General features: G+C 68.5%; 110 protein-coding genes and 1 tRNA gene (1 of these 111 cut by a window edge). 73 read left to right on the top strand and 38 right to left on the bottom strand.

Annotated features, from left to right (window positions below):
* From E1181_RS03485 to E1181_RS03465, 5 genes are all read left to right on the top strand, one after another.
* Positions 1–541 carry the final stretch of an FAD-linked oxidase C-terminal domain-containing protein gene (locus tag E1181_RS03485; protein ID WP_132672409.1) on the top strand. The gene continues 962 nt to the left of window position 1, outside the view, so the window shows 541 of its 1503 coding nt (coding positions 963–1503); its start codon lies beyond the left edge, outside the window; its stop codon occupies positions 539–541.
* Positions 541–1779 (top strand): FAD-binding oxidoreductase, encoded by a 1239-nt coding sequence (locus E1181_RS03480; protein WP_132672408.1) that lies wholly within the window; start codon positions 541–543, stop codon positions 1777–1779. Before E1181_RS03485 ends, E1181_RS03480 begins: the two co-directional genes overlap by 1 nt.
* The gene (locus E1181_RS03475; RefSeq protein ID WP_132672407.1) at positions 1779–3095 is read left to right on the top strand and encodes a (Fe-S)-binding protein; all 1317 of its coding nucleotides are present in this window, start codon (positions 1779–1781) and stop codon (positions 3093–3095) included. The genes E1181_RS03480 and E1181_RS03475 overlap by 1 nt, the downstream gene beginning before the upstream one ends.
* Before the next feature lie 234 nt (positions 3096–3329).
* Positions 3330–4544 (top strand): acetyl-CoA C-acetyltransferase, encoded by a 1215-nt coding sequence (locus tag E1181_RS03470; RefSeq protein ID WP_132672406.1) that lies wholly within the window; start codon positions 3330–3332, stop codon positions 4542–4544.
* A gap of 14 nt (positions 4545–4558) precedes the next feature.
* Positions 4559–6778, top strand: a complete 2220-nt coding sequence (locus E1181_RS03465; RefSeq protein WP_132672405.1) for a 3-hydroxyacyl-CoA dehydrogenase NAD-binding domain-containing protein — start codon at positions 4559–4561, stop codon at positions 6776–6778.
* A gap of 62 nt (positions 6779–6840) precedes the next feature.
* Here E1181_RS03465 and E1181_RS03460 read toward each other — a convergent pair whose 3' ends face one another.
* From E1181_RS03460 to E1181_RS03450, 3 genes are all read right to left on the bottom strand, one after another.
* Positions 6841–7089 carry a hypothetical protein gene (locus tag E1181_RS03460; protein WP_235875973.1) on the bottom strand — a complete coding sequence of 83 codons (249 nt, stop codon included), beginning with the start codon at positions 7087–7089 and terminating at the stop codon, positions 6841–6843.
* A 207-nt stretch (positions 7090–7296) separates the two neighbouring features.
* Positions 7297–8076 carry a hypothetical protein gene (locus E1181_RS03455; RefSeq protein WP_132672404.1) on the bottom strand — a complete coding sequence of 260 codons (780 nt, stop codon included), beginning with the start codon at positions 8074–8076 and terminating at the stop codon, positions 7297–7299.
* 184 nt (positions 8077–8260) lie between these two features.
* The gene (locus E1181_RS03450) at positions 8261–8866 is read right to left on the bottom strand and encodes a TetR/AcrR family transcriptional regulator (protein ID WP_235875970.1); all 606 of its coding nucleotides are present in this window, start codon (positions 8864–8866) and stop codon (positions 8261–8263) included.
* A gap of 82 nt (positions 8867–8948) precedes the next feature.
* Between E1181_RS03450 and E1181_RS03445 the strand changes: the two genes are divergently transcribed.
* Together E1181_RS03445 and E1181_RS03440 are read left to right on the top strand one after the other, a co-directional pair.
* Positions 8949–10436: a flavin-containing monooxygenase gene (locus E1181_RS03445; protein ID WP_132672403.1), complete on the top strand. Its 1488-nt coding sequence runs from the start codon at positions 8949–8951 to the stop codon at positions 10434–10436.
* Positions 10437–10543: 107 nt separating this feature from the next.
* Positions 10544–11245: a DUF6319 family protein gene (locus tag E1181_RS03440; RefSeq protein WP_132672402.1), complete on the top strand. Its 702-nt coding sequence runs from the start codon at positions 10544–10546 to the stop codon at positions 11243–11245.
* Between the two features lie 174 nt (positions 11246–11419).
* Here the strand turns inward: E1181_RS03440 and E1181_RS03435 are convergent, their stop codons facing one another.
* Positions 11420–12664 carry a M14 family zinc carboxypeptidase gene (locus E1181_RS03435; protein WP_132672401.1) on the bottom strand — a complete coding sequence of 415 codons (1245 nt, stop codon included), beginning with the start codon at positions 12662–12664 and terminating at the stop codon, positions 11420–11422.
* 144 nt (positions 12665–12808) lie between these two features.
* On the opposite strand from E1181_RS03435, the gene E1181_RS03430 reads away from it, so the two are divergent.
* A complete protein-coding gene (locus tag E1181_RS03430) occupies positions 12809–13942 on the top strand; it encodes an MFS transporter (protein WP_132672400.1) in 1134 nt (377 codons plus the stop codon).
* Between the two features lie 185 nt (positions 13943–14127).
* The gene (locus E1181_RS03425) at positions 14128–14553 is read left to right on the top strand and encodes a hypothetical protein (protein ID WP_132672399.1); all 426 of its coding nucleotides are present in this window, start codon (positions 14128–14130) and stop codon (positions 14551–14553) included.
* Here E1181_RS03425 and E1181_RS03420 read toward each other — a convergent pair.
* Entirely contained in the window at positions 14546–14923 is a 378-nt protein-coding gene (locus E1181_RS03420; RefSeq protein ID WP_132672398.1) for a hypothetical protein, read from the bottom strand. The genes E1181_RS03425 and E1181_RS03420 overlap by 8 nt on opposite strands.
* Positions 14924–15213: 290 nt before the next feature.
* On the opposite strand from E1181_RS03420, the gene E1181_RS03415 reads away from it, so the two are divergent.
* The 5 genes from E1181_RS03415 to E1181_RS03395 all read left to right on the top strand — a co-directional run bounded on the left by E1181_RS03415 (position 15214) and on the right by E1181_RS03395 (position 21419).
* The gene (locus E1181_RS03415) at positions 15214–17337 is read left to right on the top strand and encodes a transglycosylase domain-containing protein (protein ID WP_132672397.1); all 2124 of its coding nucleotides are present in this window, start codon (positions 15214–15216) and stop codon (positions 17335–17337) included.
* Between the two features lie 162 nt (positions 17338–17499).
* The gene (locus E1181_RS03410; RefSeq protein ID WP_235875947.1) at positions 17500–18411 is read left to right on the top strand and encodes a CPBP family intramembrane glutamic endopeptidase; all 912 of its coding nucleotides are present in this window, start codon (positions 17500–17502) and stop codon (positions 18409–18411) included.
* 87 nt (positions 18412–18498) lie between these two features.
* Positions 18499–19866, top strand: coding sequence for a serine hydrolase domain-containing protein (locus tag E1181_RS03405; protein ID WP_132672395.1), 1368 nt, complete (start codon positions 18499–18501; stop codon positions 19864–19866).
* 108 nt (positions 19867–19974) lie between these two features.
* Positions 19975–20409 carry an alternative ribosome rescue aminoacyl-tRNA hydrolase ArfB gene (gene arfB, locus E1181_RS03400; protein ID WP_132672394.1) on the top strand — a complete coding sequence of 145 codons (435 nt, stop codon included), beginning with the start codon at positions 19975–19977 and terminating at the stop codon, positions 20407–20409.
* A 62-nt stretch (positions 20410–20471) separates the two neighbouring features.
* Positions 20472–21419, top strand: coding sequence for a patatin-like phospholipase family protein (locus tag E1181_RS03395; protein ID WP_132672393.1), 948 nt, complete (start codon positions 20472–20474; stop codon positions 21417–21419).
* On the opposite strand, the gene E1181_RS03390 is transcribed toward E1181_RS03395, so the two are convergent.
* The 5 genes from E1181_RS03390 to E1181_RS03370 form a co-directional block, all read right to left on the bottom strand.
* Positions 21394–22134 (bottom strand): hypothetical protein, encoded by a 741-nt coding sequence (locus E1181_RS03390; RefSeq protein ID WP_132672392.1) that lies wholly within the window; start codon positions 22132–22134, stop codon positions 21394–21396. The two genes, E1181_RS03395 and E1181_RS03390, sit on opposite strands and share 26 nt — an antisense overlap.
* Positions 22135–22302: 168 nt before the next feature.
* Positions 22303–22935 carry a GTP-binding protein gene (locus E1181_RS03385; protein WP_132672391.1) on the bottom strand — a complete coding sequence of 211 codons (633 nt, stop codon included), beginning with the start codon at positions 22933–22935 and terminating at the stop codon, positions 22303–22305.
* A gap of 84 nt (positions 22936–23019) precedes the next feature.
* On the bottom strand, positions 23020–23355 hold the full coding sequence (locus E1181_RS31980) for a DUF742 domain-containing protein (RefSeq protein ID WP_235875930.1): 336 nt from the start codon (positions 23353–23355) through the stop codon (positions 23020–23022).
* A 310-nt stretch (positions 23356–23665) separates the two neighbouring features.
* On the bottom strand, positions 23666–24106 hold the full coding sequence (locus E1181_RS03375) for a roadblock/LC7 domain-containing protein (RefSeq protein WP_132672389.1): 441 nt from the start codon (positions 24104–24106) through the stop codon (positions 23666–23668).
* Positions 24107–24138: 32 nt separating this feature from the next.
* A complete protein-coding gene (locus tag E1181_RS03370) occupies positions 24139–27081 on the bottom strand; it encodes a sensor histidine kinase (RefSeq protein WP_132672388.1) in 2943 nt (980 codons plus the stop codon).
* Positions 27082–28103: 1022 nt separating this feature from the next.
* On the opposite strand from E1181_RS03370, the gene E1181_RS32825 reads away from it, so the two are divergent.
* The 3 genes from E1181_RS32825 to E1181_RS03355 all read left to right on the top strand — a co-directional run bounded on the left by E1181_RS32825 (position 28104) and on the right by E1181_RS03355 (position 30812).
* Positions 28104–28337 carry a DUF485 domain-containing protein gene (locus tag E1181_RS32825; RefSeq protein WP_235875919.1) on the top strand — a complete coding sequence of 78 codons (234 nt, stop codon included), beginning with the start codon at positions 28104–28106 and terminating at the stop codon, positions 28335–28337.
* Positions 28337–29899 (top strand): solute symporter family protein, encoded by a 1563-nt coding sequence (locus E1181_RS03360; RefSeq protein WP_165944510.1) that lies wholly within the window; start codon positions 28337–28339, stop codon positions 29897–29899. The genes E1181_RS32825 and E1181_RS03360 overlap by 1 nt, the downstream gene beginning before the upstream one ends.
* A gap of 178 nt (positions 29900–30077) precedes the next feature.
* Entirely contained in the window at positions 30078–30812 is a 735-nt protein-coding gene (locus tag E1181_RS03355; protein ID WP_132672385.1) for a FadR/GntR family transcriptional regulator, read from the top strand.
* A 17-nt stretch (positions 30813–30829) separates the two neighbouring features.
* Here E1181_RS03355 and E1181_RS03350 read toward each other — a convergent pair whose 3' ends face one another.
* The 3 genes from E1181_RS03350 to paaI are packed head-to-tail and all read right to left on the bottom strand — an operon-like array spanning position 30830 to position 33219.
* Positions 30830–31447, bottom strand: coding sequence for a TetR/AcrR family transcriptional regulator (locus E1181_RS03350; RefSeq protein WP_132672384.1), 618 nt, complete (start codon positions 31445–31447; stop codon positions 30830–30832).
* A 22-nt stretch (positions 31448–31469) separates the two neighbouring features.
* Complete coding sequence (paaK, locus tag E1181_RS03345) at positions 31470–32816, bottom strand: phenylacetate--CoA ligase PaaK (protein WP_132672383.1); 1347 nt, start codon at positions 32814–32816, stop codon at positions 31470–31472.
* A 13-nt stretch (positions 32817–32829) separates the two neighbouring features.
* Positions 32830–33219 (bottom strand): hydroxyphenylacetyl-CoA thioesterase PaaI, encoded by a 390-nt coding sequence (paaI, locus tag E1181_RS03340; RefSeq protein WP_132672382.1) that lies wholly within the window; start codon positions 33217–33219, stop codon positions 32830–32832.
* A 434-nt stretch (positions 33220–33653) separates the two neighbouring features.
* On the opposite strand from paaI, the gene paaZ reads away from it, so the two are divergent.
* From paaZ to E1181_RS03305, 7 genes are all read left to right on the top strand, one after another.
* Entirely contained in the window at positions 33654–35699 is a 2046-nt protein-coding gene (gene paaZ / locus E1181_RS03335; protein ID WP_132672381.1) for a phenylacetic acid degradation bifunctional protein PaaZ, read from the top strand.
* Complete coding sequence (gene paaA / locus E1181_RS03330; protein WP_132672380.1) at positions 35696–36643, top strand: 1,2-phenylacetyl-CoA epoxidase subunit PaaA; 948 nt, start codon at positions 35696–35698, stop codon at positions 36641–36643. Before paaZ ends, paaA begins: the two co-directional genes overlap by 4 nt.
* Positions 36640–36927: a 1,2-phenylacetyl-CoA epoxidase subunit PaaB gene (gene paaB / locus E1181_RS03325; RefSeq protein WP_132672379.1), complete on the top strand. Its 288-nt coding sequence runs from the start codon at positions 36640–36642 to the stop codon at positions 36925–36927. Before paaA ends, paaB begins: the two co-directional genes overlap by 4 nt.
* Before the next feature lie 7 nt (positions 36928–36934).
* Positions 36935–37819 carry a 1,2-phenylacetyl-CoA epoxidase subunit PaaC gene (gene paaC, locus E1181_RS03320; RefSeq protein WP_132672378.1) on the top strand — a complete coding sequence of 295 codons (885 nt, stop codon included), beginning with the start codon at positions 36935–36937 and terminating at the stop codon, positions 37817–37819.
* Positions 37813–38304, top strand: a complete 492-nt coding sequence (gene paaD, locus E1181_RS03315) for a 1,2-phenylacetyl-CoA epoxidase subunit PaaD (RefSeq protein ID WP_132672377.1) — start codon at positions 37813–37815, stop codon at positions 38302–38304. Before paaC ends, paaD begins: the two co-directional genes overlap by 7 nt.
* 1 nt (position 38305) lies before the next feature.
* Entirely contained in the window at positions 38306–39385 is a 1080-nt protein-coding gene (paaE, locus tag E1181_RS03310) for a 1,2-phenylacetyl-CoA epoxidase subunit PaaE (protein WP_132672376.1), read from the top strand.
* Between the two features lie 335 nt (positions 39386–39720).
* Complete coding sequence (locus tag E1181_RS03305; RefSeq protein ID WP_328590831.1) at positions 39721–40653, top strand: LCP family protein; 933 nt, start codon at positions 39721–39723, stop codon at positions 40651–40653.
* A 167-nt stretch (positions 40654–40820) separates the two neighbouring features.
* Here the strand turns inward: E1181_RS03305 and E1181_RS03300 are convergent.
* Positions 40821–40893, bottom strand: a tRNA-Arg gene (locus E1181_RS03300).
* A 239-nt stretch (positions 40894–41132) separates the two neighbouring features.
* On the opposite strand from E1181_RS03300, the gene E1181_RS03295 reads away from it, so the two are divergent.
* The gene (locus E1181_RS03295; protein ID WP_132672375.1) at positions 41133–42050 is read left to right on the top strand and encodes a cation diffusion facilitator family transporter; all 918 of its coding nucleotides are present in this window, start codon (positions 41133–41135) and stop codon (positions 42048–42050) included.
* A 45-nt stretch (positions 42051–42095) separates the two neighbouring features.
* Here the strand turns inward: E1181_RS03295 and E1181_RS03290 are convergent, their stop codons facing one another.
* A complete protein-coding gene (locus E1181_RS03290; RefSeq protein ID WP_132672374.1) occupies positions 42096–42770 on the bottom strand; it encodes a DUF305 domain-containing protein in 675 nt (224 codons plus the stop codon).
* Positions 42767–43549, bottom strand: a complete 783-nt coding sequence (locus E1181_RS03285; protein ID WP_132672373.1) for a DUF3105 domain-containing protein — start codon at positions 43547–43549, stop codon at positions 42767–42769. The genes E1181_RS03290 and E1181_RS03285 overlap by 4 nt, the downstream gene beginning before the upstream one ends.
* 254 nt (positions 43550–43803) lie before the next feature.
* Here E1181_RS03285 and argS point away from each other — a divergent pair, with 254 nt between their 5' ends.
* The 6 genes from argS (at position 43804) to rho (ending at position 53042) form a co-directional block, all read left to right on the top strand.
* Complete coding sequence (argS, locus tag E1181_RS03280) at positions 43804–45465, top strand: arginine--tRNA ligase (protein WP_132672372.1); 1662 nt, start codon at positions 43804–43806, stop codon at positions 45463–45465.
* A 96-nt stretch (positions 45466–45561) separates the two neighbouring features.
* Positions 45562–46980 carry a diaminopimelate decarboxylase gene (gene lysA / locus E1181_RS03275; protein WP_132672371.1) on the top strand — a complete coding sequence of 473 codons (1419 nt, stop codon included), beginning with the start codon at positions 45562–45564 and terminating at the stop codon, positions 46978–46980.
* On the top strand, positions 46981–48285 hold the full coding sequence (locus E1181_RS03270; RefSeq protein ID WP_132672370.1) for a homoserine dehydrogenase: 1305 nt from the start codon (positions 46981–46983) through the stop codon (positions 48283–48285).
* The gene (thrC, locus tag E1181_RS03265; protein WP_207921997.1) at positions 48282–49370 is read left to right on the top strand and encodes a threonine synthase; all 1089 of its coding nucleotides are present in this window, start codon (positions 48282–48284) and stop codon (positions 49368–49370) included. The genes E1181_RS03270 and thrC overlap by 4 nt, the downstream gene beginning before the upstream one ends.
* Positions 49367–50284, top strand: a complete 918-nt coding sequence (thrB, locus tag E1181_RS03260; protein ID WP_132672369.1) for a homoserine kinase — start codon at positions 49367–49369, stop codon at positions 50282–50284. The genes thrC and thrB overlap by 4 nt, the downstream gene beginning before the upstream one ends.
* Positions 50285–51158: 874 nt before the next feature.
* Positions 51159–53042 (top strand): transcription termination factor Rho, encoded by a 1884-nt coding sequence (gene rho, locus E1181_RS03255; RefSeq protein WP_132672368.1) that lies wholly within the window; start codon positions 51159–51161, stop codon positions 53040–53042.
* Between the two features lie 191 nt (positions 53043–53233).
* Here rho and E1181_RS03250 read toward each other — a convergent pair whose 3' ends face one another.
* Complete coding sequence (locus E1181_RS03250; protein WP_132672503.1) at positions 53234–53644, bottom strand: hypothetical protein; 411 nt, start codon at positions 53642–53644, stop codon at positions 53234–53236.
* Positions 53645–53888: 244 nt separating this feature from the next.
* Here E1181_RS03250 and rpmE point away from each other — a divergent pair, with 244 nt between their 5' ends.
* The 3 genes from rpmE to prmC all read left to right on the top strand — a co-directional run bounded on the left by rpmE (position 53889) and on the right by prmC (position 56173).
* Entirely contained in the window at positions 53889–54101 is a 213-nt protein-coding gene (gene rpmE, locus E1181_RS03245; RefSeq protein ID WP_093413636.1) for a 50S ribosomal protein L31, read from the top strand.
* A 121-nt stretch (positions 54102–54222) separates the two neighbouring features.
* A complete protein-coding gene (gene prfA / locus E1181_RS03240) occupies positions 54223–55290 on the top strand; it encodes a peptide chain release factor 1 (RefSeq protein ID WP_132672367.1) in 1068 nt (355 codons plus the stop codon).
* Positions 55291–55300: 10 nt separating this feature from the next.
* Entirely contained in the window at positions 55301–56173 is an 873-nt protein-coding gene (gene prmC / locus E1181_RS03235; RefSeq protein WP_132672366.1) for a peptide chain release factor N(5)-glutamine methyltransferase, read from the top strand.
* A 101-nt stretch (positions 56174–56274) separates the two neighbouring features.
* On the opposite strand, the gene E1181_RS31705 is transcribed toward prmC, so the two are convergent.
* Entirely contained in the window at positions 56275–57810 is a 1536-nt protein-coding gene (locus E1181_RS31705) for an alpha/beta fold hydrolase (RefSeq protein ID WP_207921996.1), read from the bottom strand.
* A 198-nt stretch (positions 57811–58008) separates the two neighbouring features.
* Between E1181_RS31705 and E1181_RS03225 the strand changes: the two genes are divergently transcribed.
* From E1181_RS03225 to E1181_RS03160, 14 genes are all read left to right on the top strand, one after another.
* Positions 58009–58659 carry an L-threonylcarbamoyladenylate synthase gene (locus tag E1181_RS03225; RefSeq protein ID WP_132672365.1) on the top strand — a complete coding sequence of 217 codons (651 nt, stop codon included), beginning with the start codon at positions 58009–58011 and terminating at the stop codon, positions 58657–58659.
* A gap of 218 nt (positions 58660–58877) precedes the next feature.
* A complete protein-coding gene (locus E1181_RS03220) occupies positions 58878–60044 on the top strand; it encodes a glycosyltransferase family 4 protein (RefSeq protein ID WP_132672364.1) in 1167 nt (388 codons plus the stop codon).
* Positions 60044–60508, top strand: a complete 465-nt coding sequence (locus E1181_RS03215; RefSeq protein WP_132672363.1) for a hypothetical protein — start codon at positions 60044–60046, stop codon at positions 60506–60508. Before E1181_RS03220 ends, E1181_RS03215 begins: the two co-directional genes overlap by 1 nt.
* A gap of 274 nt (positions 60509–60782) precedes the next feature.
* Positions 60783–61562: a F0F1 ATP synthase subunit A gene (gene atpB / locus E1181_RS03210; protein WP_132672362.1), complete on the top strand. Its 780-nt coding sequence runs from the start codon at positions 60783–60785 to the stop codon at positions 61560–61562.
* A gap of 104 nt (positions 61563–61666) precedes the next feature.
* On the top strand, positions 61667–61924 hold the full coding sequence (locus E1181_RS03205; RefSeq protein ID WP_132672361.1) for an ATP synthase subunit c family protein: 258 nt from the start codon (positions 61667–61669) through the stop codon (positions 61922–61924).
* A gap of 35 nt (positions 61925–61959) precedes the next feature.
* A complete protein-coding gene (locus E1181_RS03200) occupies positions 61960–62517 on the top strand; it encodes a F0F1 ATP synthase subunit B (protein WP_132672502.1) in 558 nt (185 codons plus the stop codon).
* A 22-nt stretch (positions 62518–62539) separates the two neighbouring features.
* Complete coding sequence (locus E1181_RS03195) at positions 62540–63370, top strand: F0F1 ATP synthase subunit delta (RefSeq protein ID WP_132672360.1); 831 nt, start codon at positions 62540–62542, stop codon at positions 63368–63370.
* 89 nt (positions 63371–63459) lie between these two features.
* Positions 63460–65100, top strand: coding sequence for a F0F1 ATP synthase subunit alpha (atpA, locus tag E1181_RS03190; RefSeq protein WP_132672359.1), 1641 nt, complete (start codon positions 63460–63462; stop codon positions 65098–65100).
* 11 nt (positions 65101–65111) lie between these two features.
* A complete protein-coding gene (locus E1181_RS03185; RefSeq protein WP_132672358.1) occupies positions 65112–66032 on the top strand; it encodes a F0F1 ATP synthase subunit gamma in 921 nt (306 codons plus the stop codon).
* A gap of 1 nt (position 66033) precedes the next feature.
* Positions 66034–67464 (top strand): F0F1 ATP synthase subunit beta, encoded by a 1431-nt coding sequence (gene atpD, locus E1181_RS03180; protein WP_132672357.1) that lies wholly within the window; start codon positions 66034–66036, stop codon positions 67462–67464.
* 170 nt (positions 67465–67634) lie between these two features.
* The gene (locus E1181_RS03175) at positions 67635–68000 is read left to right on the top strand and encodes a F0F1 ATP synthase subunit epsilon (RefSeq protein ID WP_132672356.1); all 366 of its coding nucleotides are present in this window, start codon (positions 67635–67637) and stop codon (positions 67998–68000) included.
* Between the two features lie 10 nt (positions 68001–68010).
* On the top strand, positions 68011–68445 hold the full coding sequence (locus E1181_RS03170) for a DUF2550 domain-containing protein (RefSeq protein WP_132672355.1): 435 nt from the start codon (positions 68011–68013) through the stop codon (positions 68443–68445).
* 295 nt (positions 68446–68740) lie between these two features.
* Positions 68741–68917, top strand: a complete 177-nt coding sequence (locus tag E1181_RS31970) for a GNAT family N-acetyltransferase (protein WP_235875908.1) — start codon at positions 68741–68743, stop codon at positions 68915–68917.
* 29 nt (positions 68918–68946) lie between these two features.
* The gene (locus E1181_RS03160) at positions 68947–69417 is read left to right on the top strand and encodes a GNAT family N-acetyltransferase (RefSeq protein WP_132672353.1); all 471 of its coding nucleotides are present in this window, start codon (positions 68947–68949) and stop codon (positions 69415–69417) included.
* Here E1181_RS03160 and E1181_RS03155 read toward each other — a convergent pair.
* On the bottom strand, positions 69414–69986 hold the full coding sequence (locus tag E1181_RS03155; protein WP_132672352.1) for a cob(I)yrinic acid a,c-diamide adenosyltransferase: 573 nt from the start codon (positions 69984–69986) through the stop codon (positions 69414–69416). The genes E1181_RS03160 and E1181_RS03155 overlap by 4 nt on opposite strands.
* A gap of 189 nt (positions 69987–70175) precedes the next feature.
* Here E1181_RS03155 and murA point away from each other — a divergent pair, with 189 nt between their 5' ends.
* Together murA and E1181_RS03145 are read left to right on the top strand one after the other, a co-directional pair.
* Positions 70176–71432 carry a UDP-N-acetylglucosamine 1-carboxyvinyltransferase gene (murA, locus tag E1181_RS03150; RefSeq protein ID WP_132672351.1) on the top strand — a complete coding sequence of 419 codons (1257 nt, stop codon included), beginning with the start codon at positions 70176–70178 and terminating at the stop codon, positions 71430–71432.
* A 157-nt stretch (positions 71433–71589) separates the two neighbouring features.
* Complete coding sequence (locus E1181_RS03145) at positions 71590–71913, top strand: putative quinol monooxygenase (protein ID WP_132672350.1); 324 nt, start codon at positions 71590–71592, stop codon at positions 71911–71913.
* 1 nt (position 71914) lies between these two features.
* Here E1181_RS03145 and E1181_RS03140 read toward each other — a convergent pair whose 3' ends face one another.
* Together E1181_RS03140 and E1181_RS03135 are read right to left on the bottom strand one after the other, a co-directional pair.
* Positions 71915–72451 carry an NUDIX domain-containing protein gene (locus E1181_RS03140; RefSeq protein WP_132672349.1) on the bottom strand — a complete coding sequence of 179 codons (537 nt, stop codon included), beginning with the start codon at positions 72449–72451 and terminating at the stop codon, positions 71915–71917.
* Between the two features lie 107 nt (positions 72452–72558).
* Positions 72559–73959 carry an amino acid permease gene (locus tag E1181_RS03135; protein ID WP_132672348.1) on the bottom strand — a complete coding sequence of 467 codons (1401 nt, stop codon included), beginning with the start codon at positions 73957–73959 and terminating at the stop codon, positions 72559–72561.
* Positions 73960–74079: 120 nt separating this feature from the next.
* Between E1181_RS03135 and nucS the strand changes: the two genes are divergently transcribed.
* Positions 74080–74739, top strand: coding sequence for an endonuclease NucS (gene nucS / locus E1181_RS03130; RefSeq protein ID WP_132672347.1), 660 nt, complete (start codon positions 74080–74082; stop codon positions 74737–74739).
* 356 nt (positions 74740–75095) lie between these two features.
* Here the strand turns inward: nucS and E1181_RS03125 are convergent, their stop codons facing one another.
* Complete coding sequence (locus E1181_RS03125) at positions 75096–75290, bottom strand: hypothetical protein (RefSeq protein ID WP_132672346.1); 195 nt, start codon at positions 75288–75290, stop codon at positions 75096–75098.
* Between the two features lie 253 nt (positions 75291–75543).
* On the opposite strand from E1181_RS03125, the gene E1181_RS03120 reads away from it, so the two are divergent.
* From E1181_RS03120 to E1181_RS03080, 9 genes are all read left to right on the top strand, one after another.
* Positions 75544–77271: a sodium:solute symporter family protein gene (locus E1181_RS03120; RefSeq protein WP_132672345.1), complete on the top strand. Its 1728-nt coding sequence runs from the start codon at positions 75544–75546 to the stop codon at positions 77269–77271.
* Positions 77272–77293: 22 nt separating this feature from the next.
* Positions 77294–77557: a hypothetical protein gene (locus E1181_RS03115; RefSeq protein WP_132672344.1), complete on the top strand. Its 264-nt coding sequence runs from the start codon at positions 77294–77296 to the stop codon at positions 77555–77557.
* Between the two features lie 261 nt (positions 77558–77818).
* Positions 77819–79327, top strand: a complete 1509-nt coding sequence (locus E1181_RS03110) for an aldehyde dehydrogenase family protein (protein ID WP_132672343.1) — start codon at positions 77819–77821, stop codon at positions 79325–79327.
* A 194-nt stretch (positions 79328–79521) separates the two neighbouring features.
* Positions 79522–80517, top strand: coding sequence for a dihydroxyacetone kinase subunit DhaK (dhaK, locus tag E1181_RS03105; protein ID WP_132672342.1), 996 nt, complete (start codon positions 79522–79524; stop codon positions 80515–80517).
* 14 nt (positions 80518–80531) lie between these two features.
* A complete protein-coding gene (gene dhaL / locus E1181_RS03100) occupies positions 80532–81170 on the top strand; it encodes a dihydroxyacetone kinase subunit DhaL (protein ID WP_132672341.1) in 639 nt (212 codons plus the stop codon).
* On the top strand, positions 81167–81856 hold the full coding sequence (dhaM, locus tag E1181_RS03095) for a dihydroxyacetone kinase phosphoryl donor subunit DhaM (RefSeq protein ID WP_132672340.1): 690 nt from the start codon (positions 81167–81169) through the stop codon (positions 81854–81856). Before dhaL ends, dhaM begins: the two co-directional genes overlap by 4 nt.
* Before the next feature lie 120 nt (positions 81857–81976).
* Positions 81977–82951, top strand: a complete 975-nt coding sequence (locus E1181_RS03090; protein ID WP_132672339.1) for a DUF3558 domain-containing protein — start codon at positions 81977–81979, stop codon at positions 82949–82951.
* A 26-nt stretch (positions 82952–82977) separates the two neighbouring features.
* Complete coding sequence (locus tag E1181_RS31700; RefSeq protein WP_207921995.1) at positions 82978–83292, top strand: hypothetical protein; 315 nt, start codon at positions 82978–82980, stop codon at positions 83290–83292.
* Positions 83293–83355: 63 nt separating this feature from the next.
* Complete coding sequence (locus tag E1181_RS03080; RefSeq protein WP_132672338.1) at positions 83356–84105, top strand: alpha/beta hydrolase; 750 nt, start codon at positions 83356–83358, stop codon at positions 84103–84105.
* 33 nt (positions 84106–84138) lie between these two features.
* Here the strand turns inward: E1181_RS03080 and E1181_RS03075 are convergent, their stop codons facing one another.
* Complete coding sequence (locus E1181_RS03075; RefSeq protein WP_235875906.1) at positions 84139–84660, bottom strand: GNAT family N-acetyltransferase; 522 nt, start codon at positions 84658–84660, stop codon at positions 84139–84141.
* Positions 84661–84802: 142 nt separating this feature from the next.
* Here E1181_RS03075 and E1181_RS03070 point away from each other — a divergent pair, with 142 nt between their 5' ends.
* Positions 84803–85621, top strand: coding sequence for an alpha/beta fold hydrolase (locus tag E1181_RS03070; RefSeq protein WP_132672337.1), 819 nt, complete (start codon positions 84803–84805; stop codon positions 85619–85621).
* A gap of 275 nt (positions 85622–85896) precedes the next feature.
* Here the strand turns inward: E1181_RS03070 and E1181_RS03065 are convergent, their stop codons facing one another.
* Complete coding sequence (locus E1181_RS03065; RefSeq protein WP_132672336.1) at positions 85897–87456, bottom strand: coiled-coil domain-containing protein; 1560 nt, start codon at positions 87454–87456, stop codon at positions 85897–85899.
* A 176-nt stretch (positions 87457–87632) separates the two neighbouring features.
* Between E1181_RS03065 and E1181_RS03060 the strand changes: the two genes are divergently transcribed.
* The 3 genes from E1181_RS03060 to E1181_RS03050 all read left to right on the top strand — a co-directional run bounded on the left by E1181_RS03060 (position 87633) and on the right by E1181_RS03050 (position 91316).
* Complete coding sequence (locus E1181_RS03060) at positions 87633–88016, top strand: SPW repeat domain-containing protein (protein ID WP_408009082.1); 384 nt, start codon at positions 87633–87635, stop codon at positions 88014–88016.
* 204 nt (positions 88017–88220) lie between these two features.
* Positions 88221–88862, top strand: a complete 642-nt coding sequence (locus tag E1181_RS03055; protein WP_132672335.1) for a TetR/AcrR family transcriptional regulator — start codon at positions 88221–88223, stop codon at positions 88860–88862.
* 150 nt (positions 88863–89012) lie between these two features.
* On the top strand, positions 89013–91316 hold the full coding sequence (locus E1181_RS03050; protein ID WP_132672334.1) for a penicillin acylase family protein: 2304 nt from the start codon (positions 89013–89015) through the stop codon (positions 91314–91316).
* Between the two features lie 102 nt (positions 91317–91418).
* On the opposite strand, the gene mce is transcribed toward E1181_RS03050, so the two are convergent.
* Positions 91419–91868, bottom strand: coding sequence for a methylmalonyl-CoA epimerase (mce, locus tag E1181_RS03045; protein ID WP_132672333.1), 450 nt, complete (start codon positions 91866–91868; stop codon positions 91419–91421).
* Positions 91869–92000: 132 nt separating this feature from the next.
* Here mce and E1181_RS03040 point away from each other — a divergent pair, with 132 nt between their 5' ends.
* The 3 genes from E1181_RS03040 (at position 92001) to E1181_RS03030 (ending at position 95236) form a co-directional block, all read left to right on the top strand.
* Positions 92001–93005, top strand: a complete 1005-nt coding sequence (locus E1181_RS03040; RefSeq protein ID WP_132672332.1) for a hypothetical protein — start codon at positions 92001–92003, stop codon at positions 93003–93005.
* A 222-nt stretch (positions 93006–93227) separates the two neighbouring features.
* Positions 93228–94415, top strand: coding sequence for an acetyl-CoA C-acetyltransferase (locus tag E1181_RS03035; RefSeq protein ID WP_132672331.1), 1188 nt, complete (start codon positions 93228–93230; stop codon positions 94413–94415).
* An 89-nt stretch (positions 94416–94504) separates the two neighbouring features.
* Positions 94505–95236, top strand: coding sequence for a hypothetical protein (locus E1181_RS03030; protein ID WP_132672330.1), 732 nt, complete (start codon positions 94505–94507; stop codon positions 95234–95236).
* Here the strand turns inward: E1181_RS03030 and E1181_RS03025 are convergent.
* The 8 genes from E1181_RS03025 to E1181_RS02995 form a co-directional block, all read right to left on the bottom strand.
* A complete protein-coding gene (locus E1181_RS03025) occupies positions 95209–96561 on the bottom strand; it encodes a DNA polymerase IV (RefSeq protein WP_132672329.1) in 1353 nt (450 codons plus the stop codon). The two genes, E1181_RS03030 and E1181_RS03025, sit on opposite strands and share 28 nt — an antisense overlap.
* Positions 96562–96725: 164 nt before the next feature.
* Complete coding sequence (locus E1181_RS03020; RefSeq protein WP_132672328.1) at positions 96726–97142, bottom strand: TipAS antibiotic-recognition domain-containing protein; 417 nt, start codon at positions 97140–97142, stop codon at positions 96726–96728.
* Positions 97143–97338: 196 nt separating this feature from the next.
* Positions 97339–97515 carry a hypothetical protein gene (locus E1181_RS31275; RefSeq protein ID WP_165944508.1) on the bottom strand — a complete coding sequence of 59 codons (177 nt, stop codon included), beginning with the start codon at positions 97513–97515 and terminating at the stop codon, positions 97339–97341.
* 136 nt (positions 97516–97651) lie between these two features.
* Positions 97652–98629, bottom strand: coding sequence for an ABC transporter substrate-binding protein (locus E1181_RS03015; RefSeq protein ID WP_132672327.1), 978 nt, complete (start codon positions 98627–98629; stop codon positions 97652–97654).
* 58 nt (positions 98630–98687) lie between these two features.
* Positions 98688–99740, bottom strand: a complete 1053-nt coding sequence (locus E1181_RS03010; protein WP_132672326.1) for an ABC transporter permease — start codon at positions 99738–99740, stop codon at positions 98688–98690.
* The gene (locus E1181_RS03005) at positions 99740–100504 is read right to left on the bottom strand and encodes an ATP-binding cassette domain-containing protein (RefSeq protein WP_132672325.1); all 765 of its coding nucleotides are present in this window, start codon (positions 100502–100504) and stop codon (positions 99740–99742) included. The genes E1181_RS03010 and E1181_RS03005 overlap by 1 nt, the downstream gene beginning before the upstream one ends.
* Complete coding sequence (locus E1181_RS03000) at positions 100501–101544, bottom strand: class I mannose-6-phosphate isomerase (RefSeq protein WP_235875901.1); 1044 nt, start codon at positions 101542–101544, stop codon at positions 100501–100503. Before E1181_RS03000 ends, E1181_RS03005 begins: the two co-directional genes overlap by 4 nt.
* Positions 101541–102515: a LacI family DNA-binding transcriptional regulator gene (locus tag E1181_RS02995; protein WP_132672497.1), complete on the bottom strand. Its 975-nt coding sequence runs from the start codon at positions 102513–102515 to the stop codon at positions 101541–101543. The genes E1181_RS03000 and E1181_RS02995 overlap by 4 nt, the downstream gene beginning before the upstream one ends.
* Positions 102516–102910: 395 nt before the next feature.
* Here E1181_RS02995 and E1181_RS02990 point away from each other — a divergent pair, with 395 nt between their 5' ends.
* The 3 genes from E1181_RS02990 to E1181_RS02980 all read left to right on the top strand — a co-directional run bounded on the left by E1181_RS02990 (position 102911) and on the right by E1181_RS02980 (position 105121).
* Positions 102911–104296: a glycoside hydrolase family 47 protein gene (locus tag E1181_RS02990; protein WP_132672324.1), complete on the top strand. Its 1386-nt coding sequence runs from the start codon at positions 102911–102913 to the stop codon at positions 104294–104296.
* Positions 104297–104377: 81 nt separating this feature from the next.
* Entirely contained in the window at positions 104378–104704 is a 327-nt protein-coding gene (gene cutA / locus E1181_RS02985; RefSeq protein ID WP_132672323.1) for a divalent-cation tolerance protein CutA, read from the top strand.
* Between the two features lie 57 nt (positions 104705–104761).
* Positions 104762–105121 carry a DUF3817 domain-containing protein gene (locus tag E1181_RS02980; RefSeq protein ID WP_235875889.1) on the top strand — a complete coding sequence of 120 codons (360 nt, stop codon included), beginning with the start codon at positions 104762–104764 and terminating at the stop codon, positions 105119–105121.
* Here E1181_RS02980 and E1181_RS02975 read toward each other — a convergent pair.
* Positions 105118–105618: a MarR family winged helix-turn-helix transcriptional regulator gene (locus tag E1181_RS02975; protein WP_132672322.1), complete on the bottom strand. Its 501-nt coding sequence runs from the start codon at positions 105616–105618 to the stop codon at positions 105118–105120. The two genes, E1181_RS02980 and E1181_RS02975, sit on opposite strands and share 4 nt — an antisense overlap.
* A gap of 99 nt (positions 105619–105717) precedes the next feature.
* Here E1181_RS02975 and E1181_RS02970 point away from each other — a divergent pair, with 99 nt between their 5' ends.
* Positions 105718–106020, top strand: coding sequence for an MTH1187 family thiamine-binding protein (locus E1181_RS02970; protein WP_132672495.1), 303 nt, complete (start codon positions 105718–105720; stop codon positions 106018–106020).
* 68 nt (positions 106021–106088) lie between these two features.
* On the opposite strand, the gene E1181_RS02965 is transcribed toward E1181_RS02970, so the two are convergent.
* Positions 106089–106343 (bottom strand): hypothetical protein, encoded by a 255-nt coding sequence (locus E1181_RS02965; protein WP_235875879.1) that lies wholly within the window; start codon positions 106341–106343, stop codon positions 106089–106091.
* Between the two features lie 365 nt (positions 106344–106708).
* Between E1181_RS02965 and E1181_RS02960 the strand changes: the two genes are divergently transcribed.
* Complete coding sequence (locus E1181_RS02960; protein WP_207921993.1) at positions 106709–107644, top strand: tetratricopeptide repeat protein; 936 nt, start codon at positions 106709–106711, stop codon at positions 107642–107644.
* 88 nt (positions 107645–107732) lie between these two features.
* Here the strand turns inward: E1181_RS02960 and E1181_RS02955 are convergent, their stop codons facing one another.
* The 3 genes from E1181_RS02955 to E1181_RS02945 all read right to left on the bottom strand — a co-directional run bounded on the left by E1181_RS02955 (position 107733) and on the right by E1181_RS02945 (position 111340).
* Positions 107733–108452, bottom strand: a complete 720-nt coding sequence (locus E1181_RS02955; RefSeq protein ID WP_132672321.1) for a tyrosine-protein phosphatase — start codon at positions 108450–108452, stop codon at positions 107733–107735.
* A gap of 44 nt (positions 108453–108496) precedes the next feature.
* A complete protein-coding gene (locus E1181_RS02950; RefSeq protein WP_132672320.1) occupies positions 108497–109963 on the bottom strand; it encodes a neutral zinc metallopeptidase in 1467 nt (488 codons plus the stop codon).
* Positions 109964–110119: 156 nt separating this feature from the next.
* The gene (locus tag E1181_RS02945; protein WP_235875877.1) at positions 110120–111340 is read right to left on the bottom strand and encodes a neutral zinc metallopeptidase; all 1221 of its coding nucleotides are present in this window, start codon (positions 111338–111340) and stop codon (positions 110120–110122) included.
* A gap of 90 nt (positions 111341–111430) precedes the next feature.
* Here E1181_RS02945 and glgP point away from each other — a divergent pair, with 90 nt between their 5' ends.
* Positions 111431–113980 (top strand): alpha-glucan family phosphorylase, encoded by a 2550-nt coding sequence (gene glgP / locus E1181_RS02940; protein ID WP_132672318.1) that lies wholly within the window; start codon positions 111431–111433, stop codon positions 113978–113980.
* Positions 113981–114136: the final 156 nt, after the last annotated feature.

Raw genomic sequence — 114136 nt, 5'->3', positions numbered from 1 at the left:
CCGGGTCGCGGCCGACGACGCGGAGCGGGCGATGATCTGGAAGGGCCGCAAATCGGCCTTCGCCGCGGTGGGCCGCATCAGTCCCGACTACATCGTTCAGGACGGCGTCATCCCGCGCACCGCGCTGCCCGAGGTGCTGGGACGCATCTCCCGCCTGTCCAGCGAATCCGGCGTGCGCGTGGCCAACGTCTTCCACGCCGGTGATGGGAACCTCCACCCGCTGGTGCTCTTCGACGACGCCGAACCCGGTGCGGGCGAACGCGCCGAGGCCGTCTCCGGCGCGATTCTCGACCTGTGCATCGAGCACGGAGGTTCCATCACCGGCGAGCACGGAGTCGGTGCGGACAAGGTCAAGTACATGGGCCGCATGTTCACCGCCGACGACCTCGACACCATGCAGCGAGTCCGCTGCGCGTTCGACCCGGTCGGGATCTGCAACCCGGGCAAGGTCTTCCCCACACCGAGGCTGTGCGGGGAAGTGCCGGGACGGCGAAAAGGCGTGCACCCCCTGACCGAAGCGGGATTGGCGGAGCAGTTCTGATGCGCACGAAGACCACCGACGCCGCTCACGACGCACTGGCGGCCGCGCTCGGCGCCGACAACGTGCGCCCGGCCGCGGACGACGCCAAGGGAATCGGCCACCAGCTGGTGGCCGCGGTGAAGGGAACCGAACAAGCAGCAGCGGCGATGAAGGTCGCCGCCGAACACGAACTGCGCGTCGTGCCCAAGGGATCGGGCAGCAAGCTCGACTGGGGCGCCCCGCCCCGCGACGTCGACCTGCTGCTGGACGTCTCGCCGGCCAACGAGATCGTCGAGCACGCCGCAGGCGACCTGGTCGTGCACGCCCTGGCGGGCACACCGATCGCCGACATCAACCGCGTCGTGCGCGAAGGCGGTCAACAACTCGCCATCGACCAACCCCTCGCCACCGCCACGGTCGGCGGGGTCATCGCCACCGCGACCTCCGGACCGTGCAGGCACCTCTTCGGCGGCGTGCGCGATCTCCTGATCGGCATCACCGTGGTGCTCGCCGACGGCACCGTCACCACAGCCGGTGGGAAGGTCGTCAAGAACGTCGCCGGCTACGACCTCTGCAAGCTCTACACCGGCTCGTTCGGAACTCTCGGCGTGATCACCGAGGCCGTGTTCCGGCTGCACCCCGTGGCCGCCGAGCACCGGTGGATCACCGTCTCCGCCGACGATCCCGCGGCGGCCGCGGAAGCCGCCGACACCATCCGCCACTCGCAGGCCATGCCCACCGCCATCGAGATCGACCGGCCGGCCGGCGGTGCGCACACGGTCTGCGGACAGTTGGAAGGACGCCCTTCTGCCACTCACGACCGCGCGCTGGAACTGGCGGCCGCGGTCGGCGGTGAGGTCGTCGACCAGCCGCCGCAGTGGTGGGGGCAGCACCCCTTCGACGCCGACGGCACCGGGCTGCGCGTCGGCGCCGAGCCCGCTGACATGCGCGCCTTGCTGACCGTCATCGAGGAGAGCTTCGGCGACCTGCCGATTTCCGTGCGCGGTGCGATCGGGCTCGGCGTGCTGCACGTGGGCTTGCCGGCGGGAGTGGACCCGGCGGCGATCGCCCGGCTGACCGCGCAACTGCGAGACCGCGCCGACTACGCGGTGCTCGAACGCGCTCCGCGCGAGGTCCTGGAGGTCGTGGACCCGTGGGGTCCCCTCGCCGCCGGACCGCTCACGCTGATGCGCCGAACCAAGGACCAGTTCGATCCGCAACACCGGCTCGCCCCCGGCCGGTTCGTGGGAGGAATCTGATGACAGAGACCCCGGCCCGCCCAGGTGCCTTCGACGCTTTCCACCCGCCGCAGCGCGAACTCATCGACGACTGCGTTCACTGCGGCTTCTGCCTGCCCAGCTGCCCCACCTACGACCTGTGGGGCGAGGAGATGGATTCCCCTCGCGGGCGCATCTACCTGATGAAGGAAGGGCTCGAAGGCGAACCGCTCACCGACAACGTGGTCGAGCACTTCGACGCCTGCCTGGGCTGCATGGCCTGCGTGACCGCCTGCCCATCGGGCGTGCAGTACGGCACGCTGATCACCGAGACCCGTGCGCAGGTCGAACGCCACCACGAGCGCGGCCGGTTCGAGAAACTGCTGCGCACGACCATCTTCACGCTGTTCCCCTACCCGAAGCGGCTCCGCGCGATGCGCGGACCGCTCGCCCTCTACCAGCGGTCCCGGCTGGGTCGGTTGCTCAAGCGCACCGGGCTGATGGACAAGCTTCCCGCAGGTCTCCAGGTCATGGAATCCCTCGCCCCGCCCATCAGCCGCGCCGAGAAGCTCCCGCAGCGGATCCCGGCCAGAGGACAGCGGCGCGCGACCGTCGGCATGATCACCGGGTGCGTCCAATCGGCGTTCTTCCCCGACGTCAACGCGGCCACCGCCCGAATCCTCGCAGCGGAGGGATGCGACGTGGTCGTTCCGCCGTCGCAGGGCTGCTGCGGTGCGCTCAGCGAGCACTCGGGGCGGGAGGAGGAAGCGGTCGGCTTCGCCCGCGAACTGCTGGACACCTTCGAAGCGTCCGGCGTGGACCACGTGGTCATCAACTCGGCCGGGTGCGGGTCGACGCTCAAGGAGTACCCGCGACTGCTCCAGGACGACCCGGTGTACCGGGAGAAGGCCGAGCGGTTCTCGTCGAAGGTGCGCGACATCGCCGAACTGCTGGTGGAGCTCGGTCCCGTGGCCGAACGCCACCCGCTGCCGGTGAAGATCGCCTACCACGACGCGTGCCACCTCGCGCACGGTCAGGGCATCCGGTCGCAACCGCGCGAACTGCTGCGCGCCATCCCCGAGCTGCAGCTCAGCGAGATCAACCGGGCCGAGCTGTGCTGCGGTTCGGCCGGTGTCTACAACCTGCTGCAGCCCGAGCCCGCCCGGGAACTCGGTGACCGCAAGGCCGCGAACGTGCTCGACACCGGCGCGGAACTGCTGGTGACGGCCAACCCCGGCTGCTCGATGCAGATCCGCACCGCCCTGGAGCGGCGCGGGGAGAGCATGTCGATGGCGCACACGGTGCAGGTGCTGGACGCATCGATCCGCGGCGCGGGAGCGGACTCGCTGCTGCGATGAGTTGTGCCGAGGAGCGGGGTCGTCGTTGCGACGGCCCCGCTTCGTCGTTGACAGCAGGGGAACCTTCATCGCTGAACTCGGGCCGGGTTCGCGGGCGGATGGTGAACGGAAGGTTCCCATGCGCGGAACACCACGCTGCTCCATCCGGCCGACAGCGCGACGGTCATTGACTGTGACAGCATTGGTGTCACACTCTGGGTGGAGCACCTGCCGCAATGAGGAGGCACGCCACACATGTCCGAGGCGTTCGTCTACGACGCGATCCGCACACCGCGGGGTCGTGGAAAGAAAAACGGTTCGCTGCACGGGGTGAAGCCGATCACCCTCGCCGTGAGCCTGATCGAGGAGCTGCAGCGCCGTCATCCGCAGCTCGATCCCGCGCTGATCGATGACGTCGTGCTCGGCGTGGTCTCGCCAGTGGGCGATCAGGGCAGCGACATCGCCAAGACCGCCGCGCTCGCCGCCGGTCTTCCCGAAACGGTCGCCGGTGTCCAGCTGAACCGCTTCTGCGCTTCGGGCCTGGAAGCCGTCAACATCGCGGCGCAGAAGGTTCGATCCGGCTGGGAGGACGCGGTCCTCGCCGGCGGTGTCGAGTCCATGTCGCGCGTCTCGCTGGGTTCCGACGGCGGAGCCTGGGCGATGGACCCCGAGACCAACTACGCCACGTCGTTCGTGCCGCAGGGCATCGGCGCCGACCTCATCGCCACCATCGAAGGCTTCGACCGCGCCACGGTGGACGCCTACGCGGCCGAGTCGCAGGACCGCGCCGCCAAGGCGTGGGCCGATGGCCGCTTCGGCAACTCCGTGATCCCCGTCAAGGACCGCAACGGCGTGACCGTCCTCGACCGCGACGAGCACATCCGCCCCGGCACCACGGCCGACTCCCTCGGCGGTCTCAAGGCCTCGTTCGCCGACATCGGGGAGATGGGCGGTTTCGACGCCGTCGCCCTGCAGAAGTACCACTGGGTCGAGAACATCGACCACGTGCACACCGCCGGCAACTCCTCCGGCATCGTCGACGGTGCCGCGCTGGCGCTGATCGGCAGCGCGGGCCTCGGGGAACGCACCGGGCTCAAGCCGCGCGCCCGCATCGTCTCCGCGGCGCTCTCGGGCGCCGACCCGACGATCATGCTCACCGGCCCCGGACCGGCCGTGCGCAAGGCTCTGGCCAAGGCCGACATGAGCATCGAGCAGATCGATCTGGTCGAGATCAACGAGGCCTTCGCCGCAGTTCCGCTGAAGTTCATGAAGGAGTTCGGCGTTGACCACGACAAGGTCAACGTCAACGGCGGTGCCATCGCCATGGGCCACCCGCTGGGTGCCACCGGGGCGATGATCCTCGGCACCGTCATCGACGAACTCGAACGCCGCAACCTCCGATACGGCCTGGCAACGCTGTGCATCGGTGGCGGCATGGGGATCGCGACCATCGTCGAACGGATCGGCTGAGGGACACATCAGACATGAGCGAGCAGAACACCATCCGCTGGGAGTCCGACGCCGACGGAATCGTCGTGCTGACCTTGGACGACCCCCAGCAGCAGGCCAACACCATGAACCTGCGCTACCAGGCCAGCATGGACGCGATCCTGCACCGCCTGGAAACCGAGCGCGACAACATCACCGGCGTCGTCCTCACCTCCGCGAAGAAGACCTTCTTCGCGGGCGGCGACCTGCGTGAACTCATCCAAGCCCGTCCCGGCGACGCCGAGGCCGTCTCCGCGACCACGGCCAACGTCAAGAAGCAGCTGCGTCGCCTGGAAACGCTCGGCAAGCCCGTGGTCGCCGCGCTCAACGGCACCGCGCTCGGCGGCGGCCTGGAGATCGCGCTGGCCTGCCACCACCGCGTCGCGCTGAACAACCCCAAGGCCCGCTTCGGCTTCCCCGAGGTCAGCCTCGGGCTGCTGCCCGGCGCAGGCGGTGTGGTGCGCAGCGTGCGGCTGCTGGGCATCGCCGAGGCGTTGCTCAACGTTCTGCTGCAGGGGCAGCAGCTGCGACCGGAGAAGGCGCTCAAGACCGGCCTGATCCACGAGCTGGTCGACACTCCCGAGGAGATGCTGGCCAAGGCCAAGGAGTGGATCAAGGCCAACCCGGAGGCCGCTCAGCCGTGGGACACCCCCGGCCACAAGATCCCCGGCGGCACCCCGTCGTCCCCGAAGTTCGCCGCCAACCTGCCCGCGTTCCCGGCCAACCTGCGCAAGCAGCTCAAGGGCGCCCCCATGCCCGCGCCGCGCAACATCATGGCCGCAGCGGTCGAGGGCAGCCAGGTCGACTTCGACACCGCCCTGGACATCGAGGGCCGCTACTTCGTCGAGCTGGTGTGCGGCCAGACCGCGAAGAACATGAGCAAGGCGTTCTTCTTCGACCTGCAGCACATCAACGCCGGCGGGAGCCGTCCCGACGGTGAACCGGAGTTCCGGGCGAAGAAGGTCGTGGTGCTCGGCGGCGGCATGATGGGCGCCGGCATCGCCTACGTCTGCGCCAAGGCCGGCATGCAGGTCGTCCTCAAGGACGTCTCGCTGGAGAACGCCGAGAAGGGCAAGGACTACTCGGCGAAGATCCTGGAGAAGGCCGTCGCCCGGGGTCGCTCCACGCAGGAGAAGGCCGACGAGCTGCTCGGCCGCATCACCGCGACCGACCAGATCGAGCCGCTGTCGGGCTGCGACCTGGTCATCGAGGCGGTCTTCGAGAACCTCAAGCTCAAGCACCAGGTCTTCGGCGAGATCCAGGACGTCATCGACGACGACGCCCTGCTGTGCTCGAACACCTCGACGCTGCCGATCACCGACCTCGCGGAAGGTGTCCGCAAGCGCGAGGACTTCATCGGGCTGCACTTCTTCTCGCCGGTCGACAAGATGCCGCTGGTGGAGATCATCTCGGGCGAGCAGACCAGCGACCGCGCGCTGGCCCGCGCGTTCGACGTGGTGCGTCAGATCAACAAAACGCCGATCGTGGTCAACGACAGTCGCGGGTTCTTCACCAGCCGGGTCATCGGCACCTTCATCAACGAGGGCGTGGCGATGCTGGCCGAGGGGATCCGCCCGGCTTCCATCGAGCAGGCTTCCTCGCAGGCCGGGTTCCCGGCTCCGGTGCTGCAGCTGTTCGATGAGCTGACGCTGACCCTGCCGCGCAAGATCCGCGACGAGTCGAAGGCGGCCGTGGAAGCCGCTGGTGGCACGTGGGTTCCGCACCCCGCCGAGCAGGTCATCGACCGCATGGTGGAGGAGTTCGACCGTCCCGGTCGCTCCGGCGGTGCTGGTTTCTACGACTACGCCGACGGCAAGCGGACCGGACTGTGGCCGGGCCTGGTGGAGCACTTCGGGTCCGCCGACACCGACCCCGCAGCGGTCGACCTGACCGACCTGACCGAGCGGATGATGTTCGTCGAGGCGCTGGAAACGGTGAAGTGCCTGGACGAGGGCGTGCTGACGTCCGTGCCGGACGCCAACATCGGCTCGATCATGGGCATCGGCTTCCCGCCGTGGACCGGCGGCGTCGTGCAGTACATGAACGGCTACCCGGGTGGCCTGGCCGGTTTCGTCGCCCGCTCCCGCGAACTCGCGGAGCGCTACGGCGACCGGTTCCAACCGCCGGAATCGCTGGTCAAGCGCGCTGCCAACGGCGAACCGTTCGACAACGGCGAGCCGGACGCGGAGATCGTGAAGGCCACTGCGGCCGAGTGAGCTGACATGACGAGGCGCCGGACCCGAAACGGGCCCGGCGCCTCGTCGTTCGCTCAGCGAGCTCAGCCCTCGGGGTGGTCCACAACCGGGGCGTTGACGCACTTCGGGGTCTGCGGCGACAGAATGGGGACAACCGCGCCGACGGCGGCGACGTTGTTTCCGCACAGCTGCACCGGAACGGCGCTGATGTTGTTGTCGTTCGCCCCGTTGACGCCCTCGTTGTCCGCGCTGTCGGCGAACGCCGGGCCGGCCAGGGCCAGCATGGCGGTGGCGGCGCCGGCAACGCCGGCGATACGTGCAGCGGTACGCACTGTGGTTCTCCTTATGGATGACTGTTCTTCAGGGTGTTAAACCCTTGCGGCACAGGGAATTCCTGCGCTTCTCCTGTGTCGCGCGGCAGAGTCTGCGACACGGCGCGCGCCCAAGTCGAACTCAGAAGGGCGTTTTCAGCCGAATACCCTCGATGGAGTGACTTGAATCGGACATTCCACAGTGGATTTCCGGCTGAATCGCGTTGCTCAGTCCAGCGGTAGGACGCCGCTGATCCGCTGCAGCGGAGCTTCCGCGGCTCCGCTGACGACCTTGTCGGCCTCGGACACGACGGGCGTGTTCTTCGTCGCGGGAAGCACGTCGCTGGGCTTGGCGAGCGTCAGCGGCTCACCGGAGGTCTGCAGCGGGTTGTTCTGCAGGGTCGGTGCGACCAGGGCCACCGGGTTGCTGATGGGCTCGGACTCGTAGCCCTGGGCGGCGGTCAGCGCAACCGCGGTGTCCACGGCGGAGAAGCCCTGGTGGTTCGGCTTGCGCGGGCCGATCTCGGTGTCCAGCAGCGCCGCGTCGGGCGTGTGCTCGTACACCACGCCGAGGTGGCCCGGGGTCACCGAGCCGCCGACGGTCGGCCGGGTCTTGGTCATTTTCGAAACGCGGGTGGTCTCGGCGAAGACGTGCCCGAGCACGCGGTTCGGCTTGCCGGGGGCGAGCACAGGACGGCCGTCCTGCAGCTCACCGGCGATGCCGTGCCCGGTCTTGGTGATGTCGACGCCGACCTTCTTGATGACGTTCGGCGAGTTCACGTCCAGCTGCGTGTCGGCGCACGGCGCCTTCGTGGGGCTGAACGAAGGCCCTTCCTGCATCTTGCAGGCGTTGGCCGGGATCCCGGCGGTGATCTCGTCCGGAACGGACGTCAGATCGGGCTTTTCGATGTCGGTGGTTCCCGCCGCGTTCGCGGCACCGGTGCCGACAGTGGCGAGGCCCGCGGCCATGACGGCCGCCTTGACTGTGCGCGTGGTCCAGGAGCGCAAGATTGGATCTCCTCGAGTCGGAGGTGTTGGCACGGCTGACTCGACATCGGAGACGTTGTAGAGGATCTTGAGCCGCGAGCGGCGAATGCAGCCCGAACGAGTGAAGATCTGCGCGTGAGCCCGGGTGCGACAGTGGGAGAGAGGTTCCCATGCACCGCTTCGCACCCCACGCCCGGTGGTGGTTCTAGAAGCCCAGGCCCGGAGCGAACAGCGCGATCATGTGCTCAGTGGCCTTCTCGGCGGTGACCTCCGGGTGGTGGTCGCGCCAGAGGGCGAGCCGCTCGCTGGCGCCGATGATCGCCTCGGCGTAGGCCTCCGCCTGCTCGTGGTCGAGGTCCTCGCACACCGATCGCAGCAGGTCCGCGGTGAAGTAGCGCTGCTGGACGCGGATGGCCTCCAGCTCGGTGTTGACCGAGGCGCTGGGGATGGAGAACTCGTTGCGCAGCAGCGCCCAGGCCTGCGCGTGGTCGTCGCTGAAGCGGAAGAAGGCCAGCTGGCAGTCGTTGAGCTTCTGCTCCGGGCTGGTCGCCTCGGCGGCGGCGCGGCTGGTGGCTTCGAGGAGTTCGGCCTTGGACCGCTGCAGGCAGGCCAGCAGCAGTCCTTCCTTGGAGCCGAAGTACTCGTAGAGCATCGGTTTGGACAGGCCCACCTGGCTGGCGATGTCGTCCATCGAGGTCGCCTGGTAACCGTCGTCGGCGAAAACCCGCTCCGCGACTTCCAGGATCTGCGTCTCGCGCTCGGCCCGGGACATTCGCTTGCGGCCGCTGGCCGGTGCAGTTGACCTCGTCACGAATCAACCCTACCGCAGGTAACCTACTCGTAGTAGCCTACTGCGGAGTAGATAAGGTGCCGGTGTCCGAGGAGGGGCTCTGATGGTGCAGAAGCAGTCGCCTGGCCAGCGTCGATACGAAACCTCGGTCGTCATCGTCGGAACCGGGTTCTCCGGTCTCGGCATGGCGATCAAGCTCAAGCAAGCCGGCATCGACGACTTCATCGTCCTGGAGAAGTCCTCCGACCTCGGCGGGACCTGGCGGGACAACACCTACCCGGGCTGCGCCTGCGACGTGCCCTCGCTGATGTACTCGTTCTCGTTCGAGCAGAACCCGAACTGGTCGCGGCTGTTCGCCGAGCAGGGCGAGATCAACGAGTACCTGAGCCACTGCGCGGACAAGTACCAGGTCCGCGACCACGTGCACCACGGCGTGGAGTTCACCGGCGCCGAATACGACGAGCAGGCCAAGACCTGGCTGGTCACCACCGGCGACGGAACCGAGTACGTCGGCCGCGCCCTGGTGTCCGGCGTCGGCGCCCTGCACATCCCCAGCTACCCGGACCTACCCGGTGTGCAGGACTTCGAAGGCGAGATCTTCCACTCTGCGGAGTGGAACCACGACTACGACCTGCGGGGGAAGCGCGTCGCGGTCGTCGGCACCGGCGCGAGCGCGATCCAGTTCGTCCCCCGCGTCGCGGAGCAGGCGCAGAAGCTGCACCTGTTCCAGCGCACGCCCCCGTGGGTCCAGCCCAAGCCCGACCGCGCGATCCCGGAGTCGGTCAAGAAGCTGTTCCGCCGCGTTCCGCTGGCGCAGCGCGCGGCGCGCGTCGCGGTGTACTGGATCCTCGAAGCCCGGTTCTTCGCGGTGTTCAACAAGCGCCTCGGCAAGGCTGCGGAATGGCTGTCCAAGCGCTACATCCGCAAGACGATCTCGGATCCGAAGCTGCGCAAGGCCGTCACGCCGGACTACTCGATGGGCTGCAAGCGCATCCTGCTCTCCAGCGACTACTACCCGGCGCTCAACCGGTCCAACGTCGACGTCGACACCAGCGGCGTCACCGAGGTCCGCAAGAACTCCGTGGTGACCGGCGACGGCCAGGAGCACGAGGTCGACGCGATCATCTACGGCACCGGCTTCCACGTCACCGACGCCTACGACCACCTCGCCATCGTCGGCCGGGAAGGCCGCAAGCTCCAGGACACCTGGCGCGACGGCGCCGAGACCTACCTCGGCATCACGGTCTCCGGCTTCCCCAACCTGTTCTTCCTCCTCGGCCCGAACACCGGTCTCGGCCACAACTCGGTCGTGTTCATGATCGAGTCCCAGCTGAACTACGTGATCGACTGCATCCGCCGGATCCACAAGGGCGAGATCGGCCAGGTCGACGTTCGACAGCCGGTGCAGGACGCCTTCAACCGCGAGCTCCAGTCCGAACTGGGCGACGGGGTGTGGTCGGTCGGCGGTTGCCGGAGCTGGTACCTCGACGAGAACGGCGTGAACCGCACGCTGTGGCCGGGATTCACCTGGAAGTACTGGATGCGCACGAGGAAGGCGGACCTGTCCGACTACGAGATCACCGCGCGCTGAGGCGATCGGATCGCCCAACCCCGTTGAAGCTTCGCACGGGCGTTCGATATAGTGATCGGGTCACTGTCGAGCAGCCCCTCAGGGGCGCACCCTAGCTAGGGGCGGCGATGTCACCGCTGTCGTCCGATGAACTGCGCACAATCCGCGAGGAGCTCAGCGCTGGAACCACGCCGACGGTGTGGTTCACCAGCTCTGCCGTCGGAGTCCAAGAAGGGCGCTCCGGCAAGGTGATCGCGCTCGGCGAACCGGCCGAAGGGGACTTCATCCAGGTCCGCCCGGCCGGTTCGAAGGACGTCCTGTCCTTCTCCACCGCAGAAGTCACTCAGGTCAAACCACCTCGCAAGAAGCCGACGCCGGAGCCTGCGGCCAAACCTGCCGCGAAGACCCCGGCGAGCACACCGAGTCCGGCGACCGAGACGAAGCCGGCCGAGAAGCCCGCGGCGAAACCGGCGCCTGCTCCCGCCGCCAAGCCGAGCACGCAGGCCACGGCCAAACCCGCTGACACCGCAGCGACACGACGCAAACCGCGGCAGGTCAAGCAGCCCGTCGGTGGTGCCGTCGTGACGCTCACCGCCGACCAGGACGGTCAGTGGAGCGTCGAGGTCGTCAACGCCAAGCGGAAGCTGGTCAAACCCACCCAGGTGCCGGCCAACGCCGTCGCCCAGGCGGCGAAACTGCTGCACGACGACGTCGCCGCTGCCGTCGAGCCGCTGATCGAAGCCGCACGCGAACAGCACCGCGCCCGCGTCGAGCAGCTCCGCGCCGAGCTCGAAGCCGCCGAGGCGGCACTGGAAGAACTCGACGAGTGAGTCGTTGTCGTCCCCGCGGGGACGACAACGACACGCTCCCCTGAACCCATCACGCCCGCGCCCGAAGGTCGCGTGGAGTGCCCTCGGAGCATGGGAACCTTTCTGCCTTCTCCCAGCTCCGAGGCGTTCTGGCCACGCGCCTGGATGTCAGAAACGGCGCAGCGGTGATGGAGATCAGTCCTCGATGTCGGTCGTCCCCTGCAGGGTTCGCTCGCCGCGGTCGGTCGGTGGGATCTGGTCGTAGACGGCCGGGTCGAGCTCGGCCACCTCGCCCGAGGCGATGGAAGAAAGGATCCCGTCCAGGCCGATGTAGACGGTTCGCGTGAGCATGTCGCGGTGCTGCTCGCCGAGCGTCTGAGTCTGGCCGCGCACTTCGAACAGCACGGCACCGCTGCCGTTGAGCTGGAAGGACCCGAGGCCTGTGCCGGGCAGGTTGATGTCCTGCGGGTACAACGTGATGTTGCCGAAGTCGGGGTTGCGCTCGGCAGCGCTTTGAAGCGCGTTGTACGCCGCCACGTTGAGCTGCTTGGAGTACTCCGGGCGATAGCTGTCGGCGAACTCGGCGAAGGCGGCACCTTCCGGCGTGTTCGGGTCCGCGACGAACTTCCCGGACAGGCTCATGGTCACGAACCTGTCAGTGCCGGGAACCGTGTAGCAGGCCCCCTGGTGATGAAGGTCGACGTAGGTGTCAACAGCGCCGAACTCGGCTTGCAGCCCCGTGTAGACGTCGCGGACCGTCTGCGTCTCCGGGCTGATGAACCACCCTGGCTTGTCGCTGCTGCCGGGGAAGTCCTGCGGCTGCGGCTGGTACGCCAGGTTCGGGTGGTAGTCGCGGTTGACGTCGAACCCCGGACGTTGCGAGTAGTCGTCGCCCTGCCGCTGATCGGTGATGTAGTTCCACGGCGGCGGTGACGTGGCCAGCTGGGGGAAGCGGGACTGAACTTCCTGCCAGGTCATGTCGTTGCCGCGCCGGTCGAGGGAACCGGCGTCCGGATTGATCTTCGGCATGGCGACCACCGTCAGCTGGTCGCGGACCTGCTGCGCGGTGGTGGAGTCCGAGGTGCCCAGGTAGTCGAGCATGTCGAGCAGGGCGTCAGGGCCCGTCTTCTCGTTGCCGTGGATCTCGGCGGTGATGAACACGACCTTCGGCCCGGTGCCCACGCGCGCGAGCATCATGTCGCGGCCCCTGTTGGAACCCCCCACATCTTCCACGGCCACGCGGCCGGCGCTGACGCGTTCGATGCGGTCGAGCTCCACCAGCATCTCGTCGTAGCTGGTGAACTCGGTGATCGGGTTCTCCCGAGGCTCCTCGCTGCACGGGGGCGGTGCGGCCATGGTCGGTGGTGCTCCTGCGGTCGCGGGAACCAACGCGGTGCCCACCACGACACCCGCAAACGCCAGTGCTTGCCATCTCTGCATTGCCGGACTCCTTGCCGTTGCCGAAACGGGGCACCAGACAAGTCGATCGACAGAAAGCGCACAATCGGCCAAGAGGGGACAACTCGGCAGGTTCTCGCCAGGGCCGAATGGACACGCGAAGGGTCCACCGCCTATCAAGAGCAGGTGCGAACACCCGTCTCGACCGAATCCAGGACCCCGCTGCGACAGCGCTCGTTCCGCTTCTTGCTGATCGCGACGGTGGGAGGGTTCTCCGGGTACGCCTTGCTCCTGCCCGTGGTGCCGTTGTGGGCCGTGGTCGGAGGCGCGGGCGAGATCGCGGCGGGCGCGACGAACGCGGTGTTCATGCTGGTCACGGTGCTTACGCAGCTGGCGATGCCGTGGTTGCTCAGGAGGATGGACTGCCGCGGGCTGTTCGCCCTGGGGACCGCGATGATCGGGCTTCCCACTCCGCTGTTCGCGCTCTCCAGCGACATGTGGGTGCTGCTCGGAGTCTCGGCGCTGCGCGGAATCGGGTTCGGGTTGCTGACGGTCACCGGATCGGCGCTGACCGCGGAACTCGTTCCCGCCGCACAACGAGGCCGGGCGGCCGCCTACTACGGCCTCGCCATCGGCCTGCCCAACGTCGCCCTGCTGCCGGCCGGGGTGTGGCTGAGCGGCCGAATCGGGTTCGGGCCCCTGTTCTGGGCCGCCGGTGCGATCCCCGTCCTGGCCGCCCTGACGATCCTGGGCATCGAGCGGGTGCGCACCCGCGACCAGGAGCGAGGAGCGAAGGCCCGGCCGGTCGCGCTGCTGCCCTCGTGGACGGTCATGGCCGTCAACACGGCTGCGGCAGGGGGTTTGACGGCGTTCCTGCCGTTGGCCGTCACCCCGTCGGTCGCCCCGGCCGCGCTGCTGATCTTCGCCGCCGCCACCATGCTCGGCCGGTGGCTCGCCGGGCACCTGGGCGACCGATTCGGGCAGCAGAGCGTCCTCGCGCCGTCGGTGCTGTTCGGCGGGTTCGGAGTGCTGCTGCTGGCCTTGGCCGCGTGGACCGCGGACCCGGTGGCGCTGGCAGGCGCGGCGGTGTTCGGCACCGGGTTCGGAGCCGTGCAGAACACGACCCTCATCCTCATGCTGGAACGCGCCGACTCGGCGACCGCGAGCACCGCGTGGAACATCGCCTACGACGGCGGTCACGGACTCGGCGCGATCGGGTTCGGCGTCCTCATCGCCGCGTCCGGATACCCGGTAACCTTCGCGATCACGGGCGCACCGCTGCTCTCCTGCCGCGCCCTGGCCGGCCGCCGGTGGGCGTGAGCGAGGGAACCTCCCTGTCACCCGCGACGCGGCCACGACCGAAGAAGGGCCTTACCGACCTGTGCATTTGGCCACAGGAGTCCCTTGGGTTCGGGCAGAACGACGAGATCACGCACAGTGGCTGAGACGAGGGGCCCACGGTGCCGGGCCATCGCCGTCCACCGGGAGCACCTAGAATCGGATGCGTGTTGCGCAGCCTGTTGACCCCACGTTGGCTGCTTCTGCATGCGCTGTTCATCGTGGCCACGATCGCCACCGGCTTCCTCGCCGTGTGGCAGTGGGATCGCGCGCACGAGGCCGGAGGGAGCTTCCAGAACCTCGGCTATGCGCTGCAGTGGCCGCTGTTCGGTGCCTTCACGATCTTCCTCTGGATCAAGCTGATCCGCATGGACTTCGCGCAGCAGCGCGGCGAGGCCGAACCCGCGACCAGTGCCGACGCTGACGAAGGGTCGAGCACCGCCTCAGCGGTGTCCGAAGAACCGGAACGACGCCGGTCACGGCCCCTGGTGCCGCCTCCGGCGCCGCCCGTTGATTCGGATGAAGATCCGGAGCTGGCCGAGTACAACCGGTATCTGGCCGGGCTCGACCAGTCGGATCAGCGCACTAGTTGAAGGTGATCCCGCCGTTGATCTCGCGGGTTTGCACCAAATTCTTGACCTGACCGTTGTTGATGTTCACGACGTTGTTCGACGCCGTGATCTCGTTGTGCACGGCGGCGCCTTCGCGGCGCAGCAGTTCGGCGAACTCCTCGTCTTCCGAGCACACCGCGTCCAGCCGCTCCGCCAGCGCCGTGACCTGAGCCGGGCCCGCGTCCTCGCTCTCGGCTGCCTCCAAGGCCGCCTGTGTTTCAGGGTCCTGCTGCGACCTGCGGCGAAGCAGTTCGCGGACCTTCGCCAACGCCATCGTCCCGGCGGCACCCAGTGCGGTGGCCGCCTGCCCGCCCAGGGCATTGGCGAGTGAATCCAGGAACGGATCGGTCATGTTTCCTCCGCGAGCAAGGGAACCCTTCTGTCACGAAGTGTAGTTACCCGACCTGTTTCCGTGTCGGTTTCGAGTCGAATTCAGTTGTTCGGCAGCACGCGGAGCGCGCGGACCGGTGTGATATCAACGAACTGGTTGACGGCAAAGCGAAACGGATGCCGATTGCTTCCGGGCAGTGGAAGCCGGTGGTTCTTCCCGGCGGCTGGGATCGGTGAGCGGGAGCGTGGGTTCGCGCCACGTGGCGCGGTCGGCGGCCGGATCTTGCGGACACTTTGGTGATAGGGGCTGGCGTGCGCAGCGGCGTGCTGTTGAAGATGTTCGGACTGTGCGTCCTAGCCGGCGTACTCGTGGCGGCCTTACTGCTGCCAGTTGCGACCGGGGCTGGGGCGATGGTCAACCAGACCACCCATGCCATGTCGAAAATGTCGAGTTCGCTCGCAAAGCGGGAAATGCCGCAGGTGTCGACCGTCACCGACCGCAACGGCAAGCCCATCGCCTACTTCTTCAAGGACTACCGGGTCGAAACCCGCCCCGAGCAGATCGCCGACACCATGAAGGCCGCCATCACCGCGGTCGAGGACAAGCGCTACTGGCATCACGGCGGCGTCGACTGGCACGGCACCATCCGCGCACTCGCGACGAACATCGGCAGCGGTGAGACTGCGCAGGGCGCGTCCACGATCACTCAGCAGTACGTGAAGAACTACCTGGTGCACGTCTCGGCCACCACCGAGTTGGAGGCGGAGCAGGCCAAGGAGACCACGGTCGCCCGGAAGCTCCGCGAAGCCAAGATCGCCGTCGAGCTCGAACGCACCATGTCCAAGGAAGAGATCCTCACCGGATATCTCAACGTGGTGCCCTTCGGCAACCAGACCTTCGGGGTCGGCGCTGCGTCCCAGACCTACTTCGGCACCACGCCTGACAAGCTGACGATCGCTCAGGCGGCGCTGCTGGCCGCGGTGGTCAACCAGCCCGGTTCGCTGAACCCCAACAGCAACCCGCAGGACGCGCTGGCCCGCCGCAACCTGGTCATCGACCTGATGGCCGACAGCAACAACGACATTCGCATCACCGAGGAAGACGCTGAGATCGCGAAGAAGGAGCCCTTGGGCGTCCTGTCCCCGCTGGGGCGGCCGCCGAACGGCTGCGTCGGCATCGGCGACGGCACCACCGACGGATTCTTCTGCACCTACGTCCGCGACTACCTCGAGAAGTACGGCATCGACACCGACAAGCTGAAGGTCGGCGGCTACACGGTGCGCACGACCCTGGACCGCACCGCTTCCGACGCCGCCAAGCAGGCCGCCCAGAAGCAGGTCCCGACCCAGACCGAAGGCATCGCCAACGCGATGTCGGTCGTCGAACCGGGCAAGGACAAGCACAAGGTTCGCGCCCTGGTCGCCAACCGCGACTTCGGCAACGACCCGAGCAAGGGGCAGACGGCCTACGACATCGTCAGCCGCGTGCAGCCCTTCGGTGCGGGCTCGATCTACAAGATCTTCACCGCCGGAGCTGCGATCGAGCGCGGCATGAGCATCTACGACACGATCGACGTCCCCGCCAGCTACACCTCGCGCATCTACAAGAACGGGCAGGCGCCCTACACCGTGCACAACGCCGATGGCGTGAGGCCGGGGCCGCGAACGCTGCAGATGGCGTTGGCGACCTCGCCGAACACCGGCTTCGTGGCGCTGCTGGAACGGGCCGGCCTGAACAACGCCGTCGACATGGCCGCCAAGCTCGGCATGCGCAAGAGCATCAACGGCGTGAACTCGTTGGGTTCGACGCTCAAGGACGACGGCTCGAACGGGCCGTCGCTGGGCGACTCGATCAAGCGGCGCAACAACGGTTCCTTCACTCTCGGCTTCACGCCGACGAGCGTGCTGGAGCTGTCCAACGTCGCGGCCACGATCATGAGCGATGGCGTCTACTGCCCGCCGACCCCGATCGAAGAGGTCAAGGACCGCTACGGCAACCCGGTGCAGCTCGGTGAGCCCGCCTGCGAGCAGGCGGTGGCACCCGCGGTGGCCACCGCTCTCGCGCAAGGACTGAGCAAGGACGACACCGAGGGAACCTCCCGCGCGGCCGCGCAGGCGGTCCAGTGGGCTCGTCCGATGATCGGAAAGACCGGCACGACCCAGGAGCACAAGTCCGCGGCGTTCCTGGCGGCCACTCCGCAGATGGCCGGTGCCGTGCTGACCTACTCCGACGGCAAGCGCCCGGAAGGCATCTGCGACGGTGGCGGAGACTCGCCGCCCTACCTGTGCGGTGGTGGCGGCAACATCTACGGCGGCAAGGTGCCCGCGCGAACGTGGTTCGACGCGATGACCAAGATCCACAGCGGATTGCCGGTCGCCGCCCTGCCCGGCACACCGCCGCCCGCCGCGACACCGCCCTCCGCACCGGCGCCGTAATCGGACGTGAGCATGGGGACCTTTCTGTCATGTCGAATGGCAGGAAGGTCCCCTTTTCTCGTGTCATCAGCCCGTACTCAGCGATAACTCAGAAATCATTGGCAAAATGCCTACGTGGTTTCCGAACGTGATCGAGTGGATGTTCGCGGCACCGTCTGGTTCGTGGTTCTCGCCTATGCGCCTGCTTGGTTGCTGACCACGCCTCTGTGGCTGACCGGCGAGGGCCTGTCGTGGGTATGGGCGCCGGTCGCCCTGACCCTCATGATGTTCATGCCCGCCGTCGCGGCAGTGGTGGTCACCAAGTGGATCAGCCCCAGCGCCTCCCCGATGCGCGCGTTGGGACTGACCAACCCCGGCGGCATCAAGAAGTGGTGGAGATACGCCGTCCTGGGGTTCGTCGGCCCCCTGCTGGCAGTGCTGCTCGCCTTGCTGGTCGGCTACCTGCTCGGTGTCTACCAGGCGGACTGGACCGGGTTCTCGGGTCTCGTGGAGCAGGTCGGCGCCACCGTTGTCGGTGAGCAGAACCAGACATCACCGACGGCGCTCGCGGTGACCCAGCTCGGCCAGGTGTTCCTGTTGGGCTGGCTGCACACGCTGCCGGCGCTCGGCGAAGAGCTCGGCTGGCGCGGTTACCTGACCAAAGCCCTGCTGCCGCTGGGGCAGCCCGGTTCCTTCCTCACGACCGGAGTTCTGTGGGGTCTTTGGCACGCGCCGATCCTGCTCCTCGGGTACAACTACCCGACGGTTCCGATCGTGGTGTCGTTCCTGATGATGGGTTGCTTCTGCGTGCTCGTGGGAACGTTGCTGAGCTGGCTGAGGCTCGCCTCCGACAGCGTGTGGCCAGCCGCGATCGCACACGGATTCCTCAACTCCGCGGGAACGATGGCAGTGATCTTCAGCCAGGCCGGTCACCCGGTCGACAACGCCAGCGTCGGCCTGCTGGGGTGGAGCGGCTGGATCGTGCTGGTCCTGCTCATCCTCGTCCTGGTCATGATCGGCAAGCTGCCCGTGCGCTTCCAGGTCATCAAGCAAGGAATCAGCAAGGGGGTCGAACGCCGCAGCCGCAAGGCATGAGCGGCGCAAGGGAACCTTCCAGTCACTCTGCTCCGGCCGATCGCGAAATGTGCGTGTCTTGGTCCTTTGGCGTGAAAGCATTGGGGCATGGTGACGAGTCTGCTGCCCTCCACCCAGCGCGTGCTGCTGCGGCGCCTGGCTGTGGAGCAGAGTGAAAACCGTGTTCCTTCCCTGATCGCCGGTCTCGTGCGTGATGGAGAGACGGTCTGGTTCGATTCCCGTGGCCAGGTGAACGAAGCTCCCTCCACGACGGACACCCAGTACAGGATCGGATCGATCACGAAGACGTTCGTGGGCGTGCTCGTGATGCGGCTGCGCGACGAAGGCCGACTCGACCTCGCCGACAAGCTGGACGAGTACCTGCCGGGGACCTCGCTCGGAAACCGCAGCATCGGCGAGATCCTCAGCCAGTGCAGCGGGTTGACCGCCGAGCCCGCAGGACAGTGGTGGGAGCGCACCCCGGGTGGAAGCCCGGAGGAGCTGCTCGCCTCCGTCGACGACAGCGCGCTGCGCCCGACCCCGCGCCACCAGTTCCACTACTCCAACGTGGGTTTCGGAATCCTGGGCGAGCTGGTGGCCCGGTTGCGTGGTGCCCCGTGGCACGAGGTGATGGAACGCGAGATCCTGCGGCCGCTCGGCATGCGCCGCACCACCTTGAGCCCCGTCGCGCCCCACGCGGAAGGTTTCGCGGTCCACCCGTGGGCGGACGTGGTGCTACCGGAGCCGGCGGAAGACGCAGGGGCGATGGCGCCCGCAGGGCAGCTGTGGTCGACCTTCGACGACATGGCCCGGTGGGCCCGCTTCGTCCTGGGCGACACCGGCGAGGTGCTCCACCCGGACACGGTGGCCGAAATGCGCGTGCCCGGCTCGGTGGACGACGGGCCTGAATGGCGCTCCGGGTACGGACTCGGTTTTCAGCTGCTGCGGCACAACGGCCGTCGCCTGGCCGGTCACAGCGGCTCGATGCCGGGATTCCTGGCCAGCGTGTGGGCCGACCCTGCCGAGAACGAGGCCGTGATCTTCATGGCCAACACGACGGCAGGGGTCACCGGGGCTCTGGGCACGGACCTGCTCGACGCCCTGGCCGAGCACGAACCGCGCATCCCGGAGCCCTGGATCCCGCGACCGGACGTGGACATGGGGCTGCTGGAACTGACGGGGGAGTGGTACTGGGGTCCGTCGCCGCACGTGCTGCGCGTGCTCAGCAACGGGCTCCTCGACCTCAGGCTCGGGCACGGCCGCCGAGGACGGGCCTCGCGCTTCCGCCCCAACGGCGACGGCACCTGGACCGGCCTTGACGGCTACTACGCGGGCGAGATCCTGCGCATCGGCCGAAACGCCGACGGCACGCCCAACCACCTCAACCTGAACACGTTCATCTTCACTCGCACCCCGTACGCCTCAGACGCCCCGGTGCCTGGTGGCGTTGCAGGATGGCGGCCCGCAGGCAGCTGATCGGTGCAGCTTGGGTCCCTTCCTGCCAAAAGATCGAGGATGAAGGGACCCAAGCTGCCCAGGTGGGCGCGGCTGTGCCGCGCAGAGCCCGTGCGGCATGCTTGCGGTATGGCCGACGACCTGCCGATCACGAGTGACTGGAGCATTCCGCCCGCGGAGCTGTCCGAGCGTTTCTCCAGGTCGTCCGGGCCAGGCGGGCAAGGCGTCAACACCACCGACTCGCGGGTGGAGCTTTCGTTCGACCTGGCGCGCTCGTCCTCGGTGCCCGAGCGGCTGCGCGCACGCGCGCTGGAGAGGCTCGGGAACCGGTTGGTCGACGGGGTGCTCACGATCACCGCATCCGAGAACCGAGCTCAGCTGGCCAACCGCCAAGCCGCGCGGGAACGCCTCGCCGCAGTGCTCGCTTCCGCCGTCGCACCACCCGCTGCGAAGCGCCGCCCCACCAAACCGACCAAGGGATCGCAAAGGCGACGACTCGCCGGCAAGAAGCGGCGCTCCGAAGTCAAACGCCAGCGCAGGCGGGGTGATCCCGGCGACGCCTGAGCTGCGAATACCGCGTTCCTCGTTACTCTTGCGCACAGGTGAACGCAGGAGGGAACGAGCTGATGCGCACAGCATGGGTCATGCCCGGCGGCTCCACCTTCGGAGCCATTCAGGCAGGTCTGGCAACGGCACTGTTCGAGGCGGGAATCGTGCCGGATCTCGTCGTGGGAACCTCCGCGGGCTCGCTCAACGCGGCATGGCTGGCCGGTGATCCGACCACGCGCGGTGCCGAGAAGCTGCGCGACCTGTGGAAGTCGATGCGGCGAGCCGACGTGTTCCCGATCCAGCCCACCAGAATCCTCGCGGGCAAGCTCGGCCTGTCCAACCACGTCATGGGCAACCACGGTCTGGCCCGCTGGCTGCACGAAACCCTACCGTTCCGCAGGCTGGAGCAGGGCGTGATCCCGCTGACGGTGACCGCGACCGACCTCGACACCGGTGATGCCGTCTACTTCGAAGACGGCCCTGCCCTGCCACCGCTGGTGGCGTCGTGCTCGATCCCCGGGATGTTCCCTCCTGTGGAAGTCGGTGGGCGCTGGCTCGTCGACGGTGGACCTGCCGCGTTCATGCCCATCAGCCGCGCGGTCGAGCAAGGAGCACAACGGGTGTTCGTGCTCCCCTGCGGCGGCACTGAGCCCTTCGAGTTCACCCAGGACCGACGCCGCGGGATCGGTTCGATCGCGACTTGGCCACCGCCGAAGACACCGCCGCGGTCGATCAGTGGCGTCAACGGGGCTGCCCTGGGCGCCGCGATGGTCTCCGCAGCGCGATTGGACATGCAGGTCAACGCTCCACGTTGCGAGTTGTACGTGGTGCCGGCTCCTTCCATCGTCGGCCTTTCGCCCTACTCCTTCGCCCATTCCGGGGCCTTGATCGACAGCGCCTGGCGGGTCGCCCGCAGCTGGCTCCCCGCAGCCACACCCGTCCCGGCAGGACGTCCTGTCACCATCGCCGGAAAACCCGTTGGTGACGAGCAGTTCGGGATCACGGACTCGGCACCAGCGTTCTGAGCACGGTGCGGCTGAGCAACCGCCCCGCGCTCAACAGGGAACGGCGGCGCGGTCGCACGGCACGCGGTGGCGGTCCGGATGCGGGTGTCAGCGCCACGCGCAGGAGATCTCGTGGCGGTTCAAGACCGGACTTGTAGGCGCGCAACGTTGCGCGGGGCACGGCCGTTCCCCGCCGGCTTCCGGTCTCCATCTCGGCCACGAGCTCCTCGAAGCGGCATAGGTTCTCCGCCTTGATCGCCTCGAACAGGATCTGCTGGGTCAGCGCCGCAGACATGAAGGTGCGAGCACCGTCCATCACCGCGCGCACCGGCGGTGCCACCGGAATCCCGTCGATGAAAACGGGTTTCGGCAGTCGGGTGGTCCGTTCGAACCTGGTGCCCGCGTAGCTCTGGATCTTCTGCCGATGCGGGATGAGGACGTGGATGTCGGCCGATTCCGGAGGCGACTTCAAGCCGTGCAGGCGAGCCGCGTGCAATCCGGTGAGCATCGCGTGAGGCCCGGCGCGAAGCAGAGCAGCGTCGATGCGATCCCGCACCGTCGCAGGGCCGGGCGCGACGAGCACGATTCCCGGGGCCAGACGTGTCCACGGGCCGTCGGCACGAGCCCAGCGATAGGCCGTCGACTGGCTGATCCCGAGCTTGGTCAGTTCACTGACCCGGTACACGCGGCGGCGGAAGCTCAGAGCGGCGGCTTTGGCGGCGGTCGTCTTCTGCATGCGTAGAACTATCCGCATACTAGGCGCCGAATTGGTGTAGCAGGCACGGACGATGCGTGTGTCGTGATCACCTGAGCGGGTGATTACAGGCTTGCTAGGTGGGTATGGGAACGTTGCGGTCAGTCCAGCAGGGCGGGAGCGAACCCATACCCACCGAGGGAAAACCGCTCAGCGGGTGGCAGAAAGGCTCCCCTGCTCCTCCGGATACCTCTGCATCCACCACTGCATCGCGTATTCGACCAACCGGATCAGGGATTGCTTGGTGGACTCCCGGTTTCGGGCGTCGCAGGTGACGATCGGAACGTCGTCTGGGATCGCCATCGCTTCTCGGACCTCCTGAACCCGGTGCTGCAGGTTGCCGTCGAAGCAGTTGAGCCCAACGATGTAGGGCAGCTTGCGGTCCTCGAAGAAGTCGATGGCCGAGAAGCAGTCGGCCAGCCGGCGTGTGTCGACCAGGACGACCGCGCCGATCGCTCCGCGCACCAGGTCGTCCCACATGAACCAGAAACGGTGCTGGCCAGGGGTGCCGAACAGGTAGAGGATCAGGTCCGAGTCCAGCGACAGACGACCGAAGTCCATGGCCACCGTCGTGGTCTGCTTGTTCGGTGTCGCGTGCAGGTCGTCGATGCCGTGACTGGCCTCGGTCATGACCGCTTCGGTGGTCAACGGCACGATTTCCGACACTGAACCGACGAATGTGGTTTTGCCGGCGCCGAATCCACCTGCGACGACGATCTTCGCGGAGGTGGTGGTCGGGGACCTGCGGGGGTATTCAGGTCGGGCTTGCGTATCAGGATTCATGTCTGCCCACTTCAGTCATCAAGTCAATGCTGGGTTTCTGCGTTCGGCGCGGCTGCCCAGGAGACCCGCGCGCTGGGGGGGAAGTCAGAGCCGGCGGAGTCCGCTCAGGACCCGTTCCATCAACAAGAAGTGCGACGAGCTGCTGTTGTCGCTGACCGTCTCGTGCACCGTGACCAGACCCAGATCCGCCATATCGCCGAGCAGGACCTTCGCCACGCCGAGCGGGACTCCCAGCATCGCGCCGACCTCAGCGATCGACCGCGGATGCTGGCAGATCTCGGCGATGGCGTGGTGCTCGGTGCGCTGCAACCTCTCCGGCGTGCAGAAATCGCTCGCCGAAACCAGCGTTTCGAGCTCCAGGTGGTGGTTGGACCTGGTTCGGCCACCGGTCCACGCGTACGGGCGGATGGAGGTGGACATCGCTTCACTGCTCGGCGACGGAGAACCGGCCGCACTTGGTGGAGCGGGATTGCCGCGATCACCGGCCGGTTGTGGTGCTGCGGATGCGCCGGGGGAGGCCGACCGTGACCGGGAGGCGTCCTCGACCTCCTCCGACTCGGTCGTGCCCTGCGGCCCGGGATCCTTCTGCGCACGCTTCCGGCGCCACCCGCGTAGACCGCTGTCCAGGGTGAACCGGTTGAAAACCTCCGCCACGCTGTCGCTTTCCGGCGGGCCGGAGGGGCGCCGCCGGTGTTGCCCGGTCGGGTCCGGACCTTCGCTCATCTTCGCCTCACACCGACTGTCCGGTCATCACGCGGCTTGTTCCCCGCAGCTGAGAACGCAGCTCCGGCGTCAGGATCTGGCCGACGCGTTCGACCAACAAGGTCATCTCGTAGGCGATCAAACCCATGTCGCACTGCGGCGCCGCCAACACCGTCAGGCAGGAGCCGTCGCTGATCGCCATCTGCAGCATCAGTCCGCGTTCCATCTCGACGACGGTTTCGGTGACAGCGCCCGCCTCGAAGCACCGAGCCGCACCCTGGGTGAGGCTGAGCAGGCCGGACGCGACGGCGGCGAGCTGGTCTGCGCGGTCGGTGGGGAGTTTCGCCGAGGCGGTCAGCAGAAGTCCGTCAGCCGAGACGACGACTGCGTGGGCAACACCGGGAACCCGCTCGGTGAAGTCCGTGACGAGCCAACCGAACTGGCTCGGCTGGGAATTTTGGGCGTTCATGGCGCCTCCTTTCCTCCTAACTGATTCGGGGATCACCGGGTCTCATCCGTTGACGGCTGTGGGTCGCGAAGGCTGTGCTTGCCCTCGCGGACACCGCGTTGGAAGCTGGCCAACCTCCCGCGCGTCACGTCGGCGTCGCGCGGTGATGTGGCGGTCGAATCGGTGACCGATTCCGATACCAGCTGGGCTCTGGGGGTCCGGCGTGGCAGACCTGACGCCGTGTACTGCGGGGCCTCGGTGCCGCCCTGCTGTTCCGCCGTTTCTGCTCTGTCATCCCCGGTTGGGTCCTGCTGGGTGGTGGCGGACTGCTCCGCACTCGTTGCTGCGGCGATCGAGGCGTGGTTCAGGCGGTGGCGGCCGCGCTGGACGCCTGCCTGGAAGCTCGCCAGCCTGCCCCGCGCCCGGTTGGGGTCACGTGCAGGACGCGGCTCGTCACTGTCGGCTCGGTCAGCGCTGCCGGCGACCAGGTTCGCCAGCGGAACCCGCTGGGGCAGCCCGGCCGAGGTGAAGTCGGTCGGCTCGGAGGCCGCGACCTCCTCAGCGCGCTGCTGACCCTCATCGCTGGCGAAGGTCCAGTCGCGGGAGTCCACCTCGTCCGCCGCGCTGCGGGCCTCATCGGAGGAAGGGGCCCTTTCTTCCAGCTTCACGGCCGGCAGGATCTCGGTGACCGGACCGTCGTCGGTCTCGTCGGGCCAGCGGAACTGGGGTTCCGCGTCCGGGTCACCTTCCTCCCGCTCCAGGAACCACACCGAGGACAGCTCGTCGAGGATCGACTCCGGGGTCTCGGGAACCTCCATCTCAGGCGGAGGCTCAGCGGAGGGCTCCTGAGTGCTGAAGAGCTCGTTGGACGAGTCCTCGTCGTCGGCACTGCGGAACAGGTGGAAGCCGTTGTGGGTCGGCGGGTTGCTGATCGCGTCCTGTTCTGCCGCTTCCCAGTCGAACTGCCTGATCAGCGTGTCGTCGTCGTGCCCGGGTCGGTAGACGCCGTTGGTGCGCGGGGCGGGGAGCGAGACGTCGTCGATCAGCAGGTCCGGCCGGAGGGTCATGGACACCCGCACGCCCGTGTCCTTCTGGCCGGGCATCAGCTCGACCCGGATGCCGTGCCTGCGCGCCAGGCGGCCCACCACGAACAGGCCCATGCGTCGCGACGTGGACTGCTTGATCTCCTCGTCGGAGCTCAGCCGCTGGTTGGCTTCTGCGAGCTCGTTCGGGTTCATGCCGATGCCGTCGTCGTCGATGTCGATGCGCATCGAACCGTCGCGCTCTCGCTGTCCCGACACCACGACCTGGGTCTGCGGCGCGGAGAAGTTCGCTGCGTTGTCGAGGAGTTCGGCCAGCAGCCGAACCAGGTCGCTGGCCACGTACCCGACGATCTTGGTGTCCGGCAGTTGCTGCACGTTGACCCGCGGGTAGTGCTCGATCTCCGAGACCGCGGCGCGCAGCAGGTCGGCCGGCGTTGTGGGACGGGTGAAGCGACGTGCCAGATCCGCGCCGGAGAGCACCATGAGGTTTTCGTTGTTGCGGCGCATCCGAGTCGCGAGGTGGTCCAGCTGGAACAGCGTTGCCAGCTGGTCGGGGTCCTCTTCGTCGCGTTCGAGCTGCTCGAAGAGCCGGAGCTGACGTTCGAGAAGGCTCTGGCTGCGTCGCGACACGTTGATGAACGAGTCGCTGTAGCTGCGGCGGAGTTCTGCCTGCTCGGTGGCGAGGGTGACCGCCTGGGTGTGCACGTCGTCGAAGGCACGGGCAACTTCGCCGACCTCGTCGGTGGTGTTGACGGGCACTGGCTGGACGGCCTGCGGTGCGTGTCCGGCCCGGATGTCGGCGACGGCGTTGGGGAGCTGGTGATTGGCGGTGTCGAGCGCGCTGTGCCGCAGCGTCTTGAGCGAGCCGAGCAGATGCCTCACCACCATGACCACGATCGCGCCGGCGATCAGCAACGCGGTGAGCAGGAGAACCGATTGGAGACCGGCGAGGTTGCCCGCGGTGTCCTGCAGGCTGAACGCGGTTCGGTGCAGCTGCTGGTCGAGCTGGGATTGCAGCGTGTTGAGCGCCTGCGCCGCGGTGTTCGACTGCTCCTTCCACGTCGCGGTCGAGACCAGGTGCGAGGACAGGGTGGATCGGGTGTTGTTCTGCTCGGCCATCGCCAGCTGGACCGAGGTTTCCCGCGCCGGCACCTGGGGGTTGGAGTAGAGCTGGTCGTAGCGGATGCGCTGCTGCGGGTCGGCTGCGGCGCGGAACTCCTTGACCGCTGCGGTGCGGCGGGCTTCGCTCGCGGCCAGGCGGGCGAGGTTGTCGCTGGTGAAATCGTCGCGGGCCAGGCCGGTGAGCACCAGGGCCTGTTGCAGCTGCACCTCTTCGCTGATCTTGGCGAGCTCGTGCACGGTGGTGGCGGTGGCCACCAGCTCCGAGGACGAGATCTGGCTGATCAGCGTCCGGTCGAGCGCGAGCATCACGTCGATGAGCTCGGTGTAGGAGTTGGCGGTGACGCCGGGGTCGACGCGTCCGCCGAGCACGAGCTTGCGGATCGGGTCGAGCTCGGTCGACTGCCGTTCGGTCTCCTGCTTGGCGTACCGAACGGCGTCGCTGTCCGGCGCGGCGTCCAGCAGGCGTTGGGTTTCCGCCAGTGCTTTGTCGGAGGCGGCGAACCGGTTCCTGATGTCGGCGTCGGTCACCTGGCCGCGAACGAGGAATTCGGCGGATTGGCTGCGTTCTTCCTGCAACCTGTCGACGGCGGTGCGCACAGCGCGGCCGGCGGAGACGACGCGGTCCATCTGCTCGTAGTTGCTGGCTTCGGTGATCTGACCGCGAATCTGGAGGACGCCCAGCACGATCGCGAAGATGACCGGGACCAGCACGACGGCGGCGATCTTGACCGGGAGCTTCCAGTTGTGCCACGTGATGATTCGGGACGTGGCGCGCGACCACATGGATGCCCGGGTCGCGTTCGCGGGCGGGTCTTCTACTCCGCTGCTCACGACGCAGTCCTTTCCCGCGCGGTCGAAGCTTTCATCGCCAACTGCGCGTTCGTGTGGTGGGCAGGCCGGCCCGCCTCGGGGTGTGCGCGGCAGGTCATTCGTGGTTGGCGGCGCTGCCTGCGTTTCGGGGGTTTTCGCGGGTGGCCGTGCGGTCTCGACGGCGGTATTCGAAGTACCTGCGATGTCGGGGGTGATCGCGGTGGCATCGAATGAGTTCTTACCGGTCGTCGGCGTGCAGAACACTACCTCACCGGAATGATCTACTATCTGTTTTGAATTCAACGCTCTGACCAGTGCATTCGGGTCGATGGAGATCATCTTCACGGGTGCGCGGGGGCTCGTTGGGCGCATTGGACACTGATCGTGTTCATTGCCGCGAAGGCGGGATGCGCTTTAGTCACCCGATGGAGAGAATCTCTCCGGCTGGGTGACAAAGGGGTCGAATGCAGTGGGAATGTACCCATGGTCATCCCGTGTTACCCTCGCCTAACCAGTCGGTTGATCAGCGAAAATGGCCCCGCTCGGCTCCTTTTTGCGGGGTGGCCCGGCTCCGTTCCGCCCTCTGGGCGGTATGGCTTCCCGCCAGGTTCAATCACGGTTAGTGATCGATGGATTCATCAGTTGGTGTGGTGTGTCGCTGCTGTGGTCCAGGTGAAGCGGAATGATCGTTAGACTCCCGCCCTGGTTGGCATCGCAAGTCGTGCGGTCACCGACTCCTGGGGAATTCGAGATCAAGGAAGATCGCAAACAGCTGCGGGAGTTCGGACGAAGTTGGGGGACTTTGCGGCATCGGCGCAGAACACGTCGATGTGATGTCCGATTGCTTGGAAGGATGCATGCGCAACGCCACCCAACCCCCGTCGCCATCTCGACAAACCGAAGCGACCTTCGGCCAAATCGACAAATCCGCCAGGCGCACCGATCTCCCGGTTCCCGGCGACGCGGGCCCCGACTTTCCCGGCATCGCTCGCAGTGCCGATTTCCGCGAATTGCGCGGCAAACTACGCAGGTTCACGTTCCCGATGACCCTCGTGTTCGTGGTCTGGTACGTCGGCTACGTCGTGCTCGCCGCGTACTTCCCCGATTTCATGGGGATCCGGCTGTTCGGCGCCGTCAACATCGGACTCGTGCTCGGCATCGGCCAGTTCGTCAGCACCCTCGTCATCACGGCCCTCTACCTGCGCTACGCCGCCAAGGAGATCGACCCCCGCGCCGCTGAGCTCTACCGCAACGCCACCGGACAGGAGCGGCCCTGATGGACACCAACCCGATGCTCAACATCAGCATCTTCGCGGCGTTCGTGCTGCTCACGCTGTTCATCGTCTACCGGGTGAGCAGCACGGGGACCACCACCGACTACTTCGCGGCGGGCTCGCAATTCACCGGTGCGCAGAACGGCATCGCCCTGTCGGGAGACTTCCTGTCAGCCGCTTCGTTCCTCGGCATCGCGGGCGCCATCGCCGTGCACGGATACGACGGCTTCCTCTACTCGATCGGGTTCCTGGTCGGGTGGCTGGTGAACCTGCTCCTGGTCGCAGAACTCCTGCGCAACACAGGCCGATTCACCATGGGCGACGTGCTCAGCTACCGCATGAAGCAGCGCCCGGTGCGCGCCGCCGCAGCCGTGTCGACCCTCGTGATCTCCTTCATCTACATGATCGCGCAGATCGCAGGCGCAGGAAGCCTGGTGGCGCTGCTGCTCGACGTGCACAGCGCGGTCGGCCAAGCTCTGGTGATCGCCGCCGTCGGTGCGCTGATGATCGTCTACGTGCTCGTGGGTGGGATGAAGGGAACCACCTGGGTGCAGATCATCAAGGCGGTCGCCCTGATGCTGTGCGTCGCGCTCATGACGCTGTTCCTGATGGGCAAGTTCGGGTTCAGCATCACCTCGTTGCTGCAGCACGCCGCCGAGAAGAACCCGCTCGGTGAGCGGATCTTCTCCCCGGGAGCCCAGTACGGGAAGAGCGAGACCACCAAGCTCGACTTCGTCTCGCTGTCCTTGGCGCTGATCTTCGGTGTCGCCGGTCTGCCGCACGTGCTGATGCGCTTCTACACGGTGCCCAACGCCATGCAGGCCAGGCGTTCCGTGGTGTGGGCGACCGTCACGATGTCGGTGTTCTACCTGTGCACGTTGGTGATCGGCTACGGCGCGGGGGCGATCAGCGGCACGGATTCGATCCTGGCCGCCCCTGGCGGCGAGAACTCAGCGGCCCCGCTGCTGGCTTACAAGATCGGTGGAACGGTGCTGCTGGGAGTGGTCGCAGCGGTCGCTTTCGCCACGATCCTCGCCGTGGTCGCGGGTCTGACCCTGACCGCATCGGCATCCTTCGCCCACGACGTGTACGCCAACGTCTTCAAGCGTGGGCAGGCCGAGCCGGAGGCCGAGATCAGGGTGGCGCGGCTGACGGCCCTGATCATCGGTGCCACCTCGATCATCGGCGGCATCCTGGTCAACGGGCAGAACCTCGCGTTCCTGGTGTCGCTGGCGTTCGCCTTCGCCGCGTCGGCGAACCTGTCGACCTTGCTCTACTCGCTGTACTGGCGGCGGTTCAACACGCGGGGGACCTTGTGGGGGATCTACGGCGGCCTGGGCATCTGCCTGCTCCTGGTGATCTTCTCGCCGGTGGTTTCGGGAACCCCGACCTCGATCGTGCCCGGAATCGACTTCGCCTGGTTCCCGCTGAACAACCCCGGCCTGGTGTCGATCCCGGCGTCGTTCCTGTTCGGCTACATCGGCACCTTGCTCGGTGAGCGCGAAGGAGAGGACCGCACTGACGAGATGGAGGTCCGGTCGCTGACCGGCATCGGAGCCTCTTGATCGGCCGTACCGCGCATGGGAACCTTCCTGTCACTTCCCCGGCAGGAAGGTTCCCGTGCTCTGGGCTTCGAACCGGCCCGGATCGAGCCCTCTCGCGGTCCTGCAAGACACCCATTTTGAGCAGTATGCGACGTATGGTGGGTCGGCCAGGTGACCGAGTCGGACAGGGAGGAGTGGCATGAGTTCCGCGACCCAGAGCTCGTGGGAGCCGGTGCGCAAGGTCCGGACCTACGAACAGGTCATGGCGCAGATCGAGCAGCGCATTCTCGACGGGCGTCTCGCCCCCGGCGACCGCCTTCCCAGCGAGCGAGAGTTCGCGCAGCTCCTCGGGGTCAGCCGGCCGTCGCTGCGGGAAGCGCTGCGCGTGCTCGAAGCGCTCGGGATCGTCGACGTGCGACCTGGCCGCGGCCCTGACGGCGGGTGCGTGTTCCTCGGCCACCCCGGCACCGGTTTCTCAACGCTGCTGAAGATGCAGCTGACGCTCGGTCACTTCAACGACGCCGAAGTGCTGCGGACCCGGCTGGTACTGGAGGAGTGGGCGCTGCTGGAGGCGGCTCGCCACGCCACTCCCGCCGATCACCGGGCTTTGCGCGCGATTCTCGACGAGATGGACTCCCCGCACCTCACCGCGCGCGACTTCAACGCCCTGGACACCGAGTTCCACGTCCGGATCGCCGAGTCCGCCGGCAATTCGCTGGCCGCGCACATGATGGGGTCGCTGCGCACGGCGATCCAACGTCAGATGGTCGAAGTGTACGACCGCAGGGACGATTGGCGGGACACCTCGCGGCACGTGCGGCGTGAACACCGCGCGATCCTTCAAGCGATCGAGTCCCGCGACGGCGCACGCGCCGTTGAGCTGCTGCGCGGTCACATCAACGACTTCTACGAGCTCGACGAGCGCACCGGGTGATCTCCCGGTCGCGCTGATCAGTCCTGCTGGCGGACGCGGAGCCCGTCGAATGCGACCGCTGCGACGGTGTCGGCCAGCGTCTCCGCGTCGGCGCCCTGACGCGGCCGATACCACTCGACGAGCGAGTTGACCATGCCGAACAGCAGGCGTGCCGCGGTCGCCGGGTCGACGTCCGGGCGGAGGTCGCCGTCGGCGGCGGCTTTGCTGACCAGGTCGGCGACGATCTGGTCGAACTCCCGGCGGCGGGCCAGCGCAGCCTTCTCGACCTTGGTGTTGCCGCGAATCCGCAGCAGCAGGGTCACGAAGGGCAGTTGATCGACGAGCACGCCGACGCTGGCCCGCACCAGGTATTCGAGCTTGTCGATGGCGCGGCCGTCGATGGTCTCCAGCTTGTCCGCCTCGGCGAACAACCCGTCCAGTCCTCGGTTGACCGCGAGCCGCAGCAGTTCGTCCTTGCTGCGCACGTGGTGGTAGATCGCGGACTTGGTGATCTGCAGCTTGCGCGACAGATCCTCCATGCTGGTGCCGTCGTAGCCGCGTTCGTTGAACAGCTTGACCGCAACCGTGAGCAAGGACTCCAGGTCGTAGCCGGGGCGACCGCGTCTGGTCGCACGGGTGCTGGGCGGTTCGGTCATGAGCGCATTATCGCAAGTCGTTTCAGTCGCGAGGGCGTTGGTCGATGACCCGGCGGAGCTTGCCCACCGAGCGCTCGAGGGAGCCTGGCTCGACGATCTCCACTCCGACGCTCACGCCGACACCGTCCTTGACCTTCTCCGCGATCTCCACCGGTGCTTTCTCGCGCCGCGCCGAGGTGGTCTCGGGAAGGGCCTCGACCAGCACGGTCAGCTGGTCCATCCGGTCCTGGCGGGTGAGCTTGAGCTGGAAGTGCGGCGACAGGTCGGCGGTGCCGAGCACGATCTCCTCGATCTGAGTCGGGAAGACGTTGACCCCGCGCAGGATGATCATGTCGTCGCTGCGCCCGGTCACCTTGTCCATTCGTCGGAAGGCCGGTCGTGCCGTGCCCGGTCGCAGCGCGGTCAGGTCGCGCGTCCGGTACCGGATGATCGGCAGCGCTTCCTTGGTCAGCGAGGTGAACAGGAGCTCCCCGGTCGTCCCGTCGGGCAGCGGCAGGTCGTCGATCGGGTCGACGACCTCGGGGTAAAAGTGGTCCTCCCAAATGTGCAGGCCGTCCTTGGTCTCGACCGCTTCCTGTGCGACGCCGGGTCCCATCACCTCCGAGAGGCCGTAGATGTCGACCGCGTCGATGTCGGCGCGTTCCTCGATCTCGCGGCGCATCTGCTCGGTCCACGGTTCGGCGCCGAAGATCCCGACCTTGAGGGAAGTGCTGCGCGGATCGATCCCCTGACGCTCGAACTCGTCGAGGAGCGTCAGCATGTACGACGGCGTCACCATGATGATCTCGGGACGGAAGTCGTTGATGATCTGCGCTTGCCGTGCGGTCATGCCGCCGGAAGCCGGAACGACCGTCATCCCGAGCTTCTCGGCTCCGTAGTGGGCGCCGAGGCCTCCGGTGAACAGCCCGTACCCGTAGGAGATGTGCACCTTGTGCCCGGGGCGTCCGCCGGCGGCGAAGATCGACCTCGCGACCACGGTGGCCCACACGTCGAGGTCGGATTCGGTGTAGCCCACGACCGTCGGTTTGCCGGTCGTTCCGCTGGAGGCGTGCACCCGGCGGACCTGCTCCTGCGCAACGGCGAACATGCCGAAGGGGTAGTTGTCGCGCAGGTCCTGCTTGGTGGTGAAGGGGAACTTCTCGAGGTCGCCCAGTTCTCGGCAGTCGTCCGGGTGCACGCCCGCGTCGTCGAACTTCCTGCGGTAGAAGGGAACGTTCGCGTAGGCGTGGTGCAGCGTCCACTGCAGGCGCTCGAGCTGCAGGGCGCGAAGTTCGTCGGTGCTCAGCCGTTCGGCCGACGAGAGGTCGTCGATCGGCGGTGCGGCGCCAAGACGGCGGGCGCTCGGCACTTCGTTGTGCGTGGTCGTCATGGGGAGGGACTCCTCAACGCTTGATCTGGCCGACGGTCCGGCTGCGGCCGCGGAACTCCGCGACGACCTCTGGCCCGGCAGGGGTGTCCCGGTGCACCGTGACGTCGTAGATGCCGTTTCGGCCGTATCGAGTTCGTTCTTGCGCGGTGGCCACCAGCTCGTCTCCGAGGAACGCGCTCGTGACGAACGAGATCTCCGCGCCGGCGGCGACGGTGACGGGCCCGTGGCTGTTGCACGCGGCTGCGAATGTCGTGTCGGCGAGCAGGAAGACGTAACCGCCGTGCGTGATGTCGTGCCCGTTGACCATCTGCTCGGTCACCCGCATACGGGCGACCGCGCTGCCGTCGTGCGCTGAGGTCACGACGATGCCCAGCGACGTCGAGGCGACGTCGGATTCGAGCATGGTCCTCGTGGAGTCGCTGAGTCGGTTCGCCGAGCGTGACACCGAGTTGCACCGCCTTCTTACTGACCGAATGGACGGTAAATAAATCTGCTCAAGTAAAAGTCAGTGCGTAAACGGATGTCAAGGCCGGCGCTATCGGACGAACTCCATCCGGAAACGCCGGCCCCGGTCGTCGCATCCACCTGCGGCATGAGCTCAGCGTAAGCGCGTGTGCTCGGTCGTGGGCTGCACGAGGAGTCCGGCAGGGCTGCTGGGCGAGACCTGCACAAGGGAACCTTCTTCGCGCCTCTCGGGGTCGTTGAGCGGAAGGCGGCCTTGCTCGCATCCTCCGCCCGGGTGGGGTGGATCGGGCCCTTGCCACTTTCGCTCCCCGGCGTTGCGCGCTAGCATTAATTCCCGACCGTTCGGTTAGTAATTCTGGAGGGCGAGGCACGATGGCTCAAGGTGCGAGCAAGGTTCTGCGCAGCTACACCAGTGGCGGCTGGAGGGTGGGCGAAGGCGAAGGCGCACCACTGCACGACGCCGTCACGGGCGCCGAGATCGCGCGGATCAGCTCCGCCGGCATCGACATGGCCGCAGCGCTCGAACACGGACGCACGGTCGGCGGGCCGGCGCTGAGGGAACTGACCTTCCACCAACGCGCAGCCCTGCTCAAAGTGTTGGCCTCGCACCTCCGCGAGCACCGCGAAGAGCTCTACGAGCTGTCGGCCAAGACCGGCGCGACCCTCGGAGACTCCAAGTTCGACATCGACGGCGGGATCGGGGTCCTCTTCTCCTACTCCAGCAAGGGGCGGCGGGAACTGCCCAACGACACCGTCTACGTCGATGGGAACGTCGAACCGCTCAGCAAGGGCGGCACCTTCCTCGGCCAGCACATCGCCACCCCGCTGCGCGGCGTCGCAGTGCAGATCAACGCCTTCAACTTCCCCGCGTGGGGGCCGCTGGAGAAGTTCGCCCCGGCCTTCCTCGCAGGCGTGCCCAGCCTGATCAAGCCGGCCAGCCAGACCGCCTACCTCACCGAGAAGCTCGTCGAGCTGATCGTGGAGTCCGGACTCATTCCCGAAGGGTCGCTGCAGCTGATCAGCGGAAGCGCAGGGGACCTTCTCGACCACGTGACCGGGCAGGACCTGGTGTCGTTCACCGGCTCGGCCTCCACCGCGCAGAAGCTCCGCGCCCACCCGGTCATCGTGCGCAACTCGGTGCGCTTCAACGCCGAGGCCGACTCGCTCAACTGCTCGATCCTCGGCCCGGATGCCAAGCCGGGGACCGCGGAATTCGACCTCTTCGTCAAGCAGCTGGTCACCGAGATGACCGTCAAGGCAGGCCAGAAGTGCACCGCGATCCGGAGGGCGTTCGTCCCGGCGGAGCTGCTCGACGACGTTGCCGAGGCGGCCGGCGAGCGCCTGGCGAAGATCAAGATCGGAAATCCGGCCAACGCTGACGTCCGCATGGGCGCCCTGGCGAGCCTCGAACAGCGCGAGGAGGTCCGCCGGTCACTGAAGGCGTTGCAGGGTGCGGGCAACATCGTCTTCGGCGACCCGGAGCAGGTCGAGGTGATCGACGCCGATGCCGAAAAGGGAGCCTTCATCTCACCGGTGCTGCTCAAGGCGGACCCCGATCGAGCGGAACCTCACGAGGTGGAGGCGTTCGGGCCCGTGTCGACGCTCATGCCCTACACCTCCGTGGAGCAGGTCGTCGATTACGCCGCGCGCGGGCAGGGGAGCCTGGCTGGCTCCGTGGTCAGCGGGGATGCGCAGTTCGCCCGCGACGTCGTGCTCGGTGTCGCGCCGTGGCACGGCCGACTGCTGGTGCTCGACGCGGATGACGCGAAGGAGTCCACCGGACACGGCTCGCCGATGCCGGCGCTCGTGCACGGCGGTCCCGGCCGCGCCGGCGGTGGAGAGGAGATGGGCGGCATTCGCGGCGTCCTCCACCACATGCAGCGCACGGCGGTGCAGGGCAGCCCAGCGGTGCTGTCCCAGGTCACCGGACGATGGGTGGAAGGAGCCCCTCGTGCCACCGACGGCGTCCACCCGTTCCGGAAGTCGCTGGCCGAGCTGAAGATCGGCGACTCGGTGGTGGCCGGTCCGCGCCAGGTCACCGATGCGGACGTCGCACACTTCGCGGAGTTCACCGGCGACACCTTCTACGCGCACACCGACGAAGACGCAGCCCGGGAGAACCCGCTGTTCGGCGGCATCGTCGCGCACGGATACCTGGTCGTCTCCTTCGCCGCGGGCCTGTTCGTGTCGCCTGAGCCCGGACCGGTGCTGGCGAACTACGGACTGGAGAACCTGCGGTTCCTCACGCCCGTCAAGCCCGGTGACGCGCTGACCGTGACCTTGACCTGCAAGCAGATCACGCCCCGCGAGAACGCCGACTACGGCGAAGTCCGCTGGGACGCCGACGTGACCAACGACGACCAGGAATCCGTCGCCAAGTACGACGTGCTCACCCTGGTGTCCAAGGAGAAGCGATGACAGCAACGTTGTCCGACCAGGAACTCGAGGAGCACTTCGAGCGCACCATCGACAAGGACCAGCGGCTCGAACCGCGGGACTGGCTGCCCGACGGCTACCGCAAGACCATGGTCCGCCAGATCGCCCAGCACGCGCATTCCGAGATCATCGGCATGCAGCCCGAGGGCAACTGGATCACGCGGGCACCTTCGCTGCGCCGCAAGGCGATCCTGCTGGCGAAGGTCCAGGACGAGGCGGGGCACGGGCTGTACCTGTACTCCGCGGCGGAGACGCTCGGTGGTGACCGGCAGGACCTGACCGAGAAGCTCATCACCGGTCGGCAGAAGTACTCGTCGATCTTCAACTACCCGACGTTGTCGTTCGCCGACGTCGGCGTCATCGGCTGGCTCGTCGACGGCGCGGCGATCTGCAACCAGGTGCCGCTGTGCCGCTCCAGCTACGGCCCCTACGCCAGGGCGATGATCCGGATCTGCAAGGAGGAGTCCTTTCACCAGAGGCAGGGCTACGAACTGCTGATGACGATGATGAAGGGAACCCAGGCGCAGCGGGACATGGTCCAGGACGCGGTGAACCGCTTCTGGTGGCCGTCGCTGATGATGTTCGGCCCGCCGGACGCCGAATCGTCGCACACCGAGCAGTCGATGCTCTGGAAGATCAAGCGGCACACCAATGATGAGCTGCGGCAACGCTTCGTCGACATGACCGTCCCGCAGGCAGAGGTGCTCGGCGTGACCCTGCCGGACCCCGACCTGGAGTGGAACGCCGAACGCGAGCACTACGACTTCGGCGAGGTCGACTGGAACGAGCTCAAGCAGGTCATCAAGGGCAACGGGCCGTGCAACACCGAACGGGTCGCCCGGCGCCGCAAGGCCCACGAGGACGGCGAATGGGTGCGCGAGGCGGCAGCCGCGCACGCGCGCAAGATGACGGAGGCGAAGGCATGAGCCGGAGTGAACTGCCCCTCTACGAGGTTTTCGTGCGCGGCAAGCGGGGCTTGAACCACGTGCACGTCGGGTCGCTTCGCGCCGCCGACGACGAGATGGCCGTGCACCACGCGCGCGACCTCTACACGCGGCGCAACGAGGGCGTGAGCATCTGGGTGGTGAAGTCGTCCGCGATCACGGCATCCAGCCCTGACGAGAAGGATCCCTTCTTCGATCCCTCGGGGGACAAGGTCTACCGGCACCCCACCTTCTACGACATTCCCGACAACGTTCCCCACATGTGAGCCGACGATGTCCTTTGACAACGCCTACGAGGCACTCATCGACGCGCACGACGATTCGCGCTGGGCTTTCGGCAGCGGGTTCGAAGACCCGCTGGCAGGGGTCGACACCTCGGTGCCGTCCGGTGTGGACGGTTCGGATCTGGCCGCGTACTGCCTGATGCTGGGTGACGACGCGCTGATCCTGTCGCACCGGCTGCAGCAGTGGTGCACCTTCGCCCCCGAACTCGAGGACGAGGTCGCCATCGCCAACATCGGCCTGGATCTCCTGGGGCAGGCCAGGCTCCTGCTGGCCCGGGCGGGCAAGGCCGACGGCAGCGGACGTGGTGAGGACGACTACGCGTTCTTCCGCGACGAGGACCAGTTCCGCAACGTGCGGCTCGCGGAGCTGGAACGCGGCGACTTCGGGCAACTCATCGCCGTGCTGCTGGTGCTGTCCACGTGGCGGCTCGCGGTGTTCCAGCGGCTGACCACCTCCGGCGACCCGGTGCTCGCCGCCATCGCCGACAAGGGCGTGAAGGAGCTGACCTACCACCGCGACTACGCGGCTCAATGGGCGGTTCGCCTGGGCGATGGCACGGACTTCTCCCGCGAGCGCATGCGGGAGGCCTTGACCGCCGTGTGGCCGTACGTGGACGAGCTGTTCACCGCGCACGAGGTCGAAACCCGCCTGGTGGAAGCCGGTATCGCGGTCGATCCTGCTGCGGTGCGCGAGGAGTTCGACGGCGTGCTCGCGCAGGTGTTCCAGGCCGCGACGCTGGAACGCCCCGACGTCCCGGGCAAGGCAGGAGTAGCCGGCGGAACCGGCAGGCACGGTCGGCACACCGAAGCGATGGGATACCTCGTCGCGGAGTTGCAGAGCGTCGCCCGAGCGCACCCGGAGGCGACGTGGTGACCGCCAGAGCCGTCGCGGAGACCGTCTGCGATCCCGAGCTGCCGATGCTCACGCTCGCCGACCTCGGTGTGCTGCGCGAGGTGTCCGAACAGGACGGTGCGGTGAAGGTGTCCATCACGCCCACCTACAGCGGCTGCCCGGCCATGGACACGATGCGCGACGACTTGGTCCACGCGTTGCAGGGAGCGGGGTTCGCCCGAGTCGAGGTGAGCACCGTGCTGCAGCCGTCGTGGAGCTCGGACTGGATCAGCGAGCAGGGTCGACGCAAGCTCGCAGAAGCCGGCATCGCACCACCTGGCGGGGTCCCCGCACGCGGTCCCGGTCCGGTGCCGTTGTCGCTCCACCCGCCTGAGCGGAAGGTTCCCTGCCCGCGCTGCGGCGCGGCGGACACCGAACTGCTGTCGGAGTTCGGAGCCACCGCGTGCAAGGCGATGCGCCGTTGCCGGTCGTGCGACGAACCGTTCGAACACGTCAAGGAGATCTGAGGTGACCGCGTCTACCAAGTCCCGGGTGCGGGGCGAATTCCACACGCTGACCGTCGCAGAGGTCAGCAGGCTGTGCGACGACGCCGTCGCGGTCACCTTCTCCGTGCCACCAGAGCTCGCCGGCACCTACGACTTCCGGGCCGGTCAGTCGCTGACGTTGCGTCGCGTGATCGACGGACGAGAAGAGCGGCGGTCGTACTCGATCTGCTCGGCCGAAGGGAGCTCTCCGCGCATCGGGGTGCGTGAGGTCCCCGACGGGTTGTTCTCCACCTGGCTGGTCAACGACGTTCGCCCCGGCGACGAGATCGAGGTGGGTGCCCCGACCGGGGCGTTCAGCCCGAAGTCGGTACCGGGGCATCACGTGCTGATCGGCGCCGGATCGGGCATCACTCCGCTGCTGTCGATCGCGGCGACGGTTCTTCGGGACCCTTCAGCCACCGCGACCGTCGTCTACGGCAACCGCCGCACCGACACGGTGATGTTCGCCGATGAGCTCGCCGATCTGAAGGACCGCTATCCCGAGCGCTTGGAGCTGGTGCACGTTCTCTCCCGCGAACCGCGGGAGGCGGACCTGTTCACCGGACGTCTCGACGAGGAGAAGCTGCGCGCGCTGATGGCGCTGGTGCCCGAGGTCGGTGACGTCGACGAGTGGTGGCTGTGCGGGCCGTTCGGCATGGTCACCGGAGCGCAGCAGCTGCTGGGAGAACTCGGTGTGGCCGACCAGCGCATTCACCGGGAGCTGTTCTACGTCGACGACGTGCCCCCGGAACCTGTGAAGCACATCGACGCGGCGCCGTCGGGGGAGACCACCGAGGCCACCATCGTCCTCGACGGCCGGCGCACGACCACCGCGTTGTCGCGGGAGACATCGGTTCTCGACGGAGCCCAGAAGGCGAGGCCCGACCTCCCGTTCGCCTGCAAGGGCGGTGTCTGCGGCACCTGCCGGGCGAAGGTCACCGAGGGAGAGGTCGACATGCGCCGCAATTTCGCGCTGGAAGAAGCGGAAGTGGCCGAAGGGTTCGTCCTGACCTGCCAGTCCGTCCCGGTCAGCGACGTGCTCACCGTCGACTTCGATTCCTGATCCGGCCCGGCGCGGAAGGCGCTGATCGGTGGGCGCAAAGGAGATCCGCCCCTGAACGGATGGAAACATCGTTCAGGGGCGGATCTCTTCGTCTCGCTGAAGTGCCCTCGACACAGTGCGTCCTCGGCGAATTCGAACCTGCGACACACCTTTCCGGAGACCAGTGCTCTCTCCACTGAGCTGCGAGGGCTCGTCGTGCGGAGCGGACAACCTCCGGCCAGCCGGGGCGTCTTCATTGATATGAACGCTCATAAGATCCGGCGCGACTGGAATGCGCAGCCGCACCCGGTGAGAGGGGGGCGGGCCGGGCGCCGAGGCGGGGCTGGAAGGGGCGTGTGGTTCCTCTGCTGGTGGCCGTGGTGGTGCTGCCGGTGGTGTTCGCCGGCTGGCTCTGGTTCCACGTCGGCTCGTCGGTCCGCCGGGTCGATGCCTTCCCGGACTATCCGGGCCGACCGGAGGCGGCCGCGGGTACGAACTGGTTGGTCGTGGGCTCGGACAGTCGGGAAGGGCTGGATCCGGAGACGGCGGCCGGCCTGCACGTGGGAGATGCGGACGGGCAGCGCACGGACACGATCCTGCTCGCGCACCTGCCGGACAACTCCACGACCCCCACGTTGATCAGCATCCCGCGCGATTCGCGGGTGCCGGTCCCGGGGCAGGGCCGGACGATGATCAACGAGGCGTTCGCCGTCGGCGGCCCGCGGCTGCTGGCGCAGACGGTGGAGCAGGCGACCGGGTTGCGCATCGACCACTACGCCGAGGTCGGGTTCGGTGGCTTCGCGGGTCTCGTCGAAGCGGTCGGCGGCGTCGAGATGTGCCTGGACCAGGACATGCACGAGGTCAAGACAGGTCAAACCCTCCCAGCCGGCTGCCAGACGTTGAACGGCCCGGACGCCCTCACGTTCGTGCGAATGCGCTACAGCGACGCGACCCCGCGATCGGACCTGGACCGGGTCGCCAACCAGCGCAAGTTCATCGGCGCCCTGGCCGCCGAGGCGTCGAGCATCACCACCCTGATCAACCCGTTCCGTGCGTACGCGCTGGCGGACGAGGGTGCGGGTGCGTTGACGATGCTCGACTCGGACGGTCCGGGTGACCTGCTGTCGCTGGGTTGGGCGATGCGCGGCATGTCCTCAGGCGGCGTGGTGACGACGACGGTTCCAGTCACCGACGCCACGGCCAGCCGGTGGGACGGGGAGAAGGCGCTGCGGCTCTTCGCGGCGATGGAAACCGACGACCCGGTCCCGGAAGATCTGATCATGAACTGACATCCCAAGGCCACCATCGGATCATGTGCGGGAGCAGCTTCCAGTCTTCCTGCGTCTTTCAACCATCGGCTGAGAACGGCAGACACGTACCGACAGTGGCCGATGCACAAAACCGCCCCTGGCCTTGTTTTTACTGGCCAGGGGCGGTTTTGCTTGTCCTTCGAATGCGCCCTCGACAGGATTCGAACCTGTGACACCTGCCTCCGGAGGGCAGTGCTCTATCCACTGAGCTACGAGGGCTCGTCGCTGCGGACGATCGATAGCTTATCGCACGCTGCACGCGTGTTTGGGGCGGGGTGGGTTGCTGCGCCTCGACGGTGTTCATCTGGGAGTTGCCGGCGGATGGGCGCTTGGGAACCTTCCTGTCACCGCACCCGAGGCGGGCGGGTGGTGATCTGGGTTGCAGGGCGCTTTCGTCCCGCGCTCCAAATCATGCATACTTTGCTATGTATCTGACCTGGATGTGAGGAGGCGAAGAGATGGGGCACGGTCATGGGCACGGATCCGCGGCGGATGCGGTCCACGCGTCCGGCCGCTACGTGACCAGGCTGTCCATCGCCTTCGGCGTGCTGCTCGCCTTCTTCGTGCTCGAAGCCGTCGTCGGGTGGCTGACGTCGTCGCTCGCCCTGCTGTCCGACGCAGGGCACATGCTCACCGACGTCCTGGGCGTGGGGATGGCGCTGGCCGCGATCACCGCCGCTCGACGTCCCGCGGGCAACAAGCGCACCTTCGGCCTCTACCGCGTCGAAGTCCTCGCCGCGCTGGCCAACGCCGTGCTGCTGTTCGGCGTCGCCGGCTACATCCTGTTCGAATCCGTGGAGCGGTTCCGAGATCCGCAGGAGGTCGCCGGCCTGCCGATGATGGTCACCGCGGCCGCGGGTCTGCTGGCCAACCTCGTCGTGTTCGCGCTGCTGCGCAAGGGTGCGGGCGAAAGCCTCAACGTGCGCGGCGCCTACCTGGAAGTCCTCGCCGACACCATCGGCTCGGCCGGTGTGCTCGTCGGCGGCTTCGTGACCTGGGCGTTCGGCTGGTACCTCGCCGACCCGATCATCGCCGTCGGCGTCGGGCTCTTCGTCCTGCCCCGAACCTTCACGCTCGCCCGCCAAGCGCTGCGGATCCTGGTGCAGCAGGCTCCCGAAGATCTCGACGTGCAGGCGATGCGCAGCGATCTGGCCGCGCTCCCGTCGGTCACGGAGGTTCACGACCTGCACGTGTGGACGCTGACCTCGGGCATGGAGGTCGCCTCCGCTCACCTGACAGCAGGACCCGACGCCGACCACGGTGGTGTCCTCACCGCCGCGCAGCGGTTGCTGTCGGAGCGCTACCGGATCGAGCACGCGACCCTGCAGGTCGAGCCCGCCGAATGCGCTCGACGCTGCCAGGAGCTGACCTGGTGAACGGCTGCGGGCCGCCGGCTCAGGGTGAGCGGAAGGTTCCCGTGCTCACGCCAGCGGCTTCGCGCCGCGCTGGCTGAGCATGGTCTTCATCAGCTCCATCTCGCTGCCCTGGGAGCCGAGCATGTTCTTCGCCAGGGCGCGGACCGCGGGGACGGCGGCGTGCGTCGCGCCGTACTCGGCCATCGGAGCTCCACCCTGGTGGTGGCGCAACATCAGCTGCAGGAAGTAGACGTCGAACTCCGGGCCTCGAAGCGTGCCGAGCCGGGAGAGTTCCTCGCTGGTGGCCATGCCCGGCATCAAGGCGCCGCCGGACATCGGCATCGGCATCGGGGCGGCGCCGTGCTGGTGGCCGGTGCTCTCGGTCATCCACTGCATGACCGGCCCCGTCGCCTGGGCCGGCTGGTTCCAGATGCCCAACCAGCCCTGCATGCGGCCGATCTGGTCGCGCTGATTGGTCTCGATGTCGAAGGCGAGCTGTCGGGTGGCGACGTCATCGGCGCGTTCCCGCGCCAGCGTCGCCATGGTCACCGCCTGCTGGTGGTGGACGCTCATGTCCTGCGAGAACCCGACGTCGACCGCCGTGGCCTCGGGCTCCGCGCTGTCGAAGGACGGCACCCGGATCAGCAGTCCGAGCGCCGCCCCCAACAGCAGCAGGGAGAAGGCCGCCACGATGGCGACGATGACCTGCGAAACGCGTCGTGCCTGGGGCAACGAGCTCACTGGCCCATTTGGCCGGAGCCGGCGTTCGCGCCCTTGCCGTCCATGGTGACCGCATCCGGGCCGGGCGGCGTCGCGTCGAACTTCGGCGGGTTGTTGGTGTCGAACGCGCCCGGGTAGGCCTGGCAGGAGCCGCCGACCTCGGGGTACACGCCGTTGTTGTTCAGGCGCAGCGCGGTGATGAACTGGTCGATCCGCGGGTCGTCGGCGCTGTCGACCTTGAGCTGGTGACCCCACGACTGCAGCGAGATCGGCTTGTCCAGGCCCGGGTACGGCGACAGCATCGTGTACGGCTTGCCCTGGGCGCGGACCTTGAGGCGGTCTAGGCCGGCCTCGTCGACCTTGTCCGGGTTGTAGGCGATCCAGACCGCGCCGTGCTCCAGCGAGTGGACCATGTTCTCGGTGCGCACCGCCTGCGGGTAGACCACACCGGTGCAGTCGGCCCAGACGCCGTCGTGCGGGCCGCCGAACGGCGGGTTCTTGTCGTAGGCGACGCGCTGGCTCGGGGTCACGTGCTGCTGACCCTCGTACTGAGCGGTGACGACCCCGGGGATCCCCTTCGACGGGTCGGGGTTCTGCGGCGAAGGCTTGAACGCCTCGGTGGCCTTCTCCGCGGCTGCCTGCGCATCGCGCGTCGCGGCCTGATCCGACCACCGGGTGTAGGCGTATCCGAAGATCACCGCCGCGAACACCGCGACCACCGTCACCCCGGAGACCAGCATCCACGGGATGGACCGTTGGTTCACCACGGCGGCGCCGCGCACCGCTTTGTTCTTAGCCATGCTGCTCGCAAACCTCGTCTCGCCAGAACCGGGGGACAGCGCCCGCCAGTGTAGAGATTGCCCGTGTGGCGGTGTGCCGATAGGCAAATGCTCGCCACCACACGTTCTCACACACAGACAACGCTTCGATCACGCCCCGTGGTCGCCTCGCGCGCGGCGCGCAATCCCGCTGGGCCGAACGGCCCCCAGCGAGTCCACGGAGTGGGCGGCACCCGGCGTCTGAACTGGGTGGAAGGATCCCTAAACTTCACAGGGTGACTCCTGCCGCGCTCGCTGAACTGGTCCGCAACACCGCCGTCGACGTGCTCTCCGCCCGTGGGCTGGACACGTCGGTGCTGCCTGAGGCGGTCACCGTCGAGCGCCCGCGAAACCCGGAGCACGGCGACTACGCGACCAACATCGCGATGCAGGTCGCCAAGAAGGCAGGAGTGGCTCCGCGCGATCTCGCCACCTGGCTCGCCGAGGCGCTGACCAGCCAGGACGCCATCGACGTGGCCGATGTCGCCGGTCCCGGCTTCCTGAACCTGCGGCTCGCGCCCGACGCCCAGGCCCAGATCGTGCGCGAAGCGCTGGGCAGCGGTGCCGAGTACGGCAAGGGTGAGCTCTACAACGGCCTGAAGGTGAACCTGGAATTCGTCTCGGCCAACCCGACCGGCCCCATCCACCTCGGCGGCACCCGCTGGGCGGCCGCGGGCGATGCGCTGGGACGGGTGCTCTCCGCTCAGGGCGCCGAGGTGACCCGCGAGTACTACTTCAACGACGCCGGTGCGCAGATCGATCGCTTCGTCCGGTCCCTCATCGCCGGGGCCAAGGGTGAGCCCGCCCCGGAGGACGGCTACGGCGGCGGCTACATCGGCGAGATCGCCGAGCAGGTCCTCAAGGCGGAGCCGGGCGTGCTGGACAAGCCCGACGACGAGCGGAACGAGACCTTCCGCCGCGTTGGCGTCGGTTTGATGTTCGAAGAGATCAAGCAGAGCCTGAACGACTTCGGCACCGTCTTCGACGTCTACTTCCACGAGGACTCGCTGCACAGCTCCGGCCAGGTCGAGACCTGCGTCGAGCAGCTCAAGGCCTCCGATCACCTCTACTACACCGACGGCGCCTGGTGGCTGCGCTCCACCGAGTACGGCGACGACAAGGACCGGGTCGTCATCAAGAGCGACGGCGATCCGGCCTACATCGCCGGCGACATCGCCTACTTGCGCGACAAGCGGTCCCGCGGCTTCGACCTGTGCATCTACATGCTCGGTGCCGACCACCACGGCTACATCGCCCGGCTCAAGGCCGCCGCCGCGGCGCTCGGTGACGACCCGTCCGTGGTCGAGGTGCTGATCGGCCAGATGGTGAACCTGATGCGCGACGGCAAACCGGTCCGCATGAGCAAGCGCAACGGCACCGTGGTCACCCTCGAGGACCTCGTCGAGGCCGTGGGCGTGGATGCCGCGCGCTACTCGCTGATCCGCTCCTCGGTGGACTCCGCGGTGGACATCGACCTGGACCTGATCAGCAAGCGCACCAACGAGAACCCGGTCTTCTACGTGCAGTACGCGCACGCCCGGTTGTCGTCGCTGCAGCGCAACGCCACGTCCCTGGGCATCGAGCGGGGATCCGTGGAGAATGCCGACCTGTCGCTGCTCACCCACGAACGTGAGGGCGACCTGATCCGCACCCTGGGCGAGTTCCCCCGCGTGGTGCGCTCGGCCGCCCAGCTGCGCGAACCGCACCGGGTGGCTCGTTACCTGGAGGACGTGGCCAGCGCGTACCACAAGTTCTACGACGCGTGCCGCGTGCTGCAGCCCGGTGACGACCAGGCCAACCCGCTGACCATCGCCCGGCTGCAGCTGTGCGAGGCCACCCGCCAGGTGCTGGCCAACGGTCTGGGCCTGCTCGGCGTGAGCGCGCCGGAACAGATGTAATCGCAGGCGGACGGCTCGCCCTCGACGAGGAGGGTGCCGTGCTGCCTGATCTCACCGCCTGTCCAGCGGCAGGCTGCGCGAAGGAGCTTTGTCAACATGCGCGCCCATCCCGCCGGGCCTCGGCACGCCGATGTCGTGCCACCCGGCAACACCGCAGGACCGTCTCCGGCGAGTTCCGGGGAGATCGATGAGCTGCACCCCCAGGTGTGGCCGCGCAACAGCGAGCGCGGCGCTGACGGCGTCGTCCGCGTCGCCGGCTTGGACGTGCGGGAACTCGCCGAGCAGTACGGCACGCCGCTGTTCGTGCTCGACGAGGACGACTTCCGGTCCCGCGCCCGCGACTACGCCGAGGCGTTCGGCGACCCGTCCGCCGTGCACTACGCGTCCAAGGCGTTCCTGTGCACCGAGGTGGCCCGCTGGGTCGCCGAGGAGGGGCTGAGCCTGGACGTGTGCAGCGGCGGCGAGCTCGCCGTGGCGCTGCGCGCGGGGTTCCCGGCTGAGCGCATCACGTTCCACGGCAACAACAAGTCCGTCGCCGAACTGACCGCGGCCGTGGAGGCCGGGGTCGGCTCGGTGGTGCTGGACTCCTTCCACGAGATCGCCCGGCTCGACCACATCGCCACCCAGCGCGGCGCCCGGCAGCGGGTGCTGGTGCGCGTCACCGTCGGCGTCGAGGCGCACACCCACGAGTTCATCGCCACCGCGCACGAGGACCAGAAGTTCGGGTTCTCGCTGGCCGCGGGGCAGGCCGCCGAGGCCGTGGCCCGGGTGCTCAAGGCCGATTCGCTGGAGCTGGCCGGTCTGCACAGCCACATCGGTTCGCAGATCTTCGAGGTGGACGGTTTCGAGCTGGCCGCGCACCGGGTGGTGCGGCTGCTGGCCGAGCTGCGCGAGGAGCACGGCGAGGAGGCGCTGGCCTCGGCCGACACCGTGGACCTCGGTGGCGGTCTGGGCATCGCCTACACCCCGGACGACGACCCGATGCCTCCGTCGCAGCTGGCCACCCGGCTGTTCGAGATCGTGGGCAAGGAAGCCGACAACGCCGGTCTTCCGGTTCCCAAGATCGCGGTGGAGCCGGGGCGCGCCATCGTCGGCCCGAGCATGATCACCGTCTACGAGGTGGGCACGATCAAGGACGTCGCGCTGGGAGCCGACGTCGAGCGCCGTTACGTCAGCGTTGACGGCGGGATGAGCGACAACATCCGCACCTCGCTCTACGACGCGGTCTACGACAGCCGATTGGTGTCGCGTTCGGCTGAAGCGGAGCCGGTTCTGTCCCGCATCGTGGGCAAGCACTGTGAATCCGGTGACGTAGTGGTGCGCGATTGCTGGCTTCCAGAGGACATTGCTCCGGGAGACCTGCTCGCGGTGGCCGCCACCGGGGCGTACTGCTACGTGATGGCCAGCAACTACAACCGCCTGCCCAAGCCGCCGGTGGTTGCGGTTCGCGCTGGTCAAGCGCGATTGTTGCTGCGCAGGGAGACCGAGGACGACCTGCTCCGGCTGGAGGTGTGAGTGATCCGGGACCGTGAACCGATCAGGGTCGCGCTGTTGGGCTGCGGCACCGTGGGCACCGAGGTGCTGCGGCTGCTGCAGGATCAACCGGAGGAATTCGCGGCGCGCACTGGGGCCCCGATGCTGGTCACCGGCGTCGCGGTGCGGCGCCCGCACAAGCATCCCGAGGTGCCCGAGAACTTGTTGACCACCGATGCCCAGGCGTTGGTGGAGGGTGACGTCGATGTCGTCGTCGAGCTCATCGGCGGCATCGAGCCGGCCCGTTCGCTGCTGCTCACCGCGCTGCGTTCGGGCAAGTCGGTGGTCACGGCGAACAAGGCGCTGCTGGCCGAGCACGGCTCGGAGCTGTACGCGGCTGCCGACGAGGCGGGCACCGACATCTACTTCGAGGCCGCCGTGGCGGGAGCCATTCCGCTGCTGCGTCCGCTGCGCGAGTCGTTGGCCGGTGACCGGATCAACCGGGTCATGGGCATCGTCAACGGCACGACGAACTACATCCTGTCGGCGATGGACTCCACCGGTGCCGGCTACTCGGAGACCCTCGACGAGGCCGGGCGCCTGGGCTACGCGGAGGCGGATCCGACGGCGGACGTGGACGGCTTCGACGCCGCGGCGAAGGCCGCCATCCTCGCGTCGCTGGCCTTCCACACGCGCGTGACGGCCAGCGATGTGCACCGGGAGGGGATCTCCGCGGTCACCCCGGGCGACATCGCGGCGGCGGCGACCCTCGATCGCACGGTGAAGCTGCTGGCGATCTGCGAGCGGGTGATCGACGAGGACGGCACCGAGTCGGTGTCGGCGCGCGTGCACCCGGCGATGATCCCGCGCAGCCACCCGCTGGCCGGTGTCGGCGGGGCGTTCAACGCGGTGTTCGTGGAGGCAGAGGCCGCCGGTCAGCTGATGTTCTACGGGCAGGGCGCCGGGGGTGCTCCGACGGCGAGCGCGGTGCTGGGGGACCTCGTGGCGGTCGCCCGGAACCTGGTCGTGAAGGGCAAGGGGCCGCGGGAGTCCGCGCACGCCCAGCTGCCGGTCCAGCCGATGGGCAAGACCCCGACCCGCTACCACATCAGCCTCGACGTGGCCGACAAACCTGGTGTGCTCTCGCAGGTCGCGGCGACGTTCAACGAGCACGATGTGAGCATTTCGGTGGTGCGTCAGCAGGGCAGAGGTGCGGAGGCCAGCCTCGTGGTGGTCACGCACACCGCCCCCGACGCGGCACTTTCGTCCACAGTGGACAAGATCGCGCAGCTCCCGATTGTGCGCGAAGTGGTCAGCGTGATGCGCGTGGAAGGTGAACCGACGTGACGAACATCCAGAGTGCTCCGACGCGGTCCGGGGCCGGGTGGCCAGGCCTGATCGAGGCCTACCGGGACCGGGTGGAGGTTCCCGACGGGGCGCACGTCGTGACCCTGCAGGAGGGCAACACCCCCTTGGTGCCCGCGCCGTACCTGTCCGAGCAGACGGGGTGCACCGTCTACCTCAAGGTCGAGGGCGCCAACCCGACCGGTTCGTTCAAGGACCGCGGCATGACGGTGGCCATCACCCACGCGCTCGCCGAGGGCAGCAAGGCCGTCATCTGCGCCTCCACCGGCAACACCTCGGCTTCGGCCGCGGCCTACGCCGCCCGCGCGGGGCTGACCTCCGCGGTGCTGGTGCCCCGGGGCAAGATCGCGCTGGGCAAGCTCGCCCAGGCCGTGGTGCACGGCGCCAAGATCCTGCAGGTGCAGGGCAACTTCGACGACTGCCTGGAGCTGGCCCGCAAGACCGCAGCGGAGCACCCGGTCACGCTGGTCAACTCGGTCAACCCGGTCCGCCTGGAGGGCCAGAAGACCGCGTCGTTCGAGATCTGCGACGTGCTCGGCCGCGCCCCCGACATCCACTGCCTGCCGGTCGGCAACGCCGGCAACATCACGGCCTACTGGAAGGGCTACACCGAGTACCACCGCGACGGGATCACCGACTCGCTGCCGCGGATGTTCGGCTTCCAGGCCGCGGGTGCCGCGCCGCTGGTGCACGGTCAGCCTGTCGCCGAGCCCGAGACGATCGCGACCGCGATCCGCGTCGGCAGCCCGGCTTCCTGGCAGGGCGCGGTCAAGGCCAAGGACGCCTCGAACGGCCTCTTCTCGGCGGTGACGGACGAGGAGATCCTCAACGCCTACCGGGTTCTCGCGGGTCGGGAGGGCGTGTTCGTCGAGCCCGCGTCGGCCTCGAGCGTGGCGGGCCTGCTGGCCAGTTCCGCCGACGGAAGCCTGCCGAAGGGCTCGGTCGTCGTCTGCACCGTCACCGGTCACGGGTTGAAGGACCCCGACACCGCGCTGGCGGGCATGGTCGAGGTCGAGCCGCTGCCGGTCGACCCGAGCGCGGTCGCCGACGCCCTGGAGCTGCGTTGAGCTCGCTCCCGGCGCGGACGATCCGGGTCGAGGTTCCCGCGTCGACGGCGAACCTCGGCTCCGGATTCGACGCGCTGGGCATGGCGTTGTCCTTGCACGACACGGTCTTCGCGCGCGTGATCGACGGCCCGCCCGGCACCGCGACGGTGTCGGTGGCCGGGCAGGGCGCGGGGATGCTGCCCACCGACGAGCGGCACCTCGTCGTCCGGGTCGTGCACGACACCCTGGCGGAGCTGGGGATCGCGGACCTTCCCGCGCTCGATCTGCACTGCGAGAACAACATTCCGCATTCGCGGGGGCTGGGTTCTTCCGCGGCGGCCATCGTCGCCGGCATCGCCATTGCGCACGGTCTGGCGGGAATCGACGTGCGGGCAGCGGAGAACGTCGAGCGCGCGCTGCACCTGGCGGCGGTGCGCGAGGGGCACGCCGACAACGTGGCGGCGAGCATGCTCGGCGATTTCGTCGTCGCCTGGAGGGAATCCGACCGATTCCGCGCGGTGAGCGTTCCGGCGCATCCGGACGTGTCGCCGGTCGCCTTTGTGCCGCAAGGGGAATCGGCGACGAACGTGACTCGCGGGCTGCTGCCGGAGCGGGTTCCGCACGCTGACGCGGCGTTCGCGGCAGGTCGTGCGGCGCTCGCCGTGCACGCGATCACCCGGGATCCGTCGCTGCTGCTGGCCGCGACCGATGACCGGCTGCACCAGGACTACCGCGAATCGGCGTGGCCGGAGACCGTCGCGCTGGTGCGCGCGCTGCGAGCCGAGGGGATCGCGGCGGCCGTGTCCGGCGCGGGACCGACCGTTCTGGCGCTGCCGAGCAAGAACGCGAACGCGCACGAGGTTGCCCCGGACGGGTTCAAGGCGCTGGACCTCCCGGTCGATCGCGCAGGCGTCCGGACGCACGTCGAGAGCTGATTCCGCGCGCCGGTCATCTCCTGTTGAGCCGCCGTGCCCGGACTGTGCGCCGAGCGGAAATGCGCAGTTCACCGACCCCGGGCGCGGCGGTTTCGCGAGAAGTGGTAGAAAGGAAGTGTCGCCGACGATCCGGCTGTGCGAGGCGCCGGAGGAAACTAGGCGGACCTGATCTTCGAGCTCGAGGATCGCGCCCGCTTCCGGGGGCCTTCGTTTCGCTGAATGTCGACGGCACGATCTGCAAGGGCGCCACACGCCCAGGGGGTTGTTGCACCCGAACTACGGGGCGTCTACCCTCAAGGTCAATCAGTCACCGCGCCTAGGGCCGGTGCCGTGCCCGGAACATCGTTTTCCGGGGCGCATCTCCCGCTGTGAATTGGACTCCGCCCGACACGGGTGAAGATCAACTGAGGTGGGTCTGGCGACCGCGGTGACCGAGGCAGGAGTTGTCAACTCAAAGTGAGTTCGCTTCGGGATCATCGGCGCCAATCCGTTGCCGATGTCGGGGTGGGGGCCTTAAGTTCCACGGTGTGGCCTCCCAAGGTGACCATGACGCCGACCCGGATCCTGAAGTTTCCCGGTTCACCACCGGGGCAATCCGAGAGTCGGGGATTCCTGGAACGAGGCGGCAGGACGTGCATCGGCACGTGTGGATCGGAGTGGATGCGTCGCACATGGACCACGCGAGCCGGGTGCCTCCCACTGCCCGGTGCTGCTGGTTCCCCGAGCCAACGTCGAAGTCGGTAATGCTGCGTCCGAGGGGCGAATCCGACCGGCGAAAGGGCTGGTAGCACATACCGGCCGTCCGCACTCAAACGAGCGGGCGGGCAATCCGCTGGGTCGCGTAGGAGGCGCGGTCCGGTCAGGAAGGACATTCGTGAGCAACACCGAACTGTTGAGCAGCGAGGCCGCCAACGGCACCTCATCTGCTGGCCAGCAGGACGCCGAGGCCAACGGCACTCCGCGGCGACGTGGCGGACTCTCCGGCATGGTTCTTGCCGAGCTGCGCCAACTCGCGGGGGAACTGGGGATCGAGACCGGGGGCCTCCGCAAGGGCGACCTGATCGCCGCCATCAAGGAGAAGCAGGGCGGCGGCAGCACTGCGCCGCGAACCCGCTCGACCGCGAAGAAGGCGCAGGTGCGCAGCGAAGAATCCCCCGCCAAGGGAAGTCAGCCGACCCTCGACAGCACCAGCAACGAGGGCGACAACGCCTCGCGCGACACCGCGGCCGAGCCGAACAACAACGGCTCCGCCCCCACGCGCACCCGCACCCGGCGGCAGTCCGGCGAAAGCGGCGGTGACGACGACAATCGTCGCGGCAACAACCGCCGTCGCCGTTCCAGCGGGCGCAACAACGCGGGCACCGAGTCGGGCGGTGCCGACGACCAGCGCGGCGGCGGCAACGCCGAGCGCAAGTCCGAGAACAACCGGCAGGACCGGGACAACAACCGTCAGGACCGTCAGGACCGGGACAGCAACCGTCAGGATCGTCAGGATCGGGACAACCGGCAGGACGATGACGACGAGGGCGGTCGCCGGGGCCGAGGTGGCCGTCGCTTCCGCGACCGCCGCCGCAACCGCGGTCGTGGCGAAGGCGGTGAGCCGGAGGTCCGCGAGGACGACGTCCTGCTGCCCGTCGCCGGCATCCTCGACGTGCTGGAGAACTACGCCTTCGTGCGCACCTCCGGCTACCTGGCCGGCCAGAACGACGTCTACGTCTCGCTGTCGCTGGTGCGCAAGTACGGTCTGCGCCGCGGTGACGCGATCAAGGGCGTCATCAAGCAGCCTCGCGAGGGCGAGCAGCAGCGGCAGAAGTTCAACCCGCTGGTGCGGGTGGACTCCATCAACGGCCTGGAGCCGGAAGCGGCCAAGAGCCGCTCCGAGTTCCACAAGCTGACGCCGCTGTACCCGAACGAGCGGCTGCGCCTGGAGACCGAGCCGCAGAACCTGACCGGCCGGATCATCGACCTGGTGATGCCCGTCGGCAAGGGGCAGCGCGCGCTGATCGTCTCGCCGCCCAAGGCCGGTAAGACGATGGTGCTGCAGGCGATCGCCAACGCGATCACCACGAACAACCCCGAGTGCCACCTGATGGTCGTCCTGGCCGACGAGCGTCCGGAAGAGGTCACCGACATGCAGCGCTCGGTCAAGGGTGAGGTCATCGCCTCCACCTTCGACCGCCCGCCGTCGGACCACACCACGGTCGCCGAGCTGTCCATCGAGCGCGCCAAGCGCCTGGTGGAGATGGGCCACGACGTCGTCGTGCTGCTGGACTCGATCACCCGTCTGGGCCGCGCCTACAACCTGGCGGCCCCGGCATCCGGGCGAATCCTGTCCGGTGGTGTCGACTCCACCGCCCTGTACCCGCCGAAGCGGTTCCTGGGCGCGGCTCGCAACATCGAGAACGGCGGCTCGCTGACCATCTTCGCCACGGCGCTGGTGGAGACCGGTTCGACCATGGACACGGTCATCTTCGAGGAGTTCAAGGGCACCGGTAACGCGGAGCTCAAGCTGGACCGCAAGCTCGCCGACAAGCGGCTGTTCCCCGCGGTCGACGTGGACTCCTCCAGCACCCGCAAGGACGAGATCCTGCTGTCCTCGGACGAGCTGGCCGTCACGCACAAGCTGCGCCGGGTGCTCTCCGCCCTCGACGCGCAGCAGGCTCTGGAACTCCTGCAGGACCGGTTGCGCAAGTCGCGCACCAACATCGAGTTCCTGATGCAGGTCGCCAAGACCACCCCGGGCAAGGACGACGACTGATCGTTCGTCCCGACCGGAGAGCAGGGCCCGCACCCGAGTGGTGCGGGCCCTGCTCTTTGCGTGGGAAGTGACAGGAAGGTTCCCTCGCTCAGCTCGGGCTCAGTGGCTCGGTGGCGGGAAAGTTCCCATGCAAGGCTCGGCTCGGTGGCGCGGTGACAGGAAGGTTCCCTTGCTCGCCGGTGCCGAGGAGCTCACGAGGTGAGGTAGTCGGCCTCGTCGCGCGCATCGGCAGTGCGCTTCAGCATCGCTCCGAGGAGTACCGCTGCGATCGGTCCGATGATCAGGGCGGCGCCGATCGGGAGCGTGAGGGCGTCCAGGGCGATCGCGCACGCGACCATCGCCAGGGGGTAGGCGATGCGCAGGCTCAGCCGCTGCCAGCGGAAGCGCCACTGCACCTGGTCGGCGCTGAACAGCGCCAGACCGGCGGCGAAGCCGAACAGCAGCGGGGCCGACAGCGACAGCTCGCTCTGCAGCGTCAGCTCGCGCCGCAACGCCAGCAGGTCGATCAGCGCGGCGACGCCGGTGGCGCTGCCCAAGAAGAGCAGAGGGAGGGACACCCACGACCGGATCGTGAGCTTCCCCAGCACGGCGCAGAACAACACGCGCAAATAATGAACGGTGTTCACCGGGTTGTGCATCTCGGGTGCGCCGGGTCTCGGCGGGCGGTTGCTCTGCTGCGCCGGGCGGTCGCACTGGTGCGACGAACGGCTCCGGGAATACTGCTCCGAACACCTGCGTTGCAGGTCGCGTGCCGTGGTCTGGCACAATTGAAGGCTGGTTCCGGTCCCGGTTCACCACGCTGCGATGGGCGCGTGGACCCGGCGGCCAAGTTGAGAGGAAAAGCCGTTGAAGAGTGGCATCCACCCCGAGTACGTGGTGACGCAGGTTAACTGCGGTTGTGGCAACAGCTTCACCACCCACAGCACCCGCAAGAGCGGTCAGATCACCGTTGAGGTCTGCTCGAACTGCCACCCGTTCTACACGGGCAAGCAGAAGATCCTGGACACCGGTGGCCGCGTGGCCCGCTTCGAGGCCCGTTACGGCAAGCGCAAGAAGTAGCTGCGCCGACGGCGCCCGCTCTCCGCATCACGCGTGAGGGCGGGCGCCGTCTTTGCGTGAGGGCCGTCTCGACCGGGGCGGCTTCGTCCCACTTCACAGCCGTCAGGAAAAGGGTCGCCCCGTGGAGACATCGAAGCTCGAAGGTCTGCTGGCCGAGTACGACGATCTGGAGAAGCGGCTGGCCGACCCGAGCGTGCACGTCGACCAGGCGAACGCCCGCAAGCTCGGCCGCCGCTACGCCGAGCTCACCCCCATCGTGCGCACCTCGCGCGAGCTGGACGAGATCCGCTCCGACCTGGAGACCGCGCAGGAGCTGGCCACCGAGGACGAGGGGTTCGCCGAGGAGGCCGAGCGGCTCGCCGAGCGCATCCCCGAGCTGGAGGACAAGCTCACCGAGCTGCTGCTGCCGCGCGACCCGCACGACGGTTCCGACGTGGTGCTGGAGGTCAAGTCCGGTGAGGGCGGCGAGGAGTCCGCGCTGTTCGCCGGCGACCTGCTGCGCATGTACCTGCGCTTCGCCGAGCGCCGCGGCTGGCGCGCCGAGGTTCTCGATGCCACCGAATCCGATCTCGGCGGCTACAAGGACGCCACCGTCGCGCTCAAGGCCAAGGCGGGCGACAACAGCCCTGACGGCGTGTGGTCGAAGATGAAGTTCGAAGGTGGCGTGCACCGCGTGCAGCGCGTGCCGGTCACCGAGTCCCAAGGGCGCGTGCACACCTCCGCGGCCGGTGTCCTGGTCTACCCCGAACCCGAAGAGGTCGAGGTCGAGGTCGACGAGAAGGACCTGCGCATCGACGTGTACCGGTCCTCCGGGCCTGGTGGCCAGAGCGTGAACACCACGGACTCGGCGGTGCGCATCACCCACCTGCCGACGGGCATCGTGGTGTCCTGCCAGAACGAGAAGTCGCAGCTGCAGAACAAGCTGCGCGCCATCCAGGTGCTCAAGGCCCGGCTGCAGGCGGCAGCCGAGGAAGAGGCCGAGCGCGAGGCGTCGGAGACCCGTCGCAGCCAGGTCCGCACGGTGGACCGCTCGGAGCGCATCCGCACCTACAACTTCCCGGAGAACCGGATTTCGGACCACCGGGTCAACTACAAGGCGTACAACCTCGACCACGTTCTCGACGGCGACCTGGACGCGGTGCTCGACGCGCTGCTCGCTGCCGATCGCAACGAGCGCCTTGCGCTCTAAGCTGACCGACGTGACCCGACAGCCACTGCGCTTGGCGATTCTGGAGGCCGAGCGCACTCTCGCGGCGGCGGGCGTGGGTAGTCCGCGCGCCGACGCCGAGCTTCTCGCCGCGCATCTGCTCGGCGTCGAGCGCACCAAGCTCATGATGGTTCCCCTGGTCGACCCGCCGGTCGTGGAGGCTCTGCAGGAACTGGTGGGCCAGCGCGCCGCCCGCGTCCCGCTGCAGCACCTGACCGGTCGCGCCCACCTGGGCGGCGTGGACCTGGAGGTCGGGCCCGGCGTGTTCGTGCCCCGCCCGGAGACGGAGCTGCTGGTCGAGTGGGGCGTCGGTGTCGTGGACGGCGTCGAGCGGCCCACGATCGTCGATCTGTGCTCGGGTTCGGGGGCGCTCGCCCTGGCGTTGGCGCACGCCCGCCCGGACGCGTGCGTGCACGCGGTCGAGAAGGACCCAGCTGCCCTGGCATGGGCCCGCCGCAACGCCGGTCTGCGGTCGGAGGCGGGGGACACCCCGATCGGCCTCTACTCCGGTGACGTCACCGACCCCATGCTGTTCATGGAGTTGGAGGGCATGGTCGACCTGGTCGTCTGCAACCCGCCGTACGTCCCGGACGGAACCCCGGTCCCGCCGGAGGTCCGCAACCACGACCCGCACGAGGCCGTCTTCGGCGGCCGGGACGGGCTCGACGTCGTCCGCCACGTGGTGGCCTGCGCGGCCCGGCTGCTCAAACCGGGCGGCGGCGTGGCGATCGAGCACGACGACACCCACGGCGGTTCGGTGCCCGCGCTGCTGCGCGCCCGCAGGGTCCTGACCGAGGTCCAGGAACACCCGGACCTCGCCGGCCGCCCCCGCTTCGCGACTGCCCGCCGCACCCACCCGGAGTGACAGGAAGGTTCCCTTCCTCGCGATGAGAAGGGCCCCTGCCCATCGGGGAGCGGATTCCCGGTGATGGACAGGGGCCTCTGGTGAGCGGAAGGTTCCCTTGCTCAGGTCGCGGGCTTGTCGCCGGTGCCCTGGGAATCGTCCTTCTTCGGCTTCTCGTCGTCCTCTGAGGTCTTGTCCGAGGACGTCTCGTCGGGCTTCTCGGTCTTGGCTCCTGCCTCTTCGTCTTCGGCCGGGGTCGCCGGTTCCGAGCCGACCTTCAGGAAGCGGGTCGGTGCGTCGGTGGTGGCCTTCTTCTCGGCGTCTGCGGTCTCGGCGCTGTCGTCGGCAGGCTTCTCCGGGGAGACGGCATCGTCGGACTTCTCCTCCGTCGACTCGCTCTCCGTCGATTCGGTATCCGCCGACTCGCTCTTCGTCGACTCTGCTTCCTCCGCCGTTTCTGCCTCCGGCGACTTGGTTTCCTCCGCGGGCTTCGCCTCCGACGACTCGGTTCCCTCCGGTTCCGCGGATTCGGCGGTTCCCGCGGTGTCCTCAGTGGACTCGGTGGACTCCGTGGATTCAGGAGCGGTGCTGACGGATCCGACCTTCAGCAGCGTGGTCGGGGAGTCGACGCTCTCGTCCTTCGCAGCGGGGGAGTCCTCGGTGCCGGGGGCGTCCTCCGGCTTCGGGGACTCGCCCGGCTTCGGGACCTTCAGCCGGTGCGTCGGGGCCTCCGCGCTCTCATCCCGCTTGGCCGGGCCGGTGGCCCCCTTCTGCGGGGCGATCGCCTGGGTGTTGATGGCGTTGACGAACTCGCGGAGCAGCGCGTTGAACTCGGTGGGCCGTTCGCGGTTCGGCCAGTGGCCCGCTTGCGGCATGACCCGCAGCTGCGCGCCCGGGATGGTGCCCGCCACTTCCTGGGCGGAGGCGACCGGGACCAGGGCGTCCTTCTCCCCGTGGATCACCGTGACCGGGCAGGTGATCCGGTTGAGCTGGGGCAGGTGGTTGATGGTCATCGAGCGGCGGTTGATCGCGTCGGCGTGCCAGTCGGCGAAGACCGAGCGGCGGACGGCGGCTTCGGCGCTGACCTCGTCGACGATGGACTCCAGGTCCCGCACCGACGAGGCGTCGGCGAAGAACACCTTGTTGAGCGCGAAGCGCACCAGGGAGCGGTTGCTGCGCAGCAGCGTGGCCGCCATCCGGCCGCTGAACCCGGTGCGCATCAGCAGGTAGGTCGCCAGGTGGTGCGGCATGCGGTGCTGCATCCCGGTGCTGTCGACCAGCGCGAGCGCGCGCACCCGCTGGGGGTGGCGCAGCGTGAATCCGGCCGCGATGCTGCCGCCCATCGACAGGCCGACCAGGGTGGCCTGGGGGATCCGCCAGGCGTCGAGCAGCCAGCGCAGGACCTCTTCGAAGGTGCGCTGGTTGCCTCGTCCGCGCCACTCGGTGCTGCCGCCCTGACCGGGCAGGTCGGGGGCGTAGACGCGGTGGTCGGCGGCCAGAACGCCGATGGTGTTCCGCCAGCTCAGCAGGGCGTTGTCGGGTCCGCCGCCGTGCAGCAGGACGATCGGTGGCCCGTCGGTTCCCGCCTTGTAGTAGCGGACCTTGCCGGCCGGGAATTCGATCTGGTCGACCTCGACACCCTGGGGTGGGGCGGTCATCAGTGTTCTCCTCATTTCCGTGCTTCGTCGGTGCCCGTGTCCGGCAGACGCGTGGGAGGTCGGGCTCGTTTCGTGTCCACGGCCACACCCGAATTGATCTCGGGCCGATGCCCCGGTGTTACTCGTCAGGATGCTCCTAGATGGTGATCTGCTGCACCACCTGAAGGGGTCTCGGCGTGGCGTGCCAGGATGAGAGGAGTGAGCACCGTTTTTGACTGCAGCAGTCCGGACAAGCGCAAGGCGGGATTGGCCGCCGCGGCGAACGCGGTCCGCGCCGGCGGGCTCGTCGTGCTGCCGACCGACACGGTCTACGGCATCGGCGCCGACGCCTTCGACGCCGAGGCCGTGCGTTCGCTCCTGGCGGCGAAGGGGCGGGGCCCGGACATGCCCGTTCCGGTCCTCGTGGGGTCCTGGTCCACTGTGGATGGGCTGGTGATGTCGGTTCCGGAGCAGGCTCGCGCGCTCATCGAGGCCTTCTGGCCGGGTGGGCTGTCCCTGGTCCTGCCGCAGGCACCGTCACTGAACTGGAACCTGGGCGAGACCCGGGGCACCGTGAACCTGCGGATGCCGCTGCACCCTGTCGCGCTGGACCTGTTGCGCGAGGTCGGCCCGATGGCCGTCTCCAGCGCCAACCACACTGGTCAGCCGCCCGCCACCAACGCCGAGGAGGCCGAGGCGCAGCTGGGCGACCGCGTGCAGGTGTACCTCGACGGCGGTCCTTCGGGGGACGCGGTGGCCTCGACCATCGTCGATCTCACCCAGGCAACCCCTCGGGTGCTGCGCGACGGCGCTGTGAGCAGGGCGGAGTTGTCCGATGTGCTGGGCGTGGAGATCGAAGCGGACCGGTGAGAAGTCCCGGTGCGCGGATCGATAGCGTTACAGCGGAAACAACGCGGACCAGTCGTCCCTGACGGGGCGGGCGGCGGTCTCGCCGCTCGGGCGCGGTGCGCCGCGGCGACGCCGTTGAGGGGACCGCGATTCTCAAGCGATGAGGAGCGCCGGGTTTGATTACTCCGTCCTGGGGGCTGAACTTCTACTTCGCGCCGCAGCGCGGGTGAGCCACCGGTATGGACTACGCACCCTTCGCCCCGGTCGGACTGCCCGCTCGTGAGTACCTGCTGGTCATGCTCACGGCGGCGGTCACCACGTTCCTGCTGACCGGGCTCGTCCGGTTGCTGGCCATCCGGGTGGGCGCGGTCGCCTACCCGCGGGTCCGCGACGTGCACGTCAAGCCGATGCCGCGGATGGGCGGCGTGGCGATGTACGGCGGTGTGCTGGCCGCGACGTTCCTGGCCGCGAACCTGCCCGCGCTGTCGCGCGGCTTCGCCTACTCCAAGGATTCGCTGGCGGTGCTCATCGCCGGCGGGTTGATCGTGCTGGTGGGCGCGCTCGACGACCGCTTCGAGCTGGATTCGCTGACGAAGCTGGCCGGGCAGGTGACCGCGGCCGGGATCCTGGTGCTCTCCGGTGTGCAGTGGTTCGTGTTCTGGGTGCCGTGGGGCGGCACGGACGGTCACGTCGGTCAGCTGCTGGTGCTGGGCAGCAACCAGGGTCAGCTGCTGACGGTGCTGCTGGTCGTGGCCATGATCAACGCGATGAACTTCGTCGACGGTCTGGACGGGCTGGCCTCGGGCATCGGGTTGATCTCGGCGACCGCGACGTTCGTGTTCTGCCTGAGCGTGCTGGACCGGCAGAACGGCGACGTCAACGCCTACCCGCCGGCGCTGATCGCGGCCGCCATCGCAGGCGCCTGCCTGGGTTTCCTGCCGCACAACTTCCAGCCCGCGAAGATCTTCATGGGCGACTCCGGGTCGATGCTGATCGGCCTCATGCTGGCGACGGCGAGCACCTCGGCCTCGGGCCGGATCATCTACACCGGTTCCGGACCGGGCGACACGATCGCGCTGCTCTCGCCGCTGCTGGTGGTCGCGGCGGTGCTGTTCGTCCCGCTGCTGGACCTGATCATGGCGGTGGTGCGGCGGACGAAGGCGGGCAAGAGCCCGTTCCACGCCGACAAGATGCACCTGCACCACCGGCTGCTGGAAATCGGGCACTCGCAGCGCCGCGCGGTGCTGCTGATGTACCTGTGGGCGGCGGTGATCGCCTTCGGTGCGGTGTCGTTGACGCTGTTCAACACGTGGGTGGTCGGCTGGGTCGTGGCATTGACGGTGCTGCTGGCCGCTATCATTTCGTTGATTCCGCGCATGCGAACCCGAGCCGATCGAGAGTCCTGATGAGCGAAGCATCCGAGCCCGCCACCGGCGAGCAGGCCGAGCCGGAGAACCCGCACGCCGAGGTCGTGCGCAGGTTGGCCACGGCGATGCTGCGCACCGCGGTGTGGCCGGGTGCGGCCACTGTGGTCCTCGGGGCGATCGTGGCGACGGTCCTGGTCGGGGTTCCCGGGTTGGTGGGAGCGCTGATCGGTGGGGTCGTGGCGTTCGGGTCCTCGCTGCTGACCATCTGGCTGATGCGGTTCTCCGGAGGCATGAACCCGCAATTTGTGATGGTCATCGCACTCGGTGGTTATGTCGGCAAGATGTTGGTGCTGTTGGTGGTGATGACGTTGCTGGGAGGCATCGACGCCATCCACCGGGAATCGCTGGCCTTCACGATGCTGGCCACGGTCATGGTGTGGGCGGGGGCTGAGGTGGTGGCCTTCAAGCGCACCAAGATCCCGACCATCATTCCGACCAACTGAACCGTTCTCACGGCGTAATCCGAACCTGCGGACGGGTGCAATCGCAGGGGTAGCCGACCAGCATGTCGGTAGGCTACTTACCCGCTGGTAAGGTCTCGACCGCAAGCCTTCCCTGCACAGCGGGTTGAAGGGCACCAGAAGGTCGGCCTTCAGACACCACTGGGTGGGGAGGGCCCCTCCGCGTGCCGGATCGCGTATCAGGTACGTTAAGTGCAAAACGTGACGATTCCCCCGGAAGAGTGAAGTTCGGCCGGGAGAACCGGAAGGAGCCCAGTTGGGCGCGCTGATGCTGGCCGAAGGCGGAACATTCCAGCCGCCGGGCGCCGATAGCTTTTTCCTCCCGCCGATCGCCGGCGGAGTCACCAAGCCGATGGTTCTCGTCGTGGCTTCGGCGATCATCGTGGGCGCCTACTTCCTGATCGCCACCCGAAACCTCAAGCTGGTTCCGGGCAAGGGTCAGTTCGTGGCCGAGTTCGCCTACGAGTTCAGCCGGAACAAGATTGCCCGGGAGCAGATCGGTGCCAAGGACTTCCGTCCTTTCGTGCCGCTGATCTTCGCGCTGTTCACGTTCGTACTGGTGAACAACCTCTTCGGGATCATCCCGATCATCCAGTTCCCCACGATGTCCAAGATCGGTTTCCCGATCGCGCTGGCCGCCGTGGTCTACGTGGTGTTCCACGGGGTGGGCTTCGCCCGGCACGGCTTCCTGGGCTACTTCAAGCACATCATGTTCCCGCCCGGGGTTCCGAAGCCGATCTACCTTCTGCTGGCACCCATCGAGTTCCTGCAGAAGTTCGTCGCGCAGCCGGCCGCTCTGGCGGTCCGAGTGTTCGCCGCGATGTTCGCCGGACACCTCATCCTGCTGGTGTTCACGCTCGGCGGTGAGTACCTGCTCCTCGAGGCGAGCGTGGCGTTCAAGCCCATCTCCGTGGTGGCATTCGCCTTCGCTATCGCCCTGACCTTTGTCGAAGCCCTGATTCAGGTGCTTCAGGCCTACATCTTCGCCCTGCTGACCGCCAACTTCATCGGCGCAGCGCTGGCCGAAGGCCACTGAGGGCCTGACACAAATAAAAACCGGGCGACGACAAAGACTTTCCGATCCGAAAAAGGACCTGTCGATCCGCCCAGATAAAGCGGACCGAGTGAAAGGTAGTGAAAGTGAGCAACATCGTTCTCGCGCAGGCCGCTGAGGCTGCGGGCAACATCAACCCCGGTCTCGCCGCGATCGGCTACGGCCTCGGCGCCGTCGGCCCGGGCATCGGCGTGGGTCTGATCTGGGCCGCCGTCATCAACGGCACCGCCCGCCAGCCGGAGGCCCAGGGCCAGCTGCAGGGCATCGCCTGGATCTCCTTCGTTCTGGTCGAGGTGCTCGCGCTGATCGGTCTGGTCGTCTACTTCATCGCGTCGGCTGCCTGATCATCTGACGGCTCAACGCGTTGGGAGACGTTGTGGTGAAGACCCAGATGCTGCTCGCCGCTGAAGGCGAGCACAACCCGATCGTCCCGGAGCCCGCGGAGATCGTGGTCGGTCTCGTCGCGTTCGGGCTGCTGCTGTTCGTGCTCTGGAAGTTCGCGGTCCCGCGCTTCGAGAAGATCTACGCGGAGCGCAGCGAGCGGATCGAGGGCGGGATCGCGAAGGCCGAGGCCGCGCAGGCCGAGGCACAGCGGACCCTGGAGCAGTACAAGTCGCAGCTGGCCGAGGCTCGCGCCGAGGCCGCACGCATTCGCGACGACGCCCGTGCCGAGGGGCAGCAGATCCTGGAGGAGATGCGGACTCAGGCTCAGACCGAGTCGGACCGCATCGTCAGCCAGGGCCAGTCCCAGCTGGCGCACCAGCGGGCTCAGATCGTCGCCGAACTGCGTTCCGACCTGGGACGTCAGGCGGTCGACCTGGCCAGCCGGGTGGTCGGCGAGTCCCTGGAGGACGAGGCGCGTCGTCGCGGCACCGTTGACCGGTTCCTCGACGAGCTGGACGCGACCTCGGCCCCGGCCGAGTCGGCCAAGCCCTGAACCTAGTGAAAGGCGCTGAGAGTTGAGCACCCTCGTGAACGCCGCGAGCCGTGAGGCAATGGCAGCGAGTCAGCTGCAGTTGCTGCAGGCCACTGACGGGGCTCAGGCTGCGGAGATCACCGGGCTCGCCGACGAGCTGTTCGGCGTGGCCGCTCTGCTGGGCCGTGAGTCCACGCTCCGGCGGGCGCTCGCCGACGCCTCCACCGACGCGCAGTCCAGGGAGAACCTGGCCCGCGGGTTGCTGGAGTCCAAGGTCGGCGCCCGGGCGCTGCCGGTGATCGTCGAAGCCGTCCGCGCACGCTGGTCGAGCCCGAGCGACCTGGTCGGCGGGCTGGAGCAGCTGGCCCGCACCGCGCTGCTGGTGCAGGCCGAGCGGGCGGGTCGCCTCGACGCCGTCGAGGACGAGCTGTTCCGGCTGGGCCGGATCATCGGCTCGGAGGTCGACCTGGAGCGCTTGCTGTCGGACCCCTCCGGGGAGCCGGCGGGCAAGACCGCCGTGCTGGATCGGCTCATCGAGGGCAAGGTCGAACCAGTGACCCTCGAACTGGTCCGGCAGCTCGTGGCCCGGCCGCGTGGCCGGCGGGTCAGCGAGGGGCTGGAAGAGCTGGCCGAGCTGTCGGCGAAGCGCCGGGAACGCTCGGTGGCGCACATCCGTTCCGCTTTCCCGCTCAGCGCGGAACAGCAGGACCGGTTGTCGCGCACCCTGCAGCGGATCTACGCCCGTCCCATCGCTCTGCACCTGGAGATCGATCCCGGTGTCGAGGGCGGGCTGCTGATCAAGGTCGGTGACGAGGTCATCGACGGCAGCGTGACGGGACGCCTGCAGACGCTGCGGCGCGACCTGGCCGACTGATGCCGACGCCGCGCCCCGGCTCCCGGGCCGGGCGCGCGGCGCGCAACACCAACTCCCTTCCAAGAACTAACCGAGGGCAGGAACGAGACATGGCGGAGCTGACGATCTCGTCGGACGAGATCCGCAGTGCGATCGAGAATTACGTCTCCAGCTACTCCCCGGAGGTCAGCCGCGAGGAGGTCGGGGTCGTCACCGAGACCGGTGACGGCATCGCCCGTGTCGAGGGCCTGCCTTCGGTGATGACCGAGGAACTGCTGGAGTTCCCCGGCGGCATCTACGGTGTCGCGATGAACCTGGAGGCTCAGGAGATCGGCGCGGTCATCCTGGGTGAGTCCGAGAAGATCGAGGAAGGCCAGGAGGTCAAGCGGACCGGCAAGGTCCTGTCGACCCCCGTCGGCGACAAGTTCCTCGGTCGCGTGGTGAACCCGCTGGGTGAGCCCATCGACGGCCTCGGCGAGATCGTTGCCGAGGAGCAGCGTCCGCTGGAGCTGCAGGCCGCCACGGTCGTGCAGCGGCAGGGCGTCGGCGAGCCGATGCAGACCGGCATCAAGGCCATCGACTCGATGACCCCGGTCGGCCGCGGCCAGCGCCAGCTGATCATCGGTGACCGCAAGACCGGCAAGACCACGGTCGCGGTCGACACGATCATCAACCAGAAGAAGAACTGGGAGTCCGGCGACGAGACCAAGCAGGTCCGCTGCATCTACGTCGCGATCGGCCAGAAGGGCTCCACGATCGCCGGTGTGAAGCGGTCCCTCGAGGACGCCGGTGCGATGGACTACACCACCATCGTCGCCGCTCCGGCTTCGGACTCCCCGGGTCTGAAGTGGCTGGCCCCCTACACCGGTTCGGCCATCGGCCAGCACTGGATGTACCAGGGCAAACACGTCCTGATCATCTTCGACGACCTCACCAAGCAGGCCGAGGCCTACCGCGCGATCTCGCTGCTGCTGCGTCGTCCGCCGGGTCGCGAGGCCTACCCGGGTGACGTCTTCTACCTGCACTCGCGTCTGCTGGAGCGCTGCGCGAAGCTGTCGGACGAGCTGGGCGCGGGCTCGATGACCGGTCTGCCGATCATCGAGACCAAGGCCAACGACGTGTCGGCCTACATCCCGACCAACGTCATCTCGATCACCGACGGCCAGTGCTTCCTGCAGTCGGACATGTTCAACGCCGGTCAGCGCCCCGCCATCGACGTCGGCATCTCGGTGTCGCGTGTCGGTGGTTCCGCGCAGATCAAGGCGATGAAGAGCGTGACCGGTTCGCTGCGTCTGGACCTGGCCCAGTACCGCGAGCTGGAGGCCTTCTCGGCCTTCGCCTCGGACCTGGACGCCGCCTCCAAGGCCCAGCTGGACCGCGGTGCCCGCCTGATGGAGATCCTCAAGCAGGGTCAGGGCGAGCCTCTTCCGGTCGAGGACGAGGTCGTGTCGCTCTACATCGCCACCAAGGGTCACCTCGACTCGGTGGCGATCGCCGACGTGCGTCGCTTCGAGAGCGAGTTCCTGGCCCACATGCGCCGCAACCACGAGACCACGCTCAAGGACATCGTCGAGACCGGCAAGATGTCGGCCGACGCCGAGAAGGTCATCGTGGACGCGGTCGAGGAGTTCAAGAAGAGCTTCACCGGTTCGGCCACCACCGCGCCGAGCGAGCCCGACGCCGAGGCTCTGGCAGCCGACGAGGTCGGCCAGGAGACCGTCAAGGTCGCCAAGCCGGCTCCGAAGGAGTGACCAGCTAAGCCATGGCAACCCTTCGGGAACTCCGGGATCGCATCCGGTCGGTGAAATCGACCCGGAAGATCACCAAGGCGCAGGAGCTGATCGCTACCTCGCGCATCACCAAGGCGCAGGCCAGGGTCGAGGCTTCGCGGCCGTACGCCGAGGAGATCACCAGCGTCCTGTCCGCGCTGGCTGACGTGAGCACGTTGGACCACCCGCTGCTGACCGAGCGCACCAACCCCAAGCGGGCCGGTGTGCTGGTCGTGACCAGTGACCGGGGTTTCTGCGGCGGGTACAACGCCAACGTCATCAAGGCGGCCGAGGAGCTGCAGTCCCTGCTCCGCGAGCAGGGCAAGCAGCCGGTGCTGTACGTCATCGGCCGCAAGGGCGAGTCGTACTACCGGTTCCGGCAGCGCGAGATCGAGGCGAGCTGGTCCGGTTTCAGCGACCGGCCCGAGTACGCCAACGCCTCCGAGGTCGGCGAGACCCTGGTCAAGGCGTTCCTGGCGGGCGCTGACGACTACCTCGACGACGGTGGTCCGGACGGTAAGCTGGGTGTGGACGAGCTCCACCTGGTCAGCACCGACTTCGTGTCGATGCTGACCCAGAAGCCGGCGGTCCGGCGGATCGCTCCGCTGGAGGTCGAGTACACCGACGAGCGCAAGCTCAAGCCCGTCTTCGAGTTCGAGCCGGACGCTGAGACGCTGTTCTCCGCCCTGCTGCCCAAGTACATCAAGACCCGCCTGTTCGCGGGCCTGCTGGACTCGGCGGCGTCGGAGCACGCGGCTCGCCGGACGGCCATGAAGTCGGCGACGGACAACGCGGACGAGTTGATCCGCAACCTAAGCCGCGAGGCCAACCAGGCCCGCCAGGCCCAGATCACCCAGGAAATCAGCGAGATCGTCGGCGGTGTCGAGGCGCTCTCGTCCGCAGGAAGTGAGTGACATGACTGCTGCTACTGCCACCAGCACTGGCACGGGCCGCGTCGTCCGGGTGCTCGGCCCGGTCGTGGACGTCGAGTTCCCGCGTGACCAGGTGCCGGACCTGAACAACGCTCTGACCGCCGAGATCACGGCCGAGAGCATGGCCAAGACGCTGACGCTCGAGGTCGCCCAGCACCTGGGTGACAGCGTGGTGCGCACGGTCTCCATGCAGCCCACCCAGGGCCTCGTCCGCGGCGTGAACGTCGTGGACAGCGGCTCGGCGATCTCCGTCCCGGTCGGCGACAAGGTCAAGGGCCACGTGTGGAACGCGCTGGGCCACTGCCTGGACGAGCCGGGCTACGGCTCGGACGCCGAGCGCTGGGAGATCCACCGCAAGGCCCCGGCCTTCGACCAGCTCGAGGGCAAGACCGAGGTGCTGGAGACCGGCATCAAGGTGATCGACCTGCTCACCCCGTACGTGCAGGGTGGCAAGATCGGTCTGTTCGGTGGTGCCGGCGTCGGCAAGACCGTTCTGATCCAGGAGATGATTCGCCGAGTCGCCAAGAACTTCGGTGGTACCTCCGTGTTCGCCGGTGTCGGCGAGCGCACCCGTGAGGGCAACGACCTCTGGGTGGAGATGGACGAGTCCGGCGTTCTGGCCGACACCGCGCTGGTGTTCGGTCAGATGGACGAGCCGCCGGGCACCCGTATGCGCGTGGCGCTGTCCGCTCTGACGATGGCGGAGTACTTCCGCGACGTCCAGAACCAGGACGTGCTGCTGTTCATCGACAACATCTTCCGGTTCACCCAGGCCGGCCAGGAGGTGTCGACCCTGCTGGGCCGCATGCCTTCGGCCGTGGGTTACCAGCCGACGCTGGCCGACGAGATGGGTGAGCTGCAGGAGCGCATCACCTCGACGCGTGGTCGTTCGATCACCTCGATGCAGGCGATCTACGTGCCGGCGGACGACTACACCGACCCGGCCCCGGCGACGACCTTCGCCCACCTGGACGCGACGACGGAGCTTTCCCGTCCGATCTCCCAGATGGGCATCTACCCGGCGGTCGACCCGCTGACCTCCAGCTCCACCATTCTCGACCCGTCGGTCGTGGGTGAGGAGCACTACCGCGTGGCCCAGGAGGTCAAGCGGATCCTGCAGAAGTACAAGGAGCTGCAGGACATCATCGCCATCCTCGGTATGGACGAGCTGTCCGAAGAGGACAAGGTGACGGTGCAGCGGGCGCGTCGCATCCAGCGCTACCTGTCGCAGAACTTCTTCGTCGCGAAGCAGTTCACCGGCCAGGAGGGCTCCTTCGTCTCGGTGAAGGAGACCATCGAGGCCTTCGACAAGCTGTGCAAGGGCGACTTCGACCACTACCCGGAGCAGGCGTTCCTGTCCATCGGTGGTCTCGACGACCTCGAGCAGGCGTACAAGAAGCTCACCGAGCAGTGATCTGCCACCCCGCTTGCAAGCCTGGCGGGGTGTGGTGAAAACCGGCGAGCGGGGTCGGGGCCCGACGGGTCCCGACCCCCTTTGCCACTAGGCATTTTCAGCCCGGCCAGTCAGATCGCCCTGGTGGCGTTGGCTAGACTGCGGGCACACACCCGACAAAGGAGACGCGCGTGGCCAACATGTCCGTCCAACTGGTCGCCGTCGAGCGCCTGCTGTGGTCCGGGGAGGCGACCGCGGTCGTCGCGCAGACCACCGAGGGAGAGATCGGCATCCTGCCGGGCCACGAACCGCTGCTCGGTCAGCTGGTCGAGGGTGGTGTCGTGCGCATCACCACCACCGACAAGGAGACCGTGACCGCTGCGGTCCACGGTGGCTTCCTGTCGGTGACCGGTGCCGGCGTGAGCGTGCTCGCGGAGTCCGCGGAGCTGGCGCAGGAGATCGACGTGGCGCAGGCTCGCAAGGACGTCAAGAGCGACGACGAGCTGGCCAGAACCCAGGCGACAGCCCGATTGCGAGCAGCGGGCCACACGGACTGATCGGGCCAGCATGGGGTCGCCGGTCGTGTTGCTCGTCGTAGCGTTCGCGCTGCTGCTGCTCGCCGCCCTCGCGGTGGGGCTGCTGGCCTGGCGACGAGTGCGCGAACTGCGGGTCGGAGGCATCGACGTGGCGCTGCGCGCCACCGATGGCAAAGGACGCGGCTGGCAGCTGGGTGTGGCGCACTACCGGGGCGAGGAATTCGCCTGGTACCGCATCCTGAGCCTTCGCTCCGGCCCGAACTGGGTGATCAACCGGCGAACCGTCGACATCGCCCAGCGGCGTGAACCCTCGGTCGCGGAGGCGTACGCGATGCCGAGCGGCTCCACGGTCCTGGACCTCACCGGCCCGGACCTGGAGCTGGCGATGAACAGCGACGCGCTGACCGGCTTCCTGTCCTGGCTCGAATCGGCACCACCGGGACATTCGGTGCCGTGGGCGTCGTAGAACGCCCGACGAACAACAGCGGGGTCCGACCACGGGCCCCGCTTTTTCGTGCCCTGGGGGCGGAGGATGGGAACCTTCCTGCCACTCCCGACCCGCGTGATGACAGGAAAGTTCCCGTGCTCACGCCGAGCCGGATGGCCTCGCACGGCTGGGGTTGCCGAGACCGGCCCTCGTGACCGAGGGCCTCACGATCAGGCCGGAACCCTTCGAGAGCCCTGACGTCCAGCGTGCGCTGGCTCAGTACGTCGCTGAGCTCGCAGAGCACTTTCCGGAGGGATTCCGTCCGGGTGGGGGCGTGCCACCTGCTGAGGACGATTTCACGCCGCCGAAGGGCGTGTTCCTGCTGGTGCGGCTCGCCGGCGAGGCGATGGGGTGCGGTGGGCTGCGGACCGAGTCCGACGGCACCGCCGAGATCCCCGCCTGCAACGACAACCCCCACGCCGCGTACTGGTTCGAGAAAACCCTTCGATGACCAGGGGCGCGGCCGATTACGCTGCGAGCGTGCGCATCGTGACCGTCGGCTACGACCACCCCGATTCCCAGCGGCTGATCGAGGCCGTGCAGCAGGAGTACGTCGAGCGCTACGGCGAGCAGGACGTGACGCCGGTCGACCCGGCGGAGTTCTTCCAGCCCCGCGGCCTGTTCCTGCTGGGCTACCTGGGCGAGGAGGCGGTGGCCTCCGGTGGTTGGCGTGCGCGCGACACCGGTGAGGAGGGGTTTCGGGACGGCGACGCGGAGCTCAAGCGCATGTACGTCGTGCCCGCTCAGCGCGGCAATGGATGGTCCCGGCGGATGCTCGCCGAGCTGGAGTCCACCGCCGCGCTGGCCGGTCACAAGCGCTTGGTGCTGGAGACCGGCACCAAGCAGCCCGAAGCCATCGGGCTCTACCTCTCGTGCGGGTACGAGCAGATCGAGAACTTCGGTGTCTACCGGTGCGACCCGGACAGCCGCTGCTACGGCAAGGAGCTCTAGGCGTTCCCGCCCGGTTTCCACAGCACATCGCCGTCCGGGTTGGCGACCCTGGCCAGGATGAACAGCAGGTCTGAGAGCCGGTTGAGGTACTTCGCGGGCAACGGGGACGTGCGCTCGGGGTCGGCGTCCTGCAGCGCCCAGGCGGAACGTTCGGCGCGGCGGGCCACGCAGCGCGCCTGGTGCAGCAGCGCCGCACCTGGAGTGCCGCCGGGCAGGATGAACGAGTCGAGCTTGCCCAGCCGGCCGTTGAACTCGTCGCACCAGCCCTCGAGCCGGTCGACGTAGGCCTGGGTGACCCGCAGCGGCGGGTACTCGGGGTTGTCCACGACGGGCGTGGACAGGTCGGCGCCGACGTCGAACAGATCGTTCTGCACGGCGCGCAGCACGGCCACGACGTCATCGGCGAGGTCAGCGGTGGCCAGGGCCACGCCCAGCACGGAGTTCGTCTCGTCCACGTCGGCGTAGGCGACCAGGCGCGGATCGGTCTTGTGCACCTTCGAGTTGTCCGACAAGCGCGTGGTGCCCGCGTCCCCGGCCCGCGTGTAGATCTTCGTCAGGTGGACTGCCATGCCCACAGCCTATGCGTGCGCGCCGTGGGCGGAAGGTGGCAGGAAGGTTCCCTCGCACCACATGCACCGCTGCGGCACCGCAGGTGACAGGAAGGGTTCCCGCACCTCCACCCGGTGGGAGGAAGGTTCCCTCACGAGCTCGTGACCCGCCCCGATGCGCGTTGGGCGGGGGCCGTAACCTCGATGCTCGTGAGTGAGCACTTCCGGGTACGCGGCGGAGCGCGCCTCGTCGGCGCGGTGGATGTGGTGGGGGCGAAGAACAGCGTCCTCAAGCTGATGGCCGCTGCGCTGCTTGCCGAAGGCACGACGACGATCGTGAACTGTCCCGAGATCTTGGACGTTCCGCTGATGGCCGACGTGCTGCGCAGCCTGGGCTGCGAGGTGACCATCGACGGCGGCACGGTGCGCATCACCACGCCGTCCTCGATCAGCCACGAGGCGATCTCGCCGTCGATGGGGAAGCTGCGCGCTTCGGTGTGCGTGCTGGGGCCGCTGGTGGCGCGCTGCCGCCGCGCCGTGGTGACCCTTCCCGGTGGCGACGCGATCGGTTCCCGCCCGCTGGACATGCACCAGAACGGGCTGCGGAAGCTGGGCGCGACCAGCCACATCGAGCACGGTGCGGTGGTCGCCGAGGCCGAGAACCTGCAGGGCGCGCAGATCTGGCTGGACTTCCCGAGCGTGGGCGCCACCGAGAACATCCTGATGGCCGCGGTGCTGGCCGAGGGCACCACGGTCATCGACAACGCCGCACGCGAACCGGAGATCGTCGACCTCTGCGTGATGCTGCAGCAGATGGGCGCCAAGATCGAGGGCGCGGGCACCTCCACCTTGACAGTGCACGGCGTCACCTCCATGAAAGCAGTGGAGCACCGCGTGATCGGTGACCGGATCGTCGGTGCGACCTGGGCGTTCGCCGCCGCCGCCACTCGTGGCGACATCACGGTCAACGGGGTCGACCCGCAGCACACCAACCTGATGCTGGAGAAGCTGCGCAGCGCGGGTGCGGAGGTGACCACCGGTGAGGAGAGCTTCCGGGTGGTCATGCCGGAGCGCCCGAAGGCCGTGGACTACGTGACCTTGCCCTTCCCGGGCTTCCCGACGGACCTCCAGCCGATGGCGCTGGCCTTGTCGGCCGTCGCCGACGGCACCTCGATGATCACCGAGAACCTGTTCGAGTCGCGGTTCCGGTTCATCGAAGAACTGGTGCGGATGGGCGCGGACGCGCGCACCGACGGCCACCACGCGGTGGTGCGCGGCATGGAGCGGTTGTCCAGCGCCCCGGTGTGGGCCACGGACATCCGTGCCGGTGTGGGCCTCGTGCTGGCGGGGTTGTGCGCGGACGGCGACACCGAAGTGTGGGACGTCTTCCACATCGACCGCGGTTACCCGAACTTCGTGGAGAACCTCCGCGGGCTGGGCGCCGACATCGAGCGCGTCGCGGACTGATCTTCGTCCTCTGTGGCCGGTGGTCCCGCTTCGTCCGGGGGCACCGGCCACAGGTGTTCCCGAGGCCCTGCGGGAGTGTCGGGGATCATGATCATCGGTACCGGTCCGGGTGGCTAGAGTCCTCCGCGGACCAGGTGAGAATCCGGAAAGGGAACCGATGAGCACCACCACGCGGGTCGGCCGCATCATGACCTTCACCGCGAAACCCGGCCGGGGCGACGAACTCGCCACGATCATGATGCAGGTGGCCGAGGGCTTGCGCGGATCGATGGGTTGCCAGCTCTACCTGGTCAGCCGTGACGTGGAAGCTCCCGACACGGTGCGAGTGGTCGAAGCGTGGACGGATTTCGCCAGCGCGGACGCGGCCCTGGCCACCACCGTGGCCACGCGATCCGACATCGACCTCAACGACGTGCTGGGCATGCTCGCCGAACCGCCGGAGCAGATCGACCTGAACGCGCTCGGCGGCGTCGGCCTGTGAGTCAGGCGTCGCGGCGTTCGCGCAGCAGGAGCAGGGCGTAGGCGGCGATGGACTGGGCGTCGGTGACCTCGCCGGCGGCGATCATCTTCTCGAACTCGGCTCGGCTGAACCACGCGGTGCGCATGTCCTGCTCCTCGTGCTCGCGTTCGTGCGCGCCTTCGGTGAGCCCGGTCGCGAGGAACACCCGGCCGCGCTGGCTGGACATGCCGGGCGCGACGTCGAGCAGCCCCAGGTCCAGCATGTTCGCCGCGCGCAGCCCCGTCTCCTCGCGCAGCTCGCGGGCCGCGAGCTCACCGGCCTCGACGTCGGCCCGGTCGGGCGCGGTGCCCTGCGGGAACTCCCAGCGGCGCATGCCCAGCGGGTAGCGGAACTGCTCGACGAGGTGCAGCCGATCACCGTCGAGGGGGATGACCAGGGCGTAGTCCGGTTTGTCGATGACCCCGTAGATCCCGGGGGTCCCGTCGTCGCGCCGGACGCCGTCCTCGCGCACCGACATCCACGGATTCGCGTACACCTCGCGGCTGCTGGTCTGCTCCATGCGCCCCATCCTGCCGTCCTCGGACGCCGGAGGTGAGCATGGGAACCTTCCTGCCACGCCAGCCCGGCGCAGCGCCTGGTGAGGGCCTTGGTGGGTGAAAGGTTCCCCTACTCCGCCGTGCGGTTGAGCTGCGACTTCCGGCGGCCGTAGCCGAAGTACACGACGAGTCCGATCGCCGTCCAGATCGCGAAGGTCAGCCAGGTGACCGCGTCCAAGCCGGTGATCAGGTACGCGCACAGCGCGAGGCCGAGCAGCGGGACGAACGGCATCAGCGGGGTGCGGAAGCTGCGCGGGAGTTCGGGGCGGGTCCGCCGCAGCACCACGACGCCGATGTTGACCAGGCCGAAGGCGACCAGGGTGCCGATGCTGGTGGCTTCGGCGAGCTGGTTGAGCGGCACCACGGCTGCCAGCAGTGCCACGAGGATTCCCACCAGCGCGGTGTTGCGGGCCGGAACCGACCGTCGGTTGACCCGCGAGAGCATCTTCGGGACGAGGCCGTCGCGCGACATCGCCACCAGGATCCGGGTCTGCCCGTAGAGCACGGTGAGCACGACCGAGGCGATCGCGATGACCGCTCCCAGTGCGAGCACGACCGCGGGCCAGCCCTGGCCGGTGACCGTGCGCAGCGCGGTGGCCAGCGACGCGTCGGACTCTCCCAGCGCTCCGGCTCCGACGGCTGCGACCGCGGCGAAGGCCACCAGCACGTAGATCGCGGTGACGATGATCAGCGACAGGATGATGGCCCTCGGAAGGTCGCGCTCGGGGTTGCGCGCTTCCTCGCCCGCGGTGGAGGCGGCGTCGAAGCCGATGAAGGAGAAGAACACCGCGGAGGCGCCGACCGAGATGCCGGCGATCCCGGCGGGGGCGAAGGGGGTCAGGTTCCCGGAGTTGAACGCGGTGAAGGCCACCGCGACGAAGAACACGAGCACCGCGATCTTGAGCACGGTGGTGACGGTCGTGGCCCACGCGCTCTCGCGCACGCCGAGCAGCAGCACGCCGGTGGCCAGCAGCACGACGACGGCGGCGGGCACGTTGACGACGCCGCCCTCACCCGGGGGTGCGGCGAACGCCTCGGGGATGGTCACGCCGATGGTGCCCTGCAGGAACTCGTTGAGGTAGCCGCCCCAGCCGACCGCGACGGCGGCGACGGACACCCCGTACTCCAGCAGCAGGCACCAGCCGCAGATCCAGGCGATGATCTCGCCGAGGGTCGCGTAGGTGTAGGAGTAGGCGGATCCGGACACGGGGACGCTGCCCGCCAGTTCGGCGTAGGACAGCGCCGAGCACAGCGCGGCCAGCCCGGCCAGCACGAACGAGAGCACGACAGCCGGGCCGGCGGCCGGGGCCGCCTCGGCGAGCACCACGAAGATGCCGGTTCCCAGCGTCGCGCCGACCGACAGGGCCACCAGCGGCACCAGGCCCAGGGTGCGGTTCAGCTCGCTGTGCGAGCCCTCGGTGGCGAGCCGTTCGGCGGGTTTGACGCGGAGCAGACTGCGGGCGAAAGACACGAGCGGTAACGGTAACTCCGGTGGTGGGAAGGGGTGTGGCGCGGGTCCCGGCCGGGTGCGGGGCGTTGATCACCCGTGGGGGTGCTCGACATCGATGGCCACGCCCGTACTCTGTGCCGGGTGCGACTTGTGATTGCCCGCTGCCAGGTGGACTACGTCGGTCGTCTCACCGCGCACCTGCCGATGGCCCAGCGACTGCTGCTGGTGAAGGCCGACGGTTCGGTGTCGGTGCACTCCGACGACCGCGCCTACAAGCCGTTGAACTGGATGAGCCCGCCGTGCTGGCTCATCGAGGACCCCGACGTGTGGACGGTGCAGAACAAGGCCGGCGAGAAGCTGGTGATCACGGTCGAAGAGGTGCTGCACGACTCCAAGCACGAGCTGGGCGTCGAGCCGGGCTTGGTCAAGGACGGCGTCGAGGCGCACCTGCAGGAGTTGCTCGCCGAGCACGTGACGACTCTGGGAGAGGGCTGGTCGCTGGTTCGCCGCGAGTTCCCGACGGCGATCGGGCCGGTTGACCTGATGTGCCGGGACGACGGCGGGAAGAGCGTCGCGGTCGAGATCAAGCGTCGCGGTGAGATCGATGGTGTCGAGCAGCTGACCCGCTACCTGGAGCTACTCAACCGCGATCCGCTGCTGGCCCCGGTCACGGGCGTGTTCGCGGCCCAGCAGATCAAGCCGCAGGCGCGGACGCTGGCCGAGGACCGGGGGATCCGCTGCGTGGTCCTGGACTACGACAAGCTGCGCGGCATCGAGCCCGACGAGTACCGCCTGTTCTGAGGCAGTTCGGCCGGGGTGACAGGAAGGTTCCCCGGCTCCGACGGCGCTCGGTGTTGCCCGTCCTCACCTGGCTTTCCGGGCCGCTGAATCCGCAGCCGATGAATCCGGGTGCTCGTGAACCGCGAGTGATGGCCGAGAATGTTCGGCATTGCGCGACGCATTCGGAGCATCACCGGCCGTCGCCGACCATTCGTCGATCTTGATCGGAATTGGATCGGATTGGGCGATGGCAGGAATGTTCCCATCATTCCCATTCCCGCCATCGCGAACTGCCGGCAGCGAGTTCCGCGTCGGATGGCGGGACGCTTTCGGCGGCGGGTGCGGCAGAAAGGTTCCCGTGCTCGCGCGCGTGAGGGTCAGCGGCGTGCGCGACCGTTGCAGTCGCAGGGCTGCAGGCGGGGCGTGGACAGCGGGGCGAGCATCGCCGCCAGCTGGTGGAGCAGTCCTTCGGGCCGGCGGTCCGCTGACGCTGCGTCGACGTCGGTGCGGGATTCGTCGATCGGGTCTTCCGCGAGTCCGGCGCTGATCGCCAGATCGATCCGGGCGTTCACGGTTCCTCCCCGCAGCGTGGCGAATGCATTGTGTGACCATACCGTCACGGTGCGTCGAAACAGTCGGGAAAACGCGTATATCACTCGCTTGGACCCGCTCGCTCACGGGGTGCACACGCGTACGACCGGAAAGTCCCCTGCGTGGCGCCAGTCGGCGCAAGTTCCGTGATCGATTTAGTGTCTTCTCCAACGAATTGATATCGGCTTACGGCTGCCGCCTCATCTGTGCGGTACTGTCCGACCGCTATCGCGAATGTGGTGGTTCTCGTTTGACTTTGTTGGGTCTGTGGGAGGTGGGGCGGCAGTGCTGCTAGCCCAAGGTCAGCTACTCGACGCGAACGGCGTCGACTACGCGTTGTTGGCGCTGTATTTCGCGTTCGTACTGGGGATCGGCTGGCTGGCGAGGCGGGCCGTTTCAACCAGTCTGGACTTCTTCCTCTCCGGGCGCGCTCTGCCCGCATGGGTGACGGGTCTGGCGTTCATCTCGGCGAACCTCGGCGCGATCGAGATCATCGGCATGTCGGCCAACGGTGCCGAATACGGCATGCCGACGATGCACTACTTCTGGATCGGTGCGGTCCCGGCCATGCTGTTCCTCGGCGTGGTCATGATGCCGTTCTACTACGGCTCCAAGGTCCGAAGCGTTCCCGAATTCATGCTCCGCCGATTCGGCAAGGCCGCTCACCTGGTCAACGGCATCTCCTTCGCCCTCGCCCAGGTGCTCATCGCCGGTGTGAACCTGTACCTGCTGGCCAGCATCGTCAACGCGCTGCTGGGCTGGCCGCTGTGGGTCTCGGTGCTCGTCGCCGCGCTGATCGTGCTCTCCTACACCGCGCTGGGCGGCCTGTCCGCCGCCATCTACAACGAGGTGCTGCAGTTCTTCGTGATCGTCGCGGCTCTCCTGCCGCTGACCATCGTCGGTCTGGTCAAGGTCGGCGGTGTGCAGGGCCTGGTCGACAAGGTCACCGCGAGCAAGGGCGGCGCCGAGCAGCTGACCGCCTGGCCGGGCGCTGAGCTGACCGGCTTCAGCAACCCCATCCTCAGCGTCATCGGCATGATCTTCGGCCTCGGCTTCGTGCTGTCCTTCGGTTACTGGACCACGAACTTCGTCGAGGTCCAGCGCGCGATGGCTTCCAAGTCGATGTCGGCCGCGCAGCGGACCCCGATCATCGGTGCCTTCCCGAAGATGTTCATCCCCTTCATCGTGATCATCCCCGGCATGATCGCCGCGGTGATCATCCCGGAGATGACCAACTACAAGCTCACCGAGCAGGGTCCGTACGACTACAACGACGCGATCCTGCTGATGATGCGAGACCTGCTGCCCAACGGCATCCTCGGCATCGCGCTGGCTGGTCTGCTCGCGTCCTTCATGGCCGGTATGGCCGCCAACCTGTCGTCGTTCAACACGGTGTTCACCTACGACATCTGGCAGGCGTACATCGTCAAGGACAAGCCGGACCACTACTACCTGCAGATGGGCCGCTGGGTCACCGTCGGCGCCACCCTCGCCGCCGTGGGCACGGCGTTCATCGCCTCCGGCTACGAGAACCTGATGGACTACCTCCAGCAGCTGTTCTCGTTCTTCAACGCACCGCTGTTCGCGACGTTCATCCTGGGCATGTTCTGGAAGCGGATGACCGCGCACGCCGGTTGGTCCGGTCTGGTGCTGGGCACGGCCTCGGCAATCACGGTCTACGCTCTGTCCGAGACCGGAGTGCTGGACCTGCCTGGTCAGGGTGCGAGCTTCGTCGGTGCCGGTGTTGCGTTCGTCGTCGACGTGATCGTCAGCGTCGTCGTCTCGCTGGCCACCAAGCCCAAGACCGATGAGCAGCTGGTCGGTCTGGTCTGGGGCCTGACGCCGAAGGAGAACCTGAAGGCGTCCACCACCGGTGAGGACTCCGGCTGGTACCGGCGTCCGGGCCTGCTGGCCGGTATCGCGCTGATCCTGATCATCGCCCTCAACATCATCTTCGGCTGAGCCAGGACTGGGAGGAAATCTCATGGCTAGTGGAGGTTCGGGGCACAGCGCTGGTGCCTTCGACATTCGCACGGTGATCGCGCTGCTTTTCGGCATCTACGGAGTCGTGCTCGTCGTGCTCGGCTTCATCCAGCCGCAGGCCGAGATCGACAAGTCCGCAGGGCTCAACATCAACCTGTGGGCCGGCCTCGGCATGGTGGTGTTCGCGGCGGTGTTCGTCCTGTGGGCCCGCCTGCGTCCGATCACGGTTCCCGATGACGTCGAAGGCGGCGCCGCCGCCGAGTGACGTGAGCTGAATGGGACCGGGACGGCGTCCGCACTTCACGGTGCGGGCGCCGTTTCGCATTTCGATACCGATTCTGCGGTTCAGGTCCCGATTCCGAGATCGTCTGACTACCGTGTCGGCAACGCGCAGCTGTCAAGTGGACCAGCGCGCAACGGTGCGTGTCCAGCACATGAGTCGGGCGGTACATGACGGTTCTTTCCCGACTCGGTATTTCGTAGGCTGCACGCTGACAATGAACGTCGTAATGGTGGGAGGCCGGCCATGACCCAGACCGCCCGTGGGAACGTCGAAGAGATCGCCAGCGCGCGGTTCGAGACGTTCCAGTCGATCGACCCGCGCACCGGTGAGGTGGTGGGCGAGCATCCGATCCACGATGCGGAGGCGGTCGGGAACGAGGTCGCGGCGGCACGCGAGGCGCAGTCGGCGTGGGACGAGCTCGGGTTCTCCGGTCGGAAGCAGCATCTCGATCGCTGGCGAAAACTGCTGGTCAAACGCCTCGACGAGCTCGCGGGCGTGGTGTGCGCGGAGACCGGCAAGCCGCTCGAGGACGCCAAGCTCGAACTCGTGCTGGTCATCGATCACCTCGCGTGGGCCACCTCCAACGCCGAGAAGGTCCTCAAGCGGCGCAAGGTCTCGCCCGGCGTGCTGATGTCCAACCAGACCGCCACGGTCGAATACCTCCCCTACGGCGTCGTGGGTGTCATCGGCCCCTGGAACTACCCGGCCTTCACGCCGATGGGCTCGATCGCCTACGCGCTGGCCGCCGGCAACGCCGTGGTGTTCAAGCCCAGCGAACTCACCCCCGGGGTGGGTGAGTGGCTGGTCAAGACCTTCGCCGAGGCCGTGCCGGAGCACCCGGTGTTCCGCCTCGTGACCGGCTTCGGGCAGACCGGCGCCGCGCTGTGCCAGGCCGGTGTGAACAAGGTGGCCTTCACCGGTTCCACCGCCACCGGCAAGCGCGTGATGGCCTCGTGCGCGGAGAACCTGGTCCCGGTGCTGGTCGAGTGCGGCGGCAAGGACGCCTTGATCGTCGACTCCGACGCGGACCTGGCCGCGGCCGCCGACGCCGCCGTGTGGGGTGCGATGTCCAACGCCGGGCAGACCTGCATCGGCGTCGAGCGCGTCTACGTCCACGACGCCGTGGCCGACCGGTTCCTGAAGATGGTCAGCGACCGTGCCGCCAAGCTGCGCCCGGGCGGCGAGCCGGGTGCCGACTTCGGTCCCATCACGATGGCCTCGCAGGTCAACATCATCCGCGACCACATCGACGACGCGATCAAGCGCGGCGGTCGTGCGGTGGTCGGCGGACGCGACTCGGTGCGCCCGCCGTTCGTCGAGCCCGTGGTGATCGCCGACGTCCCCGAGGACTCGGCCGCCATCACCGAGGAGACCTTCGGCCCGACCCTGGTCGTGCAGCGCGTGCGCGACGTGGACGAGGCCGTCGCCCACGCCAACGCCACCAAGTACGGCCTCGGCGCCACCGTGTTCTCCCGCGCCCGAGGTGTGGAGCTGGCCCGCCGGCTGCGCAGCGGCATGGTCGCGGTCAACTCGGTGATCGCCTTCGCCGGTGTGCCCGCCCTGCCGTTCGGCGGTGTCGGCGACTCGGGCTTCGGCCGGATCCACGGCGCCGATGGCCTGCGCGAGTTCGCCCGCCCGCAGTCGGTGACCCGCACCAAGTTCAAGATCCCGCTGAACCCGATGAGCTTCGCCCGCCCCAAGGGCACCGTCGGCACGGTCGTCAAGCTCATCAAGGTGATGCGCGGCCGCTGAGCTGATCCAGACCACCACGGTCGGCGCTTTGGCTTGCGCCCGTGGTGACAGGAAGGTTCCCTTGCTCGCATCCCCCGGTGTTCGCCAGGGGGATTTGCGCGGGCGCACGTCCCGGGCAGAGTTGACCGCGCACGGTTGATCGCGTCGAGCCTCGGTGGCTTCGGCGACGGGAGCGCAGGCGAGGAGGCCTACGGGTGAAGAAGATCATCAACGAGCCGGCGGACGTGGTCGCCGAAGCGTTGCGAGGTGTGGCCGCGGCCCACCCGGAGCTGCTTCGGGTGCAGACCGATCCGGCGGTGATCGTCCGCGCTGACGCACCGGTGACGGGCAAGGTCGCGGTCGTCTCCGGCGGTGGGTCCGGCCACGAGCCGCTGCACGGCGGTTTCGTCGGCTCGGGAATGCTCGCCGCGGCCGTTCCGGGCGCGGTGTTCACCTCGCCCACTCCGGACGCGGTGCAGGCGGCCATCACGGCCACCCACGGTGGTGCCGGGGCGCTGCTGGTGGTCAAGAACTACACCGGCGACGTGCTCAACTTCGAGACCGCGGCCGAGCTCGCGGCCGTGGAGGACGTCGACGTGCGCAGCGTGATCGTCGACGACGACGTCGCGGTCAAGGACTCCACGCACACCGCAGGTCGCCGCGGAGTCGGCGGCACGCTGATGGTGGAGAAGATCGTCGGTGCCGCCGCCGAGCGCGGAGCGAGCCTCGACGAGTGCGAGGCGCTCGCCCGCAAGGTCGTCTCCCAGGTGCGTTCGATGGGCATGGCGCTGACCGCCCCCACCGTTCCGCACGCCGGCCAGCCCAGCTTCGAACTGGCCCCCGACGAGATGGAGATCGGCATCGGCATCCACGGCGAGCCCGGCCGCGCCCGCGTGCCGATGGGCACCGCCGACGAGATCGTGGCGCAGCTGCTCGACCCGATCCTGGAAGACCTGCCCTTCGCCGAAGGCGACGACGTCCTGCTGTTCACCAACTCGATGGGCGGCACCCCGCAGCTGGAGCTCTACCTCGCGCACGGCGTCGCCGAGCGGCTGCTGGCCGAACGCGGCATCACCGTCCGCCGGCGCCTCGTGGGGCCGTACGTGACGAGCTTGGAGATGCAGGGCATGAGCTTGACGCTGCTGAAACTGGACGACGAGCTCACCGAGCTCTGGGACGCGCCGGTGCACACCGCCGCGCTGCACTGGTGAGGAGGAGTCCCGGAATGGGTTGCACCGCACAGGACATCATCGCCGCGCTCAGGGCGGGCGCCGCCGTGGTCGCCGAGCACCGCGACGAGCTGATCCAGCTGGACCGCGAGATCGGTGACGCCGACCACGGCGAGAACATGGACCGAGGGTTCCGCGCCGTCATCGCGAAGATCGAGACGTCGGAGCCCGAAACCCCGGCGGCCGCGCTGAAACTCGCCGCCACCGTGCTCATCTCCACGGTCGGTGGAGCATCGGGCCCCCTCTACGGCACGGCGTTCCTGCGCGCGGCGTCCGCGGTCGGCGACGACGCGGAACTCGACGCGGGCGCCGTCGCGAAGGCCCTGCAGGCGGGAATGGAGGGTGTCGTCGCGCGGGGGCGCGCCGAGGTCGGCGACAAGACGATGATCGACGCCCTCGCGCCCGCGGTCGACGCGGCCAAGAACACCGCCGAATCCGGGGCCGACGGCGCCAAGGTGCTGGCCGCGGCCGCCGAAGCAGCCCACCAGGGTGCGCAGGCGACCGAACCGCTCGTCGCCCGCAAGGGCCGCGCTTCGTACCTGGGTGAGCGCAGCGCCGGACACATCGACCCGGGGGCGCGTTCCACCGCGCTGCTGTTGACCGCATTCGCCGAAGCCGCAGGAGCCCGAGCATGAGCGTCGGACTGGTCATCGTTTCGCACAGCTCCGGTCTGGCGGAGGGAGTCGTCGAACTCGCCGGGCAGATGGCGCCCGAGGTGCGCATCGTCCCGGCAGGTGGCCTGCCGGACGGTGCGATCGGCACCGACTTCGAGAAGGTCTCGGCCGCTCTGTCCGACGCCGACTCCGGTGCGGGCGCGGTCGTGCTGTTCGACCTGGGCAGCGCGCAGATGGTCGCCGATCTCGCGGTGGAAACCCTCGGCGACCCCGACAGCGCTCTGGTCGTCGACGCCCCGCTCGTCGAGGGAGCCGTTGCCGCAGCCGTTTCGGCGCAAGGCGGCAACGACATGAAGACCGTGGCCCGAGCAGCCGAAAGCGCCCGAGGCAGCGCGGAAGCTCCAGCGGCTGAACCCGCAGGTGCTGAACCGGACTCCACCGACCAGGTCACCAGGGAGCTGGAACTGACCAACGACGTCGGTCTGCACGCCCGACCCGCAGCCCTGCTGTCCCGCAGCCTCACCGGCCTGCAGGCGACGGTCAAGGTCGCCCTGGGCGACAAGCAGGCCGACGCGTTCAGCGTCCTCGGCCTCATGGGATTGGGTGCGCGCAAGGGCGACCGGATCACCCTGCTGGCCAACGGTCCCGACGCCGTCCAGGCCGTCGAGCGCATCATCGACCTCGCCAACCGCGACTTCGACGAGTAGCCACCGACCTGCGGAGGGGAACCTCCCTGCCACCGCTGGTGACAGGAAGGTTCCCCTCCACCCAGGATCGGGCGGTGTTGATGACTGCGTTGCAAGGTCATCGGGGGCTAGGCTGAGTCGATGTCGCCGCGTCGCCACCGAGGCATGCTGCTGCTCTTCGTGTGCTGGGTGCTGCTCGCCGGTTGCACCGCGCAGAACCCCACTCCGACCGGCGGACCCCAGCAGGCCGACACGAGCGCGCGCACCATGCTCGGCGACATCCGCACCCTCGATCCGTGCACGCTGACGGATCCCGCCGCCCTGCAGTCCTACGGCGCGGTGTCGGACGCGGGCACGGTGTCGCTGGACTACTGCCTGCTGCACCTCAAGCCCGACGACCACACGCTCATCCAGCTCGCGGTCGGCGAACTCGTAGGCCCTGAGGCCATCGAGCCGGGGGACCCGGTCGTGCAGCACGGGTCTCTGCGCATCTCCCAGAGCGCTCCCGCTCCCGGGCACTGCACCCGGCGCGTTCAGTTCGGTGACGGCGTCTCGCTCCAGGTCAGCGCCGACCTGCTCAGCGGTGATCCCGCCGCCGGGCTGTGCGGCATCGCCGACGCCGGAGCGAAGGCCGCCGCCGACGCGGTTCAGCAGGGGCGCGCAGGCCACCGCGACTACCCGTCGAACTCGTTGGCGCTGATCGACCCGTGCACGGTGCTGGACACCGCGGCGGTGAACCAGGTCCCGGGCTTGGAGGAGGCGCGGCCACGTCCCGGCATCGCCGGTCACCAGTGCGCCTGGGGCGAGCCGTCGGCCGATGCCCCGCGCGTGCAGTTGCAGCACACCGCGGGCGAACCGCCCAAGCTCCTGCACGGTGCCGCCGTGGAGGAACCGGTGGAAGGGCGTCGCACCGTGCTCAGCGTCGTGGGTGGTGATCCGCAGGTTCCCCTGTGCTCGGCGGAGACCGCCCACATCCCCTTCGGTGCGGTCGCCGGACAGGTCGAGGTCGCCCAGCTCGTCGTCGCGCTGCCCGGCATGACGGGTACGGACGCGTGCGACTACGCCCGCGGACTTGCCCGGTTGGCGTGGCCGAGCCTGCCGCCTGCGAATCCGTGAGCGCCGAACCGGTTACCGTTGTCGACGTGCCTCGACGCAACCGACAGCAGCGCCAGAAGGGTCTCCGCGCGGACACCAGTCACCGCGGAGCCGGCACCGCCTACGGGGCTTCCCGCGTCGAGCAGGGACCGGACGGCGACTGGATGGTGCGCACCGTTCCCGCTGCTCAGGCCACCAAGGTCTACCGCTGCCCGGGTTGCGACCACGAGATCCAGACCGGCATCGCGCACGTCGTGGCCTGGCCCGAAGCGGAGCTCGGCGGTGTCGACGAGCGCAGGCACTGGCACACCGGCTGCTGGAAGGCACGCTCCCGTCGCGGCCCCACCCGCCGCTGGTCGTAGCGCGCGCCACTGCTGCGCAGGTCACCACGAGCAGGCCACCCCTTCGTGGCAGGATCGGGTTCGATGAGCACCGAGATCCGCGCCAACACGATGCTGCCCGCCCGCCGGGAGCAGATCACCCTGCACACCGCTGACGGGCTGGAACTGATCGGGGAGCTCGCGCTGCCCGAGGCGGGGCAGCCGCGGGCCACGCTGATCTGCCTGCACCCGCTGCCCACCCACGGCGGCATGATGGATTCGCACATCTACCGCAAGGCCGCGTTCCGGTTGCCGGCGCTGGCCGACATCGCGGTGCTGCGCTTCAACACCCGGGGCACCGCCAGCGAGGCGGGACGCAGCCAGGGCAGCTTCGACAACGGCGACTCCGAGCGCTTCGACGTCGCCGCGGCGCTCGAGTACGCCGAGTTCCACGACCTGCCCAACGTGTGGCTGGTCGGCTGGTCCTTCGGCACCGACCTGACGCTGGTGCACGGGCTGGACCCGCTGGTGGAGGGAGCGGTGCTGATCTCCCCGCCGCTGCGCTGGAGCACCGAGGACCACCTGCGCGCCTGGGGCGAGTCGGGCAAACCCGTGCACGCACTGATCCCCGAGTTCGACGACTACCTGCGCCCGCAGGAGGCCCGCGAGCGCTTCGCGCTCATCCCGCAGGCGAAGGTGACCGGCTTCGACGACACCAAGCACCTGTGGGTCGGCAAGGCGGAGGCGGCGCTGGACGCCATCGTGGAGACCATCGCCCCCGACGTCGCGACGCCGCTTCCCCGCACCTGGGACGGCCCGTCGGAGACCCGTCAGGTCACCATCGTCAACTCGTGACCCCGGCGGTGGGTGACAGGAAGGTTCCCATGCTCACGCCAGGGGAGCCGTCAACCGGTACAGCACCTCCGGGACGCCTTCGTGGACTCGTTCCAGCACCCGCTCGAAGCCGAGCTTCTCGGCGACCCGGACCGCCGGAGCGTTGTGCGCGGCGGTGGCGATGACGACGGGGTGTTCGGGGCGGTTGCGATGCGCCCACCGCACGGCTGCGTGCCCCATCTCCGACGCGTAGCCGTGGCCCCACGCGGCCGGGAGGAACCGGAAGTACAGGTTGAGGACGTTCTCGCCCTCGTCGACTGAGTGCCGGAGGCCACCGAATCCCAGGACCGCGCCGGTGGAGGCGGCCAGCACCGTCCAGTAGCCGACGCCGCGGGTGTCCCAGTCGAGTTGGAAGCGCTCCAGCAGCCGCAGCGACTCGTCCCGGTCGCGTCGGCCGAATCCGGAGAGCGCGTGCGTCTCCGCGCTGGTGTGCACCTCGACGAAGGCTTCGGTGTCGGCGGGCAGCGGGCGACGCAGCAGCAGTCGCCGGGTTCGGATCTCCGAAGGGTCGGACACCCCACGCACGCTATCGGGGGCCGCAGCGGTCCGGCAGCCGAATTTTCAGGTTGGCGTGCGCCGGTGGTGACAGGAAGGTTCCCGTGCTCGTGCCCGGCCTGTTGCGTGCTGCGGGTGGGGCGGGTCCGGCAGGATGGTTCCCGTGCACTACATCGAATCCGGAGCAGGAACGCCCCTCGTGCTGCTGCACGCCTTCCCGGTGGATGCGCGCATGTGGAATCCGCTGCGCAGCCGGCTGGAGGAGCAGGCCCGGGTCATCACGCCCGATCAGCGCGGGTTGGGGGAGAGCTCCCTCGACGGGACCACGGCGCGGGGAATGATCGAACCAGCGGCGGCGCCGCTGACGGTCGATCGCCCCAGCGTCGACGTCGCCGCCGCCGACGTGCTGGAGCTGCTCGACCAGCTGGAGCTGCCGCGCGTGGTGCTGGGCGGTTGCTCGATGGGTGGCTACGTGGCCATGGCGGTGCTGCGGGCGGCCCCGCAGCGGGTCGCCGGCCTTCTGCTGGTGGACACCAAGGCTCCCGCCGACACCGATGAGCAGCGCACCAACCGGCTCAACGTCGCCTCCCGCGCCGAGCAGGAGGGCACCGGTGGCTGGCTCGCCGAGAACATGCTGCCGAACCTGCTGGGTGCGGCCACGCGTGAGAAGCGCCCGGAGGTTGTGGGGGACCTCCGGGCGCTGATCGAAGCGCAACCCGCCGATGGTGTGGCGTGGGCTCAGCGGGCGATGGCGGCCAGACCCGACAGCTTCGAGGCGCTGCGCGCCTTCGACGGGCCCGCGATGGTCGCCGTCGGTGCCGAGGACACCATCACCCCGCCCGCAGCGGCCCGTGAGATGGCCGATGCGTTGCCACGAGGGGAGCTCGTCGAGCTGGCCGGTTCAGGGCATCTGCCGTCGTTGGAGGCGCCGGACGCCTTGGCCGACGCGGTGAGGCCCTGGTTGGCCGGCATCGGCGTGTGAGCCGCTACCCGTCCGCCGGTGTCCTCGTCGGTGGTGCGTTTCGCGGTCTCCGGCTCGTGCTCGTCTCGCCGGAAACGCTCCGCGGTTTCGCTGGGCAGCAGGAAGTACCTGCCCGAGTCGCGCTGACCGCGTGCGCGAGCGTTCTCCCTGCCTGGGTCGCTGTCCGCCATTGGATCGGTCCTCTCCTGGTGCGCCGGCTCGCGGCCGACCTCGTCAAAAGAGACACCTCTGCCCGTGAACGATGACGCGAAGGCTGCTGACCAGTGCCGATGCGATCAGCGTTGCTGGTTGGCGTCCACCCGGGCGGCGTTCTGCGGGCGCTGCTCGGACTGCTGCTCGCCGGGCACCGGGAGCTGGATCCGGTGGGTCGGCTCGTCCGTCGAGGCCTGCTTGCGCTGGATCTTGTCCGTCGGCTCGTCCGCGGACTGCGAGCCGCCGCGTTCCTGACCCGGCGTGCGCTTGGGCAGCCCCGAGCTGGTGACGGCCTTCTCAGCGGGCCGCGAGTTGTTGTTGTGGACCTCGCCGGTTTCGCGACCGTCGCGGGCGATGGCCTCTTCGGCGTCCTTGCGCGCCTGCTCGCGGGCCTCCACGGCGGCCTTGCGCAGCTTCTCCTCCTCGGCGTCCTCGAGGTCGAGGCGCTCCAGCAGCGGCGTGGTCTGGCCGAGCAGCTCAGCGGCGTCCCGCAGCTTCTTGGCGACGGTGTCGCGCAGCTCGGTGAGGGAGTGCACGTGCTCGTCGGCCTGGGCGAGCCGGCGCTGCACTTCCTCGGTGGTCGCCCCGAGCCTGCGCTGCGCGTCCGCGCGGGTGGCGGTGACCAGGCGCTTGGCCTCGCGGGTGGCGACGTCGATGCGCCGGGTGGCTTCTTCGGTGCACTCGCGGATCATCCGCTCGGACTTCTCGCTGGCCTCGCGGACGAGCCGTTCCGATTCCTGCTTGGCCTCCTGCAGCCGCCGCTGCGCGGCTTCCTTGCTGGACGCTTCGCGCGCGTTGGCGGTCTCGGTGGATTCGCGTTCGAGCTTCTCGGCGGCCGCGGTGGACTCGCGCTCGAGCTTCTCGGCCTTGGCCGTGGCGTCGCTGACCAGGGTGTTCGCCTGGTCGGTGGCTTCCTGGACGCGGCGGTGGGCTTCGTTGGTGCCCTCGCGCAGCCTGCGGTTGGCCTCTTCGGTGGCTTCCCTGACGCGGCGTTCGGCCTCGGACTTGCTGGTGGCCTCCTGCTCGGCGAGGGTCCGCATGGCCTCGGTGCGGCGGGCCGACATCGCGATCTCGAAGTCCTCTTCCACCTGGGTGCGGTGGGCTTCGGACTCCTCGTCGGCGCGCTTGCGGTTCTCCTCGGCTTCGCGGGTGATGCGCTCGGCCTCGGTCTTGGCGCCGTCCATCAGCGAGCGGTGCTCGGTTTCCATCTCGCTGCGCCGGTGGTCGACCTCGCTGATCAGCCGCTCGTAGCGGGTGCGCAGGTTGACGGCCTCGGCTTCGGAGCGCGAGCGGATCTGCGCGGCGTCGGCCTCCGCGCGGGAGCGGATGTCGGCGGCCTCCTCCTGGGCCAGGCGGAGCATGCGCTGCAGGCGCTCGCTGAGGCCTTCGAGGGTTGTCGGCGGCTTGGCCAGCCGGTCGACCTGGCCGCGCAGGCTCTCGATCTCAGAGCGGGCCGACTCGAGCTGCTTGGACAGATCGGCGGCCTGCGACACCGCGGCATCGCGATCCGAGGTGAGGATGCGGATGTCGGCGTCGAGGCGCTCTAGGTGCTCGTCGACCTGGGCACGGTCGTAGCCGTTCTTACGAGCAAGATCGAATCCCGATCCCAGTGGCAGCAAATCGCGGTCGTCGGCAAGGCCCATGGCAACCAAGCTACCTGGAAGCGGACGTTGTTGTGGGAGGTGCGCCTGGGTCTCGGGAGGATTTTGCTCACCTCGGTGAAGTCCCTCTCGCGGCAACGCGAAAGCCTGTCTTGACCGGCTGGCCAACCAAGGATGAAGATAGAGTGGTCAAGTCGGACATAACGGAGGTGATCGACGTGGCTGAACGGTCGAGCGCTTCGGCTTCGAAGCCGTGGATTCGCTGGCAGGACTGGGTCGGCGTGGTCTTGGGCGCCTACCTGATCCTCGGCACGATGTGGACGTCGACGAACGGTGGCGCGATGTCGGCGATGATCGTGCTGGGTGCGCTGCTGCTGATCGCGAGCGTGTGGTCGCTGGCGATGCCGGGATCGATGACCAGCGAGTACAGCCACATGCTGCTGGGCGTCCTGCTCTTCATCTCCCCGTGGGTCCTCGGCTACTCCGAGATGATGGGCGCGGCGTGGACCTCGTGGATCGTCGGCGTGCTGGCGGTGGTCGTCGGTGCGGCGGCCTTGCCCGAAGCCAACGCGGCGCACCGCGGCGTGGCGGGGCAGCACTGATCCGGTCGAGCCGCTGGAGTGCCCGCGCGCCGCGAGCCTCCCGGGTGGGATGAGGAGGTCGCACTCCTCCCGCGACGTGTCCGATTGGCGCGGGTTCGACAGCGGCGATGACCGGGCAGTGCTCGGTTGCGACAATCGCGCGGCCCGGCGGTAACGTCCGGGCCGCGCTCTCAGTGTTGATCCCGCCAGGAGGAGGTCGGGCAGATGTCGAACGAGCTGGGCGAAAAGGCCCGTCGACGCCCGTCCACTTCGGATTCGGATGACGATCGAGGCACCAGCGCCAGGGAGCGCATCCTGACCGCCGCCGGCGAGCTGTTCGCCGAGCACGGTTTCAACGCCACCCCGACGTCCCGGATCGCCGAACGCGCCGAGGTGCCCAAGGGGCTCATCCACTACTACTTCCGCCGCAAGCAGGACTTGCTGGCAGCGCTCGTGGAGCGGCTTCCCGAAGAGGAAGTGGAATCCGAGGGCCTGGTCGTGCGCGGCGACGTCGCGGGCAGTCTGCGACGCCTGGTGGGCGAACTCGACGCACGACTCGAATCGTCGATGCTGCTCAGCCACCTGCTGTGGCGGGAGGCCGACACCCACGACGCGGTGCGGCAGGCCATGCAGCAGCGGTTCGGCGTGGTCGTCGAGCAGATCCGCCGGGTCATCGAACTGGCCCTGCCGCCCGCCCTGGCGGGCTGTGACGTCGACGCGGCCGCGGTGCTGCTCGCCCGCGTGATCAACCACCGCCACTCCGTCGCCCGCCACCGCACCGAGGACGACGAGCTCGACCGCGAGATCGGCTTCATCGCCAGAGCGCTCGAACTGGGCGCCGGATCGCGCGCCGTGAAACCCGCCTGAACGAACCCGGCCTTGTGGCTGCGGTGTTCGCCGCGCTAGAAACTCCCGCAGGCGATCACCGCGGAGGTTGGGGTGGGCATTGGGCGCGTTCGGTTATCCCGTCGGCAAGGGCTCCTCGCCACCGGCTTCGGCATCGCGGGAGCAGGTGCGATGACATCGGTCGTCGACGCCTCACCGGACCCGGCGACCTATCCGGTCACCGGGCTCAGCGACAACGTCGAGCTGATCGAGGACCGCTACGGGGTCCCGCACCTCTACGCCGACAACGAGGACGACCTGTTCCTCGCGCAGGGCTTCAACGCGGCGAGGGAACGTCTCTTCCAGATCGACCTGTGGCGGCGACGCGGGCTCGGCCTGCTCTCCGAGGTCCTCGGCCCCGACTACGTCGAGCAGGATCGCGCCACCCGGCTGTTCCTCTACCGAGGCGACATGGACGCCGAGTGGACGCGCTACGCCGACGACGCGCAGCACATCGCCACCCAGTTCGCCCACGGCATCAACGCCTACCTCGACTGGCTCGACGCGCACCCCGAACGCATGCCCGAGGAGTTCGGCATCCTCGGCTACCGGCCGGCCCGCTGGGATCCGGCTGACGTGGTGCGCATCCGCAGCCACGGCCTGACCCGCAACCTGGAGAGTGAGGTCGAGCGAGCGCGGGTCGTGTGCGCCGCGGGCCTGGAAGCCGACCTGATCCGCCAAGGGCTGCAACCCGATCACCGCACCGTCGTCCCGGACGGGTTCGACCCGTGCGCGCTTCCCGCCAACGTGCTCGAGGTCTTCGACCTGGCAACGCAGGACGTCGAGTTCAAGGAGAACTCCATCCGGCGCGTGCCGCGCGACGCCACCACCGAGGGCAGCAACAACTGGGTGGTGAGCGGGGAACGCACCGCGACCGGACGTCCGCTGCTGGCCAACGACCCGCACCGCGCCTACTCGGCTCCCTCGCTGCGCTACATCGCGCACCTGTCCGCGCCCGGCCTGGACGTGATCGGAGCCGGTGAGCCCGCCTTGCCGGGGATTTCCATCGGGCACAACGGCACGGTCGCGTTCGGACTGACGATCTTCCCGATGGATCAGGAAGATCTCTACGTCTACCAACTCGACCCGGCCGATCCCAGCCGATACCGCTACGGCACCGGTTGGGAGGAGATGACGGTGCTGCGCGAAGAGGTCCTGGTGCGCGGTGAGGCCAGCCGCGAGGTGGAGCTGACCTTCACGCGGCACGGCCCGGTCATCCACGTCGACCGGAAGCGCAACCTCGCCTACGCGGTGCGCACCGCGTGGCTGGAACCCGGGATGTCGCCCTACTTCGGCAGCATCGCCTACATGCGGGCCGAGAACTTCACCGAGTTCACCAAGGCCATGCGGAACTGGGGCGCCCCGACCGAGAACCAGGTCTACGCCGACGTGGAGGGCAACATCGGGTGGGTTCCCGGTGGCCTGGCGCCCAAGCGGGTCGGTTACGACGGGTTGCTCCCGGTTCCCGGTGACGGCCGGTACGAGTGGGACGGCTTCTACTCGGGGGACGATCTGCCGCGGGTGTTCAACCCGGACGAGGGCTTCATCGCCACGGCGAACCAGTTCAACCTCCCGCCGGAGCACCAGCAGATGGGGCTCGGGTACGAGTGGACCAACCCGTTCCGGTACCAGCGGATCGTGGAAGTTCTCTCCCGGCAGCGCAAGCACACCATCCGGGATTCGGAGCTGCTGCAGACCGACCAGCTGTCGATTCCCGCTCGGCGGATCCAGCCGCTGCTGTCCCGGTTGGACAGCGGTGATGCCGATCTGCGGCGCGCGTTGCGGATGTTGCGCGACTGGGACGCCGTGCTGGGAGCGGATTCCAACGCGGCCGCGCTGTTCGAGGTGTGGTTGTCCAAGCACCTCGGTCCCGGATTCGCGCGCGCCGCGGTGCCGAAGGCGGCCGAGCACATCGACACCGTCGACAACCTGGTCATGCTCACCGAGCTGGAGAACCCGGGTCGTTGGCTGCCGGACGCAGCGGCCCGCGACCGGCTGCTCCTGGACACCCTGCGCGCGGCCTACGCCCAGGTGCAGCAGCTGCTCGGCCGAGGGGAATCGAGTTGGCGGTGGGGGCGGCTGCACCACAGCCTGTTCGAGCACCCGGCCTCCGACGCGCTCAACCCGGTCCAGCGCGCGCGTTTCGACGTAGGACCGTTCCCGCGCGGTGGTTCGTCGGCGACGGTGAACCAGTCCTCCTACCGCGTCAGCGACTTCCGCCAGACCAACGGCCCGTCGTTCCGGATGGTGCTCGACGTCGGCAACTGGGACTACTCGGTCGCGGTGAACACACCGGGCCAGTCCGGCAACCCGTCGGACCCGCACTACCGGGACCTCGCCGAGAGCTGGCGGGACGGAACCTACTTCCCCTTGGCTTACAGCCGCGAAGCCGTCGCGGAGATCGCCGAACGCCGAATCCTGCTGGTGCCGGCCTGATCCTCCCGTAGGCGGCCGGGGGTGGGCGAAAGGTTCCCATGCGCTCAACGGTCGTCGAGGTGACGAGCGGCGGCTCCACATCGGACCCGCCGCTCGGTCTCGTCAGTGGCCGTGCGGCGCAGGTTCGACCAGTTCGACCAGGACGCCGCCGGCGTCCTTGGGGTGCACGAAGTTGATGCGGCTGTCGGCGGTGCCGCGGCGGGGCTCGTCGTAGAGCAGGCGCAGTCCCTTGGCGCGCAGCGCCTCCATCGCGGCCTCGACATCGGTGACCCGGTAGGCGAGTTGCTGCAGGCCCGGGCCGTTCTTGTCGAGGAACTTGGCGATGGTGGAGTCCTCGCGCAGCGGTGCGAGCAGCTGGATCTGGGTGGCCCCGGTGGTGTCCCCGGGTGCGCGCAGCATCGCCTCGCGGACGCCCTGCTCCGCGTTCTCCTCGGAGTGGGCGACTTCCAGGCCGAAGGTGTCCCGCTGGAAGGCGATGGCCTCGTCGAGGTCGGGGACCGCGATGCCCACGTGATCGATTGCCGTGACCAGGTCGTTCAGTTCCGCTCGCATGGTCGCAGCGTAGTCGTCGCGGAAACCATGGGAAAAGCGGCGAAATCGGCGGCTCGAATTGCCCCAACAGGCGGAGTCGAGTGATCTGTCCCAGAGGCGAGCATGTGGCGAATTCACATGGAAGGGGCAGATATGGTCAAGACGCAACGAACTCGCAGGGTCGCCGTCGTCCTGGTCGCGTTCGGGATCGCCGCCGGCACGGCCACGCCCGTCGCGCTCGCCGCAGGCGGTGACGGAACCATCAGCGGCGGTGGCGGTCCCAACCCCAACGCCGAGCGGATGAGCCGGGATCGCGGCTGGGTGGTTCCCTTCGCCCCGCTGCACTTCGGTGCCGCACCCTACGAGGCCGTCGAGGCCGCGGCCACCACCGCGGCCGGAGAAGCCGACTGCAGCATCAGCGCCACCGCGGCCACCTACCTGACGTTGTCCACGACCTGGCCCGAGGTGTCCCCGTCCGGCGCATCGCCGTCGCCGATGACGTTGTCCCGCTACGACGACCAGACCTCGCTTGCCGACCCCGAGCAGCGCGCCGAAGGCCTGTTCTTCAACCCCGGCGTCGGCATCTGGCAGCTCGACTCGGCCGGCCTCGGTGCGAAGGAGACGGCCGCCACCGCCATCGACAGCTCCACCGCCGCCGCGACGATGGCTCCCCACATGGTCGACGCGTACTGCTCGGCCATCAACAGCGGTTCCAGCCAGGCCCAGGCCCGCGCGACCGCGTGGACCCCTTGGCACGCGTGCGACTCGGGCGCCTGCGAGGACGTCTACCAGCGGCTGGAGGCCGACGGAGTCACCAAGGACGCCGACGTCGACCGCTACGGCGGTGCCGAGAAGCGCACGTGCACCTTCGAAGGCGCCGAGTACGACTGCCTGTACGTCGACCCGAGCGCCGCGCAGGGCGAAGACGCCTGGACCGCCCCCGACTACGGCCCCGCGCCGGTTCCCGCCCCCTTCTACGCCTTCACCTACGAAGAAGGCGGCGTCGACTACGAGGTCCGGTACTGGCTGAAGGGCTACTCCGGTGCCTCCACCGACGTGTCCGCGTCCCGGGAACTGGGCGTGAACGCGCGCACCGAGCTGTCGTGGGCCGAGGAATCGTCCTTGTGCGACACCACCACCGGCACCGGCAACTGCTGAAGCCGCTCGACGCCGGGCCGGTGTGAGCAAGGGAACCTCCCTGCCACCCCGGCCCGGTCGAAACCGCAGCACGGGAACCTTCCGCTCACCGATCCGCACTGGTTATGGCAGTCGTCACAGCCGGTGCTCGCGGCCTTCGCGGGTATGGTCCCGATGGCCTTCGCGGGTGATGATGGGCTGCGAGGCCGATGACGTGGTGTCGACGATGACCGGGAGGCAGTCGTGGGTAGTTCTGTGATCGTTGCGGGCGCGCGAACCCCGATGGGGCGGTTGCTCGGTTCGCTCAAGGACTTCTCCGGTGCGCAGCTCGGGGGAGTCGCCATCAAGGCCGCGCTGGAGCGCGCCGGTGTCGCACCCGACCAGGTGCAGTACACGATCATGGGTCAGGTGCTGACCGCCGGAGCCGGGCAGATCCCGGCCCGTCAGGCCGCCGTCGCCGCCGGCATCCCGATGGACGTGCCCGCGCTGACCATCAACAAGGTCTGCCTGTCCGGGCTCGACGCGATCGCGCTGGCCGATCAGCTCGTCCGAGCAGGTGAATTCGACATCGTCGTGGCCGGTGGCCAGGAGTCGATGACCCAGGCGCCGCACCTGCTCACGGGCTCGCGCGAGGGCTTCAAGTACGGCGACGTCAACATGCTCGACCACATGGCCCACGACGGGCTGTTCTGCGCGTTCGACCAGGTCGCGATGGGTGTCTCGACGGAGAAGTACAACTCCCGCTACAGCATCACCCGCGAGGAGCAGGACGCGTTCGCCGCTCGTTCCCACCAGCGCGCCGCCGCCGCGATCGACTCCGGCGCGTTCGCCGAGGAGATCGCGCCGGTGGAGGTCCCGCAGCGCAAGGGCGACCCGGTGGTGTTCGACACCGACGAGGGCGTGCGGGGCAACACCACCACCGAGACGTTGGGCAAGCTGCGCCCGGCCTTCTCCGCCGACGGCACCATCACCGCGGGCTCGGCCTCGCAGATCTCCGACGGCGCCGCCGCGGTCGTGGTGATGAGCAAGGCCAAGGCCGAGGAGCTGGGCCTGGACTACCTGGCCGAGATCGGCGCGCACGGCGTGGTCGCCGGGCCGGATGCGAGCCTGCACGAGCAGCCCTCGAACGCGATCAAGAAGGCGTGCGAGAAGGCTGGAGTGGACGCCGCCGGGCTCGACCTGGTGGAGATCAACGAGGCCTTCGCGGCGGTCGGCATCGTCTCCACCCGCCAGCTGGGCATCGACGAGGAGAAGGTCAACGTCAACGGCGGGGCGATCGCGCTGGGCCACCCGATCGGCATGTCCGGTGCCCGCCTCGCGCTGCACCTCTCGCTCGAGCTCAAGCGCCGCGGCGGCGGCACCGGCGCGGCAGCGCTGTGCGGTGGCGGCGGGCAGGGCGACGCCCTGCTGCTCACGGTCCCCTCGGCCTGATCAGGGATCCCTGGCAAATCCCCGAGGTGTACCCGGGGATTTGCCCACCTACATGATCAAGTGTCTGGTTCGTGGCTACCCTGGACCGCATGAAGTGGCTTCCAGGGGGATGGCAACGAGCTGACTGGAGCGAGCCGACGCGCACGATCCCGCGCGGCACCGCTCGATACACCTCGGGGCGCCAGGCGGCGGAGCCTCATCCGCCGCCTGGCGGGGCGCCCGCGCCCACGATGCTGGGTGCTGACGCCCACGACATCGACGTCAGCTCCGCGAGCTTCCGCTCGCTGCTGATCGGTGGCGGGATCAGCGGCCTGGGCACCGTGCTGATCGCGGCGACGCTGGTCAACAACGGCAGCACCCCGGGCATGTGGTTCTGGCAGTTGGTCTTCGGCGTGGCGTTCCTGTGGTTCGTGATGGGTTCGCGCGGGATGCTGCGCGGCCGCGGGTTCCTGATCGACCGCAGCGGTTTCTACGCGCGGACCATGGGTGAGGTCGTCGGAGTCGACTGGCGCGAGATCAAGGCGGTCGGCATCGGCGCACTGCCGTGGATCGAGAACAAGCGGCCGGTGAACCCGGAACGCCGCCGCGCGCTGGAGATCTACCCGGCCGACGCGGGTTTCATGGACCGGCACCCCGAGCTGGAGCGCTGGCTGGTGGAGGAACCGCCGACCGTCCAGGGCCTGCCGCCGGACCGCTACCGGTTCCACCTGCCGCCGTTCAGCCGCCTGCCGAAGGACCTGGAGGCCGCGGTCAAGGACATCGCGCCGCAGAAGTGGGTGGGCCAGTACCGGCGTCACCTGCCGCGCCCGCCGCAGGGCTGATCAGCTTCGAGACCCAGGCTGTCGAGCGGGTCACCGGTGCTGAGCTGCGGATCGTCGACCGCGAAGGTCCGCGCCACGCCCCGGCCCGTCGCGGCCGTCTCGAACCGGACGGTGACCCGGCCGTGCCCGGCGCCCTGCACCCAGCCGTGCCCGTGCTCGCCGTGCAGGACGTCGTCGCCCGCCCGCCACTGGCGTGACGACGGCTGCGCGGCCTCGGCCGGTTCGGGTGTCTCCGGCTCGGGTTCCGGGTTCTCCTCCGGATCGGCGGGGTGGTCGAACAGCGACTCCTGCTCGGAGTTGGCCAGTCCCGAGTAGGACACGCCGACCAGGCGCACCGGTGTTCCCGGCGGCACGGCGATCGGCAGGAGGCGGCGGGCCGCAGCCGCCAGGGTGTGCAGTTCGCTGGTGGCCGAGGCGAACGTCTCGGCCCGGCTGATCGTGGTGAAGTCCGAGTCTCGGACCTTGAGCGTCACGGTCCGCGCGGCGCGGCCCGAGGACACCAGCCGCCGGTGGGCGTTCTCGGCCTGGCCCACCACCTCGGTCAGCAGCGTCGCGCGGTCGGTGATGTCGTGGTCGAAGGTCGTCTCCGCGCTGACCTGCTTGGCCTCGGCGCGCTCGGCGACGGGGTGGTCGTCGACGCCCTGCGCGAGCCGGTGCAGCTCGGCGCCGATCGCCTGGCCGAGCAGGGACGTCACGTCCTGCGGGTGCAGCGCGGCGAGCTCGCCGATCGTGCTGACTCCGATCCGGTGCAGCTTGGACTCGGTGACCGGCCCGATCCCCCACATCTTGCGCACCGGGAGCGCCCACAGCAGCTCCAGCTGCTCCTCGGGCGGCACGACCAGCATCCCGTCCGGTTTCGCCAGCCCCGACGCGATCTTCGCGAGCTGCTTGCCCGGTCCTGCGCCGATGGAGGCCACCACCCCGACTTCGCGCAGCACGCGAGCTCGCAGCGCGCCGGCGAACTCCTCGACGCGGTGAACGGGAGCACCGGCGAGCTCGGTGGGTTCCATGAACGCCTCGTCGACCGACACCTGCTGCACGACGTCGGAGACCTCGCGGACGATGCCCAGCACGTGCCGGCTCACCGCTTGGTAGACGCGGAAGCGCGGTGGCAGGACCACGGCCACCGGGCAGCGGCGGCGGGCTTCGGCCATCGGCATGGCCGATTTCGCCCCGTACTCGCGCGCCTCGTAGCTGGCCCCGGCGACGGTGCCGCGCGGCCCGAGCCCGCCGACCAGCACCGGACGTCCCCTCACGGTGGGGCGGGTGAGCTGCTCCACGGACGCGAAGAACGCGTCCATGTCCATGTGCAGCACCCACCTCATGGGACTCATTGAACTCGAACGGGCCGACAAGGGCGCGGAAGGCGCGGTTGTGAGCGCCGTCTCCGTTGCCGTTGGTCCGGCGGGTGAGGCGAAGGTCGTCCTGCGGTCACCTCGCCCGGCGCGGACCGGTGCGAGGGAACCTTCCTGTCACTTCCGGGCGGAGTTCAGCGCAGGCGGGACCAGGCGTAGGTGGTCATGGCGTCGCGGAGGTAGGAAGCCATGCCCTTGGGTTTGCGCCGCTCGATGCGGTGCCGGAACTTCGGCTGGTTGACGTACATCTCGGCCAGCCGCAGGTAGGAGGCGCGATCGGGCGTCCAGAAGTGGCCGAGCCACTGGTAGTGCTCGTGAACGATCTGCTGGGTCCGGGGATCGTTGCTGGGCACGCCGGTGGCGAACAGCTCGGCGACGGTGGAGCTGATGCGCTGCCAGTCCTCGCCGATCTTGCGGGCCACGGTTTGCTTCTGCGCCGGGCTGAGGTTCCCGGCGCCTGAGGGGGTGAGGTTTCCGATCAGCGCGGTGCCGTCCTCGACGGCCTCGGTCTGTTCGAGAGCTGCGCTCCCGGACAGGTTGTTCGGCTGCACGGCATCCCCCTTGTTTCGATCATGCGCGCACAGCGCCTTCTGCCACGACCAACGGGCAGTGATGCATCAAGACTCTTTCGAGCGAAATGCGTCAACTGCCCGTGGCACAGTAGCGGAGACGACTGGCTGCGGTGCGTGATCTACCGGATCCGCGACAACTCTGTGATTGCGCTGCGGATTCCTCCGGGTGAGGGCTTCACTCCGGCCGGTCTTCGTCCGGTTCTTCCTCCGCTGCGGTTGCGCGGGGAGCGAGGAACACCACGCCCCGGTCCAGGTCCAGCGGACCACCCGGGTCGTGGTCACGGGACACGCCGTCCTGGTCGCCCTCGTGCTTGAGCTTGCGACCGGGGAACATCTCACCGATTGCGGCCATGACCCCACCGTAACCGCGACCTGCGGTGATGCACAGCGCTGAGCGAAAGGTTCCCGTGCGCGCGGCCGCGCGGAGGGCGCCGGAACGCCGGTGCCCGCCTCGCCTGGGGCGAGACGGGCGCCAACCGATCAACGGTTCAGCACTGCGACTTGTAGAAGTACTGGGCCTGCTGGTCCAGGTTGTCGCGGGTGATGGAGATCATCTCCGTCTTCGTCTCCCGCTCGACGGGCTGTCCCTTGATCGCCGCGATGGCGCGCTTGACGCCCTCCTGGCCGATCTTGCCCGGGTTCTGGGCGATGAGGGCCTGCACCCGACCGTTGCGCAGGTCGTCGACCTGCTTCGGGCTCGCGTCGAAGCCCACCAGCTGCACCTGACCGGACTTGCCCGCGTTGGACAGCGCCGTGCCCGCGCCCTCACCGGTGTTGAGGTTCGTGCCGAACACGCCCACCAGGTCCGGGTTGGCCGCCAGCGTCGAGGACACGATCTGCGCGGCCGTGGCCGGCTCGTTCTCGGTGTACTGGGTGGGCAGCAGCTTCAGGTTCGGGTGCTTGGCGATCTCCTCCTCGAAGCCCTTGGCGCGCTCGTCCGTCGTGGAGGTGCCCGCCTTGGTGTTGAGGGCCAGCACCGAGCCCGGCTTGCCGCCCAGCAGCTGCACCAGGGTCCGCGCCGCCAACTGCCCACCGGCGTAGTTGTCCGAGGACAGCGACGTGACCGCGATGGAGCGGTCCTCCAGCGCGGTGTCGACCTCCACGACCTGGATGCCGTTGCCCTTCGCCTGCTGCAGCGGCGCGGCAAGGGCCTTGTCGTCGGTCGGGGCGATGATCACCGAGCCCGGCTTGCTGGCGACGATGCCGCCGAGGATCTGCGACTGCTCCGCCTGCTCGAACTTCTCCGGAGCCTGCACGTTGAGCTGATAACCCTGCGCCGCGGCTTCCTGCTGCGCCGCGCATTCGATGGAGACGTAGAACGGCTCGCCGCGCTGACCGGTGATCAGCGCGAGATTCTTGTTGTTCGGGTCGGTCTGCCCGCCGGTGCCACCGATCTGCCCGGAACCGCAACCGGCCAGCAGCAGCGCCGCGGCGCCGAGCGCCAACAGCCCCTTGTGCGTTCTCATCGAAACAACCTCCACACGACTCTGTGTTGAAAAAGGCTTGGGTTTCAAAGGGTTTGGTTCAACGGTTGTTGCGGGCTCGACGCCGGCGCTGGTCCAGGTAGACCGCGGCGACCAGGACCGCCCCGACGGCGATCGGCTGCCAGAACGGGCGAACACCGGCCATCACGAACCCGGCGTCGAGCACCGCCGGGATGAAAACGCCGATGACACTGCCCAGAATCGTCCCGATGCCGCCGAACAGGCTGGTGCCGCCCAGCACCACCGCGGCGATCGAGTTGAGGTTGTCGTTGCTGTGACCGCTGATCGTGGTCGTGCCGAAGTAGGCCAGTGACATGAATCCGGCCAACCCGGCCAGCACGCCGGTGAGCGTGTAGACCGCGATGAGGTGGCGGGTGACCTTGATGCCGCTGCGCCGCGCGGCTTCGGAGTTCGAGCCGATCGCGTAGGTGTAGCGGCCGAAAGCGGTGGTGTGGAGCAGCCACATCGCCAGCAGTGTGATGATCGCGGCCAGGATCACCAGGTTCGGCACCACGCCGAAGGACGTCCCCGTGCCGAGGGTGGTGCGCAGGGTGGCGGGAACCGTGCGCACGTCGATGCCGTTGGTCAGCAGCTGCGCGGCACCCAGCGCCGCACCGAACGAGCCGAGCGTGACGATCAGCGCGGGCACTCGCGCCACCGCGACCAGCAGCCCGTTGAGCAGTCCCCACGCCGCGCCGCCGATCAGCGCCGCTACCAGGCCGATCGCGATGACGCCCCAGCCCGCGAAGGTGGCGTCGCCGCCGCTGAGCGCTTCCATGGTCATGGCCGAGACGACCCCGGCGAACACCAGCACGGAACCGACCGACAGGTCGATGCCGGAGGTGATGATCACGAAGGTCATGCCCACCGCGAGCATCAGCAGCGGTGCGGCCTGCACCAGCAGGTTCTGCACGTTGAACAGGGTCAGGAACGCGTCGGGGCGCAGTGCGCTGAACAGCGCGCACAGCACCACCAGCACCAGGCCGGTCCACACCGTGTTGGATCCGGCCAACCGGGAACGCAGGCTCACAGCGGGCTCGTCGGGGGTCTGCTGAACAGGCTTGTCGGCGGAGGTCTTCTGCGAAGTGGACATCAGCTCGCGTCCTCCTGGGACAGGGCCCCGGTCATCGCACCGACCAGGTCCTCCAGCTTGGCTTCGGCGGCGTTGAACCGGGCGACCCGGCTGCCCAGTCGCAGCACTTCGACGCGGTCGGCGACCGAGAGCACCTCGGGCATGTTGTGGCTGATCAGGACGACGGCCATGCCGGTGTCGCGAACCCGGCGGACGACGTCGAGGACGCGTTCGCGCTGCACCACGCCCAGCGCGGCGGTCGGCTCGTCGAGGAACACCAGCCGGCTCGCCCACGCCACCGACCGGGCCACCGCGACGCTCTGCCGCTGACCGCCCGAGAGCGCACCGATCGGCACGGACAGGTCGGGAAGCGAGACGCCGAACTTGGCGAACTGCTCGGTGGCTTCGGCGCGCATCTTGGCCTTGTCCAGCATTCCGAGCTTGCCGAGCAGGCCCGGCCGCCGGATCTCGCGGCCCAGGAACAGGTTCGCGGCCGGGTCCAGGTCCGGCGCCACGGCGAGATCTTGGTAGGCGGTTTCGATGCCGTGACCGCGCGCGGCGGTCGGGGAGTCCAGCGACACGGGCTTGCCGTCGACCAGGATCTGGCCGGAATCCGGCTGCTCCACCCCGGACAGGCACTTCACCAGGGTCGACTTGCCCGCACCGTTGTCACCGATGAGCGCGACCACCTCGCCCGGGTGCACGGTGAAGGAAGCCCCTCGCAGCGCTTCCACGCTGCCGTAGCGCTTGACGAGATCACGTGCTTCGAGAAGTGGTTCGGTCATGCGCGGCTCCCAGCTGATGGTGGTCTGCACAGCACGGTGGTGAGGTCGCCTTCCAAGCGGGTCTGCCCGGCGGCGTGCGGCACGACGGCGGTGGCTCCGCGCCGCAGCGGCAGAGGGGAACCGTTCGCGCAGTGCAGTTCTCCGCTGCCGTCGAGAACGATCAGCACGCCGAAGGAAGGGTCGAGTTCTGCCGAACCGTGCAGGCGGTCGGCGCGGAAGAACGGTGCGGCGTCCTCGGCCAGGAGGGGAACGCGTCCTTCACCCAGGTCGCCGGTGCGCTTGATCAGCGATGCCAGGAGGGCGTCGTCGAACCCGGAGTGGTTGACCGTCTCCAGGGCGGTGGCGGTCTCCAGGCCGAGGAACGCGCCTTCGGCGTCGGTCAGGAATCCCTGCCACTCCAGGGTGATCGAGAAGTCGGTGGGCTGCTGCAGTTCGACGATGAACACCCCTGCGCCGATGGCGTGCGGAGTTCCGGCGGGCACGTGCACGGTGTCGCCGGGCTTGACCGGGATCTCGTTGAGCGAGCCCAGCATCGCCGAGGAGTCCTGGGTGCGCACCCACTCGGCCACCGTCTCCGGTGTCACGTCATCCCGGAACCCCAGGTACACCACGGGGTTCGCGCCGCTGGTCCCCACCACGATCCACGCCTCGGTCTTGCCGAAGCGAGAACCCAGGTGCTGCTTGGCGAACACGTCATCGGGGTGGCAGTGGACCGGCAGGCGCTGGCCGGCGTCGAGCAGCTTCACCAGCAGCGCGGTGCTCTCGCCGTAGGCCGACACGTGATCGGCGCCCAGCCAGGACCGGGGGTCGGCGCTGACCACGTCGCGCAGCAGCCGGCCGTCGGGCAGCCGGGACAGCCCGGACTCGTCCTGCCCGAACCGGGTGGTGGTGGAGGCGACCCAGTCTTCGGGGCCGAACTCCCGGTCATCTCCGCCGCCGCGCAGTGCGGCGATCGACGCTCCACCCCGGTAGAACTGCCGGGGCTGGTTCGCCGGCAGCACCGTTGCTCGCGCGGATGAAGAACTGTGGACGGAACTCAACGAACTACCTCTCCAGATCCTCGGACCAGCAGCCTGGTCGGGACGACGACGCGACCGGGTGGCGACGTGTCGCCGTCCAGCCGCGCGAACAGCAACTCGGCCGCGGACTTGCCCAACGCCCAGGTGTCGTGGGTGACCACGGTGATCGGTGGGTCCAGCAGGTCGGCCAGCTCGAAGTCGTCGAAGCCGACCAGTGCCGGACGAGCGGGCCGCCCCGCGAGCGCGCGCAGCGCGTGAATGGTGATCCGGTTGTTGCCGGTGACCAGTGCGGTGGCCTCGCGCAGCGGGCCGGACAAGGTCTCGGCGACGGACTCGTCGGTGTGCGGGCCCATCACGACCAGGTCGGACTGGAACGGCACTCCGGCTTGCGCGCATCCTTCGCGGAACCCGCGCAGTCGTTCGGCGGCGGTGTGGATCTCGGGGGCGTCACCGAGGAAGGCGATGCGGCGGTGGCCGTGCTCGGCGAGGTGCCGGGCCGCCTGGGCGGTTCCACCGGCGTTGTCGATGAGCACCGAGTCGGCGACGAGGTTGCCCGGCGGGCGGTCGACGAAGACGACCGGTGTGCCCGCGTTGATCTCGTGCGCGATGTAGCCGTGCTGGTGACCTGCGGGAACGACGATCAGCCCGTCGACGCGGCGCGCGCAGAACTCCAGCACCAGCTCTCGCTCGCGCGTCGGGTCCTCGTCGGAGGACCCGGTGAGCACCTGCTTGCCCTGCACGCGGGCGACTTCCTCCACGGCGCGGGTCAGCACCGAGTAGAAGGGGTTGGCCAGGTCTTCCAGGACCAGGCCGAGGGTGCCGGTTCCGGTGCCGCGGCGCAGGTTCCGGGCGCTGACGTTGCGGCGGAAACCGAGCTGGTCGATCGCTGAGAGCACGCGCTGCGCGGTCGCCGGGTGCACGCCGTCCTCGGCGTTGACGACGCGGGAGACCGTTTTGACGCTCACGCCGGCCAGCCGCGCCACATCGGTCATGGTGGCGCGGCGGACGTTCCTCGACTCAGACAACGTTGTCATGGCGGAGCGGATTGGACCTCACGTTCGAGCGTTCTGTCAATGCTGGGCTTCCACTTCTGCTGCGCTCGGTCGCCCGTCTTGCGCCACCCGGACCAATGCTGACGACGGGTCGAGCACGCGGCCTTCAGGCGTGGGGTGGCGGCAGAAAGGTTCCCTTCCTCCGGCTCAGGGCCTCGGTGAGGGGACGGTCAAGGCCTCCGACGGTCGCAACCGGTGCGCTGATCGGTGCCCGCCGGTGACCAAAAACGACAGGAACGGAGCTGCGCATTGACCTCGGGCGCGACGGGCCGCGACGGTGGGCTCGCGTGGCTTGACAAGGTTGTCTAGGTGCGGAGATGACGATGCTTCCAGGCATGTCCAGAAGGTCCGTGTTGCGCGCGTTGGGCGCGGTCGCCGCCGCAGGCGGGATGTTCGCGACCACGTCGGTGCCGGGGTCGGCGCGGCGGGATTGGAAACCGGTCGCCGACGCCGTTCGCGAGGAATACCTGTGGGCGTGGCGCCAGTACGTCGAACGCGCCCTCGGCGCCGACCACATCAAGCCCATCTCGGGCGGCAGGGGAGATTTCTTCGTCGAGGGTCATTCCGTCGGGCTGAGCCTCGTCGAAGCGGTGGACACGCTGTGGCTGATGGAGGCGGACGCCGAAGTCGCCCGGGCAGTGCAGTGGATCGTCGACGACCTGGACTTCGACATCGACGCTCCCTTCCAGGTCTTCGAGACCAACATCCGCATGGTCGGAGGCCTGGCCGCCGCCTACCACTGCACGGGTGATCAGCGGCTGCTCGAACGCGCCAAGGACGTCGCCGACCGGCTGCTACCGGCCTTCACCCAATCCCCGACCGGCCTGCCCTACCGGTACGTGAACCTGGCGACCGGGGCGGTCAGCGACCCCGAGACCAACATCGTCGAGATCGGCACCTACATCGCCGAATTCGGCGTGCTCTCGCAGTGGACCGGTGACAACCGCTATTACGACCTGGCGAAACGAGCGATGCGCGTCGCCTACGACAAGCGCACCGAACTCGGCCTGCTGCCGCACGACATCAACGCCGAGACCGGGCAGTGGCGGAACCGCCAGGCGACGATCGGGCCGCCCGGGGACTCCTACTACGAGTACCTCTGGGACGGGTACCGGCTCTTCGGCGACCCCGAGCTCAAGCAGTGGTACGACACGCTCACCGACGCGATCCTGTCGAAGCAGGCCGAGCGGCACGACGGGCTGCTGTGGTTCCCGCAGGTGGACGCCTTCACCGGGGAGGTCCTCAGCCGGGAGCAGAGCGTCCTCGCCGGCTTCTACGCCGGGCTGCTCGCCGAGTCCGGTCACGTCGTCGAAGGGCGCGCCTATCACGACGCGTTCAACCTGGTGCAGGACCGGTTCGGCGTGATCCCGACCTTCGTGGACTACTCGACGATGACCGCCACCCGCGTCGACAACGCCCTGCGTCCGGAGTTCGCCGACTCCGCGCTGATGCTGTGGTCGGCCACCGGCGACGAGGTGTTCCGCGAACGCGCCCACACCCACTTCGAGAACATGGTGGCCACGTCGAAGACCACCTACGGGTTCGCGTCCCTTACCGACGTCACCGCCAAACCACCGTCCCAAGAGGACACCTGTCCGGGCTATTGGTGGTCGGAGCAGATGAAGTACTACTGGCTGCTGTTCTCCGACACCCCTCGCCTGGACTACCGGGACAACTACCTGAGCACCGAGGCGAACCTGCTGCGCGGGGCGCGGCGCTGAGCTGAGGATGGGAACCTTCCTGCCACCGCGGTGCGCGAAAGGTTCCCATCCTCGCTCCGCTCACCCCGATACCCTGGTGGCATGGCTGATCATGTGCAGGTGGTGACCACCACCGACTCCGAGGAGTCCGCCGCGGAGCTCGCGCGGGGCGTCGTGGAAGCCCGGCTGGGGGCGTGCGTTCAGGTCGTGCCGATCCGCAGCTTCTACGTGTGGGACGGCGCGGCGCAGGACGACCCGGAGTGGCAGCTGCAGATCAAGACCTCCAGCGGTCGGCTGGACGCCCTGATCGGGCATCTGAGGGCCAACCACGGGTACGACGTGCCCGAGATCATCGCGACGCCGATCGTCGGCGGGAACCCCGATTACCTGACCTGGGTCGACGAGCAGACGACACCGGCGTCTCGGTGACGCGCGCCACCGGGCACACTCGCTCTGAGGTGCCGTGCAATCGGAAGTGGGGTCGACGTGCCGCGTAGCTATGGCGGGTGGTTCCGGCTGGTCGCGATCGCCGAAGCGTTCTCCTGGGCGGGACTGCTGGTGGCGATGGCGTTCAAGTACGGGCTCGGGATGCCGCTGGGCGTGACCATCATGGGTTCGGTCCACGGGGCCATGTTCACCGCCTACGTGGTGACCACCCTGATCGTGTTCAGCCCGTTGCGCTGGCGCTTCTGGCCGTTGGTGTTCGCGCTGGTGGCCTCGGTGCCGCCGCTGGCCACGGTGTGGTTCGAGCGCTGGGCCAACCGCCGCGGGATGCTCACCGCGCCCGACTCCGACGCCCCGACGTTCTGGGGACACGTGCGCTACGCGCTCAAGGAGCTGAACTAGAAGTCGCCGGCCGCGTGGCGGACCTTGCCGAGCAGTTCGGTGAGCTGCTGGGTCTGGCGCTCGGTGATGCCGCCCAGACCGAAGTCGATCTCGGTGACGGCGTCGGTCGCCTTCTGCATCAGGTTCCGGCCCTCCTCGGTGATCTCCACCAGGGTGGTGCGCCGGTCGGTGGGGTGCGGAACGCGCCGGACCAGACCGTCCTGTTCGAGCCTGTCGACGATGTTGGTCACGCTGGTGGGGTGCAGCTGGAGCCGGTCGCCCATGACGCGCATCGGCAGGCTGCCGCGCTTGGAGAACGTGAGCAGCACGAGGGCTTCGTAGCGGGCGAAGGTCAGGTTGTGCGCGCGCAGGGCGTTGTCGACGGCGGACTGCAGGATCTGCTGCACGCGCATCACGCTGGTCACCGCGGCCATCGTCGTGGACGGGCCGATCCGCTCTGCCCAGGTCTCGGCCGCGCGCGCGATGGGGTCGAAGGGCAGTGGACCACGGGAGCTCATAGCGTCCGACGCTAGCAGCGAGAGCGAGCACGTCTGAGGGCTGTGCTGCTACTACTTTCTCTAGAACTCATTCACGGTGACGAACCGATGGGAGCGGACGTGCTGGTGGCCTTCAGTGTTGCCCCGAGCGGGGCTGGTGAGAGCGACAGTGTCAGCGAGGCGGTGGCCGCCGCGGTGAAGGTGGTCCGGGAATCCGGTCTGCCGCACGAGACGACCTCGATGTTCACCACGATCGAGGGCGAGTGGGACGAGGTCATGGACGTGGTCAAGCGCGCCACCGAGGCGGTTTCGGCGCACTCGCCGCGGACCAGCCTGGTGCTCAAGGCGGACATCCGTCCCGGGCACTCCGGGCAGCTGCGGTCCAAGGTCGAGCGGGTGGAGCAACATCTTCGGGAACAGTAGGTGAACGCGAAACGGGGATGGTGTCCTCATCGACACCATCCCCGTGATCACGTCAGGCTCGACTGACGTCAGCCCTGCGGGTGGTCGACCACCGGGGCGTTGACGCACTCGCTGCTCTGCGGCGACAGAACCGGGACGACGATGCCGACGAGGGCACCAACGTTGTTGCCGCAGGCCTGCACCGGCACGGCGCTGATGTTGTTGTCGTCCAGCAGGTTGACGCCGTCGTTGTCGGCGGTGTCCGCGAACGCGGTGCTGCCCAGGGTCACGATGCTGAGGGCGGCGACGCCGGCGGCACCGGCAACACGGGTTGCAATACGCACTTTTTCGAACCTCTCGTTGAACTACTGGCCGAAGGTCCCCCACGAGAGACCCCGCAGCCCGCGAGACGACCGCAGTCCCCTCGCAGGCTCTGTGTCCTCTTCGGCGATCACCGTCGGAGAACATGAGGGTTTGATCGCTTACGCCACCTGTTCGTGTGGCTTCGTTCACCGATTCGAATTGATTTTTGGGGCTTCGGCGTGTCCGGATGAGCGCATTCGGTGACCACTTCGCCGCCCGTACGTGACCTTGGGGCGGGTGGTGCGAGAAAGGTTCCCCTCATCGCACGCCCACGCGCCAGGCCGCTGGTCGGACGTGTCAGGATGGAACTGTGACGAGGCCGGATCCACGCCAGAACGCAGCAGCGATGTCCGCCGCGATGGCGGGCGCAGTCGACCTGTCGGCACTCAAGAGCCGTGCCGAGGCCGCAGCCAATTCCGCAGCGCAGCCGCCCAGCGGTGGCGGTGACGGTGCGGCCGGGCAAGCGCACCCGGCGATCATCGAGGTCACCGAGGCCGACTTCCAGGCCGAGGTCGTCGAGCGGTCCATGCAGGTACCGGTCGTCGTCGACCTGTGGGCCACCTGGTGCGAGCCGTGCAAGCAGCTCTCCCCGGCGTTGGAGAAGCTCGCCCGCGAGGGCAACGGTGCTTGGGTGCTGGCGAAGATCGACGTCGACGCGAACCCGCGGATCGCGCAGCTGTTCCAGGTGCAGTCGGTGCCGATGGTGATCGCGGTGGCCGGAGGGCAGCCGGTCGACGGCTTCGCCGGCGCGCAGCCCGAGCCGCAGCTCCGGGAGTGGATCAGCTCCCTGCTCAACGCCCTGCGCGACCAGCTGCCCGGAATCCGGGCGGCCGAGGAGGGCGCTTCCGAGGCCGAGCCCGAAGAGGAGCCCGAGGACCCGCGGTTCACCGCCGCCGAGGACGCCTTGGAGCAGGGTGACTTCGCCGCCGCCGAAGCTGCCTACCAGCAGATCCTCGACAGCGAGCGGAACAACGAGCAGGCCAAGGCCGCCCTCGTGCAGGTGCGCTTCATGGCCCGCGCCGAGCAGGCCGACCCGTCGGCGATCGAGCGCGCCGACGCCGCGCCGGACGACCTCGACGCCCAGATCGCGGCCGCTGACGCGGAGGTCGCCTTCGGCAAGGTCGACGAAGGCTTCACGCGCCTGATCCAGGCGGTCAAGCGCACTTCGGGCGACGATCGCAACCGGGTCCGCACGCACCTGGTCGAGATGTTCGAGATCTTCCCCGAGGGTGACGAGCGGGTCGCCAAGGCCCGCCGCAACCTGGCCAGCGCGCTGTTCTGATCTTTCCCGCCGATCGCCCTCTCCGTCGACACCGGTGGGGAGGGCGATCGTGGTTCGTGGGCGAAAGGCTCCCCTCCTCCACGAACTGTCAGGCCGGGGCCACGAGGCGCTCGCGCAGGGCCGCCTGGCCCTCGTCGCCGAGGCCCGACGTGCGCAGGTAGTCGGCGAAGTCGCGGCCGTTGACGACCTCGTCGAGGAGGCCGCGCTCGGTGACGTCGTGCTGAGCGAGGAACTCCCGGACCTTCGGGATGTCATCGCCCAAACCGGCCGCCGCGCACAGCTCCGCGCGGCGCTGGTGGCTGATCGCGTAGTCCTCGGCGATGTCCTGCGCGCTCACCCCGAGCGAGGCCAGCAGGACCAGGGTGATCAGCCCGGTGCGGTCCCGACCGCCGCCGCAGTGCACCAGCACGCCACCGGGTTCGGCGTGGACCACCGCGCCGACGATCTCGGCCACGAGTCGCGGGTAACGGTCGAGGAAGGCCTCGTAGTACAGGGGAGTGCACGAGAAGGCCCCTCCCCACCGGTCCCAGAACTCGGTGTCGGACATGTCGTCCAGCGGGATCCGGATGGTGGTCAGATCGGCCGGGCGCGGTGCGCGGTCGGTTTCGTCCTCGTCCAGGCCGGTCAGGTCGATGATCGTGCGCACGCCGTGCTGCTGCAAACCTTCCCAGCCCGCTGACGTCAACGCGGCGGGGTGCTCGGCGCGCACCACGGCACCCCAGCGGGTCCGCCCGCCCTCGGCGGGCAGACCTCCCAGATCACGAGCGTTGAGAAGACCGTCGAAGTCCAGAACTCGTCGTTCGCTCATGCTTCGAGGGACGCGCGGACCCACCGCGAGGTTGAGCGAAGGGCTCAGCTGTCGTACTTGGTGGTGCAGGGAGCCAGGCCTTCTTGCACGCCGACGCGGAACGCCTCCACCCTGGCGAAGCCGACCGGGACCTGATCGCCGTTGGCGTTCGCCGCGATCAGGCTCTCCTCGCCCAGCAACGCGGACACGCCCTCGTCGATGTCCTCGGGCACGATCCGCAGCTTGCCCACGGGATTGCGCTGCCCGATCGGGTCTTCCACCAGCAGCCCGCTCCACGCACCGACCATGCACGCGGTCCGCAGCCCGGCGGCCTCGTCGTCGAGGGAATAGCCGGCGGCCTTCTGCACCGACAGCGCGTACCGGGAAGCGATCTGCGCGTAGGCGGCGAAATCGCCGTAGCCCGCGGACTGGCTCGCCTTGCTCGGCGGTGTGGCGATCTCGCGCAGCTCCGGAACGTTCAGCGAGATCGTGTTGGTCTCGGTGCAGAAGGACGCGGGCGAGGTCGGCTGCCGGCCGGAGCAGGTCTTGGGCTCGGCGATGATCCTCGGCGGGTCGGCGCCGGTGTCCCGGAACACCGAGTGCAGGCTCTCCTCCACCGCCTTCAGGCTCTTGCCGTCGATGGGCAGCTCGGTCTCCTGCTGGGTGGGCTTCCAGTTCTGGAACAGCGTCGTGCGCTTCTTGACCTCGTCGTTGGTCATCTCCGCGCAACGCTGGGGACCGTCGCTGAAGCCGAATTGGAAGGCGCTGACCCGGTCGAAGGCCGTGCCGTGCGCGTTGCTGCCGGTGAAGTCCGAGGATCCGGGGGAGTCGCGGATGAAGTTGAGCACGCCCATGACCTCGTTGAGGCCCGAACCCGTGGAAACCTGGAAGTACTGCGAAGACCCCTCGGCGACGTGCCGGAAGTAGGCGCCGGTGAAGCAGTCCGCCTGCTGTTCGAGCACGATCACCGGATCGTTCTGCGCGACGGTGCCCGCCCGGTGCTGCACGGCGTGCCCCATCTCGTGGGCCAGCACGGTCACGACCGCCAGCGGCCCGAAGCTGTTGTTGAGCTCGGGCAGCAGCGTCCCGCGATCCCAGGCGACGAGGTCCTCGGACGGGCAGTAGAAGGCGTTGACCATGCCCGCGGTGTTCTGCTTGCACAGCTGTCCGCCCGGAGCGCCCGAGTCGTAGGAGATCAGGCGCTTGACGGGTTCGAACTTCTTGCCGTCGAACGCCTGCGGGAAGGCTTCCGCCCAGTAGGCGTCGACGTCGGCGACGGCGTTGCGGGCGAGCTTGTCCATCTCCCCGTTGTCGGTGCCCTCCACGGGGAGCGGCGCCTGCGGGGCGCCTTCCTTCGGTCCGCTCGGACCGTCGGCGGCGGGAAGCCCCGCCACGCTGCTGGTGGAATAGCCGCCCAACGTCGTGGGAACGCCGCTGATGACCTGTGCGCATCCGCTGACCAGGGACGCGCAGGCGATTACCGAGACCGCGGCGCCGAGGATCCGCCCCCGCCGCCGGTTTGCCGTCGCCACCACTACACGCGCCCCATCTCGCTGCCGGTACCGAACTCGTTCGCCGTGGGCCGGTCGCGCGGCCCGGTCTTCGCGCAGCAGCCTATCGGGTGACCGATCTTCGTCACGGCCGATCTCGTCGGAGTCCGTTCGCGGGTGGCAGGAAGGTTCCCACGCTCACCTCACGCACCCGCCCCAGCCGGAGCGCACCCCGTCTCCGAAGGCCGCGATCCGATCGAAACCGCTCAGCGGTGGGCCGTCGCCGCCGCGGGACACCGCGTCGGATTCGAGGACGACCTGCACCGCCTCGTCCAGGTCGCCCGGTGACAGCTGCGGCTGCTCCGCGGTGAACGCGCCGGTCAGGCAGGCGATGTTGGCGCCGTTCGCTCGGTGGCCGAGTTCGGTCAGGGCCGCCAGGGCGTAGCGGGAGGCCAGCAGCGTGGTGACCGCCTGGTCGCCGATGTCGTCGTGGGTGCGGCGCAGCGCCACCGGATCGGCGGTGACCGTCGGGGGAGAGGGGCAGAAACCGACCGGCCCGCCGGAGCCGGGGCAGCCGGTGGAACGGGCCGGAGGGACCCATCGCCCGCCCAGGTCTGCGACCGCGGTCCCGAACCGCTCAGCCATCGGCGCCGTGTCCAGGACCGACTCCAAGGGAGCGTTCGGGTCGTCGTCGACCGGTTCGGCGACGTCGCTCTCGGACACCTGGGTGCACCCGCGGGGGCCTCCGGTGAAGCCGTGCTGGAAGGCCGTCACCCGGTCGAAGGCGGTGCCGTGCCCGGAGGTGCCGATCGGATCGCGGAAGACGGTGATGGCGCGCAGCGCGTCGTCGAGCCGGTCCGGGTCGGTGCGCAGGTGCGGGGCGTGACCGTCGGAGACCCATCGGAGGAAGGATCCCGCGTAGCAGTCGGCCATCGATTCCAGCCGCAGCGGTTCGCCCTCGGCGAGCCCGGCTCGCTGCTGCACCGCGTGCCCGATCTCGTGGGCCAGCACCACCGCCACCGCCGTGTCCCCGTAGTGCTCGCGCAGCACCGGCAGCAGCGCGGCGCGGTCCCAGGCGATGGCGTCCACGGACTGGCAGTAGTACGCGTTGCCCTCGACCTCCCGCGGTTCGGAGGCGCAGGGCGGGGCGGTGCCGGTGCCGCCGGTGTCGACCGAGAAGAACCCTCCGTCGAGGTCCCGCCAGGGCGAGCCGAAGGTGTCGGGGTAGGCGTGCGCCCAGTAGCGCTGGACGTCGGTGACGACGGTGGCTGCCAGGCGGTCCGTCTCACCGCGGTCCGTGCCGTGCACGAACGCCGGATCGACCGTGGGTTCCGACACATGCGGCGCCTGCTCGACGGGCGTCGTGCAGGCGCTGATGATCAGCCCGATGGTCACCGCGACAAGTCCGAATGCACGCACGCGCCCCAGCTTCCCACCCACCTCGGGGTGGGCGCGGGCGTCGGGTGCACATCGCACACGAGCGCGTCGAGCGAGATATGGTCCGCTCCCGTGAGAGCCGTCCACCGCTTTACCGTCCGGGCCCACCTGCCCGAGCCGCTCAGCCCACTGGGCAAGTTGGCGACGAACCTGCGCTGGGCGTGGCATCCGCCCACGCAGGACCTGTTCTCGGCGGTCGACCCGCAGGTGTGGGCCGCGGTGGGGGCGGATCCGCTGCGCCTGCTCTCGGAGGTGCCCGCCGAGCGGTTGCGGCAGCTGGCGGCCGACGAGGACTTCTTGGCGCGCACCCGCGCGGTGGGCGACGATCTGCGCCGCTACCTCACGGTGCCTCGCTGGTACCAGCAGCGCCAGGACGAGGGCGCGGGACTTCCGGCGTCGATCGCCTACTTCTCCATGGAGTTCGGCCTCACCGAGGCGCTGCCGAACTACTCCGGCGGGCTCGGCGTGCTCGCGGGCGACCACCTCAAGTCGGCCTCCGACTTGGGGGTTCCCCTGATCGGTGTCGGCCTGCTCTACCGCTCCGGCTACTTCCGGCAGGGCCTGTCGTCGGAGGGCTGGCAGGTCGAGCACTACCCGGTGATCGATCCGCGCGGGTTGCCGCTGGAGGTGCTCACCGACGAGGACGACCGCCCGGTGGTGGTCAAGGTTGCCATGCCCGCAGCCCGCACGATGCACGCCAGGGTGTGGAAGGCGCAGGTCGGACGGGTTCCGCTGCTGCTGCTGGACAGCGATCTGCCGGACAACGACGACGAGCTGCGCGGCACCACCGACCGGCTCTACGGCGGCGACGCCGAGCACAAGATCCGTCAGCAGATCCTCGCCGGTGTCGGCGGGGTGCGGGCGGTGCGCGCCTACTGCCGGCTCACCGGGCACCCGCAGCCCGAGGTCTTCCACACCAACGAGGGGCACGCCGGTTTCCTGGGGCTGGAGCGCATCAGGGAGCTGCAGACCGACCCGGGGCTGAACTTCGACCAGGCCACGGCCGCTGTTCGGGCCGGGACGGTGTTCACCACGCACACCCCGGTCCCGGCCGGGATCGACCGGTTCCCGGTGGACCTGGTGCGCCGCTACTTCGACGACGGTTCCCAGCAGCCGCTGCTGCCGGGGGTGCCCGCGGACCGCGTGCTGGCGCTGGGCGCCGAGGACAACCCGGGCATGTTCAACATGGCGCACATGGGCCTGCGGCTGGCGCAGCGCGCGAACGGGGTCTCGGAGCTGCACGGCGAAGTGATCCGCAAGATGTTCCGCAACCTCTGGCCGGGGTTCGGGGTCGAGGAGGTCCCGATTCGGTCGGTCACCAACGGGGTGCACGGGCCGACCTGGTCCGCGCGTGAACTGGGCAAGCTGCTCGGCGAGTCCGAGATGGACAGCGGTGCCGGGTTGCGCGGCATGGAACCGGTGAGCGATTCGCTGCTGTGGGAGCTCCGGTGCTCGCTGCGCCAGCGCCTGATCGACGAGGTGCGGCGCAGGTTGCGCGTCGCCTGGCAGCAGCGCGGCGCCTCGGACCTGGAACTGGGCTGGTGCGACTCGGTTTTCGACCCCGAGGTGCTCACCATCGGTTTCGCGCGAAGGGTTCCCACCTACAAGCGGGCGACGCTGATGCTGCGCGACACCGACCGGTTGCGGGAGCTGCTGCTGGATTCCGAACGCCCGGTGCAGATCGTGGTGGCGGGCAAGTCCCATCCGGCGGACGAGGGCGGCAAGGCGATGATCCAGCGGATCGTGCGCTTCGCCGACGGCGCCGACGTGCGGCACCGCATCGTGTTCCTGCCGGACTACGACATGTCGCTGGCCCGCTACCTGGTGTCGGGCTGCGACGTGTGGTTGAACAACCCGGTGCGGCCGTTGGAGGCGTGCGGGACGTCGGGGATGAAGGCCGCGCTCAACGGCGTGCTGAACCTGTCGGTGCGCGACGGCTGGTGGGACGAGATGTACGACGGCCGCAACGGGTGGGCGATCCCCACGGCCGACGGCGTCAGCGACCCCAACCGGCGCGACGACTTGGAAGCCGCGGCGTTGTACGAGCTGATGTCCGAGCACGTGGCGCCGATGTACTACGAGCGCAACAGCGATGGCGTGCCGGGCAAGTGGATGTCGATGGTCCGCCACACCCTGGCGACCCTGGGGCCGCGGGTGCAGGCGTCGCGCATGATCCGCGAGTACGTCGACGGGCACTACACGCCCGCCGCGCAGTCGGCGCGCGCGATGTTCGACGACGACTTCCGCGGTGCGCGGGAGCTGGCCGACTACCGGAGCCGGTTGCAGGCGGCGTGGAACCGGGTGCGGGTCGGTGACACCGAGATGTCGGTGGATCACGGGACGCCGCTGCTCGGCGGGCAGGTCACGGTGCGCGCCAGGGTGGACCTGGCCGGTCTCGATCCGTCCGATGTGGACGTCGAGGTCGTGGTGGGCCGGGTCGACGACAACGACGTGCTGCACGACTTCGTCACCGCGTCGATGAAGCCCATCGGTGACGACCGGTACGCGGCCGCGGTGACGTTGCCGCACGCGGGCCCGGCCGGCTACAACGTCCGCGTCCTGCCCCGGCACTCGTTGCTCTCGGAGCCCGCGGAACTCGGCAAGGTCGTCCTCGCGGGCTAGTTGTAGTGCCTTGGGAGGTTGTGAACGGGTGACACGGGGTCGGATGATCTTGGAATGAGTGAGGACCTCCGGGTTCGGTGTGGATCACCACAATCTGCACCGATCACCAGGAGGTCCTCGTGTGTCACCGTAACGCTCCGCTGACCGAGACGGGCA

Origin of the sequence: Saccharopolyspora terrae, assembly GCF_004348435.1 — a bacterium.
Classification (GTDB): domain Bacteria; phylum Actinomycetota; class Actinomycetes; order Mycobacteriales; family Pseudonocardiaceae; genus Saccharopolyspora; species Saccharopolyspora endophytica.
This window is presented reverse-complemented; position numbering and strand designations above follow the sequence as displayed.

Coding starts and splice junctions, on each gene's coding strand:
- paaZ (WP_132672381.1), top strand. CDS start 33,654: ATGGCTCAAGGTGCGAGCAAGGTTCTGCGCAGCTACACCAGTGGCGGC.
- E1181_RS03185 (WP_132672358.1), top strand. CDS start 65,112: ATGGCAACCCTTCGGGAACTCCGGGATCGCATCCGGTCGGTGAAATCG.
- E1181_RS03080 (WP_132672338.1), top strand. CDS start 83,356: ATGAGCACCGAGATCCGCGCCAACACGATGCTGCCCGCCCGCCGGGAG.
- mce (WP_132672333.1), bottom strand. CDS start 91,868: ATGCGAGCGGAACTGAACGACCTGGTCACGGCAATCGATCACGTGGGC.
- E1181_RS02960 (WP_207921993.1), top strand. CDS start 106,709: ATGTCCGCCGCGATGGCGGGCGCAGTCGACCTGTCGGCACTCAAGAGC.
- E1181_RS03015 (WP_132672327.1), bottom strand. CDS start 98,629: ATGAGAACGCACAAGGGGCTGTTGGCGCTCGGCGCCGCGGCGCTGCTG.
- E1181_RS03375 (WP_132672389.1), bottom strand. CDS start 24,106: ATGAACGCCCAAAATTCCCAGCCGAGCCAGTTCGGTTGGCTCGTCACG.
- E1181_RS31980 (WP_235875930.1), bottom strand. CDS start 23,355: ATGTCCACCTCCATCCGCCCGTACGCGTGGACCGGTGGCCGAACCAGG.
- E1181_RS02990 (WP_132672324.1), top strand. CDS start 102,911: ATGTCCAGAAGGTCCGTGTTGCGCGCGTTGGGCGCGGTCGCCGCCGCA.
- dhaL (WP_132672341.1), top strand. CDS start 80,532: ATGGGTTGCACCGCACAGGACATCATCGCCGCGCTCAGGGCGGGCGCC.
- E1181_RS03050 (WP_132672334.1), top strand. CDS start 89,013: ATGACATCGGTCGTCGACGCCTCACCGGACCCGGCGACCTATCCGGTC.
- paaI (WP_132672382.1), bottom strand. CDS start 33,219: ATGCTCGAATCCGACGTCGCCTCGACGTCGCTGGGCATCGTCGTGACC.
- E1181_RS03120 (WP_132672345.1), top strand. CDS start 75,544: ATGTGGTGGTTCTCGTTTGACTTTGTTGGGTCTGTGGGAGGTGGGGCG.
- E1181_RS03470 (WP_132672406.1), top strand. CDS start 3,330: ATGTCCGAGGCGTTCGTCTACGACGCGATCCGCACACCGCGGGGTCGT.
- E1181_RS03435 (WP_132672401.1), bottom strand. CDS start 12,664: ATGCAGAGATGGCAAGCACTGGCGTTTGCGGGTGTCGTGGTGGGCACC.
- E1181_RS03005 (WP_132672325.1), bottom strand. CDS start 100,504: ATGACCGAACCACTTCTCGAAGCACGTGATCTCGTCAAGCGCTACGGC.
- E1181_RS03115 (WP_132672344.1), top strand. CDS start 77,294: ATGGCTAGTGGAGGTTCGGGGCACAGCGCTGGTGCCTTCGACATTCGC.
- lysA (WP_132672371.1), top strand. CDS start 45,562: ATGCGCGCCCATCCCGCCGGGCCTCGGCACGCCGATGTCGTGCCACCC.
- E1181_RS03480 (WP_132672408.1), top strand. CDS start 541: ATGCGCACGAAGACCACCGACGCCGCTCACGACGCACTGGCGGCCGCG.
- E1181_RS31705 (WP_207921996.1), bottom strand. CDS start 57,810: ATGACCGCCCCACCCCAGGGTGTCGAGGTCGACCAGATCGAATTCCCG.
- E1181_RS03350 (WP_132672384.1), bottom strand. CDS start 31,447: ATGACCGAACCGCCCAGCACCCGTGCGACCAGACGCGGTCGCCCCGGC.
- E1181_RS03040 (WP_132672332.1), top strand. CDS start 92,001: ATGGTCAAGACGCAACGAACTCGCAGGGTCGCCGTCGTCCTGGTCGCG.
- E1181_RS03170 (WP_132672355.1), top strand. CDS start 68,011: ATGGGGTCGCCGGTCGTGTTGCTCGTCGTAGCGTTCGCGCTGCTGCTG.
- E1181_RS03360 (WP_165944510.1), top strand. CDS start 28,337: ATGGACACCAACCCGATGCTCAACATCAGCATCTTCGCGGCGTTCGTG.
- E1181_RS03390 (WP_132672392.1), bottom strand. CDS start 22,134: ATGCAGAAGACGACCGCCGCCAAAGCCGCCGCTCTGAGCTTCCGCCGC.
- E1181_RS03295 (WP_132672375.1), top strand. CDS start 41,133: ATGGGGCACGGTCATGGGCACGGATCCGCGGCGGATGCGGTCCACGCG.
- E1181_RS03285 (WP_132672373.1), bottom strand. CDS start 43,549: ATGGCTAAGAACAAAGCGGTGCGCGGCGCCGCCGTGGTGAACCAACGG.
- E1181_RS03220 (WP_132672364.1), top strand. CDS start 58,878: ATGGACTACGCACCCTTCGCCCCGGTCGGACTGCCCGCTCGTGAGTAC.
- E1181_RS03055 (WP_132672335.1), top strand. CDS start 88,221: ATGTCGAACGAGCTGGGCGAAAAGGCCCGTCGACGCCCGTCCACTTCG.
- E1181_RS31275 (WP_165944508.1), bottom strand. CDS start 97,515: ATGGCCGCAATCGGTGAGATGTTCCCCGGTCGCAAGCTCAAGCACGAG.
- E1181_RS03355 (WP_132672385.1), top strand. CDS start 30,078: ATGAGTTCCGCGACCCAGAGCTCGTGGGAGCCGGTGCGCAAGGTCCGG.
- E1181_RS03475 (WP_132672407.1), top strand. CDS start 1,779: ATGACAGAGACCCCGGCCCGCCCAGGTGCCTTCGACGCTTTCCACCCG.
- E1181_RS03465 (WP_132672405.1), top strand. CDS start 4,559: ATGAGCGAGCAGAACACCATCCGCTGGGAGTCCGACGCCGACGGAATC.
- E1181_RS03215 (WP_132672363.1), top strand. CDS start 60,044: ATGAGCGAAGCATCCGAGCCCGCCACCGGCGAGCAGGCCGAGCCGGAG.
- E1181_RS03065 (WP_132672336.1), bottom strand. CDS start 87,456: ATGGGCCTTGCCGACGACCGCGATTTGCTGCCACTGGGATCGGGATTC.
- paaB (WP_132672379.1), top strand. CDS start 36,640: ATGAGCCGGAGTGAACTGCCCCTCTACGAGGTTTTCGTGCGCGGCAAG.
- E1181_RS03010 (WP_132672326.1), bottom strand. CDS start 99,740: ATGTCCACTTCGCAGAAGACCTCCGCCGACAAGCCTGTTCAGCAGACC.
- paaA (WP_132672380.1), top strand. CDS start 35,696: ATGACAGCAACGTTGTCCGACCAGGAACTCGAGGAGCACTTCGAGCGC.
- E1181_RS03110 (WP_132672343.1), top strand. CDS start 77,819: ATGACCCAGACCGCCCGTGGGAACGTCGAAGAGATCGCCAGCGCGCGG.
- E1181_RS02975 (WP_132672322.1), bottom strand. CDS start 105,618: ATGAGCTCCCGTGGTCCACTGCCCTTCGACCCCATCGCGCGCGCGGCC.
- E1181_RS03090 (WP_132672339.1), top strand. CDS start 81,977: ATGTCGCCGCGTCGCCACCGAGGCATGCTGCTGCTCTTCGTGTGCTGG.
- paaC (WP_132672378.1), top strand. CDS start 36,935: ATGTCCTTTGACAACGCCTACGAGGCACTCATCGACGCGCACGACGAT.
- E1181_RS03140 (WP_132672349.1), bottom strand. CDS start 72,451: ATGGAGCAGACCAGCAGCCGCGAGGTGTACGCGAATCCGTGGATGTCG.
- E1181_RS03440 (WP_132672402.1), top strand. CDS start 10,544: ATGTCACCGCTGTCGTCCGATGAACTGCGCACAATCCGCGAGGAGCTC.
- E1181_RS03030 (WP_132672330.1), top strand. CDS start 94,505: ATGAAGTGGCTTCCAGGGGGATGGCAACGAGCTGACTGGAGCGAGCCG.
- E1181_RS02955 (WP_132672321.1), bottom strand. CDS start 108,452: ATGAGCGAACGACGAGTTCTGGACTTCGACGGTCTTCTCAACGCTCGT.
- E1181_RS03445 (WP_132672403.1), top strand. CDS start 8,949: ATGGTGCAGAAGCAGTCGCCTGGCCAGCGTCGATACGAAACCTCGGTC.
- dhaM (WP_132672340.1), top strand. CDS start 81,167: ATGAGCGTCGGACTGGTCATCGTTTCGCACAGCTCCGGTCTGGCGGAG.
- E1181_RS03385 (WP_132672391.1), bottom strand. CDS start 22,935: ATGAATCCTGATACGCAAGCCCGACCTGAATACCCCCGCAGGTCCCCG.
- E1181_RS03025 (WP_132672329.1), bottom strand. CDS start 96,561: ATGAGGTGGGTGCTGCACATGGACATGGACGCGTTCTTCGCGTCCGTG.
- E1181_RS03155 (WP_132672352.1), bottom strand. CDS start 69,986: ATGGCAGTCCACCTGACGAAGATCTACACGCGGGCCGGGGACGCGGGC.
- E1181_RS03405 (WP_132672395.1), top strand. CDS start 18,499: ATGGTGACGAGTCTGCTGCCCTCCACCCAGCGCGTGCTGCTGCGGCGC.
- paaK (WP_132672383.1), bottom strand. CDS start 32,816: ATGACGACCACGCACAACGAAGTGCCGAGCGCCCGCCGTCTTGGCGCC.
- cutA (WP_132672323.1), top strand. CDS start 104,378: ATGGCTGATCATGTGCAGGTGGTGACCACCACCGACTCCGAGGAGTCC.
- E1181_RS03420 (WP_132672398.1), bottom strand. CDS start 14,923: ATGACCGATCCGTTCCTGGATTCACTCGCCAATGCCCTGGGCGGGCAG.
- atpD (WP_132672357.1), top strand. CDS start 66,034: ATGACTGCTGCTACTGCCACCAGCACTGGCACGGGCCGCGTCGTCCGG.
- arfB (WP_132672394.1), top strand. CDS start 19,975: ATGGCCGACGACCTGCCGATCACGAGTGACTGGAGCATTCCGCCCGCG.
- atpA (WP_132672359.1), top strand. CDS start 63,460: ATGGCGGAGCTGACGATCTCGTCGGACGAGATCCGCAGTGCGATCGAG.
- E1181_RS03145 (WP_132672350.1), top strand. CDS start 71,590: ATGAGCACCACCACGCGGGTCGGCCGCATCATGACCTTCACCGCGAAA.
- E1181_RS03395 (WP_132672393.1), top strand. CDS start 20,472: ATGCGCACAGCATGGGTCATGCCCGGCGGCTCCACCTTCGGAGCCATT.
- E1181_RS02995 (WP_132672497.1), bottom strand. CDS start 102,515: ATGACCGATGTGGCGCGGCTGGCCGGCGTGAGCGTCAAAACGGTCTCC.
- E1181_RS32825 (WP_235875919.1), top strand. CDS start 28,104: ATGACCCTCGTGTTCGTGGTCTGGTACGTCGGCTACGTCGTGCTCGCC.